105 protein-coding genes and 1 pseudogene (2 of these 106 only partly in view) are annotated in these 115,343 nt (G+C 46.5%); 37 read left to right on the forward strand and 69 right to left on the reverse strand.

Annotation, left to right across the window (positions count from 1 at the left end):
* Positions 1-1,117, reverse strand: the 5' portion of a protein-coding gene (locus tag V6669_RS29100; protein WP_074092731.1) for an alanine/glycine:cation symporter family protein. Its footprint begins 320 nt before the window's first position; 1,117 of the gene's 1,437 nt are visible here — the first part of the coding sequence; the start codon lies at positions 1,115-1,117; the stop codon falls past the left edge of the window.
* A 329-nt stretch (positions 1,118-1,446) separates the two neighbouring features.
* Between V6669_RS29100 and V6669_RS29105 the strand changes: the two genes are divergently transcribed.
* Positions 1,447-2,376, forward strand: a complete 930-nt coding sequence (locus V6669_RS29105; RefSeq protein WP_338595081.1) for a response regulator — start codon at positions 1,447-1,449, stop codon at positions 2,374-2,376.
* A 172-nt stretch (positions 2,377-2,548) separates the two neighbouring features.
* Here the strand turns inward: V6669_RS29105 and V6669_RS29110 are convergent, their stop codons facing one another.
* Complete coding sequence (locus V6669_RS29110) at positions 2,549-2,725, reverse strand: aspartyl-phosphate phosphatase Spo0E family protein (RefSeq protein ID WP_338589257.1); 177 nt, start codon at positions 2,723-2,725, stop codon at positions 2,549-2,551.
* Positions 2,726-3,160: 435 nt separating this feature from the next.
* Between V6669_RS29110 and V6669_RS29115 the strand changes: the two genes are divergently transcribed.
* A complete protein-coding gene (locus tag V6669_RS29115) occupies positions 3,161-3,784 on the forward strand; it encodes a GPR1/FUN34/YaaH family transporter (RefSeq protein ID WP_091012490.1) in 624 nt (207 codons plus the stop codon).
* Positions 3,785-3,989: 205 nt separating this feature from the next.
* Entirely contained in the window at positions 3,990-4,502 is a 513-nt protein-coding gene (locus V6669_RS29120) for an acyl-CoA thioesterase (RefSeq protein WP_026081401.1), read from the forward strand.
* 35 nt (positions 4,503-4,537) lie between these two features.
* Here V6669_RS29120 and V6669_RS29125 read toward each other — a convergent pair whose 3' ends face one another.
* Positions 4,538-5,614, reverse strand: coding sequence for an anthranilate phosphoribosyltransferase (locus V6669_RS29125; protein WP_338589260.1), 1,077 nt, complete (start codon positions 5,612-5,614; stop codon positions 4,538-4,540).
* A gap of 18 nt (positions 5,615-5,632) precedes the next feature.
* Entirely contained in the window at positions 5,633-6,226 is a 594-nt protein-coding gene (locus V6669_RS29130; RefSeq protein WP_338589262.1) for an ANTAR domain-containing protein, read from the reverse strand.
* A gap of 609 nt (positions 6,227-6,835) precedes the next feature.
* Between V6669_RS29130 and nirB the strand changes: the two genes are divergently transcribed.
* Genes nirB through cobA form a run of 4 tightly spaced genes read left to right on the forward strand, consistent with a single transcriptional unit; the run spans position 6,836 to position 11,297 of the window.
* Complete coding sequence (gene nirB, locus V6669_RS29135; RefSeq protein WP_338589264.1) at positions 6,836-9,277, forward strand: nitrite reductase large subunit NirB; 2,442 nt, start codon at positions 6,836-6,838, stop codon at positions 9,275-9,277.
* 16 nt (positions 9,278-9,293) lie between these two features.
* The gene (gene nirD / locus V6669_RS29140) at positions 9,294-9,611 is read left to right on the forward strand and encodes a nitrite reductase small subunit NirD (RefSeq protein ID WP_074092734.1); all 318 of its coding nucleotides are present in this window, start codon (positions 9,294-9,296) and stop codon (positions 9,609-9,611) included.
* A 37-nt stretch (positions 9,612-9,648) separates the two neighbouring features.
* Positions 9,649-10,530 (forward strand): formate/nitrite transporter family protein, encoded by an 882-nt coding sequence (locus V6669_RS29145; RefSeq protein ID WP_338589267.1) that lies wholly within the window; start codon positions 9,649-9,651, stop codon positions 10,528-10,530.
* Positions 10,527-11,297 carry a uroporphyrinogen-III C-methyltransferase gene (gene cobA, locus V6669_RS29150; RefSeq protein WP_338589269.1) on the forward strand — a complete coding sequence of 257 codons (771 nt, stop codon included), beginning with the start codon at positions 10,527-10,529 and terminating at the stop codon, positions 11,295-11,297. The genes V6669_RS29145 and cobA overlap by 4 nt, the downstream gene beginning before the upstream one ends.
* Before the next feature lie 233 nt (positions 11,298-11,530).
* Here cobA and V6669_RS29155 read toward each other — a convergent pair whose 3' ends face one another.
* Positions 11,531-12,169, reverse strand: coding sequence for a TetR/AcrR family transcriptional regulator (locus V6669_RS29155; RefSeq protein WP_338589271.1), 639 nt, complete (start codon positions 12,167-12,169; stop codon positions 11,531-11,533).
* Between the two features lie 195 nt (positions 12,170-12,364).
* On the opposite strand from V6669_RS29155, the gene V6669_RS29160 reads away from it, so the two are divergent.
* Positions 12,365-13,132, forward strand: a complete 768-nt coding sequence (locus V6669_RS29160; protein WP_338589273.1) for an SDR family oxidoreductase — start codon at positions 12,365-12,367, stop codon at positions 13,130-13,132.
* A gap of 579 nt (positions 13,133-13,711) precedes the next feature.
* On the opposite strand, the gene V6669_RS29165 is transcribed toward V6669_RS29160, so the two are convergent.
* The 3 genes from V6669_RS29165 to V6669_RS29175 form a co-directional block, all read right to left on the reverse strand.
* Positions 13,712-13,966 carry a hypothetical protein gene (locus V6669_RS29165; RefSeq protein WP_253442921.1) on the reverse strand — a complete coding sequence of 85 codons (255 nt, stop codon included), beginning with the start codon at positions 13,964-13,966 and terminating at the stop codon, positions 13,712-13,714.
* 200 nt (positions 13,967-14,166) lie between these two features.
* Entirely contained in the window at positions 14,167-15,510 is a 1,344-nt protein-coding gene (locus V6669_RS29170; protein WP_338589275.1) for a HAMP domain-containing sensor histidine kinase, read from the reverse strand.
* Complete coding sequence (locus V6669_RS29175; RefSeq protein ID WP_338589277.1) at positions 15,510-16,187, reverse strand: response regulator transcription factor; 678 nt, start codon at positions 16,185-16,187, stop codon at positions 15,510-15,512. Before V6669_RS29175 ends, V6669_RS29170 begins: the two co-directional genes overlap by 1 nt.
* Positions 16,188-16,441: 254 nt before the next feature.
* Here V6669_RS29175 and V6669_RS29180 point away from each other — a divergent pair, with 254 nt between their 5' ends.
* The 3 genes from V6669_RS29180 to V6669_RS29190 are packed head-to-tail and all read left to right on the forward strand — an operon-like array spanning position 16,442 to position 20,273.
* The gene (locus tag V6669_RS29180) at positions 16,442-17,260 is read left to right on the forward strand and encodes a polyphosphate polymerase domain-containing protein (protein ID WP_091036525.1); all 819 of its coding nucleotides are present in this window, start codon (positions 16,442-16,444) and stop codon (positions 17,258-17,260) included.
* Entirely contained in the window at positions 17,253-17,933 is a 681-nt protein-coding gene (locus V6669_RS29185; RefSeq protein ID WP_076332062.1) for a DUF4956 domain-containing protein, read from the forward strand. The genes V6669_RS29180 and V6669_RS29185 overlap by 8 nt, the downstream gene beginning before the upstream one ends.
* Before the next feature lie 27 nt (positions 17,934-17,960).
* Positions 17,961-20,273, forward strand: a complete 2,313-nt coding sequence (locus V6669_RS29190) for a carbohydrate-binding domain-containing protein (protein ID WP_338589281.1) — start codon at positions 17,961-17,963, stop codon at positions 20,271-20,273.
* 109 nt (positions 20,274-20,382) lie between these two features.
* Here V6669_RS29190 and V6669_RS29195 read toward each other — a convergent pair whose 3' ends face one another.
* The 4 genes from V6669_RS29195 to V6669_RS29210 all read right to left on the reverse strand — a co-directional run bounded on the left by V6669_RS29195 (position 20,383) and on the right by V6669_RS29210 (position 23,792).
* Positions 20,383-21,792 (reverse strand): MDR family MFS transporter, encoded by a 1,410-nt coding sequence (locus tag V6669_RS29195; protein WP_338589283.1) that lies wholly within the window; start codon positions 21,790-21,792, stop codon positions 20,383-20,385.
* 154 nt (positions 21,793-21,946) lie between these two features.
* The gene (locus V6669_RS29200) at positions 21,947-22,411 is read right to left on the reverse strand and encodes a MarR family transcriptional regulator (protein ID WP_133386280.1); all 465 of its coding nucleotides are present in this window, start codon (positions 22,409-22,411) and stop codon (positions 21,947-21,949) included.
* Between the two features lie 104 nt (positions 22,412-22,515).
* Complete coding sequence (locus V6669_RS29205) at positions 22,516-23,094, reverse strand: class I SAM-dependent methyltransferase (protein ID WP_338589286.1); 579 nt, start codon at positions 23,092-23,094, stop codon at positions 22,516-22,518.
* Between the two features lie 26 nt (positions 23,095-23,120).
* Positions 23,121-23,792, reverse strand: coding sequence for an FHA domain-containing protein (locus V6669_RS29210; RefSeq protein ID WP_047840896.1), 672 nt, complete (start codon positions 23,790-23,792; stop codon positions 23,121-23,123).
* Between the two features lie 233 nt (positions 23,793-24,025).
* Here V6669_RS29210 and V6669_RS29215 point away from each other — a divergent pair, with 233 nt between their 5' ends.
* Positions 24,026-24,181, forward strand: a complete 156-nt coding sequence (locus V6669_RS29215; protein WP_165980318.1) for a hypothetical protein — start codon at positions 24,026-24,028, stop codon at positions 24,179-24,181.
* Between the two features lie 379 nt (positions 24,182-24,560).
* Here the strand turns inward: V6669_RS29215 and V6669_RS29220 are convergent, their stop codons facing one another.
* The gene (locus tag V6669_RS29220) at positions 24,561-27,149 is read right to left on the reverse strand and encodes a DUF2339 domain-containing protein (protein WP_338589290.1); all 2,589 of its coding nucleotides are present in this window, start codon (positions 27,147-27,149) and stop codon (positions 24,561-24,563) included.
* Positions 27,150-27,337: 188 nt separating this feature from the next.
* A complete protein-coding gene (locus V6669_RS29225) occupies positions 27,338-28,381 on the reverse strand; it encodes an LCP family protein (RefSeq protein ID WP_338589292.1) in 1,044 nt (347 codons plus the stop codon).
* Between the two features lie 112 nt (positions 28,382-28,493).
* Here V6669_RS29225 and V6669_RS29230 point away from each other — a divergent pair, with 112 nt between their 5' ends.
* Positions 28,494-29,468, forward strand: coding sequence for an aldo/keto reductase (locus V6669_RS29230; protein ID WP_338589294.1), 975 nt, complete (start codon positions 28,494-28,496; stop codon positions 29,466-29,468).
* A gap of 144 nt (positions 29,469-29,612) precedes the next feature.
* Here the strand turns inward: V6669_RS29230 and V6669_RS29235 are convergent, their stop codons facing one another.
* The 3 genes from V6669_RS29235 to V6669_RS29245 form a co-directional block, all read right to left on the reverse strand.
* The gene (locus tag V6669_RS29235; RefSeq protein ID WP_338589296.1) at positions 29,613-30,074 is read right to left on the reverse strand and encodes a MarR family transcriptional regulator; all 462 of its coding nucleotides are present in this window, start codon (positions 30,072-30,074) and stop codon (positions 29,613-29,615) included.
* Between the two features lie 133 nt (positions 30,075-30,207).
* A complete protein-coding gene (locus tag V6669_RS29240) occupies positions 30,208-30,885 on the reverse strand; it encodes a TIGR00266 family protein (RefSeq protein ID WP_017691614.1) in 678 nt (225 codons plus the stop codon).
* Entirely contained in the window at positions 30,882-31,277 is a 396-nt protein-coding gene (locus tag V6669_RS29245; RefSeq protein WP_017691613.1) for a winged helix-turn-helix transcriptional regulator, read from the reverse strand. Before V6669_RS29245 ends, V6669_RS29240 begins: the two co-directional genes overlap by 4 nt.
* A gap of 163 nt (positions 31,278-31,440) precedes the next feature.
* Between V6669_RS29245 and V6669_RS29250 the strand changes: the two genes are divergently transcribed.
* Both V6669_RS29250 and V6669_RS29255 read left to right on the forward strand, forming a co-directional pair.
* Positions 31,441-32,655, forward strand: coding sequence for an MFS transporter (locus tag V6669_RS29250; protein WP_338589300.1), 1,215 nt, complete (start codon positions 31,441-31,443; stop codon positions 32,653-32,655).
* Between the two features lie 195 nt (positions 32,656-32,850).
* Positions 32,851-33,708, forward strand: a complete 858-nt coding sequence (locus V6669_RS29255) for an aldo/keto reductase (protein ID WP_338589302.1) — start codon at positions 32,851-32,853, stop codon at positions 33,706-33,708.
* Positions 33,709-33,862: 154 nt separating this feature from the next.
* Here the strand turns inward: V6669_RS29255 and V6669_RS29260 are convergent, their stop codons facing one another.
* Both V6669_RS29260 and V6669_RS29265 read right to left on the reverse strand, forming a co-directional pair.
* Complete coding sequence (locus V6669_RS29260; RefSeq protein WP_338589304.1) at positions 33,863-35,962, reverse strand: glycosyl hydrolase family 18 protein; 2,100 nt, start codon at positions 35,960-35,962, stop codon at positions 33,863-33,865.
* The gene (locus tag V6669_RS29265) at positions 35,963-37,534 is read right to left on the reverse strand and encodes a glycosyl hydrolase family 18 protein (protein ID WP_338589306.1); all 1,572 of its coding nucleotides are present in this window, start codon (positions 37,532-37,534) and stop codon (positions 35,963-35,965) included.
* A gap of 34 nt (positions 37,535-37,568) precedes the next feature.
* On the opposite strand from V6669_RS29265, the gene V6669_RS29270 reads away from it, so the two are divergent.
* Entirely contained in the window at positions 37,569-37,769 is a 201-nt protein-coding gene (locus V6669_RS29270; protein ID WP_133386292.1) for a hypothetical protein, read from the forward strand.
* 141 nt (positions 37,770-37,910) lie between these two features.
* Here V6669_RS29270 and V6669_RS29275 read toward each other — a convergent pair whose 3' ends face one another.
* The 7 genes from V6669_RS29275 to V6669_RS29305 all read right to left on the reverse strand — a co-directional run bounded on the left by V6669_RS29275 (position 37,911) and on the right by V6669_RS29305 (position 45,781).
* Positions 37,911-38,975: a pectinesterase family protein gene (locus tag V6669_RS29275; RefSeq protein WP_338589309.1), complete on the reverse strand. Its 1,065-nt coding sequence runs from the start codon at positions 38,973-38,975 to the stop codon at positions 37,911-37,913.
* Positions 38,972-40,084: a glycoside hydrolase family 88 protein gene (locus V6669_RS29280; protein WP_338589311.1), complete on the reverse strand. Its 1,113-nt coding sequence runs from the start codon at positions 40,082-40,084 to the stop codon at positions 38,972-38,974. The genes V6669_RS29275 and V6669_RS29280 overlap by 4 nt, the downstream gene beginning before the upstream one ends.
* A gap of 26 nt (positions 40,085-40,110) precedes the next feature.
* A complete protein-coding gene (locus tag V6669_RS29285; protein WP_338589313.1) occupies positions 40,111-41,088 on the reverse strand; it encodes a LacI family DNA-binding transcriptional regulator in 978 nt (325 codons plus the stop codon).
* Positions 41,089-41,128: 40 nt separating this feature from the next.
* Positions 41,129-42,724, reverse strand: a complete 1,596-nt coding sequence (locus V6669_RS29290) for an extracellular solute-binding protein (protein WP_338589315.1) — start codon at positions 42,722-42,724, stop codon at positions 41,129-41,131.
* A 69-nt stretch (positions 42,725-42,793) separates the two neighbouring features.
* Positions 42,794-43,675: a carbohydrate ABC transporter permease gene (locus V6669_RS29295; protein WP_338589317.1), complete on the reverse strand. Its 882-nt coding sequence runs from the start codon at positions 43,673-43,675 to the stop codon at positions 42,794-42,796.
* 29 nt (positions 43,676-43,704) lie between these two features.
* Entirely contained in the window at positions 43,705-44,610 is a 906-nt protein-coding gene (locus V6669_RS29300) for an ABC transporter permease subunit (protein ID WP_047841090.1), read from the reverse strand.
* 367 nt (positions 44,611-44,977) lie between these two features.
* Positions 44,978-45,781 carry a helix-turn-helix domain-containing protein gene (locus V6669_RS29305; protein ID WP_338589319.1) on the reverse strand — a complete coding sequence of 268 codons (804 nt, stop codon included), beginning with the start codon at positions 45,779-45,781 and terminating at the stop codon, positions 44,978-44,980.
* A gap of 117 nt (positions 45,782-45,898) precedes the next feature.
* Here V6669_RS29305 and V6669_RS29310 point away from each other — a divergent pair, with 117 nt between their 5' ends.
* Together V6669_RS29310 and V6669_RS29315 are read left to right on the forward strand one after the other, a co-directional pair.
* Positions 45,899-47,122, forward strand: coding sequence for an MFS transporter (locus V6669_RS29310; RefSeq protein WP_338589321.1), 1,224 nt, complete (start codon positions 45,899-45,901; stop codon positions 47,120-47,122).
* A gap of 78 nt (positions 47,123-47,200) precedes the next feature.
* Positions 47,201-47,983 (forward strand): ABC transporter ATP-binding protein, encoded by a 783-nt coding sequence (locus V6669_RS29315; protein ID WP_338589323.1) that lies wholly within the window; start codon positions 47,201-47,203, stop codon positions 47,981-47,983.
* 199 nt (positions 47,984-48,182) lie between these two features.
* Here the strand turns inward: V6669_RS29315 and V6669_RS29320 are convergent, their stop codons facing one another.
* From V6669_RS29320 to V6669_RS29340, 5 genes are all read right to left on the reverse strand, one after another.
* On the reverse strand, positions 48,183-48,911 hold the full coding sequence (locus tag V6669_RS29320) for a class I SAM-dependent methyltransferase (RefSeq protein ID WP_338589325.1): 729 nt from the start codon (positions 48,909-48,911) through the stop codon (positions 48,183-48,185).
* 146 nt (positions 48,912-49,057) lie between these two features.
* Positions 49,058-50,353: a glycosyltransferase gene (locus tag V6669_RS29325; protein WP_036612238.1), complete on the reverse strand. Its 1,296-nt coding sequence runs from the start codon at positions 50,351-50,353 to the stop codon at positions 49,058-49,060.
* A gap of 160 nt (positions 50,354-50,513) precedes the next feature.
* Positions 50,514-51,389: a diguanylate cyclase gene (locus V6669_RS29330; RefSeq protein ID WP_338589329.1), complete on the reverse strand. Its 876-nt coding sequence runs from the start codon at positions 51,387-51,389 to the stop codon at positions 50,514-50,516.
* 112 nt (positions 51,390-51,501) lie between these two features.
* Positions 51,502-52,611, reverse strand: coding sequence for a glycosyl hydrolase family 8 (locus tag V6669_RS29335; RefSeq protein WP_133386302.1), 1,110 nt, complete (start codon positions 52,609-52,611; stop codon positions 51,502-51,504).
* Between the two features lie 101 nt (positions 52,612-52,712).
* A complete protein-coding gene (locus tag V6669_RS29340) occupies positions 52,713-53,153 on the reverse strand; it encodes a MarR family transcriptional regulator (RefSeq protein ID WP_076329280.1) in 441 nt (146 codons plus the stop codon).
* 212 nt (positions 53,154-53,365) lie between these two features.
* Between V6669_RS29340 and V6669_RS29345 the strand changes: the two genes are divergently transcribed.
* Positions 53,366-53,806, forward strand: a complete 441-nt coding sequence (locus V6669_RS29345) for a GNAT family N-acetyltransferase (RefSeq protein ID WP_338589332.1) — start codon at positions 53,366-53,368, stop codon at positions 53,804-53,806.
* Positions 53,807-53,973: 167 nt separating this feature from the next.
* On the opposite strand, the gene rlmN is transcribed toward V6669_RS29345, so the two are convergent.
* The 3 genes from rlmN to greA all read right to left on the reverse strand — a co-directional run bounded on the left by rlmN (position 53,974) and on the right by greA (position 57,362).
* The gene (gene rlmN, locus V6669_RS29350; RefSeq protein WP_338589334.1) at positions 53,974-55,068 is read right to left on the reverse strand and encodes a 23S rRNA (adenine(2503)-C(2))-methyltransferase RlmN; all 1,095 of its coding nucleotides are present in this window, start codon (positions 55,066-55,068) and stop codon (positions 53,974-53,976) included.
* A gap of 179 nt (positions 55,069-55,247) precedes the next feature.
* Complete coding sequence (locus tag V6669_RS29355) at positions 55,248-56,603, reverse strand: sodium-dependent transporter (protein ID WP_091035609.1); 1,356 nt, start codon at positions 56,601-56,603, stop codon at positions 55,248-55,250.
* 282 nt (positions 56,604-56,885) lie between these two features.
* Positions 56,886-57,362, reverse strand: coding sequence for a transcription elongation factor GreA (greA, locus tag V6669_RS29360; RefSeq protein WP_062836673.1), 477 nt, complete (start codon positions 57,360-57,362; stop codon positions 56,886-56,888).
* A 291-nt stretch (positions 57,363-57,653) separates the two neighbouring features.
* Between greA and V6669_RS29365 the strand changes: the two genes are divergently transcribed.
* Entirely contained in the window at positions 57,654-58,526 is an 873-nt protein-coding gene (locus V6669_RS29365) for an arylamine N-acetyltransferase (protein ID WP_338589340.1), read from the forward strand.
* Between the two features lie 159 nt (positions 58,527-58,685).
* Positions 58,686-59,372, forward strand: a complete 687-nt coding sequence (locus tag V6669_RS29370) for a 4'-phosphopantetheinyl transferase superfamily protein (RefSeq protein ID WP_338589342.1) — start codon at positions 58,686-58,688, stop codon at positions 59,370-59,372.
* Positions 59,373-59,547: 175 nt separating this feature from the next.
* Here V6669_RS29370 and V6669_RS29375 read toward each other — a convergent pair whose 3' ends face one another.
* Positions 59,548-60,294 (reverse strand): Bax inhibitor-1/YccA family protein, encoded by a 747-nt coding sequence (locus V6669_RS29375; protein ID WP_310339472.1) that lies wholly within the window; start codon positions 60,292-60,294, stop codon positions 59,548-59,550.
* A gap of 207 nt (positions 60,295-60,501) precedes the next feature.
* Positions 60,502-60,858 (reverse strand): nucleotide excision repair endonuclease, encoded by a 357-nt coding sequence (locus tag V6669_RS29380; RefSeq protein ID WP_076320376.1) that lies wholly within the window; start codon positions 60,856-60,858, stop codon positions 60,502-60,504.
* Positions 60,859-61,531: 673 nt separating this feature from the next.
* On the opposite strand from V6669_RS29380, the gene V6669_RS29385 reads away from it, so the two are divergent.
* From V6669_RS29385 to V6669_RS29395, 3 genes are read left to right on the forward strand one after another with little or no spacing between them, the layout of a single operon-like run.
* Positions 61,532-62,983 (forward strand): PLP-dependent aminotransferase family protein, encoded by a 1,452-nt coding sequence (locus tag V6669_RS29385; protein ID WP_338589347.1) that lies wholly within the window; start codon positions 61,532-61,534, stop codon positions 62,981-62,983.
* Between the two features lie 12 nt (positions 62,984-62,995).
* Positions 62,996-63,916, forward strand: coding sequence for a D-alanine--D-alanine ligase (locus V6669_RS29390; protein ID WP_338589349.1), 921 nt, complete (start codon positions 62,996-62,998; stop codon positions 63,914-63,916).
* Positions 63,913-64,371, forward strand: coding sequence for a GNAT family N-acetyltransferase (locus V6669_RS29395; RefSeq protein WP_074092765.1), 459 nt, complete (start codon positions 63,913-63,915; stop codon positions 64,369-64,371). Before V6669_RS29390 ends, V6669_RS29395 begins: the two co-directional genes overlap by 4 nt.
* 132 nt (positions 64,372-64,503) lie before the next feature.
* On the opposite strand, the gene V6669_RS29400 is transcribed toward V6669_RS29395, so the two are convergent.
* The 5 genes from V6669_RS29400 to V6669_RS29420 all read right to left on the reverse strand — a co-directional run bounded on the left by V6669_RS29400 (position 64,504) and on the right by V6669_RS29420 (position 69,589).
* On the reverse strand, positions 64,504-65,289 hold the full coding sequence (locus V6669_RS29400) for a glucose 1-dehydrogenase (protein ID WP_338595086.1): 786 nt from the start codon (positions 65,287-65,289) through the stop codon (positions 64,504-64,506).
* Between the two features lie 144 nt (positions 65,290-65,433).
* Complete coding sequence (locus V6669_RS29405; RefSeq protein WP_338589352.1) at positions 65,434-66,897, reverse strand: GNAT family N-acetyltransferase; 1,464 nt, start codon at positions 66,895-66,897, stop codon at positions 65,434-65,436.
* Between the two features lie 243 nt (positions 66,898-67,140).
* Positions 67,141-68,598 carry a copper amine oxidase N-terminal domain-containing protein gene (locus tag V6669_RS29410; protein WP_338589354.1) on the reverse strand — a complete coding sequence of 486 codons (1,458 nt, stop codon included), beginning with the start codon at positions 68,596-68,598 and terminating at the stop codon, positions 67,141-67,143.
* Between the two features lie 259 nt (positions 68,599-68,857).
* Positions 68,858-68,986, reverse strand: coding sequence for a hypothetical protein (locus V6669_RS29415; RefSeq protein WP_017691584.1), 129 nt, complete (start codon positions 68,984-68,986; stop codon positions 68,858-68,860).
* A 135-nt stretch (positions 68,987-69,121) separates the two neighbouring features.
* Positions 69,122-69,589: a YfbM family protein gene (locus tag V6669_RS29420; RefSeq protein WP_338589357.1), complete on the reverse strand. Its 468-nt coding sequence runs from the start codon at positions 69,587-69,589 to the stop codon at positions 69,122-69,124.
* Positions 69,590-69,685: 96 nt separating this feature from the next.
* Here V6669_RS29420 and V6669_RS29425 point away from each other — a divergent pair, with 96 nt between their 5' ends.
* Positions 69,686-70,150, forward strand: a complete 465-nt coding sequence (locus V6669_RS29425; RefSeq protein WP_047840920.1) for a DUF4385 domain-containing protein — start codon at positions 69,686-69,688, stop codon at positions 70,148-70,150.
* Between the two features lie 104 nt (positions 70,151-70,254).
* Complete coding sequence (locus V6669_RS29430) at positions 70,255-71,562, forward strand: VWA domain-containing protein (RefSeq protein ID WP_338589362.1); 1,308 nt, start codon at positions 70,255-70,257, stop codon at positions 71,560-71,562.
* Between the two features lie 22 nt (positions 71,563-71,584).
* Here V6669_RS29430 and V6669_RS29435 read toward each other — a convergent pair whose 3' ends face one another.
* Positions 71,585-72,400 carry an SDR family oxidoreductase gene (locus tag V6669_RS29435; protein ID WP_338589364.1) on the reverse strand — a complete coding sequence of 272 codons (816 nt, stop codon included), beginning with the start codon at positions 72,398-72,400 and terminating at the stop codon, positions 71,585-71,587.
* A gap of 249 nt (positions 72,401-72,649) precedes the next feature.
* Here V6669_RS29435 and V6669_RS29440 point away from each other — a divergent pair, with 249 nt between their 5' ends.
* A complete protein-coding gene (locus V6669_RS29440; RefSeq protein ID WP_338589366.1) occupies positions 72,650-73,309 on the forward strand; it encodes a TetR/AcrR family transcriptional regulator in 660 nt (219 codons plus the stop codon).
* 136 nt (positions 73,310-73,445) lie between these two features.
* Here V6669_RS29440 and V6669_RS29445 read toward each other — a convergent pair whose 3' ends face one another.
* The 4 genes from V6669_RS29445 to V6669_RS29460 form a co-directional block, all read right to left on the reverse strand.
* On the reverse strand, positions 73,446-74,507 hold the full coding sequence (locus V6669_RS29445) for an LLM class flavin-dependent oxidoreductase (RefSeq protein ID WP_036612299.1): 1,062 nt from the start codon (positions 74,505-74,507) through the stop codon (positions 73,446-73,448).
* A gap of 192 nt (positions 74,508-74,699) precedes the next feature.
* Positions 74,700-74,957, reverse strand: a complete 258-nt coding sequence (locus tag V6669_RS29450) for a hypothetical protein (RefSeq protein ID WP_047840923.1) — start codon at positions 74,955-74,957, stop codon at positions 74,700-74,702.
* 109 nt (positions 74,958-75,066) lie between these two features.
* Positions 75,067-75,879, reverse strand: coding sequence for a class I SAM-dependent methyltransferase (locus V6669_RS29455; RefSeq protein WP_338589371.1), 813 nt, complete (start codon positions 75,877-75,879; stop codon positions 75,067-75,069).
* A 148-nt stretch (positions 75,880-76,027) separates the two neighbouring features.
* Positions 76,028-76,369 (reverse strand): zinc ribbon domain-containing protein YjdM, encoded by a 342-nt coding sequence (locus V6669_RS29460; protein ID WP_017691576.1) that lies wholly within the window; start codon positions 76,367-76,369, stop codon positions 76,028-76,030.
* A gap of 235 nt (positions 76,370-76,604) precedes the next feature.
* Between V6669_RS29460 and V6669_RS29465 the strand changes: the two genes are divergently transcribed.
* On the forward strand, positions 76,605-77,756 hold the full coding sequence (locus V6669_RS29465) for a VanZ family protein (RefSeq protein ID WP_338589374.1): 1,152 nt from the start codon (positions 76,605-76,607) through the stop codon (positions 77,754-77,756).
* A 162-nt stretch (positions 77,757-77,918) separates the two neighbouring features.
* On the opposite strand, the gene V6669_RS29470 is transcribed toward V6669_RS29465, so the two are convergent.
* From V6669_RS29470 to V6669_RS29500, 7 genes are all read right to left on the reverse strand, one after another.
* On the reverse strand, positions 77,919-79,376 hold the full coding sequence (locus V6669_RS29470; RefSeq protein ID WP_338589376.1) for a carboxylesterase/lipase family protein: 1,458 nt from the start codon (positions 79,374-79,376) through the stop codon (positions 77,919-77,921).
* 280 nt (positions 79,377-79,656) lie between these two features.
* Positions 79,657-80,751: a metallophosphoesterase gene (locus tag V6669_RS29475; RefSeq protein ID WP_338589378.1), complete on the reverse strand. Its 1,095-nt coding sequence runs from the start codon at positions 80,749-80,751 to the stop codon at positions 79,657-79,659.
* The gene (locus tag V6669_RS29480; RefSeq protein WP_083684565.1) at positions 80,751-81,089 is read right to left on the reverse strand and encodes a multidrug efflux SMR transporter; all 339 of its coding nucleotides are present in this window, start codon (positions 81,087-81,089) and stop codon (positions 80,751-80,753) included. Before V6669_RS29480 ends, V6669_RS29475 begins: the two co-directional genes overlap by 1 nt.
* Positions 81,086-81,856 (reverse strand): HAD family hydrolase, encoded by a 771-nt coding sequence (locus V6669_RS29485; RefSeq protein WP_338589383.1) that lies wholly within the window; start codon positions 81,854-81,856, stop codon positions 81,086-81,088. Before V6669_RS29485 ends, V6669_RS29480 begins: the two co-directional genes overlap by 4 nt.
* A 160-nt stretch (positions 81,857-82,016) precedes the next feature.
* The gene (locus V6669_RS29490; RefSeq protein ID WP_338589385.1) at positions 82,017-83,390 is read right to left on the reverse strand and encodes an ABC transporter substrate-binding protein; all 1,374 of its coding nucleotides are present in this window, start codon (positions 83,388-83,390) and stop codon (positions 82,017-82,019) included.
* A gap of 38 nt (positions 83,391-83,428) precedes the next feature.
* Positions 83,429-84,274 (reverse strand): carbohydrate ABC transporter permease, encoded by an 846-nt coding sequence (locus V6669_RS29495; RefSeq protein WP_338589387.1) that lies wholly within the window; start codon positions 84,272-84,274, stop codon positions 83,429-83,431.
* Between the two features lie 59 nt (positions 84,275-84,333).
* Positions 84,334-85,209, reverse strand: coding sequence for a sugar ABC transporter permease (locus tag V6669_RS29500; protein ID WP_036671737.1), 876 nt, complete (start codon positions 85,207-85,209; stop codon positions 84,334-84,336).
* A 198-nt stretch (positions 85,210-85,407) separates the two neighbouring features.
* On the opposite strand from V6669_RS29500, the gene V6669_RS29505 reads away from it, so the two are divergent.
* On the forward strand, positions 85,408-85,980 hold the full coding sequence (locus tag V6669_RS29505) for a transcriptional regulator (RefSeq protein WP_338589391.1): 573 nt from the start codon (positions 85,408-85,410) through the stop codon (positions 85,978-85,980).
* A 244-nt stretch (positions 85,981-86,224) separates the two neighbouring features.
* On the opposite strand, the gene V6669_RS29510 is transcribed toward V6669_RS29505, so the two are convergent.
* The 5 genes and pseudogenes from V6669_RS29510 to V6669_RS29530 all read right to left on the reverse strand — a co-directional run bounded on the left by V6669_RS29510 (position 86,225) and on the right by V6669_RS29530 (position 96,258).
* Positions 86,225-90,184 carry a DUF4073 domain-containing protein gene (locus V6669_RS29510; RefSeq protein ID WP_338589393.1) on the reverse strand — a complete coding sequence of 1,320 codons (3,960 nt, stop codon included), beginning with the start codon at positions 90,182-90,184 and terminating at the stop codon, positions 86,225-86,227.
* 381 nt (positions 90,185-90,565) lie between these two features.
* Entirely contained in the window at positions 90,566-94,165 is a 3,600-nt protein-coding gene (locus tag V6669_RS29515) for an S-layer homology domain-containing protein (RefSeq protein ID WP_338589395.1), read from the reverse strand.
* Between the two features lie 228 nt (positions 94,166-94,393).
* Positions 94,394-94,489: pseudogene (locus V6669_RS29520) on the reverse strand (dehydrogenase); the annotation flags it as partial.
* A 173-nt stretch (positions 94,490-94,662) separates the two neighbouring features.
* Positions 94,663-95,820 carry a glycerate kinase gene (locus V6669_RS29525; RefSeq protein ID WP_338589397.1) on the reverse strand — a complete coding sequence of 386 codons (1,158 nt, stop codon included), beginning with the start codon at positions 95,818-95,820 and terminating at the stop codon, positions 94,663-94,665.
* 3 nt (positions 95,821-95,823) lie between these two features.
* Positions 95,824-96,258, reverse strand: a complete 435-nt coding sequence (locus V6669_RS29530) for an Lrp/AsnC family transcriptional regulator (protein ID WP_338589399.1) — start codon at positions 96,256-96,258, stop codon at positions 95,824-95,826.
* 161 nt (positions 96,259-96,419) lie between these two features.
* Between V6669_RS29530 and V6669_RS29535 the strand changes: the two genes are divergently transcribed.
* The gene (locus V6669_RS29535) at positions 96,420-96,881 is read left to right on the forward strand and encodes a VOC family protein (RefSeq protein WP_338589401.1); all 462 of its coding nucleotides are present in this window, start codon (positions 96,420-96,422) and stop codon (positions 96,879-96,881) included.
* A gap of 90 nt (positions 96,882-96,971) precedes the next feature.
* Here V6669_RS29535 and V6669_RS29540 read toward each other — a convergent pair whose 3' ends face one another.
* Positions 96,972-97,526: a hypothetical protein gene (locus V6669_RS29540; protein WP_062836632.1), complete on the reverse strand. Its 555-nt coding sequence runs from the start codon at positions 97,524-97,526 to the stop codon at positions 96,972-96,974.
* Positions 97,527-97,622: 96 nt separating this feature from the next.
* On the opposite strand from V6669_RS29540, the gene V6669_RS29545 reads away from it, so the two are divergent.
* Positions 97,623-98,540 carry a phosphatidate cytidylyltransferase gene (locus V6669_RS29545; protein WP_076213755.1) on the forward strand — a complete coding sequence of 306 codons (918 nt, stop codon included), beginning with the start codon at positions 97,623-97,625 and terminating at the stop codon, positions 98,538-98,540.
* 352 nt (positions 98,541-98,892) lie between these two features.
* On the opposite strand, the gene V6669_RS29550 is transcribed toward V6669_RS29545, so the two are convergent.
* Both V6669_RS29550 and V6669_RS29555 read right to left on the reverse strand, forming a co-directional pair.
* A complete protein-coding gene (locus V6669_RS29550) occupies positions 98,893-99,471 on the reverse strand; it encodes a hypothetical protein (protein ID WP_338589406.1) in 579 nt (192 codons plus the stop codon).
* 444 nt (positions 99,472-99,915) lie between these two features.
* Positions 99,916-100,293: a LysM peptidoglycan-binding domain-containing protein gene (locus V6669_RS29555; protein ID WP_338589408.1), complete on the reverse strand. Its 378-nt coding sequence runs from the start codon at positions 100,291-100,293 to the stop codon at positions 99,916-99,918.
* Positions 100,294-100,597: 304 nt separating this feature from the next.
* Here V6669_RS29555 and V6669_RS29560 point away from each other — a divergent pair, with 304 nt between their 5' ends.
* The 3 genes from V6669_RS29560 (at position 100,598) to V6669_RS29570 (ending at position 103,070) form a co-directional block, all read left to right on the forward strand.
* Positions 100,598-101,650 (forward strand): trifunctional transcriptional activator/DNA repair protein Ada/methylated-DNA--[protein]-cysteine S-methyltransferase, encoded by a 1,053-nt coding sequence (locus V6669_RS29560; protein WP_338589410.1) that lies wholly within the window; start codon positions 100,598-100,600, stop codon positions 101,648-101,650.
* 77 nt (positions 101,651-101,727) lie between these two features.
* Positions 101,728-102,501, forward strand: coding sequence for an isocitrate lyase/phosphoenolpyruvate mutase family protein (locus V6669_RS29565; RefSeq protein WP_338589412.1), 774 nt, complete (start codon positions 101,728-101,730; stop codon positions 102,499-102,501).
* Positions 102,502-102,551: 50 nt separating this feature from the next.
* A complete protein-coding gene (locus V6669_RS29570; RefSeq protein ID WP_338589414.1) occupies positions 102,552-103,070 on the forward strand; it encodes a hypothetical protein in 519 nt (172 codons plus the stop codon).
* A 163-nt stretch (positions 103,071-103,233) separates the two neighbouring features.
* Here the strand turns inward: V6669_RS29570 and V6669_RS29575 are convergent, their stop codons facing one another.
* The 7 genes from V6669_RS29575 to V6669_RS29605 form a co-directional block, all read right to left on the reverse strand.
* Positions 103,234-103,932: a hypothetical protein gene (locus V6669_RS29575; RefSeq protein WP_338589416.1), complete on the reverse strand. Its 699-nt coding sequence runs from the start codon at positions 103,930-103,932 to the stop codon at positions 103,234-103,236.
* On the reverse strand, positions 103,929-104,804 hold the full coding sequence (locus V6669_RS29580) for an ABC transporter ATP-binding protein (RefSeq protein ID WP_338589418.1): 876 nt from the start codon (positions 104,802-104,804) through the stop codon (positions 103,929-103,931). Before V6669_RS29580 ends, V6669_RS29575 begins: the two co-directional genes overlap by 4 nt.
* A complete protein-coding gene (locus tag V6669_RS29585) occupies positions 104,801-105,181 on the reverse strand; it encodes a GntR family transcriptional regulator (protein ID WP_091035491.1) in 381 nt (126 codons plus the stop codon). Before V6669_RS29585 ends, V6669_RS29580 begins: the two co-directional genes overlap by 4 nt.
* Positions 105,182-105,280: 99 nt before the next feature.
* On the reverse strand, positions 105,281-105,451 hold the full coding sequence (locus V6669_RS29590) for an aspartyl-phosphate phosphatase Spo0E family protein (RefSeq protein WP_091035488.1): 171 nt from the start codon (positions 105,449-105,451) through the stop codon (positions 105,281-105,283).
* Between the two features lie 257 nt (positions 105,452-105,708).
* Positions 105,709-107,091: a transcriptional regulator gene (locus V6669_RS29595; protein ID WP_338589423.1), complete on the reverse strand. Its 1,383-nt coding sequence runs from the start codon at positions 107,089-107,091 to the stop codon at positions 105,709-105,711.
* Between the two features lie 272 nt (positions 107,092-107,363).
* Positions 107,364-108,281, reverse strand: coding sequence for an aldo/keto reductase family oxidoreductase (locus tag V6669_RS29600; protein WP_076213731.1), 918 nt, complete (start codon positions 108,279-108,281; stop codon positions 107,364-107,366).
* Between the two features lie 147 nt (positions 108,282-108,428).
* Positions 108,429-109,319 (reverse strand): diacylglycerol kinase family protein, encoded by an 891-nt coding sequence (locus V6669_RS29605; protein WP_338595087.1) that lies wholly within the window; start codon positions 109,317-109,319, stop codon positions 108,429-108,431.
* A 380-nt stretch (positions 109,320-109,699) separates the two neighbouring features.
* Between V6669_RS29605 and V6669_RS29610 the strand changes: the two genes are divergently transcribed.
* The 3 genes from V6669_RS29610 (at position 109,700) to V6669_RS29620 (ending at position 114,340) form a co-directional block, all read left to right on the forward strand.
* The gene (locus V6669_RS29610; protein ID WP_338589427.1) at positions 109,700-111,217 is read left to right on the forward strand and encodes a leucine-rich repeat domain-containing protein; all 1,518 of its coding nucleotides are present in this window, start codon (positions 109,700-109,702) and stop codon (positions 111,215-111,217) included.
* A gap of 311 nt (positions 111,218-111,528) precedes the next feature.
* Positions 111,529-112,869, forward strand: coding sequence for a glycoside hydrolase family 30 protein (locus V6669_RS29615; protein WP_338589429.1), 1,341 nt, complete (start codon positions 111,529-111,531; stop codon positions 112,867-112,869).
* Positions 112,870-113,179: 310 nt separating this feature from the next.
* Positions 113,180-114,340 (forward strand): MFS transporter, encoded by a 1,161-nt coding sequence (locus tag V6669_RS29620; protein ID WP_338589431.1) that lies wholly within the window; start codon positions 113,180-113,182, stop codon positions 114,338-114,340.
* A 140-nt stretch (positions 114,341-114,480) separates the two neighbouring features.
* Here V6669_RS29620 and V6669_RS29625 read toward each other — a convergent pair whose 3' ends face one another.
* Positions 114,481-115,343, reverse strand: the 3' portion of a protein-coding gene (locus tag V6669_RS29625) for an endo-1,4-beta-xylanase (protein ID WP_100526707.1). Its footprint extends 100 nt past the window's final position; the window shows 863 of its 963 coding nt (coding positions 101-963); its start codon lies off the right edge, out of view — the gene reads right to left on this strand; it ends in the stop codon at positions 114,481-114,483.

The following is a 115,343-nucleotide window of genomic DNA, read 5'->3' on the forward strand; positions in this document are numbered from 1 at the left end:
ACTCAATGTTAGTTTCTCCGTAGTAATAATTTCCGATTAGTGTACTGAAGGCAAACAGGAACACCATAACCGCCAGGAATCCCGATGCCCATGAACCAATATGTACACTTAATGCTGCCTGAGTTAACTCAATGCCACCCAGATCGGAACCTTTGTACACTCCTGATAGCAAAATAATCATGGCTGTGCTTGTACATATCACTAACGTATCTGTCAGCACGCCAAACGCCTGAATAAGTCCCTGTTTCACTGGATGTGTTGTATCCGCCGTTGCAGCAGCATTCGGGGCGCTACCCATCCCCGCCTCATTGGAGAACAATCCACGTTTCACACCGTTCATCAGTGCAGCGCCCAACGTTCCGCCAGCCACCTGTTCAATGCCGAAGGCATTTTTGACGATCAATGCAATCATGGCCGGAAGCTGGGTAATGTTCGCCAACACAACAAAAGCCGCTACCCCAATGTACAATACGGCAAGCACCACGACGATGTATTCCGACGCTTTGGCAATCCGTTTGACACCGCCCATAATAATTCCTGCAAATACCACGGCCATAATGATCCCTACCGTTAACCGATCCGTTCCAAATGAGTTCTCAAATGCAACGGTAATCGTGTTAGACTGCACCGCATTAAAGACCAAACCGAATGAAAGTGTGATGAGAATGGCAAATAAAATCCCCATCCAGCGCTTTCCTAGCCCACGCTCCATATAATACGCCGGACCCCCGCGGAATCCGCCCTTATCCTTCACTTTATAGATCTGAGCCAACGTGCTCTCCACAAAACTGGAGGCAGAACCAATAATCGCAATAACCCACATCCAGAATACAGCCCCGGGTCCCCCCAGTGCGATGGCCAATGCAATACCGGTAATATTGCCTGTGCCTACACGGGCCGCCATACTAATACAGAACGCCTGAAAAGGTGAAATTTTGCCTGGTTCCTTGCTTTTCGGCTCTAGAAGCACCTTCACCATATCTCCAATCATGCGGAATTGCATGAATCGGGTCTTGGTGGTGAAGTATATACCACATACTACCAATAGTATAATTAACACTTTGGACCATAGAAAATCATTGAAAATGACGACAATATCTTGTATTGTTTGCTCCATCGGTATGCCCCTTTTTATGGTGTATTTCAAGCACAGAGATGGTCACGTGAAAAGTTTGTACCATTCTGCACAACACTAGCCCCAGACTTCGGGATGTTACTTATACTACAAGGGCATCTACGAAAATCGACAAATACCTACATGCAATTCCTACATTTATTTTAAAAATGGGCTTTGATCGCCCAAACATTGTCATAGAACCTGACATGTCAGGTTCTATGCAAGAAGGAAAGGAACGATTACACTGGAACGAGAGTTCATGGCGGAGTTAACCGCCTTTACCATAGATTTATCAATCACACCATTCGCAGAGAAAGGGAATGACTGACATGCGTTATTTTATCGTGGATGATGATCCTGGCGTTCGTTCCATGTTGATGGATATTATTGAGGATGAAGGCCTTGGCGATATTGCTGGGGAAGCTGAGGACGGAGCACATATTCACGCGGAACTGTTGGAGCTGCATAAGGTGGATGTACTGCTGATTGATCTGCTGATGCCACAACGAGACGGGATACAGACCGTGCGGGCGCTTGAGGGAAGGTTTGAGGGCAAGATCGTTATGATCTCCCAGATCGAGTCGAAAAATATGATCGGAGAAGCCTATTCACTAGGCATTGAATATTATATTACGAAGCCGATTAACCGGTTGGAGATTCTATCTGTTCTGCGGCTGGTGAGCGAAAGGCTTCGGATGCAGCAATCCATCGCAGATATTCAGCGGACATTGCAGGGATTGTCCGGTTTGAATTCTACCGAACGTGCTGCGGCTCCGGTTCCGGACAAAACCATTACTACAGCAGGACATTTCCTGCTGTCCGAGATGGGCATGATCGGCGAAGCGGGTAGCAGGGATCTGCTGGACATGCTGGAATATCTGGAACAGGTAGAGACAGATGAACATAAGCTGTCGCCCTATACGTTCCCATCCCTCAAAGACATCTTCCAGAACGTAGCGATACGCAAGCTGGGAGACAACGCATCACTCGCAGAGGTGAACAAGGAGATCAAGGCATCGGAACAACGTGTTCGCAGAGCCATCTTCCAGACGCTGAGTCATGTGGTGTCTCTGGGATTAACGGATTATACACATCCCAAGTTCGAGAACTATGCATCCAAATTTTTTGATTTCACCGAAATCCGCAAGAAAATGCTGGAGCTGCAAAACAATGTGGAGCCTTCCTTGTCCCAGACACGCATTAATACGAAAAAATTCGTACAGGTTCTATACTTGGAAGCCAAACGATTGCTCCATTAAACAGGTATATATTGATATTTGGCAAAACAAACGGGCATGAATACTATGCCGGAATGGTACTGCCTCTTCAACGGAGGCAGTACATTCCGGCCATATTCATGCCCGTCTGTACGATCAAGTGTTACTCATCTATGTGATTCGTTCTGTATTTAAAATCAAAATCCCTTCGGGTTCAGGCCCGTGAATGGTTTCGGCTAATTCGGTTATACTCATTAATCAATTCGTCCAATGCCATAGACTGCCGAATCACATCGGGATGTCCAAGACCACCTTTGTTATGCTCTACCAGCACATAAAGGTTATGTCTGGCCTTCTCTATTTTATTTTTCAAATCCAAACTCATAACCATAACCCCTGATACCTCCTTATTCTGTGAACCATTTTAGTTTTTCCTGTCAATCTATAGTTGGATTAACATATGGCATAGGAGACAAGGATGTTTTGTATTCTTCTCCATTTTTTTGATAAAGATTATTTTATCACACAAGAGCTTATCCGAAAATGGCTGATATGACGCAATTTAGCAGTAATAACGAGGCCTTTATTCTAACGTCTGGCCTCACCATTCACGGCCAGAATGGATTGTGTCGTAAATGTGTATATTGAAAAAACAAAAAGTCTATTGGTTCAAAAGGTAATAAAATCCCTTTCCATAATGGGGGCATTCAGGTACAATAGGGCGATGTGTGTGTCCGGACCCGGCGGATACAAATGATGTAATTTAGAGGACGGCCAACGACGGCCATGGATCCTGATTTGATATTATTGGAGGCTTATCATCACCATGCAGACCGATTCACAGACTAAAGTCAAAATTGTTAACGCCGATCCCAGCGCAATGGGATTATTTGGGTTGGCTATCGTAACCCTGGTCGCTTCTTCCCAAAAGCTTGGCATTACGGATGGACTTAGCTACGCTATTCCTTGGGCGATCTTCCTGGGTGCCTTTGCCCAGTTATTCGCATGTATTCAAGATTCCAAACGCAACAACACCTTTGGCACAACAGCATTTGGCGCGTATGCATTCTTCTGGTTTGCCATGGCGGCCAACTGGATGATCAAAATGGGCGTATTTGGCTCCACGCTTGCTGAACAGGCCGATGGCAAGCAGCTCGGATTTGCTTTTGCCGGATACCTCGTATTCACCCTGTTCATGACAATCGGTGCTATTGAAGCAAATAAAGTATTGCTTATCATCTTCATTCTGATTGACTTCCTGTTCCTTGGCTTGACCTTTGACGCTTTCGGCGTAGCTCCTCACATTTTCCACACCATTGCAGCATACGCTGAAATGGCGATCGGAATTGTGTCCCTGTATGGTACAGGTGCTTCGGTACTGAATGCTCACTTCGGCTATGCGTTCTTGCCGATCGGCAAACCGTCCGGCATTTTCAAACCCAAGGCTTAATATACAGCAGTAAACCGCCAGCGCGCCGGTCCGCGCCTGGCGGTTTTTTTGCAGTCCAACTTCATTTGAATATGTATCTGACCGACACCTATACTAGGGATAATAGACCAAAAAAAGACCTTGTAACACATGAAATGTCACAGCAGCCATACTGTAAGGAGGAAAAAACATGAGAGAGATACCGAAACCAACGGAGATGGATCAGGTGGAGAAAAAATATGTACGCGAAACACGTTGTTTCAAGACGGCACGGGTGTTCCCAACCGATGTCAACAATCATAATACGCTATTCGGTGGGAAGCTGATGTCCTACATCGATGATATTGCATCCATCGCCGCTTCCAAGTTATGCCGGGTCAATACTGTAACGGCTTCAACCGACTCTGTCGATTTCCTGTATCCGATTAATCCAACGGATTCGGTTACGCTGGAATCGTTCGCGTCCTGGACAGGACGCAGTTCCATGGAGATTTTTGTGAAGGTGATTCGTGAGGATCTGAAGACCGGAGAGAAGAAAATTGCGGCGACGGCATTTCTGACCTTTGTGGCCTTGGACGAAAATAATCGGAAACTGATTGTACCTCGGATCATCCCGGAGACAGAAGAAGAGAAGAAACTATACGAGACCGCTCCGGATCGGGCGGCCATGCGGAAACAACGGCGGGAAGAGAGCAAAAAATTCGCTGACTTCCTGACCGTTACTTATCCTTGGGAGTAAGAACACACTAAACAAGCACAAGCTTGAAGCAAGGCTTACCTGGACGATGCCGGATAGATGGACATCGCTCTATTATCCGGCAGTTCGCCACCCATGGAGACACACCACTGTTGATAGATGCGATATGCTGCACCACTTTCCAACAACCCCTGACAAGTGTATATGCCCTCTTCGATGGAATTAACACGCCCCGCAGCGTACAAGCGGAATCCTCCATTTAACAAGACCTGATTCACAAAAGCAATATGACCATCGCCGCTTAATACACTTTCCGCCACTTCAAGCTGCTTCGCAGCCGTCCAGACCAGTTCCGGCACGGGCATATCCAGTTCATAGGCTGCAGGATCAACCAGTTCCAGCTTCATATCGCCGTCTTCCACGGCGTATACGCGGGTTGGCCGATCAATGTACAGATCCTCAGAACCTTCCATCCCCTGTACAACATAAGCACGACGATAGTTAAACCGGGTGAGCAACTTCGCAATCCGATCCAGAAAGGTATTATGAAACACACCAAACACCAAATACGGTGAATGGTTATAATCAATCAGTTTCTCTGCCGTGTTAAACACCGTACGGAATCCCAGCTCTTCCCGTAACGGACGAAGCTTGCGAAGAGGCTCACACCACTCCTCGGAGGATACGTACATGACACCGGAACGCAACGCAGCCCCACGGGCATCTTCCCGATCCATTTTACGTGTATCAATTCCCGCTTCCTTCAACAGTACCGACAGCGTAACGCCCCACTTGGGCGGTAAAGGATCACTCCCGTGCAAAGTCACCGGCAACCCAGCGGCCGCGAGTACAAACGCAACCGGAAACGTGGCCATGAACGACTTCGTCCGCCCGTCATAGGGACCCGCGCAGTCCAATCCATCCTGAAATATGGAGAAACGTTCCGCACTGTTACGACAAGCATGAACAAAGGCTTCCAGTTCCTCAACGTTTTCCATTTTCATTCGTTCAGCCATTAGAAACGCAGCCGTCTGGGCAGGGGAAACCTCCTGTTTCAGGATTTTCTCTGCTACGGTCAGCGCCTCTGTATAATTCAGATCACGCGAGCCTCGTTTCCCACGTCCGACCTCTCGGAGTATCTGAGACATATCCATGGAGAATCCTCCTTCCAATTAAGACTGGAGCAGTTGATGTGCCTTTACAATTGCTGTGGCTACATCAACCATCCGTTTGCGTTCATCCATCGCTTTCTTGCGTAACAGGTCATAGGCTTCGGCCTCGGAGATCTGCTTCAGATCACTAAGGATGGCCTTCGCCATATCAATCCATTTCCGATCCTCCAGCCTGGATTGCAGCTGCTTCCGTTCCTGCTCCCACTGCTTGCGTTCCATGTAGCGCCGAGCTGCAAAGTGAAGAGTCCAATGGATCTCGGGCCCGGTCATGGATGGTGTAAGTATTCCATCAAATGAAGTTTCGACCTCGCAGGATTCTGCGGAGGAAGAAGCCGTATCTGGCGCGCACCACCAGAGCAGCGGGGAATCCGACTTCCCCTTTCCCAGGCAGTTCACCCAGTACTCCACATCAGCCAGCGACAGATGCAAGATGGACGCTTCCGCTGCAATAGCCAGCTTCAACGCTTCCGTTTCACTGCCCGCCACCTGTACATGGTACCCGTTTGCTCCCAGCAGCCTCTCCGGTGTCAGAGGGATTGCATCGGATGAGGCAGCTATCGTTGGTTGAACACGGATGACCAATAAAGATCGCATGATGGATCAATCCCTCCCTATGGCGTATAGTCAGAGTCCACAACATTTAAGACGTTAATACATGAAAGCAATAAACATGTCACATTACCTAACAAAATTAAGTAGTGACGATTATGCGTCTTATTTTCAACATTAGAATGATCTTTTCATGCCTCAAAATGATCTTTTTATGCCCATCATGTTGCAATAAAAAAGGGTCAAACACTATACATGGCACCTTTTCTACAAGTGTTTATCATATCCAGCGTGCTAACTTTATCTAAATCCTTCAAATTAAGAAGATATACTCGTAAAACTTCGTCGTCCATTCGGTATTCCAATAAACTCATGTAAACATAATTAACTTTAAATTTCAAATACTTTTTTATGTTAACTATATTGACACGGTTAGATCGATCTTTTATAGTTAAGCCATAACAACTCCATATTTAAATCGATCACAGTTACAACGGCGTAGCTGGTTGAAACGGCAATGAAGCCTGTTTTGCAATCTCGGAGCAAGGGATGCGTATGTATATGCGCAGTCCTCCGAGGCATAACAGGCTTTTTCGATTTTAGAGACAAGGTTTCGAGGCAGTTTGCAGAATGGACCTAAGGGGGCTAATCATAATGAGTACAACGAAAAAACTGGTGCTGGTCGGCAATGGCATGGCAGGAATCCGCACAATCGAACATATCCTTAAGCTTGCTCCGCACGCTTATGAAATTACAGTCTTCGGCGCAGAGCCGCATCCCAACTACAACCGGATCATGTTATCCTCTGTATTGGCTGGCGGAACATCCATCGAAGATATCGTAATCAATGAGTGGAGCTGGTACGAAGATAACGGCATTCAGGTATACCCGGGTGACCCGATCGTTCAGATCGATACCAAGCGCAAGGAAGTTGTATCTGAAAATGGTGTACGCGCAGCCTATGATGAGCTGATTATGGCAACCGGTTCACAGGCGTTCATCCTGCCACTTCCCGGAGCTAACAAGGAAGGCGTTATCGGTTTCCGTGATATCAAAGATTGCGAAACCATGATGGCAGCATCGCAAAAGTATCGCAAAGCTGCCGTCATTGGAGGCGGATTGCTTGGACTGGAAGCAGCGCGGGGGCTGCTCAATCTGGGCATGGACGTCACGGTCATCCATATTAACGGTCATCTGATGGACCGGAATCTGGATTTGCCAGCAGGCCTGATGCTCCAGCGTGAGCTTGAAGAGCAGGGCATGAAGTTCCTTTTGAATAAACATACCGAAGAAATCACAGGCAAACATCGAGTAAAAGCCATTCGTTTCACTGATCAAACGGTACTTGAAGCAGATCTGGTTGTCATGGCTGTCGGGATTCGTCCGCAGATTGAACTGGCTCGCAATACCGGTCTCGATGTGAATCGTGGAGTCATTGTAGATGATTATATGCATACCAGCATTCCTGGTATCTCTGCCGTCGGTGAATGTGCAGAACACCGCGGTATTGCCTACGGACTGGTTGCTCCATTATATGAACAAGGTATGGTGCTCGCAAAACGTCTGGCTGGCGCGGCAACCGAAGGATACGAAGGTTCAGTCACTTCTACCAAGCTGAAAGTATCCGGTGTTGACGTGTTCTCTGCTGGACAATTCAAAGACGCTGCGGACACTCGCAGCATTCGTATTCAGGATGATGTTGATGGTGTGTACAAAAAGATGGTGATTAAGGATGGGCAGCTTATTGGAGCTGTACTGTTTGGGGATACCACAGATGGCGCATCGCTGTTTTCTCTCATTAAGAGTGGTGAGAACATCAGTGGTCGCGAGAAAGAAATTCTACTCGGCGTACCTTCCGGTGGTTCAGGCTCAGGTCCATCTGTCGCGGAACGCATGGCAAGTATGCCAGATGACGAGATTGTCTGTGGTTGTAACGGTGTTACCAAATCTTCCATCGGGGACGCTGTTCTGAATAAAGGCTGTAATACACTCGGTGCAATCAAGTCGTGTACCAAAGCCTCCGCTTCTTGCGGTGGGTGCAAACCCATTATCGAAAACCTGCTCACATATTATGCCGGCGATAATGTAGGCGAACAGACCAAAGAAGGCATCTGTGGTTGTACATCCTATGATCGGGATGAAATTGTTGCACAGATCAAGGAGATGGGACTCAAAAGCGTCAAGGAAGTTATGAATGTTCTAGGTTGGAATGAACCGGAAGGTTGCTCCAAGTGTCGTCCTTCCCTTAACTATTATCTCGGTATGATCTGGCCGGCTGAATACACAGATGAGCGTGTATCCAAATTCACCAATGAACGTTATCACGCCAATATCCAGAAGGACGGTACCTATTCCGTTATTCCACGGATCTATGGTGGTGTTACTTCTCCAGCCGAATTGATCAAAATTGCAACTGTCGCAGAGAAATACGATGTGCCGTTGGTGAAATTCACGGGTGGACAACGTCTCGATCTGCTTGGTGTACAAAAGGAGAACCTGCCGAAGATCTGGGAAGAGCTCGATATGCCTTCCGGTTTTGGTTATGGCAAGGCGCTGCGTACGGTGAAGACTTGTGTAGGTAATACGTTCTGCCGATTCGGCACGCAGGATTCCATCGAGATGGGTATTCGTTTGGAGAAAAAACTCGACAAAATGGTGGCCCCGGCCAAAGTGAAACTCGCTGTATCAGGTTGTCCGCGGAACTGTGCTGAAGCGACTATCAAGGATCTGGGTGTTGTCGCCATTGATGGCGCTTGGGAGATTCATGTTGGCGGTAACGCCGGAGTCAAGGTTCGTGCAGCCGAGCTACTCTGTACGGTGAAGACCGATGCGGAAGTGGAAGAGTGGACATACTCTTACCTGCAATATTATAGAGAGAATGCAAAATGGAATGAGAGAACAGCGGCTTGGATTGAACGCGTTGGTCTGGATCATGTGAAGGAAGCATTGGCGGATCGGGATGTACGTCTCGCTCTGGTTGAACGTCTGGAAGTTACCCTAGGTCACACGGTTGATCCTTGGAAAGAAATCATTCAAGACGAGAAATTACGTAAAAACTTCACCCCACTGTCCGGTGCCGAGCCGGTAACCCACTAGAAGAGGAGGAACAGCGATGAACAAATTCCGAATTGGACACCTTGCAGATATTGATGAAAAGGGAGCACGGACCTTCCTGATACAGGATACCGAAATTGCAGTCTTCAAACTGAGCGACGGAAGTCTGCACGCCGTCGAGAATCGCTGCCCTCACAAGGGCGGCAAGCTGTCGGAGGGCATGGTATGCGGGACAGCGGTTCATTGTCCTTTACATGATTGGAAGATTGATCTGCGTAACGGTAAGGTACACGAGCCGGATGAAGGCTGCTTGAATACCTACAAAACAGAAGTGGACGGCAACAGCGGAGAAATCTACATCACAATTGCGGGTTAAAGGCTAGAGATACCCTGACATCAAGGAGGCGTGCGCTATGGATTTTGTTAAACCTGCAGAAGTGCTGCAATCGATGGTCGAAGCTGGTGAGAGCAAAGCCAGAATGAATCGGATACAGATGCTGATCCGCGGTTTTCTGGCAGGGGCGATCCTTGCTTTTGCAACCACATTGGCATATACCGCTGTAACTCAAACTTCCGTTGGTTTGGCAGGTGCACTGATATTCCCCGCGGGATTTGTCATTATTATTCTGCTGGGCCTTGAATTGGTGACAGGAAACTTTGCGATGCTTCCACTCGCCATGATGAAACGCAGAATCACACTGATGGATATGCTCCGAAATTATTTTTGGGTGATCACAGGTCATCTGCTCGGATGTGCATTCTATGCTCTGTTATACGGCCTGACCATTACCAAGATGGGTACGGATATGAGCAACCCTCTGATTCAAACGCTGATCCAGACCAGTGAAGCCAAAACATTAGGATATCAGCATTTGGGCGGAGCAGGCATTGTACTGGTGATCATCAAGGCCATTCTATGTAACTGGATGGTCGCACTCGGGGCAGTGATGGCGATGACATCCACTTCTACTCTGGGTAAAATCGTAGCGATGTGGCTGCCTATTACGATATTTTTCGCCCAAGGTTTTGAACACGCTGTGGTGAACATGTTTGTCATTCCCGCAGGCATAATGCTCGGTGCACAGGTCAGTGTCGCTGACTGGTGGCTGTGGAATCAGATCCCGGTGTTGGTGGGTAACCTCATTGGCGGAGCTGTATTTACAGGCCTTGGTCTATATGCCGCCCATCACTGGGGAAATCCTGTAAAGCTCTCATCCAAACTGGCAACCATTCCGGGTGGTCGTTCAGGATTGGCAAGTTCCGATGTTACACCGAAATTGGGGACACGACCATGAGCCGGGGCCTGGTTAGTATTGTTGGCGCTGGTCCTGGAGATCCGGATCTAATTACGGTAAAAGCCCTGAAACGTATTCAGTCCGCAGATGTCATTATGTATGATCGGCTTGTGAATGATCAATTGCTCGCTGAGGCTCGTGAAGGAGCACTCCGCATCTACTGCGGCAAGGCGCCGGGCCTTCACTCCATGAGTCAGGAGATGATTGGACGAATGCTGGCTGCACATGCAGCGGAAGGCAAACAAGTCGTACGACTCAAGGGTGGCGATCCGTTTATCTTTGGCCGTGGTGGTGAAGAAGCACTTGTGCTGGCGGAAGCAGGGATTGCATTTGAGATCATTCCTGGCATCACTTCAGCTGTAGGTACATCCGCTTCATCCCTTATTCCGTTAACCCATCGCGGGGTTGCTTCATCGTTCGCATGTGTCACAGGAACCGGCAGTGATGGAAGTGTATCTTCGGTTCGCTGGGACCTGCTCGCTCATAGTGTAGATACTTTGGTCATCTACATGGGCATTAGCCAACTACCCCAGATTCAACATGAATTGCTTCACCATGGCAAAAGTGGGCACACTCCTGCGGCTTTAATCGAACGTGGAACCACTTCGGAGGAGCACATTATTACCGGCACACTTGCCGAACTCCACTCCCTCGCCCTGTCACATCAAGTGAATAACCCGGCTTTAATTATGGTCGGCGAGTCGGTCCTGATCCGCGAACAGTTGCTTCAGATGCAACAGGCAGCTAATGAATCCATGACCGGATAATCGAATTGGATTCCTTCATCTATATCAATTGAACTAAACATTTACACAAAACGGAGAGGACAGAAACGACCTGAAGAAGCGGAGCGTTCGCCTTTATTCCCGGATTTACCCTTTATAGAAGGAATCAAAAAAATCTGGGGATAACAGCGATCGGAAGGTTGTTCTGTCATCGGAGTGTGCAGTGTAAATATTCTTTAGTTCAATTGATATAGAACAAAACTCTCACTCGACCTTTAATCCAACATCATACGCTCGTGAATAGTCCGGCCCTTCTGCCCTGGTTCAATCAGCAGACGGGTCGGTTTGATGTTAATCAGCGCCGTAAGCTGCTCTCCCATATAATGCGCAGAATACTTGAATCCAATCTCTGCCCAATGCATGATTACACCTACCGTTGCAGATACCAGATAACTTAACATGATGTCGTAATTAATCGTCCACTCACTATCCTCGGTCACCAATACAAAATCTTCGGTTAGATACGTTCTAAACATATTGCACAGCCGGGAACTCATATCGGAATGCATCGTTATTAATGCACGAAAGATATCCTGATGGGCCTCAATATATTCGAACACAGGCATCGTGGATGGCAGCAATGCAGTCATGTCCACTTCTTTGAGCTGTGCGTATGGTTCTGCATAAGCTCGCCCCACTCCCTGCATAAAATCATCCAGAATAAACTGCAACAACTCCGGTTTGCCGGGAAAATGTAAATAAAAGGTTCCGCGGTTGTAATCCGCCCGCTCCGTAATATCCCGGATTGTGAGGGCATCCGCTCCCTTCTCCAATATCAAAGAAACCGCCGCAGCGATGATCGCATCCTGCGTTCTTCGTGCTCTCCGGTCCTGAGGATGTTCAATGATCAACATTTTCGCCTCCTTTGTTCATTATTGTAATATAAATGAACACCGCTTACACCTCTGTCCGATAGCTGACATATGCGCTGTCAATGATTATTGTCACATTGCTATGTATATCTTAACATTGAGACAGGAAAGATAGACGACAGGTTGAAACTTTTTTTGAGAAATACCTGCCAATAATGAATAAGGAGCGAATATATCATGAGTACAACGTATACACATACAGCCGTCATTACAGGAGCAGCCGGAGGCATTGGTAAAGAATTGGCACGCCGCCTTGCAGAGCGCAAAATCAATCTAGTTCTGGTTGACCTGAATGAAGAAGCCATCCAGCAGACGATTACTGATCTGAACCTCGACAAAGAGCACGTCATCGCAGTAAAAGCGAACGTATCTCAAGAAGCAGACGTGAAAAACTATGTGCAAAAAGCATTGGATGCGTTTGGCCGAATCGATTATTTTGCTAACAACGCCGGAATTGAAGGTCCAACAGGGCTGATCGAAGACCTGAGTGTTGAAGCACTCGACACCGTATATAACGTCAACATTCGTGGGGTATTCCTGGGTCTGCAAAATGTCATTCCAGTGATGAAAAAACAAAAATCCGGCGCGATTCTCAATACCTCTTCCCTCGCGGGTCTGATGGGTGCACCTGCTGTATCTCCATATATTATGTCCAAACATGCCGTAGTTGGTCTCACGCGTACCGCTGCAAATGAACTGGCACCTTATAATATTCGGGTTAACGCTGTATTGCCAGGTACAATCAATACACGCATGATGCGCCAGATCGAAGCAAATTCCGGTAACGTGGAAGATTATCAATCAGCAACCGTATCCAGCATTCCAATGGGCCGTTATGGCGAACCGGAAGAAGTTGCTGCGGTGATGAACTTCCTGTTGTCCGAAGAAGCATCATATGTAACAGCTTCCCTCTACACTGTAGATGGCGGTATGGTTGGTCAATAAGAAGCTGTAAACTGTAGGATCCGGTCCGATAGAACTTCAAGTCCATCCTTAGAAAAGTTATACCGACAGGTATTCCCGAAGGGATGCCTGGTCACTACAATCTAAAAAAGGCCTCAACACCACAGTAATGTGGAGTTGAGGTCTTTTTTACATTACAACGCTTGCTGTGCAGAAGGCTGCATAAGTGAAATGTCACTTTTGAAAAAGCCATTTAAAGCCTCGTTGTATCTTGTGATTCACTCTAACGAACCTAGGGCACCTTATATCGGCTAAAAAAGCTTATTTCCCGAACTAACGAATCTCAGACACGCTAATTCCGCGGAAATGCTGCCATTGCACCGAAAAGTCCTAAAATCCAGAGAATAACGCTTCTCAAATTCGTTAAATTTCCAAACAAGCGAGAAATAACTGGATAGCGCGTATCAGGTTCGTTAGATTTTGCCCGGACCACAGAAATGCTTGGTCGCCGTACTGAACAACCATCGAACACCGATAATCAAGCACCTCATGCCGCCGTCCATCATTACGAAGCTCATTAAACCTCACGCCACAGTCCAAGCTCCATATCCCACACTCAACTTAATCGATGTATCCCGCGTGACCCTTGTCCATCAAGTAGTCCATTTCAGCATCCAGGATGCTTTCCACAGTCAACTCATCCAGCTTCACATCTTTACGACTAAGGATGTAGTCAGCCAGATCATCGCCGTCAATATCCACATCGTTACCTTTGGCATTTTCGTGCGCCTTGTTGATGTACGCTTGCTCATGCTTCAATACAAGAGCGATGTTCGCCTGGCTTGCCTTCGTTTTATCTGCAATATACTGCATCATTTCTTGTTCATTAATTGCGTTTGCTTCTGCCACGTTCAGTTCATCTCCTTGATTCATACATACTGTTGCCATTGTAGCATAGGTTAACCCATTAGAGGCAGAACTTATGCCTGACGAACGATTATAGAGTGGGAGGGAAGGTTAGTGTGGAGCCGAAACGTAGGTAGCATTTTTTCATACGCTGGCTCATCACTCCCACCTTACGACAACCGCACGTAAAATGTAGCGCCCTCTCCTACAACGCTTCGAGCATACACCTCTCCTTTGTGCTGATCCACAATGGAACGAGCAATCGCCAAACCCAGACCATGCCCACCATGTTTGCGGGCTCTTGAAGAATCCGTACGATAGAATCGATCGAAGATCCGATCGAGATGTTCCGGTGCAATGCCTTCCCCTGTGTTGGACACGGCCAGCATAACATCATTATTCTGTCTCTGGAGCGTAACGTTTACGGACCCTTTGGGACCCGAATACTTCACAGCATTATCGAGCAGGATCAGAATGACCTGTTTGATCTGCTCACTGTTCCCATGAACCATAAGATTCGGCTCAATGTTGTAATCGAGGGAGATATTTTTCTCAAAAATAACGGCTTCCATCGGCAAAATAATACTCTCTACCGCATCGCTCATATTAAACTTCGCATGAATCATCGTGGAGCGTGAGTCGTCCATCTGTGTCAGATAGAGCAGATCATTCGTAAGTCCAGTCATACGCTCAGTTTCCGACTTGATATAGTGAAGCCACTTCGCCTGGTTCGCTATGGTATCCTCCTGATTCGCAAGCAGCACGTCCGCATTGGTATTGATGATCGCCAGAGGTGTCTTCAACTCATGTGAAGCATCACCGATGAATTGTTTTTGCTTCTCAAACGCTTCTCTGACGGGTGCAATGGAACGATTCGCAAAATAACGGCTCAAGAAGTAAATCACAATCAACATGATTAATCCAACAACAGCAAAGGTATAGATCAGATTCGTAAGAATGCCCTGTTGTGCCGTCACATCAATGAATACGATCATATGCCCGTCACCGCTCGGATCAACCACATAGGCCCAGTCCGTTCCATCCAGCGCAAATTGTCCAGTCTGCCGTTCCGAATCACCAACCTTATTCTGGTCAACCTTTTGCAGTGCCTCGGCGTAGAACGTATCTTCCATATCAAATCGGGAATGCGTATCCGTAATCTTCCACTGGTCATCCGTCTTAATCATGAACGAAACGGAACGTGCCGGAGGTGAGTTGGGATCCCCTCCCGGACCTCCATTATCACCACCCATGACATCGGAAGGTAATGAGCCTGAGCTTGAACTCGAGCCTGTACCAGAGCCCGTCCCCATCCCGCCATCTTCCCCATGCGGCATCTTGGATGAATTGTAAGGATTATGATAGAAATCAGACACCTTGTAGAGCTCCATATTGGTCTCACGTTGCACATTCTGATAAGTAATTGTATAGATCGTCGCAAATGCCACCAGCATCATAATGGATATGGACACCAGATTCACGATCAGGAATCGATTTCGGAGTTTCTTGAACATCAGGACGTCACCTCAAGCACATACCCCACACCCCGAATCGTGTTAATGCGGACAGCCGAGTTCAGGAAGGTTAATTTTTTGCGCAAAAACGAGATGTACACCTCCACATTGTTATACTCCACTTCCGAATCAAATCCCCATAACTTCTCAATAATCTGCTCTTTGGAAGTTATCGCCTGTTTGCGGGCAATCAACAGCTCCAGCAGTTCATTCTCCTTCAGATTCAGCTTGATCTCCTTCCCCTGAACGCTCAGCTTCAACTGCGTTGTATTCAGCTCAATGTCGCCAAATTTCAATCCGTCCTCGGGAACCACTTCGCCCTTCCGCCTTAAGGCTGCTCGAATCCGGGCCAGTAATTCCTCTGTGGCAAAGGGCTTGGCGATATAATCATCGGCACCATAATCGAGGCCTGTGACTTTGTCCGATAGTTCACCTTTCGCAGTAAGAAGAATGACAGGCGTATGATTGCCTTCACTGCGGAGTTTCTTCAGGACGGCGATCCCGTCCATCTCCGGCATCATGATGTCGAGTAGTAACAGGTCGTAGATGCCGCTCTGCGCATAATCCAATCCTGATCTGCCGTCGTGGACCATGTCCACGGAGTAGTTGTTTTTTTTCAAAATCTGCGATACAGCCTCTGCCAAATGAACCTCATCTTCCGCAATTAATATTCTCATGCTCTATTCATTCCTCTGCTTGAATTATTCGTCTTCAATTAACTCTTTATGATATCACCTATTCTACCAATTAAACCTTGAATCAATCTTAATTCATTTTGTGCATGCGAACTATTATAGGAAGGTAAAAAAATGTTAACGCAATGTAAAACCATTTAAGATTCATTCAAGGTTGGGGCTCTAAGATACAGACATGGAAGCAATACACGATGCAACACAACATACAACCCACCCACGAAAGGAATGAGTCCCACATGGCTATTGAAGTATTCAACCGATATGAGAGCAAGTACCTTCTGACGGATGAGCAGTACGCACATTTCTACAATGACCTGCTGAAATACATGGAGCTGGATGCCTACAACAAGAAACATGAGTATTACTCCATCAGCAACCTGTACTTCGACACTCCGCAGGATTCGCTGATCCGCGCCAGTCTCTCCAAACCAAAATACAAGGAGAAACTGAGACTGCGGGCTTATGGAATCCCTGAAGAGAACGCCAAAGTGTATCTGGAGATTAAAAAGAAAGTATTTGGCCTGGTGAACAAACGCAGAACAGCATTAAAGCTGGATGAAGCTTACGAATTCGTTCGTTCGGGACAGGCGCCGGAGCTGGCGGATTACATGAACAAACAGGTTGTCGAGGAGATTAAATATTTCCTTCGGGTATACGACTTGGAACCGAAAGTGTATCTGGCGTATGAACGCAAAGCGCTCTTCGACAAGAACAGCCGCGATCTCCGCATTACATTTGATACCAACATCCGCAGCCGCAGATACGATCTGAAGCTGGAACAGGGAGATTACGGTGAGCCGCTGGTGAAGGACGGTCGATGGCTGATGGAAGTAAAAGCCGAGAAAACTGTTCCGCTGTGGCTGTCGCAACTGCTATGTGAGCATGGTCTCTACCGCACCGGATTTTCGAAATACGGCAACGAGTTCAGACATCTGGCGAGAACAACCAACCTGAATTACCAAACAGAGCGCATTCTTGTACCAGGTACCGATTTCAACCCATCCATAGAACAAGATAAAACGATTATAGAAAGAGAGAGTGTCCTATATGCTTGATTCACTGTTCAGTTCAGCCCTAACCGATACCAACCTGACGTTTAACAACGCAGTCATCACCATTGGTCTTGCCATCATTCTGGGGTTAATCATCAGCCTCACCTACATGAAGACTAACCAAAGCACATACTCCCAGAGCTTTACCTTAACGATGGTTGTCCTGCCCGTCATTGTCGCTATTATCATCCTGCTCATCGGCAGCAACATCGCTCGAGCATTCAGCTTGGCAGGTGCCTTCTCCATCATTCGTTTCCGTAGTGCACCTGGTGATCCAAAAGACATTGCTTATGTATTGTTCACGATGGCTTCCGGTCTGGCCTGCGGTGTAGGCGCTTTTGGATACGCGGTGCTGTTCACCATTATCCTGTGTGTACTGATGTTTGTTCTGAGTCGCTTCAACTTCGGCGGCAAGAAAAGTCAGCTGAAAACGCTGAAAGTCACCATTCCCGAAAACTTAAGCTATGAAGAAGCCCTTAATGAAGTGTTCCATAAATTCAACGTACCATTTGATCTAAAAAAAATCAGAACGACCGAACTCGGTAGTCTGTACGAGCTGGTCTACAGTGTAACCATTCACGAAAGTGTTAGCCAAAAGGAATTCCTCGATGCGATCCGCACACGGAACGGCAACCTGGATATCTCGTTAACCATGAGTCCAACCACGGAATATTAATTTGTAATTCGAAGGGAACGATCTAATATGAAGAAAAACATGATAACAGGTAGCAAACTTTGGTCCATCGCCATGATTACCAGCCTACTCGCAGCATGCAGTTCACCAGCAACGACAAGCACAACGGCCAATGCCGCAACGTCAACGACAGGAACAACCAAAACGGTATCCGTCAGCGAGCAAACTTCAGTAAAATACGCGGATTTGGTCTCTCTAGATGCTGACGATACCAACATTAGCTGGAGTGAGACAGATTCCACAGCGATTAAGTTGAACGGAACAACTGCAACGGTGACCGGTTCGGGCGCCAAAGCAGCGAATGGTTCGGTAACCATCTCCGAAGCAGGCACTTATGTACTTAGCGGTGAGCTAACCGACGGACAGATCGTGGTCAATGTTGCCGATAAAGGCACCGTTCATCTCGTATTAAACGGAGCTACCATCCATGATAATGACAGTGCAGCGATCTATATTCAAAAAGCCGGTAAAGCGGTAATTACGCTCGAAAAAGGAACCAAGAATACCGTTTCCGATGGTAAAACGTATGTGTACGCCGATGCTACGACAGACGAGCCCGATGCTGCAATCTTCAGCAAAGCAGATCTTACATTCAACGGTGCAGGTCAATTGACCGTCACAGGTAACTATAATGAAGGTATTACGAGCAAGGATGATCTGAAAATCATTAGTGGTAGCATCAGCGTCAAAGCAGCCGATGACGGGATCAAAGGTAAGGATATGGTAGCCATTCAAGCGGGCACCATTACCATTGAAGCCGAAGGCGACGGTATTAAATCCACCAATGACACGGATACCACCAAAGGCTTCGTTGCAATCGCAGGAGGTACCTTCGATATTCAGAGTGGCAATGACGGTATTCAAGCCGAAACCGCACTTGTTACGGATGGCGGCACATACACCATTGTAACTGCCGGTGGTAGCGCCAATGCACCAGCCAAAGTAGAAGAAGGTCCATTTGGCGGCGGTGGCGGTGGATGGGGTGGCGGCACACCACCAACCGATATGGGTACACCACCGGATGGCGAACCTCCTGCGGATATGCCAGAGATGCCTACTAACAGCGGTACGAATGCGGGAACTAACACGAACGGCGCAACAGCATCCAACTCTGCTAACACAACAACAACAACAACAACAACGGATAACAATGCCGATGCGGACACAGCAACAACAGCAACGGAGTCCACAAGTGCCAAAGCACTCAAAGCAGGTGCAGATCTTACGGTTAATGGTGGTACGTATACCATTGATTCCATGGATGATTCCTTGCACAGCAACAATAACGTAACAGTCAACGACGGAACATTCAGCATCGAATCCGGTGATGACGGCATCCATGCCGATCAGGCCCTGACGATTAACGGCGGAACCATCACGATTGCGAAGAGTTATGAAGGACTTGAAGGTGCAATCATCACCCTGAACGATGGGGATGTAGATGTAACGGCATCCGATGATGGCGTAAATGCTGCAGGTGGCGAGACGGAAACAGCTGCGAATACAGCGGCCAGTACAGATAGCACTACTACAACCGATGCAGCAACGACATCCAACATCTCTGTAACCGAAACAACAGGCACAACATCAACTACCGATCAGGCATCCCAAGGTACAGCTACTACTCAGCAAGGACGTGGACCGGGCGGTATGGGTGGTGCAGCAGCAAGTAATAACGAGTTCCACATTAACGGCGGCTCCCTCACAGTGAACGCAGGTGGTGACGGACTGGATTCCAATGGTTCCATCAACATGACTGGCGGAACGGTTATTGTGAACGGACCAACGGATAGCGGCAACGGAGCATTGGATTATGACGGTACATTTGAAATCAGCGGTGGATACCTCGTGGCTGCCGGAAGCTCTGGTATGGCACAAGGAACATCCGATACGTCTACGCAAAATACCATTGTGATGACATTCCCTGCAACGCAAAAAGCTGGAACACTTGTACATGTACAAGATAGCGAAGGCAACAACATTCTGACATTTGCTCCGGCAAAAGATTATCAAACCGTGGTTGTCAGCTCACCGGATCTTGCGAAAGATGGTTCATACGTAATCTACTCCGGTGGTACGTCTACAGGTAAAGCGGTGGATGGACTCTACACAGACGGTACCTACAGCGGCGGAACTCAAGTGGTTACCTTCCAATCGACTAGCAATGTAACTTGGGTCAATGAATCAGGTGTAACTACAGCTAATTCAGGTATGGGTGGTCCTGGTGGCGGCGGTGGACAAGGTGGATTCGGAGGCGGCAGAAACAGATCCCAATCGGGTACAACCTCCGACAGCACAGGCACTACGGATTCTGCAAAATAATCATGATTTGTAGTTAAGTTATAATAAGAAGCACTAGGTCCCGAAATCACGATAACAGTGAATTCGGGACCTAGTGCTTTCATTTTTCAGGAAGAACATGAGTAACTGTTCATGCGTTCCTTTTATTTGTAAGATACAAACTAGGGATTAGAATAATTACAAGAATAACGCTGGATAATAGAAATCCGGCATGGTACCCTTTCAACTCATTTATGACCGTTGGTTGCAACCCTTGTATGACCGTTGCAACAACCGTCGCGATAATAGCTGAGCCAAAGCTTGAACCAAGATTCTCAATCATATTAATGCCCACACTCGCTTCGGGGAGCTGCGTGCTATCAAGCCCAGTGTATGCTTCACTTGTTAACGGCAGACTAATCCCTCCGATACTCGCACCACGAATTAACAATATAATAGAAATCCAGATCATACTTGTTTTATCAGAGATGAAAATAAGCGGAATTGATCCAATGAGAGAAAGAAATAAACTGACGATCACTACATATTTGGGTCCAATTTTATCAATCATTTTTCCAAGTAAAGGCCGAGTAACAAGCATCCCAACCCCTTGGGGGATAAGAGCAACTGCTGTTTCAATCGCCGTAAAATGGCGAAAGTTTTGAAAGAATAGCGGGAGGATTAACATCGGGCCCATAAGAGCAATATTTGCCATGAACAAGCCGGCGCTTGAAGCAGCAAAACTTTTATAAGTAAACAAACTCATGGGCAGGACCGTTTGATTCTTGCGAATGAGATTATAAGCCATATATATGACAGCCAAACCCACACCAATACCCACCCATAAGATCGTTTCATTATTGTTAAACGTAGCATGTTCCGCAGCTCTCGTTATCCCGTAGATTAAAGCCCCGCTCATGGAAGATAAATTAATAATGCCAAACAGATCAAGCTTATTCTCTTTGTTGAAAGGTTCAAAGTCAGGAATTGTTTTCATCATTACTGGCGCAGCAATCAACACGATAAACACGTTAATGAAGAAAATCCATTGCCAGGATGCCACCTGAACGATGAATCCTCCAAGGACTGGACCCAGAATAGGGCCGAAGATCATAGGCGTACTTACGATGGCCATCACTTTTCCCAAGTGATCTTTCCCTGCCGTTTTCACCAAGAGGGTAAACATGAGGGTCGTAATCACCCCTGCGCTGAACCCTTGAAGTAAACGAAAGAAGATAAAACTCGAAATGTTCCAGCTAACACCTACTAAAATAGAAATCACTCCAAAGAGGATAACAGCACCAATGAAAATCTTCTTGCTATTAAACTTGTTCATAAGCCAACCGGAGATGGGAACTGCCATGGCAAGAGCGAGAATATAGCCTGTAATGGCCCATTGAATAATGGTCAAGTTTGTATTGAAATCATGTGTTAATTGATCTATGGCAATATTCACCATGGTAGAATCAAGCAAAGGTGCAATGGCTCCAAGAGCTATAGCCCAGGCTGCAATGAGCACCTCTTTGGGTAAATCAGTGGTTTTGACGTTTTCTTTAGTCATATGTGTCTCCTCTTTGCATTTTTGTTTCCTATTCAACAAAAAATGTAACTCTTTTTAGTTTCCTTGTCAACAATAATTATTCAAATAAAAAAGCAACCTACCCTCGATTAGAGTAAGTTGCTTTTTTGTGTTACCCTTCATTACACACATTTATCTAAATGTCCAAACCCTGTTTCTTTATCTCTGCGTCCAAATGTTTGCTGTATTGCTCCATAAACCTGAGCATGCCCTCCAATTGCGCTTCGGTTACCTGCTCAAACACAGCCTGATCCCGCTTTTGAAATTCTTGGTGAAGTTCCTCGTGAATACCGAATACAACGTTCCCTTTCTCGGTCAGTCTGAAATAGACTTCTTTCTTGTTCTCCGGCTTCTGGTAGACTTCGATCAGTTTTTTTTCGATAAGTTTCTTCGTCAATTTACTTATGGCACCCTTGGTCATATACAGCGACTCTGCAAGCTTTGTCACATTGGGATCGATATTCTTTCCAATATATTCAATGCAATGAACTTCGGAAGACTTATAACCACGAAGACTGGCTTCCATCTTCGACTTGTTAATCCAGACCATTTTATTAAATAATTCTCTGAAATGATCAGTCACTTGTTCTTGTTTATTCATAGCTATATACACCCCACGTGAGTTATAACATGCATTGAAAAAAAGCAGAAACATGAGGGTCTCATTCCTCCGGTTTCTCCTGTCTCCAATCATAAGCTTCTTCATTAAAAAGCATACACATACACTTTGGTACGTAGGGCATCTCGACATGTTATTGTGCGTAGCGGTTCCTTGCCCGGCAGGGCAAAACAGATACTAATCACCTTGGCACCCGGCGGAAGCTCCCGACTGAACTTGTCCAGAAGTCGGGTCATCGCTCCCGGAAACAGATAACAGATCACACAATCCGCATGTTCATAGGAACTGGTGTAGATATCCCCGCGCATGAAGCGCAGTCTGCCCTTGAGAGAGTGCTTGTTTCCCTTGGCTCGGCGTAAGCGAACACTGAGATAGGCAATTATTTGGGAAGACCATAAGGGAATGATAGAATTCTCAATCCCGGTCAGCCTTTTACCAGGGCAATGCCTTACAACATCCATTCCCAGTGTGCCCCATCCGGAGCCGGCTTCGAGCACATCGCCGTACCCTGGAATGCGGTTTACCTCTTGAATGACCACCTGCCTGACGCGGCCGGATGTGGGCATCGGGGAAATCCCGTTTTTCCAACTGACAAGTACGATGGATATGACACCGATCAATGTCACCACGGCAATCAGCCATGGAATCAGGTAAATGATGAACATGAACTCATCCCTTTGTTATCACTCATTCATTCTGGCACATGAGACTTCATATATACACCCTTTTTATAAACGGACTTGATGGTAAAGTGCACACCCAGCTTACGATTCGTCCGATAGATTAGCGAGTTAATCTCGTCGATCCCTACCGCTTCACTCTCCAGCATGCTCCGCTCTGGCCACACCTGAGCCACAATCTGTTCCCTTGTCACAAAGTGGTCCAGTTGACTATACAGCAGCTTGAACAGCTGATACTCTTTCTTGGACAGCGGAATCTCCACTTCACCGATTTGTACGGTTTGCAGGTGATCCAGTAAACGTACGCCCTCACCCAGCAAGTCCGACACCCGATATTCCCTCGTCTCTCCAAGATCACCTTCCGTGCGAAGCTGGATCAGGCCGTTGACCAACGTCAGGCTATCGCCCTCGCTAAACGGATATTTCTCATAGGGAACGAGGCGCTGCCCGTTCAGTTCGGTTCCATTTTTGCTATCCAGATCTTCGATCCATAACTGTTGCTGTACATCATAATGAATGCGGCAATGCCGCTTCGATATCATCTGATTATAAACAGACAAGTCCAATTCACTTCCGCCTGTGTAACGTCCCACCGTAATGGAGCGACCTTGGCTTACATAAGCGAATGAGCCGTCACTTTCCTGTCCTGGCGTACGAATGACGATTTTTGCCGTCTCCCGCATGTTATTCTCCCACCTTCAATGATCACTCACTCGATCTCTATAAACATTTCATAACAATAATGATAAATTCATCAGATTTGTTCCATTGTTTGCACCGCTATAGTTCAATATAGTGGTATACAGGAACGATTTATGTTCGGTTCTACTTACTCTACTATACCAGACGTTGTGCTTTTTTTCTCATGGCGGCCGGATGTCTACTTTAGCTCATTCAACAAGAGAGGTACCTTCCTATGAACAAAAAAAATATTTTCATATACGTATTGCTCGCCTTTGCCCTGTCCATGACATTAACCGTGCTCTCCCGTATGAATGATGATGGCGGAGAATCACTGAAAGGCACATCGGCTTCCGAAACCTCATGGTTACAAATGAAGATCCAACCCTAAGTCTACTCTATTATAACGTGATCTCTGCGTAAAACGTTTCACGAATGTCATATTAGGCTAAGCCATAGACTAACATCAATAAGGCCCCAGATTGCTGTTCACAGCAGCCCGGAGCCTCATTTTAATCCAAAAAATCTATATTACACGACTTATTTCCCAAAGCGAAGTGAAGTGGACAGCGGACATTCCCGCCATCTCACCCACACTCACGTCATTGCCGCTTCTTTCTCGCGCCGAATTTCCTCCAGCCATGCACGACAAGAGCTATAGGGCCAGCAAGCCATAACAGTTGCCAAAACATGATTTTCATGTCGAATCCCATTTCAAAAATCCCTCCCCATATAATCGCAAATGCAACTTCGGTCGTTCAGAATCAAAGTCAGTCTTGTTCCTCCTCAGGGACAGTCGGTTCGTCGGCAGGCTTCGCTGTCTCTCTGGACTGTATTTCCTCCATCCGGCTCGACACCTTCTGGTACAGGTAAGAGATCCCAAGCAATAGTACGCCGAAGCTGAAATAGGCAAAGATTTTGCTGCCCGAGGTAAGCATCCCTACATCATAGAACACCATCTTACCCGTGGCGAACAACGTTAGACCCAGGCCCAAGCGCCGAATCATGACATATTTTCTACGGAATCCATAGGCAATATAGAGAATCGCCAGCAGCAGATAGATCAGGCTGAACATCAGCCCCACATCACCCCAATGGAACTGGATCGTCAGGAATACGGTGATGACCCCTAGCAGATATACCCCTGCGATAACCGGGTACCATTCAATGCTCTTGAACTGCCCGCGGATGCCGGCAATCAGCAGATCCCTTCCTGCAAAGAATACCCCTACATTAAAGATAATCAGCACCAGCAAACCAACAATCTCTGCCGCTGTATGCTGCTGAACCTCCGGCTGAAGCGCTGGCATGGTTAAGGTTACGGCCAGTGCAATACAGCAGCCAATAGCATGCAGGAAGGTGGTATACACCTGTACGTATCGATCATGCAGCAGCTTCACCTTGCTCAGTCCATAGGCCAATGCAATGGTGAGCGCTGCGAACATGAGCAACTTGTAGAACATGTATAACAGGAACGTCCCATCGACAGCTCTGGTATACAATTCATTTGACTCATACAGTACGTATAACCACACATTCGCAAGTGTCACATACTTGAATCCGTTCAGGAAACCCAGCTCCAGTGCGCTGTAATTGAATCTCTCTCTGGAAGATGAGCTGCTGTGAACTGCCCAGGCATAATACAGTGTAATAAGCACAGTCCCCAGCGTAATGCTGGTGTATTTTAACATAAAGTAAGAACGTTCCCCGATGAAGAATAGCGCCAGCAGGTCGTAGTACACAAAAGTGAATAGACATAGAAGCACGATGCCCCATCCGGCACGTTCCACCGATTTGAACCGTTTCAGATGTCCGAGTGTGACCAGCAGAACGCCTTCAATTAACCAACCCATGGATAACCACTTGGCCCCGAACTGGAACGGGATAATCAGAATGGCAAAGGTCAGGGAAGTGACATAGAAGAGCAGAATCGTCTGTTTCTCCTGAGCCATATGGCGCTGAACGAATCGTGCGAGGCCCAGATACACCACGCAGAAGATTAACGCCAGCAAGCCCTGAGCATCATTCCAACCTGCCACATCAAATAACACGTATAACATCAGACAGCTGATGCTTGTATTCATAGCGAGTAGTGCGAAATCCCACCAGGTTAACTTCATCCGGTGTTTGAACGGATACGCCAGTGTAATGCCCAGATATAATGCAAACGTCACAATGGAATACAACATGCCAATCTTCTCACTTGGCGACAGCCATAAGAGGATAAGCATGGATGGTGTGTTGAAAAGGAAACTGATATAGTGCACAACCGGCCACCGTTTGCCAAACGAAATGAACACAATAATGCCGTTTAAGAGCAGCAGATAGATCATGGCTACATAGACAGCAGTGCCCTCAAGCCCGAACGAGAACATATACGAGAATAGCGGAAGATATCCGCCTACCAGACCCAATGAACAGATGGTCTTCGATTGGTATCTCAAGGACAACAATACGGAGATTGCCGATACCAATACAGACAGGGCAAGTCCCGTATATAACCCGATAATATGCAGTAAAAAATAACTATAGAAGATGGACCCGAACAACACGGAGATCCCGCCGCCGAGCAGCCCCATTGCAAACGTCTGCTTTTTGCGGCGGAACAGCAACTCTCCTCCAGCGAGCATCAGTGCACCGAGCAGGAAAAAGGCCCCGCTCTTCATCTCGTCATTAAACCAGGTCGAGTACGAGTATTGAAACGCTGCTCCAACCCCCAGAATGAGGAGCAAGATGGCTACTTTGTTGATCCAGCTGAGTCCAATCTTCATCTCCATGCGATTCTGCCTGATCCGGCGCTGAATGGTCTCTTCGCTCAACCCTTCCTCCGCCATATGCTCATATCCACGCTCCATGTGCCCACGCAGAGCCTCTTCTCGCTCCCGTACGGCCCGCTTGTGCGATTCAATGCGCTCATTCACCTCTGCAGCAAGGTAAGCAATCCTCTCCTTCACCTCATCGGAATCCTCTTGCAACTCCTGTGCGGCCTGGTTGTACAGCGCGTTCAGATTGGATTTGGTTCGATGTTCATGGAATGCAATTCGATCATTATGTACTGCTGTTTTCCCTTGAAAATAGGTCTCCATCTTCTCCCGGGATACCCGGATCAGATTCAGCTTCTCATCCAGCATCTGCTCGGATAACGCCATGCGAAGACGTGCATTCTCTTCTTCCATCTTGCGCGAGCGAAGTTCGAGCTGTTGCAGCTTGAGTTTGTGAGCTTCATACTGTTCCTGTAACTGTTCATTCTTAACGATCAGGTCATCGGACTGGTATTCCTGGAGCAAGGCGTGATACTCCTTCGCCAGCTGTTTCTGCTGCTCCTGAACCTGCCCAAGCCGTTCCTTAAACTCCTTCATGAGTTTCCTCCGTTGGTTGATGTTTAATCTTTTCCCTATATTTTACTATATGTATGCCATAAAAAGAGGTTTAAACATTAGATATATCTGTGCAATATTTCATCCGCAGGATCTCAAACGCAAAAAAGCCGGGAAGCAACCGCTTCGCCGGACTTATATTCATATGAGTTTTGCACAAGAATGGATGCTTATGCTGCATCAGGTGTATCTGCCTGGTCCGCTGACTCCGGTTCAATAATCTCGGTAGCATCCGGGTCCAGCCAACTGGCGATCATGCCACGCACATATTGCAGATCGTCCTCCGACAGATCGTAGTACCATGTGCCACTGCGCGTTGCACCCTCACCCTTCAGCATGTAGTTGCTGATCGTTGGTATGCTATCTTTCATATATAAGGACTCGGCAAATTTCACGATAAAGTCCGAGGTCATGTTGGTTGTAAAATTCGATCCGGCAATCTGGATTACGTCCGGGATCTTGGTCAGATTTTTGACCTCCAACGCACGATTCATGAAGGCACTTAGGAAAATCCGGTGACGCATCGTCCGATTGAAATCGGAATCTTCCCGGTAACGCACATAACCAAGCGCTTCTTCACCGCTATAGATCGGTTTATTCGCTTCAACAAACAGCTTCTCATGAATTTTGAGCTTGTTCTCAATATTTTTCTTGATCGGCAGTTCAACGCCACCCACCGCATCAACAATATCCTTGAGCCCGTTAAAATTAATCGCGGCATAGAAATCCACTTTGTTCCCCAGCAAATTCTCCACCGTATCCATCGCCATCTTGGCTTCACCGTGGGCATATGCTGAGTTGATCTTTGACTTCACATCCCGGCCAACAATCTCGGTATAGGAATCACGTGGAATGGACAGCAGCAGCACTTTATTGTCTTCTGGACGCACGACGGAATAGATGATGGTATCCGAACGGCTTGGTTCGTTATCCCGCTGGTCAATCCCCAGCAGCAACAGCGAGAACGGGTCCGTATGTTCCACAACAGGGGCATCCTTATCGCCAGCTGGTACAAAGGAGTCATCCAAGGCTTCCTTCACCGTAGCTGAAGCGAACAAATTAAAGGCAAACACGACGAGTTGCTTTTGATAAATAAATCCGAGTCCTCCCAACACAAGCAGCACACTTAGGGTGATGATCAATGGCTTCTTCCATTTCTTCTTCGGTTTCTTCGGCTTCCGTCTTGTTAAATGTGCGGCACTGTTTTCCATCATATCTCCTTTAATAACGGGTTCTTAGAATCATTTAACTATATTAATAACACGTTTTCAATAGATTACGTTATAATCTGCTATACAAATACTGACAGAGAAGGAGCGACGAAAGATGGATTATCGACGTTTAGGCAATAGTGGTTTGCGTGTTTCGGCGTTGGGGCTCGGCACCAATGCGTTTGGCAAACGCGCGGATGAAGCAGCTTCTACCCGCATTATTCATGCAGCGATGGATCAGGGCATCAACTTTATCGATACCGCCAATATCTATGCAGGCACGGAATCGGAACGCATCATTGGACAGGCCCTGGCGGGTCGACGGGAAAACGCAGTGCTTGCTACCAAAGCCGGATTACCCCGGCATGATGGTCCCCATGGGCGGGGTTCCTCCCGCTACCATCTGCAACAAGAGCTGGAACATAGCCTGCGGCGTCTGCAAACGGATTATGTGGATCTGTACCAGATCCATACTTTTGATCCGCATACACCGCTGGATGAGACACTGCGCACACTGGATGATATGGTCACTTCCGGCAAAGTCCGTTATATCGGAGCCTCCAACTACGCAGCTTGGGAGCTGATGAAAGCTCTGGGGATCAGTGAACAGAAAGGTTATGTGCGCTACATCTCCACCCAAACCAGCTACTCCCTGGCAGACCGTACGCCTGAGTTGGAACTGGTACCGATGTGTCTTGATCAGGGTGTAGGCATTATCCCGTATTTCCCGCTGGCAGGTGGTATTCTGACAGGTAAATATAACGGACAGACCAGCGTACCTTCCGGGTCCAGAGCAGACACCGATCCATCTTTCAACCGTTTCCTGCTGGAGCATAATATCCAACTGAGTGAACAAGTGAGTGCTAAAGCTGCCTCATATGGCTGCTCCCCAAGTGTGCTGTCACTTGCATGGCTGCTGACACGTCCGGCTGTATCCACAGTCATTGTTGGCGCCACACACACCGATCAGTTGGAACATAATCTGGCTAGTCTGGACATGTCTCTACCCGTTGATCTGTTGGTCGAACTGGATCAGATCAGTGACTCTTTCCGTCGCCGCGAGCCGTTTGCATCCTACCGAATCGATTGAGCAACCGAAATAGACCTCCCGACAAGATGAAGTCAGGAGGTCTATTTGTATTTTGCATAAATATTATTATCATTAGTATTCAGAAAATTTTCCAATCCCACTACAATCTGTAGTTTAATAAAATAAAAAAATGTATATTATGGATTAGCCCTCTGTTTTTTGACGAAGAAACTCCTGCATGATCTCCATGTACTCTTCCTTGCGATCATCCAAAGTTTCAAAAAATGCCTTGTCCGACTCCTCACACAGATGAATCCCTTCAATAGCCAATCGGGTTCCTTCTTCCGTTGTTGTGATAATATTGGCACGCGTATCCGTCTGATGACGAGCCCGGGTAATTAATCCTCTCTTTTCAAGAGCACGCAGCACCTGAGAAGTCACGTTAACATCCACCTTGGCAAACTGAGCAATTTGAACCTGAGTTACTCCTTTGCCTTCCTCATCATGTTCATTGAGCCACAGACATGCGTGCAACAATACAAATTGAGGTTGTGTCAGTTCGAGGGGCTCCAGCACCCTGCGTATTTCCTTTTGCCACATGGATGTAACCTGCCATAACAGATATCCCGGACTTTCTTGTGCATTTTTATACCGTGAGCTTGTCATCTCATACCTCCATGATGTGCGACTTATGCAACAGATTATGTACCCACCAGTTAATGAAGTAAATCCATTATTCATATAACGATGATGGAAACATATCCGTTGCAACTCTGTGTGTTCTTTCTCAAAAAAATAATTAGCGGGCAGGGATAAACTGCTTCACCCATTGTCCGAATCCTTGCGGATTGCGGCTCTGTATAAGAATGGTTCCTTCTCCCCGGAACCGACATACCAGTCCTTCTCCACTTGTAACACTGGATAACCAGCCCTGTGAAGCTTTCTCAATACGGTAATCTACATAATGAGGCCATGCCACCAAATGGGCGTTATCCACGATCATTTCTTCACCTGCTGCCAGATTAATCGCATGGATGGCACCATAGGAAGACAGAAATACGGTTCCACGTCCACTGATCTCAATAATGAAGAAACCTTCTCCCGAAAAGAGACCTTTCTTCAGGTTTTGCATCTTGGTATTCACCTGAATGCCCTCGGTTCCTGCCAGAAATCCGTCTTTCTGCACATAGAGTGAATAGGAACCGTCCAATTCAACAGCTTCTACATCACCCATGCTTGAAGGTGAGAGCAGAATCTCTGCCGACCCACCCGCAGCCGTCAGTTCCTGAAAGAAAAACTTCTCCCCGCTCAGCATCCGACCGAACCCGGCAAACATCCCACCTTCTGCTGAACCCTTCAATTCAACCGTAGGAGTCATGGAAACCATCGCACCACTCTCGGCCTTGAACCGCTCTCCCCGCTGCAAATGTACCTTGAGCATCGCAAAAGCACCATCATATAAAATCTCATAGTTCACGGTTGCACCAGCTCCCTATTGTCAGAGTTAAAATCATTGAGTCCATTATCTTCCAGAACTGCTGATTTGTCTCCGTATTCCTTCACAATATGTTGATCTCCCCAATTACATAGCGCATTGAGAATCGGTTCAAGACTTCTCCCGTAATCACTCAATTCGTATTCCACTTTGGGAGGGACCTGATTATATACGATTCGGTTTACGATTCCGTCGTTTTCAAGCTCTCTCAGTTGCTGTGTTAACATTTTTTGTGTAATTGCGGGCATAATACGCTTAAGATCACTGGTTCGTCTTTTCCCATGTGTCAGATGACAGAGAATAACGCATTTCCACTTGCCACCGATCACTTCTAGGGTAGCTTCAACCGAGATGTTATATTTTTTTCTGACCATAACTTGCTTCCTCCCTGATGAATTGGATACATCCGTCGCATGCTGTATAGGCACCAAAAAGTACGTAGGGTACTAAAAAGTACGTACTATTCAATCTATACCGAATAACTCATAATAGCATTTGCCGGTACGTAAATCTACATTCGGGGGAGTTGAGCAAGAAATGTTACAAGATTCAAAGCGCAGCACGTGGGCATTGCTTGCGCTGGCCATTAGTGCATTCGCGATCGGTACCACAGAATTTATCAGCGTTGGGCTACTGCCCCTCATTGCAGATGACCTGGGCATTTCCGTAACTTCCGCGGGACTGACCGTTACTTTATATGCATTAGGCGTTACCTTTGGGGCTCCTGTGCTGACCTCACTGACGTCTACCATATCACGCAAAACGCTATTGCTTGCCATCATGATCGTCTTCATTGCGGGTAACACGATGGCTGCACTATCGACGGGCATCACCATGTTACTCATTGCAAGAGTAGTATCCGCTCTGGCACACGGGGTGTTCATGTCCATTGGCTCCACGATTGCAGCCGATCTGGTGCCTGCCAACCGTAGGGCAAGTGCCATTGCCATCATGTTCTCCGGTCTTACCATTGCCACAGTAACCGGTGTACCTCTCGGTACACTCATTGGTCAACATTGGGGCTGGCGTGCTGCCTTTATCCTGATTGTTGTGGTTGGCATTATTGCAATGATCGGAAACCTGATACTCGTGCCATCCACGTTGAAGCGAGGAACAAGAACGGCAATTCGGGATCAGCTGAAGCTCGTTACAGGTGGACGCTTGCTGCTTGCTTTTGCCATCACTGCCGTTGGGTACGGAGGAACATTTGTAGTCTTTACGTATCTGTCCCCGTTGTTGCATGATATCAGCGGATATTCCGAGAAAACGGTAGCGTTCATTCTGTTGTTGTACGGAATCGCCATTGCTGTTGGCAACATCATCGGCGGCAGAGCAGCCAATCGCAACCCGCTCAAGGCGCTCTTCTACATGTTCATCATTCAGACCATTATTCTCGGCGTGATGTACTTCACCGTCCCGTTTAAGTTGGCAGCACTGCTCACCATTATGGGTATGGGTCTGCTCGCCTTCATGAATGTGCCTGGTCTTCAGATGTACGTTGTAACCTTGGCTGAACGATATGCACCACAGGCCAAGGATGTAGCCTCAGCCTTTAACATCGCCGCATTTAATGCAGGGATCGCTATAGGTGCCTATTTGGGTGGAGTGATCAATGACTCCATTGGTTTGATTCACACGACATGGGTCGGAGCCTTGATGGTTCTCGTTGCTGTAATCCTGACCGCATGGGCTAAAATGCTGGAAAGCAAGGATCAACATGCATCAGTCGAAATGGAGAAAGCTTCGTTCTAATTTCCATTCCGACCATAGGTCTCACTCTTATATATATCAGTTCCAGTCTTCGAGGGGAACCGGTTTCACATGGTATTTTATTATACTATATACGTTGAATACAATTTGATCTACTATGATTTAATTTTGTATGATGAAAAAACGAAAATTCAGCTTAAAATCACTGATTTTTACACACTTTAAGGAGGAAATCTCATGACAACAGCTCAAACCGCACAACATTTACAATCCACAGTAACTCTGCATAACGGCGTTTCTATGCCTTGGTTCGGTCTTGGTGTATTTAAGGTAGAAGAAGGATCTGAACTGATTGAAGCCGTGAAAAATGCGATTAGACATGGCTACCGCAGCATCGATACTGCTGCAATATACGGCAATGAAGCCGGTGTGGGCCAAGCGATTGCCGAAGCTTTGCAAGAAAACAACCTGAAACGTGAAGAACTGTTTGTTACATCTAAAGTATGGAATGCAGACCTCGGATATGAAGAGACTCTTGCGGCTTTTGATACCACATTGAACAAACTGGGACTGGAATACCTGGACCTGTATCTGATTCACTGGCCTAAGGCCGGCAAATACAAAGCAGCCTGGAAAGCAATCGAGGAACTGTACGCAGCTGGCCGCATTAAGGCCATCGGTGTAAGCAACTTCCAGATTCATCATCTCGAAGACTTGATGCAGGATGCCAAAGTAAAACCGATGATTAATCAGGTGGAATATCACCCTCGCCTGACTCAGGTTGAGCTTAAGACTTTCTGTGAAAAACATGGTATCCAGCTTGAAGCTTGGTCCCCTCTGATGCAAGGTCAGCTGTTGGACAATCCAGTGCTCACGGCTATCGCTTCAGCCAAAGGCAAATCGGTTGCACAAGTCATCCTGCGTTGGGATCTGCAAAATGGGGTCATTACCATTCCGAAGTCCACCAAGGAACACCGGATTATTGAGAATTCCTCCATCTTCGACTTTGAACTTTCAAATGAAGAGATGGATCAGATCAGTGCTCTGAACGAAGATGTACGCGTTGGACCTGATCCGGACAACTTCGATTTCTAATGAATAGCCTTTTTGGAGCCTGCTTTATTTGACATAGCATAACGAAAAAACACCGGACCAGGAGCCGGTGTTTTTTCGTTATATTCTCTTCCCTATAGCCAAGCCTTGCTAAAACTGCACGCTTCAATTCAAAATGTTGTAATCCATTTTTTAACTATTGAACCTGCCATAATGCAGGGACATTGGATGGTTCCCACCCAGGCAAGGAAGTGTGGGCCTGCAAACATTTATATGTCTTGCCGCTATACGTGACCAGCTGTCCTACAGTATAGGCTGTATTCGCCTGCCAGGCGGAAACGCCCGGGTTCGTCGTTCCTGCTGTTGTTTTCACGGTCACCGCATTGCTCGCAGCAGAAACATTCCCCGCCGCATCCTTTGCTTTTACCGTAAATGTATACGAGGTATCCGCAGCAAGCCCGCTGATCGTTGCTGTCGTTCCGGTCACGGATGTCGCAAGTGTCGTTCCATTGTACACATCATAACCCGTTACACCCACGTTATCCGTGGATGCCGCCCAGCTCAGCGTTATGCTGGATGTTGTTTGCGCTGTCGATACCAGGTTCGTCGGTGCAGTTGGCGCTTGCGTATCCCCTCCCGGCTGAGTGGCAGTGCTTACGGTTACAGCATTACTGGCGGCAGACAGATTGCCTGCCGCATCCTTTGCTTTGATCGTGAAGGTATAAGAAGTCCCTGCGGTAAGTCCGCTAATTGTTGCTGTTGTTCCGGTGACGGATGTTGCAAGATTATTGCCATTATAGACGTTATAACCGGTAACCCCTACATTATCCGTTGAAGCATTCCAAGCCAGTGTCACCGAGTTTGCCGTCACGCCTGTCGAACGGGCATTACCGGGTACGCTTGGCGCCGTCGTATCTGCTGGAGGCACTGTACCTCCGGTAGGCAGATCGGCTTTCAGTTTATTTTGAAGTGTTTTGTTCCGGTCACCGCTAAGTTCCCAGAACATCGCTCCGCCGAGTCCTTTGCTTTTGATATAAGCGGTTTTATATCCAATAGACTCCGCATCGTCATAGCTAATAAATCGCTTGTTGGTCGCATTATAAAGATATGGCACCTTGGCCGTATCATTCCAGTAACGGGTGTACCCGTTTTTGTTAATGTAATTGGTCTCCAGATCATAAAAATCAAAGGAGCCTGCTTCCCATGTTCCAACGGACGAACCTCCCGTGCAGGTCTGATACTGGCCATTGCCCGCCTGTGCGCATCCATCCCAGCCGCGGCCGTAGAATGGAACACCAAGCACAAGTTTGGCGGCCGGTACCCCAGCATTCAAATGCCCTTGCGCTCCGGCAGCTACGTTAAATGTATTGGCATCCGGCACCCCAGCAGCTGAAGCCGCAGGGTCATAGTTCAACGGCGCATTATGCGCGCTGACTTTTTGCCAGGCCCCGTTAAAATCGTATGTCATAATGTTAATCCAGTCGACGATGGCAGCTATATTTGCAAGCTCTGTATTTGCAGCATAAGTCGTCGATGCACCGCTTGCAATTGTAAGCAGATACTTCTTGCCGTCCACAGCTCCGGCAGCATCCAGCTTCTCACGGATTTTGCTCAGAAGCAGGGTATAGTTCTGCTTATCCTCAGGACGTTTGCTGTTACCATCAAGTCCGCCTGATACCGGGTACTCCCAGTCCAGGTCTACTCCGTCAAAATTGTATTTTCGCAGGAAATCGACGGCAGAGTTTGCAAATACCTCTCGCGTTGCAGCAGTCGCAGCTACATCGGAGAAACGGTTGGACCATGTCCATCCTCCCACAGAGATGATTGTCTTCAGGCTGGGATTGATCTGTTTCAGCTTGTTAAGCTGATTGATATTACCTGCAATGGGCTGATCCCACGTATCCCCTGCAAATGTCTTGCCGGTATCGATCCAAGGATCGCCAAGCACGATTGTTCCGTTAGGTACATTGATTGTCTGGCTCTTCTCATTCTGACATGTCCAAGTCACAGGATTTGGCCCTGAAGGGTCTGGATTTCCATGAATGCCGTTCCAGCAAATATCGGCAAAAGCATAGTTGATATGCGTGACTTTGGTCGGGTCGATATCCGTTACATTATAGTTTCTACCATACGCAGCCCATGACGGGTAGTAACCAACAATTTTATAAGAATCTGCAGCTGCTGCCGTAGCGGGTTGGAGCATAAAAGAAGGAACAATGACGGATAAGAGCAGGGATAGACCCAGGAGAAACTTTGCGGTTTTCTTGAAAGCAGTGTGTTTATTTAAATGTATCATCTAATACACAACCTCCTTTGTCGTTTGCGTACTCAGCCCGTTCAGGAACGGACGATGTGCGCTCGAAAACTGGTTATTCGTATATGCGTCCCAGTTGATTGACCAGGTCATAATCCCTTTTATCCCCGCATAACCCGCAGGCTGGAGCAAGGTATAGGAACCGCCGTATGACACACCTTTGATCAAATAATTCAGTGACTTTTGCAAATCGGCTGGCGTTGTATAACCACCTCCGGCAGCCTGTTGGGAAGCCGGCACACCTATGGCAATCTGGTCCGGTCGCAAAGGACTAAAGAAAGGGCCTGTGCTGCCGCCTACATGAAAGCCTTGAAGCAGCATTTCCGCCATGGCCACATGGAAATCAGCTGTTCCTTGGGCGTAAGAGCGTCCATCCAGACCCACCATGGAGCCCGTGTTATAGTGCTGCACATGAAGCAGGGTCAGGTCATTACGCAAGGCATGGATGACTGGCAGGTATGCTCCCCAAGGGCCGCCGTAGCTCAAATATCCTCCCTGTACATAGGCCGTCTCCGGCGCAGCCGTCAGGATGAAATTAGCGCCGAAGTGTGACTTAACCGCTTTCACGCCTTGGATGAGGTTAATAATTTTTGGTGTAGTTGGACTACGGAAATCGGTATCCCCTGCATTCAGAGACAGGGAGCTTCCTTCCAGATCGATATCAAGACCATTGAAACCATACGTGGAAATGATTGATTTTAACGAATCTTCGAATTGCTGTCTCTTGGTCGTGTCGGTGAGCTCAATGGTACCGTTGGCTCCCCCCATGGAAAGCAGTACTTTTTTCCCCTGACTTTGAAGATAGGCAATATCGGATTTGAATTCGGCTACCGTTGCATTGTATGGAGTAAAAGCAAGCGTTCCGCTGCCATGTGAAATCGGTTCGGCAAAGGAAACATTAATGACGTCATAGGCTGTTGATACGTTACGAAGTCTGATATTCGTTGAACCATTATCGAAGTTGTGCCAGTAGCCGATCAGCCATTTGCTGCCGGTTGGCCCAGGGTTAGAAGATCCGTTGGAAGTTGTTACACTGAGGGAGTTGCTCGCAGCGGATATATTGCCTGCGGCATCTTTGGCTTTTACCGTAAAAGCATAGGTTGTGCTGGCTGTCAGCCCCGTGACTACAGCCGATGTAGTTGAAGTACTTGTCACAAGAACGCCGTTCCGGTACACCTCGTATCCCGTTACGCCCACATTATCCGTGGATGCATTCCAGGAAAGACTAACGGAGGTGTCCGTGATGGAGGATGAGGTCAGACCGGCAGGAATAGAAGGTGGTGCCGTATCTGGCGTTGGCGTTTCCCCTCCCGAACCTTCCCCGACGTATTTCCACAACGCAGGCACAACAGAGGGCTCCCATCCGGTCAACGCCGTGTGGGCCTGAATACACTCATAATCTTTATTTTGATATGTTACGAGGTCTCCTTTCTTGTATGCGGTGCCTGCCTGCCACTGGGCGGCGGCATCGGCTCTCGGTGCAAACCACAAAATAAGGAGAAGAAATGCCAAAGCAAATGTAATGACCGGGCGGAATCGAACAGCTTGATTCAAGCAAAATCCCTCCTGTACTAAGGATACGTTCACCTTGCAAACAAAAGCTTTAATAGTCCACCTGCATCTGATCTGTGATCGATTAGAGCCAACCTCATTCAGCCATCTGATGCTGCGTGTCACTTCACTCCCTTCCCTTACCAAAATGGACCTTCCCTCTCGTGTTCTCTTTTTGCAGGCACCATCCAAATTTTACAGGGAATTTACAGATCCTCACCCTGTATTTAATCAGTAAAATGCAAAAGAGATAAGGGATAAAATAGTTCTATTGGGGGCGAAAAATGTAATATAGCGCACAAAAAAGGTTTTCTTTCAACTCCTTAGGAGACTTGAAAGAAAACCTGTGTTAGATATTGCGCAGAGAAGAGGGCGTATCTTACTGCCGCTGCTCCCCTCTCCCTTCCAAAGGCTGCCATCCATCCACGCCGGACAGAATCAGAGGTACAGTGTACTCGGCCGCTTCCTGTTCGGTCAGTATTTTGGCCCAAGCCACACGATCAGCAGCACATCCGGCACCAGGCCCTGCGCTGTTGTATTCCGCATACTGAACGGTCTGCTCTGCATCTGTCTTGTTCCAGTTGTGCCATCCCTCCCGCTTCACATGAGCGCCGATCCAGCAGTTCAGAAAACAGACTTTGGCATGATGACGCCACGGTCTGCCCAGATACACCGACTGCGGCGGTGCATTGCTGGTCAGATCACAGTCCAGAAACACATAGCCGTAACGCACATCCTCCGGCGTAGAGGCTGCGGTAATCCAACCGTTCACTTGTCCATCCGCAGCCTCTGCCTCAGTCAGGCGATTCTTCGTAAAGATCTCGCAACCCTTAAACACCACCGTAGCCGAACCAAAAATAAAATCGATATCACCTTCGATGTAACAGTCTTCGAAATACTGCCGCAGTTTGCGCCGTTCGGCACCATCGCGTGGCCCGCCAAAGTAACTGCGATCCATGGGCTGCTCCGGCAGTGGTCCGGTGAAGATCGTATCCTGGTGACCGATCAGACGACAGCGGCGAAAGGCCGCCCGGTCTCCATCTACGTAAACGGCCAGCGCCTGACCAACCTGCTTGCCCGGTCCGGCAGCATTGACGAAGGAAATGCCCTCTGCCGTGAAATCATCAGCACCGATGAAAGCTGTATAGGAATGAAACGTATGATATGGCGACCCGTCCGGGAACTTCTTGAGTGCATGATCATCATACGTAATGATGGTCTGCTCCGCTCCCTCTCCAATAAGGTGGATGCCCGGCTTCTCCATATGCAACTTCTCATGATATACACCAGCCTTCACCCGAATCGGGATGTTTCCCATGCCATTCTCCGGCAGCGCATCAACTGCAGCCTGGATCGTAACATAATCCCCCGTCCCATCTGAAGAAACAGTCAGACATTGAGCCGATGATTCCAATGCTGTATTCGGCAATCTCTGCTGTGTCATGGCAATCGCTCCATTTCCAGTGCTGCCAGCAGGAGAGGAGCCATGCCCATAAAGGAATCGCTTACAACTGCTTCGCTTACATAGTAGCTGTACGAGCCATCCCGGTCCAGACTTAGTCCTGCGCCATGACAGATCCCGTTCAACCGAACGCCCTCAGGCGTCTCCTCCACCAATCTGGAGGACAGCCCCTGCCATCCTTTCTCCGCCGCAGCTCTGAAATGCGGCTCCAGATACCTCAGCCTCACACCCTTGGCAAGTGCATATATAAACATGCTTGACCCGGATGCTTCCAGATAGTTGCCTTTGCGGAAGCCCTGATCCAGCACCTGGAACCATAACCCGCTCTCCTGCTCCTGCACGCGTACCAAAGCGTGGCACATCCGTTCGAAGATGCCGATGATGGTGCCGCGTTTTGGATGATTCACAGGGAAATGCTCCACGCTGTCTACAATCGCCATGGCATACCAGCCCATCGCCCGGCTCCAGAAATGTGGCGAGCATCCTGTCGATGAATCTGCCCAGACCTGTTCCTTCGATTCATCCCAGCCATGATAGAGCAGCCCGGTCCGCGGATCACGGGTCTGGCGTTCGATAAGCAGAATCTGATGTGCCACTTCATCCCATAACTCTGGGCAATCGAACTGCTTCGCATATTGAGCCAGAAAAGGTGACGACATATACAGGCCGTCCAGCCACATCTGGAATGGATAGATTTTTTTGTGCCAGAAACCGCCTTCGGATGTTCGGGGCTGCCCTGCGAGCTGTGCTGTCAAGAGATGCGCCGCTTCCGCGTAACGCTGATCTTCTGCACCATCCAGTAATGCAAACAGGTTTTTCCCCTGATTAATCTGATCCAAATTATATTCTTCCAACGTATACGTGCCAATAGAGCCGTCGGACTGGATATACAGATCCATATGTTTTTTCATAAAATCAACATACTCTTGCTTGCCATAATACTGCCCGGTTCGTGCCATCGCCATCAAGGTCATGCCTTCCACGTATGCCCATCGTCCCGAAGGGAACGCATGATAACCGTCCCCGTTACATTGCTGGATGATCGTTGCTGCAATTCGCTCAGACCAGGATAACTGTGTCTGTACCTGCATAAGCAATTCCTCCTTGAATGTTGTACTCACCTAATAGATGTATGACTAACGGCTGTTGAATTGCGAAGGTTCAGCTTAGGCTGAATAACTACCGGAACATCGACCTGTTCATCACGGATTAACGATACGATCAGCTCTGCTGCCTGCACGGCCAGTTCATCCAGAGACGGGCCAATCGTTGTCAAGGCTACTTCCGCATACTGCATATCCGGCAGATCATCATACCCAATTAACGAGATATCGCGTGGAACACTGTAACCTGCCTCAAGCAAAGCCCGAAGCGCCCCTCGGGTGACCAGATTGTTCAGTCCAATAAAAGCTGTTGGCGACTCCGGCCCAAACGCATGATTACGTATGGCAAAATACCCGTCCTCCCAAGAGGAATACGCTGGCAGCACATGATCTTCGTTAAAAGCCAGACCCGTACGTTGCAACGCTTCCCGGTATCCCTCCAGTTTGACGTGCTGGGAGTTGCCGATGAATCCGATTCGGCTGTGGCCCAGCGATTTCAGATGCTCCACTGCTTTGAACAGCCCTTCTTTGCGATCAATCTTGATGTAAGGAGAGTTCGGCGCTTCATCTGTACCGAGCACAAAACATGGCATGTTGAGTGTGGCGAACTTTTTCCAGAACATCTCCCGATTGTCCAATGCATAATCCCACAGAATACATCCGTCCACGCGCAGCTGGCTGAAGACATCCACACCATCATCCGCCACAACCAGGATCATCTGATATCCCCGCTTCTTCAGCTCGGTGTGCAGACGGCCGGAGATGTTCGAGAATAACGGATTGCTCAGCTCATCCAGCACAAAACCGATAATGTTGCTCCTGCCGGTGGAGAGTTGCCGGGCCAGCATGTTTTTTCGATACTGATGTTTCTCAGCGACCGCAAGCACCTTCTGCTTTGTTGCCGGTTTGATTCGGGGATCATCATTCAGCGCCTTCGATACCGTGCTATAGCTCACCCCCGCCAGTTTGGCAATGTCTTTAATGGTTATCAAAATCAATCAACACCTCTCATACGCCTGAAACCCTAATTTTCTATTTCTGTGCAGCCTTATAACGATCATATTGTGCCTGTCTGCCTGCAATAACCTGCTCTATATTCATCTTCTTCAACGTCTCAATATAACTGTCAAACTGGTCCAGACTGGCGTCACCGCTAATAAACTTGAAGTTCATCTCTTCCACATATGTGGTGATGTCAGGCATCGCCATGCTCTCCACACTCGCTTCATCCGGCAGGGCATAGACAAACGGGAACGGTTCGCGCACATACGGCTCCAGTTCCTTATCCATCTTTGCATGCCAAGGGGCTACGACGGAATCAGCAGAATCGGTCGATTGGATGTTCGGCAGATTTACCGGACCAATGCCGAGCTTCTGAATGTATTCATTGTCCTTGCCTTTGTCCGTAAATGTCTTCACGCCATTCTCTTCCGTATACGTGTCATCCTTGATGCCCCACGTATAATACGTCTGTGCCTCTTCACTTACCGCATAATCCAGGAAGCGGAAAGCCAGCTCCGGATTTTTGCTGTCCCGCGTGATGCCGAAGATGCCGCTAACCGGGGTACGACCGATGTAGAACTGATCGCCTTGCGGTCCTTTTAGTGGCAAAATGCCTTTGATGATTGGCTCTTCCGGATTGTAATCCTTGAACAACGGGCTGTAGACCATCGACATGTACCAGCTAAAATTAAACGTTGCGCCCGTCACATCCTGAGAGATGCGCGATGTGACCTGATCACTCGTGGTACTCGCATAATCCACCCCAAGCAGACCTTCCTTGTACAGTCCGTTCAGATAGGTCAGGTACTCCTTGTACGCCGGCTCATAATAGCTGAAATGTACCTTGCCCTGATCGTCTGCATAAAACTGATTGGACAGATCAAGTCCAAATGCCGGGCCAAAGGCCATGGACACAAATTTGGCTTCCATGGACAGCGGAATCTCATCGGCTTTTCCGTTGCCGTTCGGGTCAGCTGTCTTGAACTTGCGCAACATCGCCGTAAACTCATCCAGCGTAGTCGGCTCGCTTAATCCCAGCTTATCAAGCCAGCGCACATTGACCATAAATACCGGCATGTAGTTGCGGGTTAACGTCTGCTGCGGAATATAATACATTTTACCATCTGGCGTCGTTAAACTGGCTTTAACTGAAGGGGACTTTTCATATATTTTTTTGAGATTCACGCCGTACTTTTCTACCAGCTCGTCAATCGGGATAAACAGGCCGCTATTGATGTACTTCATCAATTGATCCTGATCCGGCAGGTATACGATATCGGGCAAGCCCGTACCGGCAGCCAGCCTCGGATTTACGGCATCCGCATAGTTCTGCGGCGGAATTAGATCCCAATCCACCGTAACACCGGCATTTCCTTCGATTTTCTTAACGATCGCTGCGGTGGACAAATCCACGTTCGTCGTCCAGGCGTTGGTGCCGAGAATAGACAGCTTGGCATCCGGTTGATCCGTTACCGGCCCTGCCCCGGTATAGTTGAAAGCTGGCTCCGAACTGGACGGGGTGCTCCCCGCATCGGTTCCCGCCCCTGTTCCACCGCTGCATCCCGCCAGGCTGATTGCCAGTATCGCTGCCACTACACTTTTTCTTCCTGCCCCTTTAAATCTCATCCATCATTCCTCCTTAGGTATGAACCATTTTGAACTCCCTTGAATGACATGACACTTAAGTAAGTAAAGCTATCCTTTCACGGCTCCGAGGGTGATCCCCTTAACGAAGTACCGTTGGATAAACGGGTAGATCGTAACAATAGGCAGAATGCTGACTACAATGGATACATAACGAACCTGAAGGGTGGATACCGCCAGCGCACCGGATGTCATCGTGCCGCCCATCTTCTGCATCACTTCCGGCGAAGCCATGATCAGCACCCTTCGCAGGAACATCTGTAAGGGCTGCATATCCTGTTTGCCCAGATATAACAGGGCCGAGAAAAAGTTGTTCCAGTGGAATACCGCATAGTACAGCGTGAGCACAGCCAGTGTTGGCTTGATGATGGGAACCGCCAGACGATACAGCATCGTCATCTCGTTGGCCCCGTCTATACTGGCACTTTCGAATATTTCATTCGGAATACCTTCGAACGCTGAGCGGCAGATCATGACGTTAAACGTAATCACCAGCACAGGCAGCACCATAACCCAGCGGGTGTTGTACAGCCCAAGCGAGGTAATCAGCATGTAGACCGGAATGAGTCCACCCGAGAAATACATGGTGAAAGCGATGAAGAAATTCAGCTTGCGTCGTAAGAAAAACTGCTGTCTGGATAATGGAAACGCCGCAAGACATGTTGCCACAATGTTTAACAGTGTGCCTACCACGGTGTACCAGAGGGTGTTGTAGAACGAAACCCATAACTCCTTGTATTGCAGTACCATTTGGTAACCTGACAGGGTAAACCCAACGGGCCACAATACCACTTTTTGTTTGTCGATGGCATCCACCGAGCTGAATGAAATACTAATGACGTACAGAAAGGGATACAACGTGATAACAACCGCCAGTATGGTCAGCAGGTAGACACATCCGTAGAACAAACGGTCACTTCTCGATTTTTGCATACAGGTCTCCTTTGGTCGGGGTTATAGTCTTACCAGAGTGACATCTTGGTCAGGCGGCGGGTCATGGAATTGGCAGCAAAAACAAGGATAAAGGTGATGATCGAGTTGAACAGGCCGACCGCTGTGGCGAAGCCGTAATTCTGGCCCTCAATCCCCATCCGGTATACATAGGTGGACAGGACATCAGCTGTTTCGTAGGTGGCTCCGTTGTAGAGCAGATATACTTTCTCGAAACCTACACTCATAATGCCGCCAAGCGACAGAAGCAGAAGAATGACAATGGTTGGTTTGATACTCGGAAGGGTCAGGTGCCATAGCTCCTGGAATTTGTTGACGCCATCAATTTTGCCGGAATCATACATCTCGGGGTCGATCCCCATAATGGCCGCAATGTAGATGATGGAGCTGAAGCCAAAGCTCTGCCAGATGTCGGAACTTGTGAAGATGGTACGGAACCAGCTGGCATCCATCATGAAATTCACTTTTTCCATGCCAAGACTCGCGATGAGGGTGTTCACAATACCGTCTGTTGGTGACAGGAAGTTAATAATCATGCCGGCTACAACAACAGTGGAGATGAAGTGAGGAAGGTACGTAACCGTCTGGGCAAATCGCTTGAATGTCCGGTTCTTGATTTCCACGATGCAGACAGCGAATAAAATCGGAATGGAGAAACCAAACAGGAGCGGCAGGAAGGCGAGCAAAAATGTGTTACGCAGCAGTCGCCAGAAGTAAATGGAATTCACGAACTGTTCGAACCAGCGCAGTCCCACCCACTCCCCACTGAGCATGCCCTGCCCCGGCAAGAAATTGCGAAATGCCAACAGCACGCCAGGCATCGGAAGGTACATGAAGATGAGGTAATACAGAAAGATAGGCGAAAACATCAGTAGCAAATACTTATCCCGTCTGATCAGGCTGAACAGCGTGGACATGCGTTTTTTCAACGTAAAACACTCCCCTTTTCTACATAATTACAACGTTTGAATTTTTGATTAAAAAGGAACTGTCATTTCACTGACGTATTTGTTATTCATCCCATCCACATTTTGTAAAAACCTATATTATTCTGCATAAAACGAGTTAATTGCTCGAAATAATCCTCCTTACACCATAGTTCTGTCTTTTCAATAATTTCCAAAACCATAATTACAACGTTGTAATTTTAACTTAAATGTATACGCTTACATAAACTTTTTCTCATCTTAGCAAAGTCTTCAATGTTTGGCAACAACAAAAATTAGTGTCATGTTGTAACGTACTAAAATACAGTCTCGCATATGCGAGACTGCCCGTTAAAATCTAAATGTGATTCCGATATTCCATCGGTGTCATAACATACACTCGCTGAAAGGCTCTGTAAAACTGGCTGACGCTGGAAAACCCCAGTTCATAACTGATTGTGGTTACTGAATCCGTTGTATGGCGAAGCCTCTTGGACGCTTCTTCTACGCGCAAATTCAGCAAATATTGATACGGTGTTGTTCCCGTAAGAGCCTTGAAAGAACGCATAAAATGATACCGGCTCTGATGCGCAACCATCGCCATCGAATCAATATCCATTCGACCTGTGTAGGCACTGTGAATGTAATCCAGCACTCGTTGGAGATGAGGATCAATGAATGTACCGGGATTTACAGTCCTTTTTCCATTTTCCTGCCCCGTCAACATACGTCTTAGATACGTCTCGATCGCCAGTTCTGTTTCCTGCACTTGCAGCATTTCGGGCACATCATCTAACAAAATGGAATTCCAGCCACGAAACAGACTGTTTATCTCAGCAGGATCAAATGTCTGGGTAGGTCGAAACTCAGCTCGCCCCCCACTTAACTCCGCACCTCCGAAACTGCCTAATGGCGGTTTACGGAACTTGATCACAATGACAGCCGAATCCGACCCTATCTCAAAATAATGCTCAGTCTGGGGATGAGCAATAATCCCTATCCCTGCTTTTAGCGGGTATGCATGCCGTTCCTGTACCAGATGACATTGACCTCTGACCGGCAGCGTTAGCTGATACCAGTCGTCATGTACATGCGGCTCATTCGCAAACCCTCCGGTAGCTTTCCATAATTCCAACCCATTTAGCGTCATGTTTAATTCCATCGTTTGCTCACCTGCTGACATTATAGCAAATCGTGCTCACTTTCCAAGCACTTTTCACAAAGACATGATCTGCCCCCATCTTTTATCATAGAAAAAAATAATTCGAGGTGATCTCCCATGGCTCAGGCCACTTTAAGCAAAATGCAAATCAACTCCTCCGCCAATTGGGCACTTGCCGGAGTCAGCTTCGCCCATCTGCTGAATGATGCGATGCAGACAGTGGTTCCATCTGCTTTCCCACTATTCCAGCAGACCATGCAGCTCAGCTTCGCCCAGATGGGCTGGATTGCTTTCACCCTGAATATTACCGCATCCGTCCTTCAGCCACTGGTCGGTTATATGTCAGACCGCAAGCCCATGCCGATCCTGCTTCCCGGAGGCATGTTATTCTCCCTGATCGGTGTTCTCGGCTTAGCCTTGTCTTCCGAGTTATGGATGCTGCTTGTTTCGGCAGCATTGATTGGCATAGGCTCATCCATCCTGCACCCCGAGTCATCACGCGTGGCTCATATGGCAGCCGGCCGTGGACGCGGAATGGCGCAGTCGATCTTTCAGGTGGGAGGCAACACAGGACAGGCTATTGCTCCATTACTGGTCGCCTTCATCCTGCTGCCACATGGGCAGCGTAGTTTTCTATGGCTGATGGGCTTTGCCCTGATCGGTATCTTCATTCAGTCTTTGGTCAGTCGTTGGTACAGAGACAAACTTGCCGAGACTCGCATTCGTCAGCAACCACCTCTAAAATCAAGCGGCGCAGAGCCAGCAGCTCGGCCTGTGAGCAGGGGATTCATCGCATTTACAATGGGAATTCTCATCCTGCTGCTGTTCTCCAAATTCGTATATATTGCAGGCATGACCGGGTACTACGCCTTCTATTATGCCGATGCATATGACTTGCCTCTCTCCCAGGCACAGATCTGTCTGTTTATTTTGCAATTTGCAGGCATGGTCGGAACCTTGCTCGGTGGCCCACTCGCTGACCGCTATGGACGCAAACCGATGATCTGGTTCTCCATCGCAGGCACTGCACCGTTTTCCCTACTGCTACCTTATGCAGGACCCGTCCTGTCTATGGTGTTGTGCGGAATGATTGGACTCATCCTGATGTCTGGCTTCAGCGTCATCATTGTTTATGCGCAGGAACTGCTTCCTCGTCATATTGGTACGGTATCCGGGTTATTTTTTGGCCTGTCGTTCGGCATGGCTGGACTTGGCTCGGTTGTGCTGGGGTCCTTAATTGACGTGACCAGCATTTCGTTTGTTATCAAGTTATGTTCGTTTTTGCCACTGCTTGGTGTGTGTGCTGTATTTCTGCGCAGGGACCAACCAAGAACAGTGTGATAACCGTTGAAACCTCACTGATTTTGTGACTACAATACACCTAGGACACTCGAGGATAACAGGAGGAAGGAATAACCCATGATAATTGATGTACAGCATGTCACTTGGAAAAGGGGACCTCTTACCCTGCTGAATGATGTAAGCTGGCAGGTTAAAGACGGTGAACACTGGGCGTTGCTTGGCCTGAATGGCTCCGGCAAAACAACACTCCTGAACATGATCACCGGGTATCTCTGGCCGACCGAAGGCAAGATATCCGTGTTAGGCCATGAATATGGGGATGTGGATCTGAGGCAGCTTCGCAAATCCATCGGCTGGGTCAGTTCATCTCTGCAAGAGAAATTGTACGGCACGGATCGCACACAGTATGTCGTGATCAGCGGCAAACATGCCACCATTGGCCTGTATGACAAGCTGTCAGATGATGATCTGGATCAGGCACAGGAATTGATGCAAACGCTGGGCTGTCAGCACCTGTGGGATCGCGAATATCGCACCTGTTCTCAAGGGGAGAAACAGAAACTTCTCATTGCCCGAGCACTGATGGCCAATCCACGCGTACTCATTCTGGACGAGCCTTGCAATGGACTGGATCTGTTTTCAAGAGAGCGATTACTGGATAGCATCCGTGAACTATCACAGCGTCCAGATACCCCTTCGCTCATCTACGTCACCCATCATACCGAGGAAATATTGCCCGTGTTTAGTCACAGTCTCTTGCTACGCAGGGGTGAAATCGTGAATAGCGGATTAACTAGCGAGCTGATGAACACCGAAGTGCTGAGCAACTTCTTCGAGGCACCTGTGGAAGTTGATCGGCATGGAGAACGTGTCTATGTTAGAGCTGCGGCGGATTCATAATCGCATGGTTATACACAGCAAACGTAACATAGGTGAAGAAACTTAACAGTAAAAGCCCAATATCTTATCCACATGTGGATAGATTTCGGGCTTTTAACTGCTATATCTAGTGTTATCCACCGTTTTCTGTGTAGAACTTTCTAATTTATGAGTATAACTTAGTTATGTCCTTCTATTTATCTATATTCTTCTCCACGATCTATTTCCGGGCTGCCAGGAACAGAAACAATGGAATACGCTGCCTGCGCAGATAGGTTTCCTCGTTTACAAAATAAGCACGTTGTGGTGCTGACTCGCGCAAATGTTCTACACGGAATCCTGCCCGCTGCAATGCCATAAAGTATGATTCAATGGAACGATGCATCTTTTTCACAGAACCGCCCAGCCACTGCTGCTCACGGAATCCTTCCACAAAATACTGATCAACTACCCAATTGGTTCGGGTTCCCGAGGGCTGCAGGGTGGATGTAATAACAGGATGTTCTACCGAGAATATGAATGTGCCATTTTCATTTAACGTGTTATATATCTTGTGGAATAGGCTCTCCACATCCTCGATATAGTGAACAGCCAGTCGGGATATAACCAGATCGTATGTACCTGCCGGATAGGTCCAGTCTTCCATGAATGCCTGTTCAATCTGTGCATTCAATCCTTTTACTGATTCGTTAGCTGCCTGAATCATATTTACCGAACCCTCAATCCCCGTATACGTCGCACCTTCGTGCTCCCCACTCAGCAATTCTACGCCAAACCTCGCATCCCCGCAGCCAAGATCCAGTATGCTCTTGCCCGCAACGTCTCCGATCAGCTCTAGCATCACGGGTTTCTCTAACGTATCATTGGCATTCTCCTGCCACTGGCGGCGTTCCATATACTTCTCAAAGTTTTCCTCATTATCGTAAAAATCAGGTCCCCTGTAGCCCATTCCACACGCCTCCGTTTCCTTTATGCAACGTTCAATATGTACAGCCTGAAAGAGTATACATAATGCCAACCAATCTTTCCATAGTAAAAAAGACTGCCTTCTGAACGAATCCAGAAAACAGCCCTTCATTTATAAGTTGATGTTTCTCAGCCAAAACGCTGCGTTTTGTACCATTTGGTTTCTCTCCGGAATAGCTTATCTCCAATAAGCGAGATAAATGCTTTGACGGATATGACCAGAAATAACTGGGCATATGTGAAATAGGAGAGGCAGGCCACAATAAAATTCTGCGTATTGCTTTGCCCAATATCTGCTGAGAGTGCGAGATTAATTTGTAGTACATAAATGTAGTACATTAATGCCCATGCTATTACGAGATACACGTAAACATCCCCCGAGAACTGGAAGGGAGAAATGACATTCGGATTAAATAATGCAATAACCTGATACACTAGATTCGAGACAAAAATAATATCCGATACAATAATAGCGATCATAAACCAGAAATAACTTGCAGCATAGTACAGAACATGCAGTTTAATTCTCCAGCTAGTACGGTCAAATAAATGCTTCACATTGTCGATAACAACCTGGTAATTTCCCTTGGACCAGCGCTGGCGCTGTTTCATATATACCGATAATTGCTCAGGTTCCTGCTGGTAAGCCTCTGCTTGTGGCGCTAATGCAATAAGCTGACCCCGAGTAAGAATATCAAACGATACGGCCGTATCTTCCGTGATCGCATCAGGGTCCCATCCACCAATCTCACGGATCAGTGCTGCCTTGATAATATAGTTCGTACCAGGAATCGTGCCCAGTTTGAATAACTCCCATAACCCCGTATGGTGAACACGTTGGACCGTTACAAGTTCCAGATTAATGCAACGGGAGAGAAAATTCTGACCCCGATTACGAGCTTTGTTTCGACCAAATACAGCACCATACTTCTCCGGGTTTTCCAATGCTTTTTGTGTCAAAAACATCAATGCATTCCGCTCAGGCGCCGCATCTGCGTCATAGATACATATCCATTCTCCCCACGCCAGTTCAAGGCCATCATTCAATGCTCCCGACTTCCCACCTGTACCGGTACGCTCCAGAATGGTAAAGTCACGATCTGCATAACTCGTCTTGGCCTTGAGTTCCTTCAGGCGCTCTGCTGTATTATCTGTACAATTATCTGCAATAACAATAACTTGAACTTTATGCTCAGGGTAGTTCAGACGCAATATATGCTCAACGGTAGACACGATAACTACCCCTTCATTATGCGCAGGCACCATGACAGTCACAGTGGGGTAATCATCCATACTTTCAGGAATTTGAATTCCCTTTTTTTCTTGTTTGTTAATGAAACGAATAGCTCCAGCCATAATGACAATCGACTCGGTGACGGATATCCAAATACTGAGGATGGACATCAACAGCAGGAAATCAGCCATTCAATTTCCTCCGATCATATTTCCTGTTAATTTTCCCTCGAAAACGAAGAGTCGCAAAGGTTAATATAAGAATCGTAATGGCAAAGAAACTGCTAACTACAATACATAATGGAACAAACCATGTTAAATAATTCACAGAAATACTCCTCCCCCATAGCATCTAGATGTATTCACCAATGAGATCTGTCTCTGTGTTCCGTTCCAGTGCCGCAATAACAGCATCGATATCCTCATACTTACTGAATTGCTCCTTCTGGAATACCAGTGCACCCGATCGAATAACCGTCTGCAACTCATTTCCCTTTTTATCGATGATTTGCAGATCCATCATGGCTTTTTTGATCCGTTGTGTCAGGATGGGCAAGTACTCCACATTGGTCATTGGACAGATAATCACAAAACGTCCTCGATCCACAAAAAATTTATAATCCTCAAACCGAATCTGCTTCTGTATGGTAGTGGATAGTTCAAGAAGGAACTGTGCATAACGTACGGAACCGAGAGATTCCAGTACCAACGGCAAAAACTCGATCTTGAACATCGCCATGCTGAATCCATATTGCTCCGAATAACGTCTGGCTAGATTACTTTGCTTAACAAGCGTATCCGCAAGTGCATCCTTATTGCCCAGAGAGGTATCCAGATCAATCTCCGGATTACGCTCCTGAAGCTCCTGCAGACGCTCCATGACACGCGCATTGCGCACAAGACTTGCCTTGATGAACGCAGCCACGGCAACGTTGGCTGGAATGAGCAGCCACCAAGAGAACGTAAGTACACTTACATCCGCGTAGGTAACAAGCCATACAAAATAAGAGACCAGATAGATAAATCCGGCGACGACAGATACCCCGACAGGTATCACAAAACCCAGGATCAGCGCTGCAAGCGACACAATGCTAAACACCACATCCAGTGTAGTATAACTCTGATTCATATAAATCTTAAGATAGACAACGAGCTGCTGGATTACGGCTAATCCAATCAAACTCGCATATCCCCATGCAATACGAAGGATGGGTGCTTTATTCCTCATAGGTTTCTTCTCTCCAGTAGATTGGTTAGTGATATTTCGAGTAAACAATATATGACATGAATAGACAAATATTATGTTAACACATTGTTGAATATATTAAACGACATTTTTATTACTTTTTAAGTAACTTTTGTAATTCAGTCTCCCCAAGCAAAGGAAACAGGTTATCAAACATATGTGTGTTTCCACTAAATACATATCCGCCTGGATAACTGGCATCCAGACTACGCATGCTGATCATATGCTTATACAGCTGTTTCGCCCATTTTGGATCACCTGATTGAACCGCAAGCAGTATCGCGAGTCCATATACGGATGGAGATTGGTAAGATACCGCAGGTGTGCGAGTACTACGCTTATATTGTCCCGGCAGCTGATGACGGGTATTGAATTCTTTTTTCAAAAAAGCAATGAGCTTGTCCGGTTTGCGGCTGGTCGCAGTTAGATGGTTCGCTACGATCAGCTGATCAATCAGATTCACTGTGTCATCATATGTATACTCTTTCGTCCCCACATTGAATGTTTTCGGATAAAATATCCCGTCATCCGGCATACTCTTCAACATGGATTCGTACTTTGCATATGTGCCCGGCTCCAGCATCTCATGCTTCTCCATTAATTGGAGAGACGGTAGATCCACATAAACCAGGCTTAACATATCCGCGGAGTAACCGTTGCCAAAATCGTGAAAATCAACATAATATCCTTTATTCTGAACCGACTGCGTCAGTGTACGGGAAATATCCGAGGCCGTTGCCAGTTTGGCTTCTCTTCCCTGTTGCCATTGATCTGCTGCCTTTAATAAGGCACCTACAATTCGGAAATCATCACCGAGCGCGTTGGTGGTCACGTGAGATTTTCCCTCAGCATCCAGCTTCCAGGCAATATATTTTTGCGGCATGAGGAAATAGGTCGTCAGCAGCTCATAGCTTTGCTCAAATAACGCCTGATCGTTCTTGGCTACAGCATATTGCATCCAAAGACCAAGTGATTCAGATAAAACCTCTCTGCCTGCTACGATATCCGCTTTTTCGGATGTGGCATCCTGCAAATAGGACGCAAGTAAACCATTGGGATTGGTCATATGATCTTGGACAAAGGATACTGTAGGAGATAATTCATTCATCACGAACCGCTCCTTCATGAAAATAATGAACGCTGCTGCAATACTGACCACCAATATGACCAACCACGTTACTGTTTTCCGGTTCATTCTCTTCATGATTCCCTCCTGTACTTTTGCTATTGTGAGATAATGACTCTGCTCCTTGAGAACGGTTCGGCTAGGGTCTGGGATGTAGGGGTCAAGGATAGAGGTATTGTTCATTCTGAGGTATCCATGTAGGGTCGCCGTCCGCCCTTTTTGACAAATTTCCAGTCTACCTCGATGTTGTGGCGCATTCGGCGGAGAAGCTTAACCGTTGTCTCTATCTCTTCATCCGTAAAGCCGTCCAGCGTCACCTGGTCGGAATGCTCGCCCTCTTTACGAATGAATTCCCATGCTTTCAGGCCAGCTTCTGTCGGATATAACAACTTGTTCTTCTTATTGTCTATTGCCGACTGTTTGACAATAAATCCATCGGATTCGAGTTTGCTAATCGCTCTGGCCGCTGTCGTTCGATCTACTTTGATTAGTTCAGCCAGCTGGTTGGGAATAATGCCCGGATTCTCACATATGCGATAAAGATACAGATATTGGCCTCGGGACAAGTTCAGATGTTGAAATTCGACATTGCTGATCGAATCCAGACAGCGGGCAATCATGCCAATTTCACGCAACACTTCTTTTTTATCAGTCAATGCACTCACGCCCTTTTATAAAATTGTTGCATTCACAACATAAATAGTGATATAACTACAGTTAAATTGGATTAAATTTTAACCAAGATACTCACATGGAACGGCTGCAATGATTATGCTATATACCAGTTTATCATGCCCGGATATGATTACTATCGTCCAAAGGAGAAACATTCATGAATACAACGATTGTTGAAGTTACTAATCAGGAATTGCTCGATGCCTGCTTCGCCATTCGCACGGCTATTTTCGTCGAAGAACAAGGCGTACCCGCAGCGGATGAATTCGATGCTTATGATACATTAGGCGCGGAGGCGCGCCACATTCTGCTCTACGTAGACGGTGTGCCTGCTGCTTCCTCCAGACTGCGCATTGTGGAACAGATCGCCAAATTGGAACGGATCTGTGTCATGATTGATTACCGCAAACACGGCCTGGGCCGTGTGCTGATCGACAAGCTGGAGCAGATGGCTGTTGCCGAAGGACTTGAGAAAGCGAAGCTGCATGCACAGGTACAAGCTTCCGGGTTCTACGAACGTCTCGGATATGCACCCGCTTCGGAAGTATTTATGGAAGACGGCATCCCCCATCTGTTGATGACCAAAAAACTGAAATAATGAAACTCCAAAAAACGCCTCCGTTATCACTTCTCAGTGATATACAGAGGCGTTTTGCATTAAGACCAGGCAACGCATTCGCAACCCAACAACGGTAAATGGCACGTAGAGGCACCCATTAGAGCAACCAAGTATCCTAACTTTACTTGCCAGCTCCGCGTTGTATCTTATCCCAATGCCAGACGGTCTGGCTCAGATCCGGCAGCGTTGTTCTTCATTTGTTTACTGCGCAGCTGTCCGCAAGCGGCATCGATATCCGTACCATGTTCCATACGTACAGTGGAGTTGATGTTGTTCTTTTTGAGCGTATCATAGAAACCCAGAATCGATTCTTCTGTACTCCGTTGATACTGACTGTGCTCATCCACCGGGTTGTATGGGATCAGATTCACACTGACCATACTTCTGCGACTGGACAACAGTTCAGCGAGCTCCGCGGCATGCTCACGTTGATCGTTAACATCACGCAGGAGGATGTACTCAAACATGATACGTTTGTTCGTTGTAGCCAGATAATAATCCACAGCATCCATCAATTGCTCAATCGGGAAAGCCCGGTTGATCTTCATGATGTGCGTACGCAGTTCATTATTAGGTGCATGCAGAGAGATTGCCAGGTTAACCTGCAGACTGCTGTCTGCAAATTCCTTGATTTTATCCGGAAGGCCACTCGTGGACACAGTAATCCGTTTCGCCGCCAGCGCCAATCCTTTGCGATCCTTGATGACTTCGATGAAATCACTCATGTGTTGGAAGTTGTCGAATGGTTCGCCAATCCCCATCACAACGACGTTGGTTACCCGCTCGTCTTGACCCGCTGCATCCAGATGTCGCTGCACATGCATAATCTGTTCCACAATCTCGCCAGCGGTCAAGTCACGGCTCTTCTTGATCAGACCGCTCGCACAGAAGCTGCAACCAATGTTACAGCCCACTTGTGTGGTCACACAGACGGTAAGTCCGTACTTTTGCCGCATCAATACCGTCTCAATCAGGTTGCCGTCCTGCATCCGAAGCAGAAACTTCACGGTACCATCTGCCGATTCCTGCTTCACATGTTCGCTAAGAGAGTTCATTGTGAAGTACTCGGAGAGTACATCCAGACATTCTTGACGGACATCGGTCATTGCGGGGAAATCGTGTACACGCTCTTGATATAACCATTCCCAGATCCGGGATGCACGGGATTTTTTCTGCCCATGCTCCGGCAGCCAGGAACGTAATTGCTCTAATGTTAATCCATATATGGATGATTTGTTCATTGTATAATCCTCTTTTCGCAAAAAAGCATATGGCTTATCGGTCCTACCCAAAAAACCTCTACTCCGTATTGTCCCAAAATTGACGAGGGAAAACAAGGGCTTTTGCATTTATTCCAAGAGGTTTTATCCATGGTAAATCTGCACAACAGACCATATTTCACCCTATCGGGCCTTCACCATTAGAAGTGAATGATACCGGATGTGTGCAGTAGAACCAGCAGAACCAGGATCGGAGCTACGTAACGCAGCATGAACAGCCACACCCGGAACCATCCGGAACGCAGGCCGGAAGCTTCCGCAGCCGTTTTCCAGAAGTATCCGGCAAAAATCGTCACAAGCAATCCACCTACAGGCAGCAGGATGTTGGATGCTACAAAGTCCATCCAGTCGAACACACTCTTCGATCCAATCGTCCATTCAGGCTGCAAGCCGAGCGACAATACCGAAGGAAGTCCCACGATGAAGACCGCTAGCGAAATAACCCATACCGCACGACTGCGGCTCCAGGACAAACGTTCCATGAAATATTTCACCGGAACTTCCAGCAAGGATACTGCTGACGTCAATGCCGCAATAGCCAACAGGATGAAGAACAGTCCGCCAAACAAGAAGCCAAGTGGCATCGCCGAGAAGGCCGCCGGAAGTGCCACAAAGATCAGTGACGGTCCTTGGTCCGGTGCAATACCAAACGAGAATGTTGTTGGGAAGATGATCAGACCCGCAATGAATGCATAGATCAGGTCACCTGCACCAACGGCGACGGTTGCCGCACCGAGCGATTGGTTTTTATCCACATACGAACCGTAGGTTACAAGAATACCCATCCCCAGTGACAGGGAGAAGAAGGCATGTCCAAGCGCCACCAGTGCGGATTCCGTTGTAAGTTGTGAGAAGTCCGGATTCAGGAAGAAGGAAACCCCAGCTCCTGCACCCGGCAATGTAACTGCACGAATCATCAGGATAATGAGCAGTACCAACATCGCTGGAATCAGCACCTTGTTAAACTTCTCGATTCCGTTAGATACCCCTTTGGCAACAATCCAGCCTGTGATCAGAACTGAAACCAGTTGCCATACAATCGGCATATAACCGCCTATGAAGGAATTGAACTGTCCGGCATAATCCGGATTGTTGAACAATGTTCCACTGAATGACGTAATTGCATATTGCAAGGTCCAGCCTGCAATAATGACATAAAAAGACAGGATGATAAACGGCGTCAGTACTTGCAGCAATCCGGCTGCGAGCCAGCCCTTATGTCCACCTGCTTTGATAAAAGCAGTAGCTGCACTACCTCTGCCACTGCGACCAATCGCAAGTTCAGCCAAGAGCACTGGCAGACCGATGAGCAGCAAACAGACGATGAAGAGCAGGAAAAACGCAGCCCCTCCGTTCTCACCCGTAATGTACGGGAATTTCCACATGTTGCCCAGACCAACCGAACTACCAATGGCCGCCAGGATAAATCCAGCTTGGGAGAAACGTTCTCCTTTGCCAGCGTTGTCTTGATCTAGATTAGGCTTACTAAAATTCATCGTATCTACTCCATCACTTTAAAGTTTTCCCGTAATTATATACTACTCACCTTGTCAGGTCATTCGAAATTCGAAATTTGTCGAAATGTTATTTTTTTACATATAAAACACACGGAAATCATTGTCTTATAAGTTCCTTAAACACAGTATGTGATAAAGTCCGTTAGTCCAACCGTATGAAGTTTCATCAAATCCATATTTCCAAACGTTCAAGCCCAATAGAATCAAAAAGAGGTGTCCCCTCAGCCACTTGGATGACTGCGGAGCACCTCTCTTTTTAAATTACACTTTAATTTGAAGTAACTCGTACTTGATAACGCCCATCGGAGCATTGACATGAATGACGCTGCCCACTTCTTTGCCCATCAATTCCTTGCCCAGCGGGCTCTCGTACGAAATTTTATTATCCGCAACATCGGCCTCGGCAGGACCAACCACTTTATATTCAATCTTCTCGGCGAACTCAATGTCATTAAGCAACACCGTCGATCCAATGCTCACTTTGTTGGAGTCTATATTGTCTGAAGAGATGACTCTTGCTTTTGTCAACATCTTCTCCAAGATCAAAATCCGGGTCTCCATAAAGGCCTGATCATCTTTGGCTGAATGATACTCACTATTTTCCTTCAGGTCACCGTAACTGATGGCGAGTTTCAGACGCTCAGCCAGTTCCTTACGCTTCACCGTCTTCAAATCCCTCAGTTCGTCCTCCAGCTTTTCCAAGCCTTCCTGTGTCAAAATCACTTCATCATTAGCCATTTTTCCATCTCCTAATCCTGCTATCTATCTATATTCTAACCTATATCCACTCCAAAGGGTTAGCATACCCCAGAAAAAGAAATAGCTCATCCATATATTGTATTTCAATGACATCAAAACCATGTCCATCTCATGAGATGATTTTAAAGGCTATCCTATGAATTGTACCGTTACAATCAACTCAATTGATGATGTTGTTTTCACCCGTTGAATTTTACAATGAACTCAGGGCAGCAGAAGTTTTATAAAAATTTGGGCTGCAGCCCACCATATGACGTGAGGTGACTCTGAATGATTGAACTATTGAATACAGCTGAAATACAGACCTATCTGAAACGGATCGGCATTGATGATATAAAGGAACCTACACTGGAATTCTTATTTGAACTCCAGCGAGCACATGTCCAATATTTATCCTGGCAAACGGTCGATATTTTTGCAGGTCGTCCTGCGGGAATCGGTCTTCAAGATTCCATTCAGCTTATATTACAGGGACGCAGCGGCTACTGCTTTCATCTAAATGGTGCATTTAGTGTTCTTCTCCGCTCGCTGGGTTATACGGTTGATTGGCATCGCGGGGGAGTACAGCCTCATGGGGAACAACCCCGTGTGAACTCATTCCATCTCGGTCTATCTGTGCTTCTACCGGATGCTGACCCAACAGTTGAGCGCTGGATTGTAGATGTAGGTCTGGGCGGAATGCCCTTTGAACCTCTGCCACTTCGTTATGGAACCTATGGTTCAGCTCCGTTCACATACCAATTGATCCCTTCATCTGTTGCTAGTGGGGGATGGCGACTTGAGTACGAGCCGAATGGGCCAAGTGAAGGCGTCGACTATGCTCCCGAGGTAGTCCACGATCTGGAGGAGTTCATCCCCAAACATGAATTCTACAGTCGGGCTGCCGAATCACCTTGGCATAACGCATTTTTGCTTCGTCAGCGGGATAAGAATCGCAGTCATGAATTACGTGGATGTATGCTCCGAACTCATGATATCGAAGGAATCCGGAAAACGGAGATCCGGAATTATACCGAGTGGCGCAACGTATTAACTGAAATATTCCATGAACCCTTGGTGAATTACAGCGAACTGGAATGCCAAGAGATGTGGGAGCGAGTGCAGTCTGCGCATATAGAATGGAAACAAGCGCAAGAAGCATGAGATAAAGATGCATTACCTGAAATCTTAACATGAAAAGCGAGACAACCGGCTTACTTGTTAGGGGCATCCGTATAGTGATGATTTGGGAGGAAGAGTTGAAGGGACGTTCCATATAAAGGGAAGTTACTGAACTGCGCCGAATACGTATTCAGGTGATAAATGATGATAACTATTCGTGTGCTCCAAGTTCCAGAAGTATTGCCCGAGGCGTACTGGAACCACTTTTTGTCGCAAGTTTCTGCCGAGCGACGTGCTCAGGCTTCGCGTTTTGTGCGTCAGGCTGACGCGTATCGCTCCGTGCTGGGCGAGATATTGACTCGTGTATCTTTGAGCAAATTAACTGGACTGAGACCTGCTGAGCTTTCTTTTACCCGTAATTCCTACGGCAAACCTTCGCTCAATCACCATTCGGATGTACAATTCAACGTCTCCCATTCTGGTGATTGGATTGCTCTGATCTCTGGCAGTACAGATGAACTGGGCGTGGATGTGGAAAAAATAGCTCCAATTGACATGCAGATTGCAGAGCGTTTCTTCTCTCCTAAGGAGAGCCAGTTCTTGGCTGCCGAGCCTGACGATCGGCGGCTGGAAACCTTCTACCGTCTATGGACGCTGAAGGAAAGTTATATCAAGGCAGTCGGTATGGGCTTGTCCATACCACTGGACTCCTTCGCCATCCTACCTGATGAGCGGGAAGATTGGCATTGCAAACAGGCCGAGACTTATCTCTTTCTCAGTCAGCGATTGGATGAAGGACATATGCTTGCGGCATGTTCGGCTGGTGGAGAGCTGCCAAGCCAGCCCGAGATTATCACCTTGGAGGATCTGTATACAGAGTTGGTATAGAGTGGTACTGGGCTGAACTAGTTGGGATCAGTTGAGTTTTGTAAGAGGCTGGCATCAAGAAGCCCTGACTAAGGTTAATTAAAAAAAGCTAACGACGTGAGTATCACGCGTTAGCTTTTTGACTTTTTGACTTTACATTCACACTACGTTTACGTCTCTTACGAATCGAATAAGACTAATCCCGGCTCCGCAATTTGCCAAGCAGACGGATGATCTCAATGTACAGCCATACCAGTGTAACCATCAATCCAAATGCACCGTACCACTCCATGTACTTGGGCGCACCACGTTCAGCACCACCCTCGATGAAGTCGAAATCAAGGACCAGATTGAGGGCAGCCACAATCACGATAACGACCGAAATACCAATGCCAATCAAGCTGTTATCATGCAGGTAAGGAATCGAAATTCCGAAGAAACCAAGTACAAAGCTCAGCAGATACATGATCATGATACCGCCAGTTGCAGCCACGACCCCAAGCTTGAAGTTCTCCGTAGCTTTGATCAATCTGGTTTTGTATGCCATCAACAGAGCAATGAATACAGCCATGGTCAACAGGGCCGCCTGCAAGGTAATTCCGTTATACAGTGACTCATAGGTCGCCGAGAGTGCTCCCAGGAACAAACCTTCTGCCACAGCATAGACGGGTACCAGATAAGGTGCCGCTACTGGTTTGAACGAAATCACAAGTGCCAGAATGAAACCAACGATTAATCCGCCATAAGCAAGCGGCATCACTTGTTGTCCGTTAAAGAACATCATCCATGTTGCAAACGCACTGCCCAGCAGGATCACAAGCGTAATAAACGCTTTGTTAACCGTACCGTTGATCGTCATGTAATTCTGATACCGATCTTCTCCATATCCTCTGTTTTCAAACGTGCTGTCTTTAAGTGTAGGGTTACCGCTACGACCGATCAACACAATCACCTCTTCATATGTATTTGATATATCTGTGATACTAAATTTGGGCGTACTACGGTTCAATTCTACAAGCTACTCCCTCGAAAAGATCGGGATGGCACCAGAAGGAATCGGATGCAATCCTTCGATTACATCCGTACCCACTGGCGCAACATTTAGGACATATGTCCCAGACATTGCATGTTCATGTGCTTTTTAAGTGTCTTATTTGTACAAGACTTTATCTACATTGTATTTCGCACGCATCGTGTTGATGATATACGTCTCGTAAATTTCACGATCTACCGGATCTTCAACCAGGCATACTTCAATCTTCGTTACTTCTTCGCGGTGATTCTTAATTGGTGATACCGTGTCTTCAAAATGCTTTTTGATACGTGGTCTTAATTTACGTGCTTTCCCGACAAATAACAACTCTCCATCGGCATTGTAAAACATGAAAATCCCGCCTAGTTCCCGGGTAATCAGGTGAAAATCAGTAAATCCATAAATGTGGCTAAGCTGTGGATCAGCCTGCTTTGTGATGGTTACATCCGGTGTTGGCACGGTAATATTAATCAATAGGCTCACTTCCTCATTATCTATAGGTTTACATCCTATCACATATTATAAAGGGACACCATTTCAATCTATATGAAGTACAATTCACGCAATTTTCGCTATTACGACAAATATTTCAAAAAAAAGGTTAACTTCCCTGATTCAAAGTGGTACTATAGGGGTATGAGGAAGAAATTGGGCACTGAGACATACGTCTTTATATCTACCTCCGTCTATTGTACCCTATGATTGAATATCTTTTTCATGCTGAATTCTGTTACGTGATCACGACAAGAGTACAGTTAGCAAGAACCCTAGCTTATAGATTGTGGATTCATCATCTACTCGACCCTTGCAGCAAGCAAACCTAGAAAGACCTAGATTCATGATTCACTGTAGATTTTAAGTATCACCTAGAAAGCCTGCAATTATAGTCGTACTGAAGTTAATAGACACACGTAGAAGGTCAGATAGCTATCGATCCTAGAGAGACTAGTCATGCAATGCAACTGTAGAAATTATAGCAGCAGTACTATAGAAAATGGATCAAGTTTCACCACCAGGCCCCGGCATACTGCCAGGGCTTTTTTGCGTTTGTGCGAACAACCAACCACACGCTCAGGGAAACAGAGGTATCGTGGTTCTTTCTGCGGGGTTTATAATATGGCAAGATACCAGTAGAGGGAGTGATGGGATGTATTCCGATCTGCAACTGACGGAGGACCGCCCTGTATATATACAAGTCAAAGATTATATGAAGCGATTGATGCTCAAAGGCGGCCTGCAAGCCAAACAAAAACTGCCCTCGACCCGTGAACTCAGCACACTCATGAAGGTTAGTCGCAGTACGGTCCTGCTCGCTTATGCCGAGCTTGAAGATGAGGGACTGATCTATGCAGTCAAAGGCAAGGGCAATTACGTCAGTGCCTCCATCGAAACACCTGAGGCAGCAGCAAGCTGGAAACTGGACTGGACGACAGAGGTAAGCGAGTATGCCATTCAGGCAGAGCAGTACGATCTGATGAAGCATGGCTCCGGAGCAGAGCGCGGTGAAATATCGTTTACCAGCATAGCACCGGATGAAAAGCTGTTTGATCTGCACAACGTGAAACGGGCTTTTCTGGATCGCATGTCACTTGAAGGCGAAGTACTGCTGAATTACGGATATGCGCAAGGATACAGACCGCTGATGAACTATTTACTACGTTATATGGAGAACAAAGGTGTCGACCTCCGTGGCAAGGACATTCTGATCACCAACGGATTCACGGAAGGTTTCGATCTGGTGCTTGGAGCGTTGCGTAAAAAAAGCGGAAAAGCGCTCTGTGAGAATCCAACGCACCACACGGCGATCAAAAATCTAAAATTACACCAGTTCCACCTGACCGGTGTGAATATGGAGCCGGATGGCCTGGACTTGAAACAACTGGAACATGAACTTGAGGCAAGTCCATATGATCTGGCGTATCTTGTGCCCTCCTATCACAATCCAACCGGGATTGTGACGTCCCCTGCAAAACGGGTAGAGATCATCCGGTTGATGAACAAGTATCAGGTTCCCATCATTGAAGATGGATTCAACGAAGAATTGCGCTATTCCGGTTCCCATGTATCTCCCCTGATCGCCAGCATGGGCAAAGGCAATGCACTGGTGTATCTGGGCAGCTTCTCCAAAGTCCTGTTCCCAGGTCTGCGGGTAGGTTGGATTATTGCTGATGCGGCGCTGATTGATTATCTGGAGAGTATGAAACGGGCACGCAGCATCCATACCTCCACGCTGGATCAGTCGTTATTGTATCAATATTTGAGCAACGGTAATTTCGAAAAATATCTGAAGCGAGCTCGCACGGAGTATAAGCGAAAATATGAATTGGTTGTGCGTTGCCTGAAGCAGCATCTGCCAATGTGCTGGATTTCCGGTGCGGGTGGGCTGCATCTGTTCGTGCAGTTCCCGTCCGAATACAGAACCCGTGAACTGCTGGCCGCCTGTAAAGTGAAAGGTGTAACGTTCACACCTGGGGATACCTTTTATCTGGAAACCGGTCAGGGTGTAAACACGATGCGTCTGGGTTTCTCCAGAGTCAGCGATGAAAATATACGTAAAGGCATTCGCATCATTGGCGAGACAGCAGCTCAAATGAGATAAGGAGGATTTCACATGAAAGTTGGCGTGATTATGGGCGGTACATCTTCAGAGCGGGATATTTCCCTGCTCACCGGACAGGAGATGATTGCAAACCTGAATAGAGACAAATACGAGGTTGTACCCATTGAGCTGAATACCAAGCGCGATCTAATCGACAAGTCAGCGGGGATCGATGTGGCACTGCTTGCCCTGCATGGCAAATACGGCGAAGACGGTACGGTTCAAGGCACACTGGAATCCCTGGGTATTCCCTACACAGGTTGTGGCGTGCTTGCGAGCAGTGTATGCATGGATAAAGACATGTCCAAACAACTCATGCAGCATGCAGGTGTGCTTACCGGAGAATGGCTGCGAGTGAGTCATATCGAGGAACTGTCCTCTATTGCTGTTCAACAATTAACGTACCCCGTGGTGGTCAAACCCAATTCAGGCGGTTCCAGCATCGGTACCCAAGTGGTGAAGGAAGCTTCCGCCCTGTCCGCTGCTGTAGAGGCTGCCCTTGCCTGGGATGACACGGTCATGATTGAACAGTATATCGAAGGTGAAGAGATTACCTGTGCCATTCTGGATGGTAAGATGCTGCCGGTGATCTCCATTCGTTCGAACGCGGAGTTTTTCGATTATTCGTCCAAATACGATGACCACGGAGCCGATGAGCAGGTTGTGCAATTGCCTTTGGACCTTCACAATCGCGTTGAAGCCGCGGCCTTGGCCTGTTATCAGGTGCTCAAATGCAGTGTTTACGCGCGCGTGGATATGATGATTCGGGAAGGCTTGCCGTATGTGCTTGAAGTGAACACGCTGCCGGGTCTTACCCGTAACAGTCTGCTGCCCAAAAGTGCAGCCGCGGCAGGCATTTCTTTTGCAGAGCTACTGGATACCATTATTGAACTTTCATTGAAGGAAAGACCCAAGGAGGATACAACATTATGAGCCTGGATGTGACGATTAGACATAGCTCCACTACAGATCTGCAGGATATGGTCATTCTGATGGACCAACTTGGTTATCCCACCACGTACGCCGAGATGGAAGAGCGCTATACCCATATCTCTGCGGACGCAAACTTTACTACACTGGTTGCTGAAGCACGCGGACGCGTAGTTGGACTGATCGGATTACAGACGTCTTATCTGTATGAAAAGAACGGAAGACACTGCCGTATCTTGGCATTGGTTGTGCACGACCAATTCAGAGGCTCAGGCATCGGCCGTCAGCTCATTCTTGAAGCTGAGCAATGGGCAGCCACGCATAACGTGGATTCCTTGTCTCTGAACAGTGGTAATCGCCCAGAACGTGAAGCTGCACATGAATTCTATCGCCAGATGGGCTTTATAGCCGGGAGTACCGGGTTTAGCAAAAAGCCGCAGATTCTACAGCACACTTAACCTGCCGGATACAGGATACGCCCTCTTGAATATCAAACCCAAAAAAGAACGCCCCAATCCGCATCTTGGCGAAAAAGGGCGTTCTTCAGTATATATCTATGTCGCATTGATGTGCTGTTGATGATTATGGGATCAATATTTGGCTGACTGCGCACCATCAATCGGAATAATGGCTCCATTGATAAATGGTGCTTCGCCGGACAGCAGGAAGGCAACGAGGCGCCCTACTTCCTTCGGTTCACCCAAGCGTTTCGCCGGGTTGTCCTTCACGAACTCTTTGGATGCTGACTCCCAGTCATTCGGATTGATCTGTTTGAACGAGCCGATAACCATATCTGTCAGAATGGCTCCGGGTGCAATTGCATTAACGCTGATCCCATGCTCGGCGTATTCAATCGCTGCATCTTTGGTCATGCCGGCCACGGCATGTTTGCTCGCTCCGTAGGCAATCTGGTTTGGCACGGCGCGAATGCCACCGACAGAGGACGTATTCACAACGTAGCCTTCGCCCTGTTTTTTCATTACAGGCAGGACATGTTTCAACCCGTAAAATACACCCTTCAGGTTGATATCGATAACTTTATCAAACATTTCTGTCTCGTAGTTCTCGATCAGGTTTTGCTTGCCTTCAATGCCTGCATTGTTGAAAAATGCATCGATACGTCCGAACTCATTGACCGTATCGCTAACATACTTCTTCACAGCTTCTTCGTTGGCTACGTCACCTTCAATTAGCAGAAACTCGGCATGCTGTACCTCTTCCGAGATCACACGTTTGGTCTCTTCCAGCGCCTTCATGTTCACATCCACCAGGGCAAGCTTAGCCCCTTCACGTGCAACTTCCACAGCAGCTGATCGTCCAATACCGGAGCCACCACCTGTAATCAGGACCACTTTACCCGCAAATCGTTCAGTCATCATTCATAGACCTCCCTTTGCTGTTTTGGACATCTTCCATAGATAAATACCCGTTTCCTCAATTATTCTAATCAAACGAGAATCTGTTACAGCCAGCATCTCAACCGGATTAGTATGCTTCCGTATTCGCCCTGGCATTCGTCCTCAGGACTTCATAGCCTCATAGGCTGCAAGTAATTCCTCTACTTCTACTCCGTTGATCTTCATCCCGGTCACTTGACATTGTTCCAACTGAACTCCAGATAGATCGCAATCGATAAAACGACTTCCCCCAAGATCACAATGCGCCCACTGCATAGGTACACGGTCAGATCCAAGGTGTGTGTCCTGGAATTGAACGCCATCCAAAGCACAGAATTCAATCTTGCTGTCGGTTAGGCGCAAATCAGCTAGCAATATATTCGTCATATTTAAATTGGTAAATTTGCTTCCACTCAGGTTGCAGTCAGTGATCCGACTATTGGTCAGATTACTGGTACTGTAACGAACCGAGTCCAGATTAGCTTTAACATATTCAACCACCGACTCACCCGAGTCCTTGGCTAATGTCTCATCACATATTGGATCAAAAGAATCAACGGACATGTTCTTCTCATATACAAACTCATCCTCAGATGCATAGATACAAACATATCCCATTTTTTCGTAAAAATGATGATTATCCAGCTGCCGACCTGAGGTCTCCAGCTTCCAGGTTTCAATCTGCGGAAATTCAGCCTCAATAAGCCTCATGACTTGAGTTCCCACGCCACGGCTCTGGCATACGGGGTCAATATAGATCTTATCGATCCTGGCATGTTTTTGTCCAAGCACGTTAACACTCACTCCACCAATGGCACATCCATCTGATTCCACAACATAATAATCCCATTCACGGATCACGTAACGATGCATGCGAACTGACGAATAATCAGGTGGGCATAGATTGCTATCGATATCTTTCTCGTTATCCGCCCAGACTTTTATGACATGATCAAAAGCACGAGTGCAAATCTCTGTAAGCACAACAGCATCTTCCTGCTGTGCTCGTCTTAAGCGAACTGTGCAATGCATCTGCTTCAATTGCGCTGGTTCGGACTTTACTTTGAGCAGTTCAAAATAATCATAGCACTCCTGGTCCATAAGCATTCTGCGAGAGATATAACGAAAACCTGTATGCTCCAGAACTTTGCGTGACGGCTGGTTGTACGGCTTCACAATGCCCACGATTCGATCCAGCAAGGTATGCTCAAATACATATGCTGTTAGCGCCTGCACAGCCTCTGTGATGTATCCTTTATTCCGGTAATCCCGTGAGATGGCGTAAGCCACTTCACGGTCAGCCCGATCCAGCAGGTCATTTGGAAACACACCACACCAACCAATGATACGCTGATCTTTATTGTGTACAACGGCAAGCAGGATGCGTACATCTTCCGGGTTGAACTGTTCGTAACTGCCAACGACAAACTGTAAGAATTCGCGCAACTGCTCCTCGGTCATCTTCCAATCGGGTAGCATATTGGTGATTTCAGGTTGTTGGGTTAATGCATACACGGTAGCCTGATCTTCAAGCGTAAATGGACGCAACGTAACGGAGTTTGAATGGATGAACAATTGACTTTTCATATACAACACCTCTGGGGATTTATTTAGGATGACACAACAAAGAGGAGCACCTCCAATAGAGGCACTCCCCGATCCGTTTCATCATTTCAGAAACGCCGAAGCTCCTCGTAATGGGTTAAAAGGACACACGTATCCCGTTCATGGTCTAACGGAATTTTTGCGGTGTTCTTTTCACGATCATTACGAGAAATCTGGCATACTCTGAAATCCCCTCTCATGCTAAGGACTACTTCAACGTCTCACTTAAGGACGGTCAATATAAATCCAGCCTGTTTCTTGTTCCTTATCTACAGTAGCTCCAAGGGATTCAGCCATAAAGCGCAGCGGCACATAAGTCTTGCCGTCCTTGCCCACATAGGCGGATTCCACCATGGTTACTTCTTTACCAGCAACGGTTGCCTTCTTGGAACCTACGGTCAGGACAATCTCGTCACCAGTGATGTCGTCAATGACAACGATTTGGTTTGAACCTTTGGTCCATTTCACTTCAGCATCCAATTCCTCAGACACGTAGCGAAGCGGAACAAATGTTGTATTCTTAACCGTGATCGCCCCAGCGTATTCATCATCCGGGAAGAGCACTACACTTTTACTCGTGATCCCAGCTTCATCTTTCAGCAATTGGTATGCCAGTGAATTGGAATCAAAATTGCGCAGCATCTGTCCAGGCGTAATATCATCCTTAATCAGATCCATAACGCCGCCTGATACATCCACTTCATCCACTGCAACCGTTCCACCGATATTCCACTGTTCACTGTCTCCACTTACGGTTACGGAGTTCACCGGCAGATCTTCGGAAGCCGGCAACGCTACTTTCAGTTCAAAGTTTTGCTTGCGAATATCCAGCTTGCTGTCGAGATAGAAATCCAATTTCAGTGTGGTACCTGTGCCAAATACCGTTTTGAATTCAGGGGTCTCATTCAACAGGTTGTTCAGCTCCTGATCATAATTGACCAGCATACTGTCCAGTCCTACTTTGATGATGGCATATAGTGACGCAACGGCTTCATCTTTCGATTCAGGAACGATCGAATTCAGCGTGTCGTCTCCCCCACCTTCTACCTCATTCACTGCTTCCAGTACAGGGTAGAACACATCGTACAGATCGCCAATCAGGTCTTTCAGTCCTTGCTCATCCTTCGAGATACTCGTCAGGAATGGTTTAACCATAGCAAGCATCTCTTCACCACTAACTTCCAGATGCAGCTTGGAGAGGCTAAGCGCTTCGCCATTCACGGATTCCTGTACCGGTGTTACGGAGATGTTCTTCGGATTGGACAGATGCTTCAGGACAAAAGAGAACAGTTTCGGGGAAATTTCCTCGAGTTGCTTCTCCAGAGCCTTCGTATCTACCATTGGAAGAGCCTGTGCATCTTGGAGCGTATCCAGAGATATGTACAGCGGTTTCTGGGCTCCGTCCAGATCAATGACCAATTGGGACTCATTCATGGACAGGTGGAAAGGTAATTTCGTTCCCTCCATGCTCAGTGTACCTTTGATCGATGCTGTCTTCGCATCTTTCATTTTGGCTTGATCAATATCCAGGGATATGGAATTAATGAGTTCGATCATTTCAAGGTCTTTTTCTGTAGCAAATTCCTTAGCCGGTTCTATGTTTATATTCATGGATTGTCTGGATTCACCGGACTTGATACTCGCGCCATTGGCCATTGCTTTGCCAACGTCTACTCCACCCACAGCCTGACATCCTGTAAGAACAACCATTAAAAGTACTAGTGGCACTGCCATCCATTGGACTAACTTCCGATTCGTAATATGAACTCCTCCTTAGAAAAATATGGTTCATTTCCATTATGAAGGTATAGGTAATTCTTGTAAACGGATACGCAAAAAAATAAACCAAAAGGCCGGAACATGTCCGACCTCTGGTCTATCTATATTTCAGCATATCGTATGTTTCGATAAAACATCCTGCTTCATTATGCAATGCTGGGAGTTATTCTTGCTCCTGATCTTCTGCGAGTTTCTCATCCGTTTCTTCATCTTCCGCAGTTGCGGGAGTCTCGAATTGATCCGGCTCGTCCTCTTGAATCGCTTTGTTCTCTTCGTTCTGATCCTGTGTCATATCGCATTCCCTCTCTTCTACCGGATTGTCATGTATCAAGGCCTGAGCCTTGTGTCTATCAATAACCCGAATAAGCGTAGTTCAAACCTGCCTCAATATCGGCATGACATTTTCCATCATAATTTTAGTGCTCATTTAGAAAACATAAAAAATGATGCCGTTCCCACTTGCAGCCGTGGCCTGAAACAAGGCCTGGACATCATCCACAGTCTGAACGATCTCCTGAAATGTCTCTTCCTCATCCCAATCTTCCATGACAGGATAGACCCCTTCAGCGATCATCCGGTCCAGACTATACCGCTGCTTCAATTCCTCCGGTGTGAGCTGCTCCAATGCCATGTAGGCTTCCAGCACCTGCTCATTACTGAGCAAGAAGAGATCCATATCCGAATAGTTTCCCAAGTACTGCTCACCTGCTAGAGGCACCACATAGCCCAGGGGCGGCTCCCCTTCTAACAAGTTACCGTTCAGCGTGAATTGAAGCATCTGCCACGTTTTATCAATATCCAGATCCACTGCACAATCATGCACACTAATCTCACCTGACTTGATGGATTCAACTAACTCCTTCGTTACCACAAGATATCTGCCGGACATTCCCATACCGCTACCCCTCCTGTGTAATTCCTTCTATTGTTCCCCATTAACCGTGCTTGTTGGTTCAGAATCGGGGTAATCCCTATCAAGGAGGGTGTATACATGAAAAAATTTGATTACAGTCTCAATTATGATGAGTTGGATCTGCGCAAACATCCTGAGCTCTACACCGTAGGCCGGGGAGAGCAGGGTGTGCTGATGGTTGAGCCGTACAAGGGCGAGATTCTGCCACACTGGCGATTCAAAACACCCGAGATTGCGACAGAGTCATCGGAGAAGATCTATGAGCTATTTTTGGAGTATAAGAAAAAGGGAGATTTCGTGGGTATGGATATGGCTCGTAAATTTCTCCAGATGGGTTATACACGGGCCAGACGGTATACAAATCACAAAGGAGGACGCAAATATTCGAAGGAGGATGGCTCGATCCTGCCCTATCAGAATGATAAGGTGAAGGCAGAAGCCGCGGCTATATTCAAAGCGCAATGGGAGATTGCGAAGACCGATCCAGACTATGTAAAGATGAAGAAGGAGCATCGGGAAAAGTACGAGTCTGATGAAGCGTAGGATCAACGGTGAAAAGATTGACTTATGGAAACATTTGTCTCAGAATCGATCTTGTTACTGTACATTTTCAACCATTATATTGGAGAAAAGGGGGGCATCCGATTATGACAGATTCGCTCGTCCACTTAAACACAGGCCAGAATATTAGCATCAACGAATGCGCTCAACTTCAGGTAACCATTCAATGTACATCATCTCCCTCTCCCTTGGATGTTAGCTGCTTTATGGTAAACGAAGAGGGAAAGGTCCCATCTGACGACTATTTTGTATTTTATAATCAGACGTCCGATCCCCATCAAAGTGTACTTCTGCAACAGGCAGAGGAACTGAAATCCTCGTTTGTACTAGATACGAATCAATTACGGCAGGCCCCTGTGGAAAAATGTGTGTTTACGGCTACTCTGGATGCGGGAGGGACTTTCGCCGATGTTCAGGCATGTCAGGCGATTGTACAAGCGGGTTCCCAGCAGATCACCTACGAGATCACACAGGTCACTGCGGAAACAGCGCTTATTCTCATTGAAATCTATAAATATCGTGACGGGTTCAAAGTTCGTGCGATTGGACGAGGTTTCTTTGGTGGGTTGCAGCCGCTGGCAGAGTCATTCGGTGTTGAAATTGAGAGTAACGACACCTCGGAAGCCGAACAGGTTCTTCTCACGGCACAAGCTGAAGTAGCAGCGGCCTCACCAGAAGTCTTGGCACCTGTTGCTGCACCAAACACGAATCATCCGCCGCTTAACCTGACCAAAATCGATCTCCTCAAGCATAAAGTAACCCTGTCTCTGCAAAAGAAAAAGATTGAACCTATCCAGGCACGTGTTGCCGTTGTATTTGATGCATCAGGCTCCATGTACCATCTGTATCGCAAAGGCATCGTGCAAGAGGCCTTCGAGCGTATCCTGGCGATTGCATCAGCGTTTGATGATAACGGAGAGTTGGACGTCTGGTTCTTCGCCAAAGACTTCTTGCGTGCACCTAGCGTCACCGCCAGGGATTTCGAGAATTATATTGAACGCACATATACGCTGGGAAGCAAAGGCGGTACCAATAACGAACCTCCTGTGATGCAGGATGTCATTCGCAAATATACGATCGAGGAACCCGATGTGAAGATTCCAACGTATATTATCTTTTTTAGCGATGGTGGAGTCAGTCAAAAAGGGAAAATCATGCGGCTTATTACCGAAAGCTCAACCAAAAACCTGTTCTGGCAATTTGTTGGCCTAGGCCAAGCCAATTACGGTATTCTCGAGAAACTCGATGACATGACTGGACGTTTCATCGATAATGCTGACTTTTTTGCATTGGACGACATTTCCAAGATCAGCGATGAAGAATTGTACGATCGTCTCCTCACTGAATTTCCAAGTTGGATAAAGGAAGCTCGGGCCAAAGGCATTTTGGCCTAAAGCTTTTACCCTATACCACTAATCAGGCTTGTACTTTTTCTGGTTTACCATCCTTGGAACGTGGACGGAGCATACTTCCTACGATTTGCAACATCAACTTGCGTGGCACGAGGCGGGTGAACTGCGCTGTCCAGTAATTACCAGCCCCCGGCACAGCATAAGGTTTGCCTGACTCGAGTGCTCTCATGGCCACCGCCACGACATGCTCAGGGGTATCACGTTTACCCACCGAGGCTTCATCAGCACCTACTACATCAAAGAACGAGGTCTCGGTTGAGCCTGGGCATAGTGCCAAAAACTGTACGCCACGCTTCCTATTTTCTTCGTATAATGCCTCTGTAAAAGAAAGTACAAATGATTTCGTTGCTCCATACACAGCCATATACGGATCAGGTTGAAAGGCAGCCGTCGACGATACATTAATGACAGCACCATTTTTCTTCTGTAACATGCCTGGCAAGAAAAGATGTGTCATGTTCGTTAAGGCGAGCACGTTCAACATAATCTCCTCCTGCTGCCGGGAACCGTCCACCTGTTCAAAACATCCATGGGTAGCAAATCCAGCATTGTTGATCAGCATATCGATGTGTATTCCCCGATTTTGACATTCCTCATATACGTTCTGAGGTGCCTCTACTTCGGAAAGATCCGATACGATTACCTCAGCCCTTACTTGATATGTACGTTCTATACGTTCTGCCAATTGATTCAGTTTGGACTCTGTTCTAGCCACCAGCACGATATTTTTACCCTTAGAAGCCATCTCGAGTGCAAAAATTTCCCCAATACCTGAAGAAGCGCCTGTAATAAGTACCCATTGATGCTGTTCCTTTATCATCTCTCATCCATCCTCTGTGCATAATTTAAACACTCGTTTTCATTAGGAAACACTGTTTCTTTATAGAATCATCGTAACCAAAACCCATGACGCTGTCAAATACATTTGTTAAATTTGGATCTAGAACGTTTTGCTCACTTACCAAACTCGGATTAAATTGACGTTATCCGGCGTAAAACAGTAGAATGACCATATGAAAAGGAAACATAGTTTCTGATCAACAACAATACGGTTACGAGGATGAAATCAATGAAGGATCTTAATTCGGGTTCCACGGAATCTGCACATACGGTAACAACCTTTCAGGAAGCCAGACTCCAGCACTCAGATAATCTGCGGCAAAATATTGTGCATGCTGCTGCTGCTTTACTGCAAGAGCATGGACCAGAAGCTGTCACGGTACGCCGTGTAGCTGAACGCATGGAGTGCTCCACCAAAATCATATATAACCTTTTTGGCAAAAAAGAAGGGTTAGCCAAACATCTGTATCTAGAGGGATGCTCCCTCATGGCCCAGCGTTTTGAAGTTATACCCCGGCAGGCATCGTTCGAACAATATTTCCGTGATCTTGCCCACGTCTACTGGGACTTCGGCATTTCTCAATCCAGCTTCTATCAGCTGATGTTTGGAGGATCTTTTTCCGAATTCAAACCAGATGGAGAGACCTTACAGGGAACAGCAACTGCACTGAAACAAGTGTCTGCCTTGGTTGAGGTAGCGATTGAACAGGGAATGCTTCAGGTGCAAGATCCCCTGCTTGCGGTTCGAATGATCTGGGCTCCCTTACACGGTGTTATTCATCTGTATTTGGGAGGCCATATTGAGAGCGAAGAAGCTGCCAAAACCCTCTATGATCATACGTTGTCGATGGTTATACACTCCCTTGTGAGTACATCTGCGAATGGATAAGCATTACATCTGTGGTGTTTTAGATACTTTTAGAAGATAAACGAAAAAGGAGCAGACCCATTGGCGTAATACGCCTAGGGCATGCTCCTTTTCTTCTGTGTTCGCTCTATTATAGTTCCGTAACGGTTTCAGTCGATTAACGTGCCTCTTCGTTCTCAGCTTCCCAACGTGCAATTTCTTTACGCACGATTGGAGCGACTTCTTTACCAAGTAGCTCGATTGCTCTCATAACCTCGTTGTGCGGCATTGTGCCGAGGGGGGTGTGCAACATGAAGCGTGTAATCCCAACTTCTTTGCGCAGGTAAATAATTTTCTGAGCTACCGTCTCCACATCACCCACGTACAAAGCACCCTCTAGGCTACGCGCCGCATCAAATGTTGCACGGCTGTAGTGTCCCCATCCACGTTCACGGCCCAGTATGTTCATGACCGCTTGCGCTGGCGGGAAGAATTTCTCCACGGCTTCGTCTGTTGTATCGGCAATGAAGCCGTGAGAGTGAGAAGCAACGGTCAGCTTGGAAGCATCATGTCCTGCATGTGCAGCTGCTTTCTTGTACAGCTCCACCAATGGTGCGAATTGCACCGGACGGCCACCAATAATGGCAAGCACCAGTGGCAAACCGAGCAGTCCTGCACGAACTACGGATTCCTGATTACCGCCACTACCAATCCATACCGGAAGTTTCTCCTGTACCGGGCGCGGGTAGATGCCCAGATTGTTAAAGGAAGGGCGGTGTTTGCCTTCCCAGGTTACTTTTTCCGAATCACGCAGTTTGAGCAGCAAATCGAGTTTCTCATCGAATAACTCATCGTAGTCGTTCAGATCATAGCCGAACAGTGGGAACGATTCGATAAATGATCCCCGCCCTGCCATAATCTCTGCACGTCCGTTCGAAATGCCGTCCAGTGTCGCAAAATCTTGATATACCCGTACCGGATCATGCGATGACAGCACGGTTACCGCACTCGTCAAGCGAATATTCTTGGTCTGTGAAGCTGCTGCCGCCAGAATGACAGCTGGTGATGAAGCGGCGTAGTCAGCACGATGATGTTCTCCCACGCCATATACATCCAAACCCACCTGATCTGCCAAAACAATCTCTTCAACAACATCCCGAATACGCTGCGCATGACTGATAAGTTCTCCTGTTTTTACATCCGGGTTTGTCTCCACAAATGTACTAATTCCGATTTCCATTGTCTGTTCCTCCCTGGTATGAAGCGATCCGTCGTTCATCTAACCTATTGTAAGTAGATCACCTTTTGTTATGTATCTTAATATTGAACTATTTTGATGAAAAACACAAGTACCCTCTGTTTCCAGAGGGCACATTTATGTTTATTTTCTATAGATTATGGCTTGATCAAATTCCATAAACCTCTGAAATTTTCATCGAGGACCTCTCATGCCAACATATCGTTCTCTTGCCACAACTTCTGGACGTGAAGTGTGAAAAAAGCAGTATTCCCGTCTGGGATCTTCCTGATGCAATTCACCATAACGTTTTAGTGCCTTTGTAGAATCATCAAATGAATCAATCACTGCCATCTCTTCAATATAACGCTGGCCTTCTCTAGAATGCGCCTTGGTTGCCTCAAAAACGACCCACTCATTAGGGAATCGCTCCTGAACTTCCTTCCATTGCATAGTGACACCTCCAGACCATTAGATAGAGATATTATATCATGTGGAAACAGTATTCCACGGGCTGAAATTCTAAAATACATAGATTTTTAGAGCATTGCCTGTAAGTCTATTATTTCTTCCTCCCGATGTACAGCAGATGCGACGAGATTCCCAATATGGAAGGGTCTTTGGCGGCTTCGATCATATATTGCATGAGTTCATCGTACTCGCCACGCTCTTTCCAATATTGCTGCTGCTCATCCGTGAGCATGGCTCTAAGACTGGATGAACCAATCAAATCTACGGTTTCAAATCCATGTTGCTCTATGAAGGGTGTAACGTCCTGAATATTAAAATAGTATGCTCCCGTAAATCGTCCTTGATCCTGATGATCGAATATACCCTTTTCCACAAAAGAATGGATTGCTGCCATGTTATCATTCGGTTTCCAGTGCTGCGGAGATTGTAACGAATTGATACTCATGCGCATTCGGCTTTGCATGGCTACAAACACCACGCCCCCTCGCTTGGTCACACGGTACAACTCCCGTACAGCAGCCATCCGCTCTTCGTCTGTCTGTAGATGATATAACGGCCCCAGCATGAGGCACGCATCGTACGTCTCGTCAGCCATACCGGAGAGTGAAGTGGCATCGAGAACATGGAACCCATCGAATTGTTGTGTCAAACCAAACTCCTGAGCCTTTTGCCTCGCAGTATCCACGGAGGAAGGTGTCAGATCCGATAAAGTGACTTGGTACCCCAGCTTCGCAAGCTCCACGGCATACTTTCCTGGTCCTGCGCCATTATCCAGAATACAACCAGTAGCGGGGAGATGTTCCCTGATGTAATGCATGTTAATGATGAATTCAATTGGTTCCCGCTCCAGTCTGCCCCACTCATCAAACCCGGAATAATATTCAATAATGTGATCTCTCTTCATCGCTCTGACACCTACCTTTTCTTATATGTAGACTACTCATCCATGTTCAAAAAAATTAAATTCCAACCAGTGTATACCTACTAAATATTTCCTGTCAAACAAAAAACGTTCAATTCCCATTGAATACGGAACTGAACGTTTTTCGATCTTATATCTTTTTCACAAACTCAGACTTCAACTTCATTGCACCCAAGCTGTCGATCTTGCAATCAATATCATGATCCCCATCAATCAGGCGGATATTCTTCACCTTCGTGCCTTGTTTGACCACGAGCGAGCTACCCTTAACCTTCAGATCTTTAATGACGGTAACGGTATCGCCATCACTCAGCACATTTCCGTTGGCATCGCGGATTACTTTTGCATCCTCTGCATTATCATTGTCTGCTTCCAAAGACCATTCATGCGCGCACTCCGGGCAAACCAGCAGGTTACCATCCTCGTACGTGTACTCTGAATTACATTTGGGGCAGTTAGGCAAATTAGACATATGTATTAAACTCTCCATTCTACGATTGGCATTCCCGCAAGTATACGTGATTTCGACGGTATATTCCATACGCAAGGTCACTGCATGGATGGATTTAAACCAAATTTAAGGTTCATGCATCCCTCACTTTAAGGGTAACTACTTATGATGTAACTAATAGATACGCACTACACATACATGAATTTTAATGTCTATATGAATGTTATTATATTTAAAACCAAAGGAGTTCTTGCTCATGTCCTCATATGTTTTCCCTGTGCAAACGGCTTTTTTGATCTTTGTTGTTGCGGCCATGTTTTTGCTGGTGCCGTGGTTGATCTATGGTTATCGTAAAGACGGTTTCTTCAGCTGGTCACGGTTTGGCATCAGCTTTTCGTTTATCTTTTATATTCTGGCCGCCTATTGCCTCGTCATTCTGCCGTTTCCGACTACGCGAGATACCTGTGCGCAGCAAGCCGCTGATACGATCTACTACAATCTGGTTCCATTCACTTTTGTCAAAGACATCATGAAGGAAACACCCATTGTATGGACTCAGCCTTCCAGCTATCTCAGCATGATTCAGGGCAGAGCCTTTCTGCAAGTTCTATTTAACGTCCTGCTTCTCATGCCGCTGGGTGTATATATCCGTTATTTTTTTCAAAAGAGATCATTCTGGAAGTACGCCCTGCTTGGTGGATTCGGGCTTTCCTTATTCTTCGAGATTACTCAGATCACCGGATTCTACGGGTATTATAATTGTCCTTACCGCCTCTTCGATGTAGATGATCTGTTATTGAATACTTCGGGAGCAGTCATTGGATTTTTCACAGCGCCCATCCTGCTTGCTTTATTCCCATCACGTGCAAGCATTCAGGCGAAGAGTGAACAGATCGTGGAGCAAAACCGAGTGTATACTATGCCTCAATTGCTCGCGTTAATTATTGATGGAATCATTGTTGTCTTCCTTTCGAATCTAATATCGATCTTCACAGCGTCTGATGTGATCAGTGATGCGCTAAGTACATCCATTGCTATGGTCATTGTACTGTTCTTCATACCTTGGGTGCGAAATGGGGTAACTCCAGGCTCGGCCATCTTGCGATTCCGCTATGTGAATCGTCAGACCGGCACACCCACCAGTGAATCGTTATTCAAAAGATTTGCCGCACTCTATGTTCCATGGCTGCTCGTTACGATCATTCGCTTGGTCAACGATTATGCTTTTTCAGGTCATCAGGATGTTATGCTTCAGCCTTATCAAATGTGGATCTCCTTGGGGACATTTGGTATCTATATGTTAGTCTACGCCGTGCTCTTTGTTCATGTCTTGATCGTACTCTTCTCCCGTGGAAAACGTTCCTTCTACTTCGATGAGGTGTCCCGCACACGTGCCTCTCGTAAATAATGTTTGGAGTATAACGGCACAATGTACCTCTATTCAGTGCTTACGTTCTACTTATTATTCAGCCGGATTACAAAAAGAGGACGTTCATTCTGAGAATGAACGTCCTCTTTTGATCGGGCACATAGCAGTTATTCAGAGTATCCATTCAAATAATGGCCTGGATTATAATCCTAACAGCTCTCGCTTGGCTGCATCCGGATCATGTACGACCTCAATCTCATGGTTGAAGATTAGTGTCGCACGATCCTGCTCATATTCAGGCCAGTTCACACCTGCAACTTCAGGTTGGCCATTCTTGGCAAAGGAAATCCAGGCATCCTGTACCTTGAGGGCAAGTGCCGCAGCAGCTTCATCCGGCTCTGCATTCATGAATTTGAGGACATGCAGTGTATTAAACACAAAGAACATCTCGATGCTGTGAATCGCTCTTTTTAACAAGGGATGTTCCGGCATCACCCAATCAAATCGATACATCCACACCGGGGCATATTTCTGTTGTGCCGCAGCATATTGCAGCGCTGACCGCCAGAAGTACATATCCGTCATGACTTGGGCTTGTCCATCTGCCGTTTTTGGATAACTATCCGCGATGGCTACCCGGTTCTCCAGATCTGGCGTCATAAAGTCTACGCCCTGAACCATATCGATCTCTTTTGAATAAGGCACATGTGGCTGGATGAACAGTGCACCCTCGTGTAATGTCGTACCAATCAGTACTGGAATATCCTGCGCTGAGCCTTCGCTCACTGCCTGAAGTGGCATCTGTGGTAGTGTCTGCCCATCCAATACAGGTTGGAACAATAATGCCATACCCGCCCCGCTTTGCTGTTTGACCGTTTCACCCGCTGCAATAATCTGCTCTACAGGAATTGTATTTAACTTCTGCAAGTTGTCCCGATCCACCCCAAGAATCTTTAACATCCCTTCCCGCAACGCTGAAGCTTGCTCTGCCGGCATGAACTGGGATGCACCGCTCTCCATAATGGCACGTTGGAACAGTCCTTTGGCCGCTGGCATCGCCATCAGTGCTGCAATACTCATGCTACCTGCTGATTCGCCGAACACCGTAACTTGATCCGGGTTACCACCAAAAGCAGAGATATTATCCTTCACCCACTGTAATGCCGCAACCTGATCCAGCAGCCCTGCATTGGATACATATGAATCACCTAATGGAGCCATATGCAGGAAACCTAAAGGTCCTAATCGGTAGTTGATCGTGACAACGATGACGCCCCCCCGAACCGCTAACTGCGTACCATCATACATCGGCTGGCTACCTGAACCTGATACAAAGGAGCCGCCGTGAATCCATACCATGACCGGCAGTGGTGTTGCTCCTTTTTCCTTAGGTGCCCAGATGTTCAGATATAGACTATCTTCTGACTCATTCGGAATTTCTGTCTGGCCTTCTGGTTGATGATTTCGAGGTTGTATATTCTCAGGTCCAAATTGAGTGGCCTGTCTGATTCCATCCCATGACTCGGGCTGTACCGGAGCCTTGAAACGCAGCTCACCTACCGGGGGTTTCGCATAAGGAATGCCTTTCCATACGCCTGCATCGTGCAAAAGTTCGCCTTGAACGGTACCATATGTCGTTTGAACCTGAAGTTCTCTCATGCCTCTTCTACTTCCTCTCCGTAAATAGGTTAAATTAACGAGTAAGTGCATATCATGTGTACTTATTTGAGTATAGTTTGTAGTCATACCCATTTACAACTTTACCCAACCCTAGCCTCCCCTGCTACGTTTCACGTGGAACTTTATGGGGTGGAGGTTCTGATACATATCTTTAAGATGGACACCAAAAAGGCCACCCATTGAGCAATATCATCAAGTCTAACTTATCTTAATGAGATTGACCCTTAGCATGACCCTTTATCGTTGACTATCCAAATTACTACCCTACTGTAGGAAAACGCACCGTAAACTCAACACCCTCAATCCATTCGCCCGCGACAAAGTTACGTCCCTTCACAACCACTCGACCCTTATAAACCTCCACATGAAGTCCTTCACTGCCCTCCAGATGCTCATCCTGATCTGTCCAGAGATAACCTACAGACGAAGCATTGAACATCGTTGGCATCTTGCCTGCGCCATCGTACATCGTATGCTGTGCCTCCAATTGCCAATGGGTATGGCCAGAGAAGAGAATTGCTTGCGGGTATTTAGCAAGAACCGCTTTGAGTTCAGCATCCTGATTCACACCATACCATCCCTGTTCCTTCAGCGATCCAGCTACCGTATCCATAAGCGGCTGGTGCAAGAACAGGAAGATGGGATGATCTAGTGTTGCACGCTCAGACAATTTCGCATCCAGCCAGTCCAACTGTTCAGCCGACATATCACAGTCCTTCGGATGAGGTTGCTCGGTGCCCAGGAAAATATAATGATACCCATCAATCCAATGGTCGTGGTATGCGCCCTTCATGCCTGTTGTCCCTTCAAAATCACTTAATCGACGTTGCCATAACCCTGCGACTGTAATGGGGTCTACTCCTGAAGAGATCGGTCCCCCGTCTTGGCCCTCCTGCTCCGAAGTTACAGCAGACAACGTATAGGTCCCGCCGGATAGTTGCTCAATTAGTGCAGCTGATTCAGCAGCGGTTTGTTTTGTGACCAGTTCCATATCTGCTTCCTGCTCCAACAACTCGGCTACTTCATCCTCTTTCATCTCAAGCAAAACGATCGGCTGATCTTGCCATACCACGGCTCCAATATCATGATTACCTACCGTGTACCGGATGTCCGGCAAGCTCTCCGCATGTTGCTTCCATATCCGTTGCAACTCACGATATTCGCTCGGCAGCCCCCGATCCGTCACATCACCCACATGCATAATTCCGCTGCTTCCCTGACTGAATGTAGCTATGTCGGCTAATGCCTGGTCCAGATGCCGGTTATGAATATGGTCTGCCTCATCTCGCACATGTGTGTCTGTAATGACCTGGAAGCTGGCAATCGGTTGCTCCGGTGCATGTTCATTTTTCATCAAGAATCACTCCATTTCAGTCCAATAATGCCAATCAGAATAAAACCGATCCATACCATCGACGTGAGCCGCAGACGTTCACCAAAAAAGTAATGCCCTACAACGCCAATGAGCGTAATGCCCACCCCAGACCAGATCGCATATGCTACAGCCAGCGGCATATACTTCACTGCAAAATTAAGAAAGGTAAAACTTGCGCCATAACAGACAAACATCAACACCGAAGGCCATAACCGCGAGAATCCATCCGATACTTTCAGCAAAATGGTAGCGCTCAGCTCCAGCCCGATGGCCAGTGCCAACAGTACCCAGCCCAAGTAGGCGTGACTGTTTGTCATCGATTCAGCCCACCATTCAGCAATTCATGGAAGGATTGAATCGTTCTGTCCGCCAAGCGGATTTTTCCCGGTTCTCCAATGCCAATCCTGTACCCCGCACCAGCGGTTCGTGCCATCTCCATGTCTCCGTCCGTATCTCCAATAACCACAGTATGCTGTACAGATACTCCCAACCGCTCACAGGCAAGCAGTAGCATATCGGGAAAAGGTTTCCCCCGTTCCACCAGATCTGTACCAATCACCACGTCAAAAAAGGAATCCAGTCCCATCCACTGTAAATGTTTAATTGCACTTGGTGTATCATCTGCCGTCACAACACCCATAACCACGCCTTCGCTACGGCACTGTTCAAGGAATCTTTGAACTCCCGGTAACGGACGTGCCGGACGATGCTGTTCCATCTCTTCCTCCGCTCGCGCCAAACACTCCCGAACCATGATCTTGGCTTCCGCCCAGCTGAGACCCGCACGATATCCATGCCACGTCAGCACGGCATACACTTCATCCATAGTTCCCATCGCAAGTGGCCCCCGCACGTCATACCCATTCATTCGGCCTTGGTCATCGTGGAATGTACCCCAGATCTGTGGAAGTTCATCTGTATTGATACGAAGTCCCCTGGTCGCCAACTGGTCTCTGAAATCGTTCAACACACAATCGGTCCAGAACCCCCACATGCCCGTAAAATCAAGTAATGTGCCGTCCTTGTCGAACAAAACGGCTTCAATCGGATTTGGTAATCCGTCTACATACGTTTCATCTTGCATTGGTCAAACTCCTTGTCTGCAATCTTTATGAACGGAAAGGACGGTACAGCATGTACCGCCCTTTCCGCGTGAGTTACTTATAGTGATTAGTGATACGTTATGTTTACAATCTGGTCAGGCTCACGACCGAGTCTCTTGGAAACAGTTCTTGTCGATATCGTTACTTCGTTACCCGATCCAGTTCCTTCTGCGCTTTCTCTTTTGCTTCCTTCAGCGCTTGTTCCGCTGGCATATTATTGATCTGCACCTGATCAGCTGCATCTTTCAAAGCATCATTGATCTTGCCACCCGTTGGATCCTGGAAGGGAGCCGAAGCGTGTGCTGCCTGTTGCAGTGGTACGGTGATCTGCGGATTTTCCTCACTGAATTTCATGAACTCTGGATCTTGTTGAGCCGACTGACGTACTGCAATATATCCGGTGTTCATGGACCATGAAGCTGTGTTCGAAGTTTCAGAGAAATACGTAAGCCATTTGTATGCTGCCTGCTGTTGCTCTGGACTTGCCGCTGACGGAATACCTGCCGATATGGCACTCGCTACCGGTTTTCCTTCACCAATACCTTCCCAGCCTGGTTGTTGCATTGCAGCGACTACGCTAAAGTCCAAGTCGCCTTGGTCACCACTAGATCCGGTATAACCTGCTGCTTTATTTTTCATCACATCATCAATCGTTTTGTACCAGTACTCCCAGCCCTGACCTCCATAATGAATGCCCATAATCTTGTCTTCGTTAATCCATTTACGGAACAAATCCCATGTCTCGATCCATTCCGGAGAGTCGATCATGACGGTTTTGCCATCGTCGCTAAGAATCTGTCCGCCCTTACCCAGCACGGCATCAATCATATTGTCTCTACCCCACATCGGTTCCCAACCGTAGAAGGTAGTCTTGCCATTCTCTTGTTTGCTCATCTTCGCCGCTGCCTCAGCCAGCTTCTCCCATGTCGTCAGACTGGCTGGGTCGATTCCGTTCTCTTTGAACGTATCCATGCGGTAATACATGATCTGGGTTGTACCGTACATTGGCAAAAAGTATTGCTTTCCATCCACCTGTCCCTGGTTCAGGAATGTCTGAATGAAATCGTCTTTCTTAAAATTCGGATCAGCGGCAATCATCTCATCCATAGGTGCATAATATCCTTTACGTGCCCAGTCTATATTGGAGCTGAGTACAGCGGCTGGAACCTTCTTGGAAGCAATTGCTGCTTGCAGCTTCTGTTCCGTTTCCGTGTAATCTGCTTGTACAATCCCCTTCACAACGACTTCGTTCTGGGAGGCGTTGAACGCGTCAATCGTCTTTTTCATGTTATCGCCCAGATTACCACCCAGACCATACCAGAACTCAATCTCCACCGGATCTTTTGCCTGAACTTCGGTTCCACTGGCAGCAGCTGTCGTGCCTGATTCTGCGGGTGCTTGTGTTCCACAAGCGGTCAATAGAGCAAAGCTGGTCGCGAGTACCAGCGACATGCCACCCTTCCAGTTCAACCTCAATCTCTTTTTCCATGTCATGCTTGCTTGACTCCAGTTCATTGTCGTTCCTCCCGTTTTAGGTGAAATGGTAGTGCATATCAGTTCTTGTTCACACCAGCCGTGATATTCACGCTCTGCATGATCGTCTTCTGGGTGAACAGGAAGAGAATAAGTAAGGGTGCGATGGTGAAGGCACTCGCAGCCATAATCTGTGGCCAAGCCAGTCCATATGCCCCGCCTTCTACAAAGAAGCTGCGCAGACCCGCCGATACCAGCTGTAAATCAGGGTCTTTGGTGATGAGCATAGGCCAGAAATAGTTGTTGTACTGTTCAATAAACGTAATCAGAACCATCACGGCGAAGCTTGAGCGAACAAGCGGCGTGATAATCGTCCAGAGAATCCGGAAGTGGGATGCACCGTCCAGCTGTCCGGCTTCCACCAATTCATGCGATACCTGCATGAACGCCTGCCGGATCAGGAAGATCGAGAACACGCTGACACAGTTGGATACAATCAAGCCTGTGTAGGAATCTAGCAGATTAAGTTCGCTAAGCACCAGGTAACTAGGCAGATATACGGCTGTACTCGGTATCATATAACCCACCAGAATCAGGGAGGTCAGCACACCTTTGAGACGGAACTTCATATGTGTCAGGGCGTACGCCATCATACTGGAGTTGACGACCTGAAATAAACAGATGGCTAAGGCCACCCCGGTACTGTTCAAGATGTAACGGGCAAATGGTGCCGCGTTCCAGGCATCCACATAGTTGCTCCACAGGAACGTCTCCGGCCAGAAGGTCGGCGGAAACTGCCAGATCTCATCATTGGTTTTGAATCCGCTAATGACCATCCAATAGAAGGGAAAGGCTGTACCCAGCGCGATAATGGCTAACAGGAAGTAGCGGATTAATTTACTTATTTTAAAATTCGGTTGTGACACGTTCTGCAACTCCTTGCGCTTCATCCGTTTAGACTTTTTGTTGGGCAATGTCATTGTCATTAGTAGTGCACCAGACGTCTGCCAAGCAGGAACGATACTCCCGACAGCAACACGCAGATCAGAATGATCACAACGGCGATGGACGAAGCTTCACCTACGTTAAAGGATTCGAATGCAGACTGGTAATACATGTACAGCAACGTTCTCGTTGATCCCGCCGGTCCACCCTGCGTCATGACATTGATCTGGTCATAGGCTTGCAAGGACTGGATGGTAAGAATAATCGAGAGAAAAAATGTCGTTGGTGAGATCAGTGGCAATGTAATACTTCTGAACTTGTCCCAACCGTTTGCTCCATCGATTGAAGCTGCTTCGAGCAGATCGGAAGGCAGATTTCGTAGCGCAACGAGATAAAATACCATCGCCCATCCTATCGACTTCCAGAGCGTGACGATCAGAACGGCAACCAACGCCCAGTCCGCGTCACGCAACCAGCCGATCGGAGATACGCCAACCCAGCCCAGCATCAGATTAGCGAGTCCCACTTCGGGCTCGAAGATCCAGGACCACGCGATGGACACCGCAACTGTCGGGGTGACCCAAGGTGAGAAGAGTAATGTCCGGAAGATGCCGGATGATTTGATTTTGCTATTCATGAGCATCGCCAGTGCCAATCCGCCCACAATGGTTGGGATTACACTTCCAAGTCCGAATAACAAAGTGACTTTCAGTGACCGATAGAATTCAGAGTTTGTCAGCAGATAACTGTAATTGTCCAACCCAACGAACAACTTGTCCGGGCTCATGAAGTCCCAGTCGGTGAAACTGAGATAAACGATATATCCCAGAGGTCCCAGCCAGAAGATCAGCAATGGGATTAGAGCTGGCAGCGTGAATAGGACCGCCTCAGACTCCCTCCATAGTTTTAAACGCAAATCCCCCACTCCTTACTGTCCAATTTTTCTTTAATTATTGGGAATTTTTGAGTATAATCGACTTTATATTTCTTCTGTACAAAATTTATTGTACACTCGTATTGAAAATTCTAATTCCGGCTTATGTTAAAATTGGAGCAAGTCATGTAAAATATGAGGCAGCTAGTGGGAACGCTATCATAAACCAGAGGTGACAACGTGGGAAAAGAAACCGCCAGGAACCCGAATCATTCTTCGTTACCTGATCGGCATGCGCTGAGGGAGAGAGTCATTGAGGCCATCGCCAATACGATGGATCTGTATGGGGTGAATCATACATTTGGCAAATTATACGGCATCATGTATTTTGAAGATCGACCGATGACACTTGAAGAGATGAAGACCTCGATGAATATGAGCAAAAGCAACATGAGCTATGCGGTTCGTTCACTTACAGAGTCACAGATGATCTACAAACTGGAGGAGAAGAAGGACCGCCAGGATCAGTATCTGGCAGAGACCGACTTCTATCGTACATTCCAGAATTTCTTTGGGGCCAAGCTCCAACGGGAAGTAGATGTCATGTTAGAAGGCATTCGTGAGGTCATTCCTGACCTGTCCGCAATGATTCTTTCGGAGCATACCTCTTCTGAAGATCGAGATGATGCACTGCGTGATCTGCACAAACTCCAACACGCAGAGCAATATTACGTCTGGCTCCAAGGATTCGTGGATCAATTGCGAGACGGGAAATTTTACGAGAATGCTGCACACGCACTCAACAAAGAGTAGTACAACTGCGTAAACAGAATAACTAGTAGGTGACCCAGGGGCGCTAACGAACCTAGACGATCTGACGTACCATTGTTGAGTCACACTAAAGCGCAAAAAGGAGCTGTTCCTAGCCAATGTATGGCTTTTTGGAACAGCTCTTTTTTTTATTCTATCTATTGTATTGTCATATCCTATCCGTCATTAGGGGTTCTCTTTTCCATATGCTACTGCGTTAATGACCCCTTTTTTTCTTTTAAAAACATTAATTCTGCGCAGCAGCTTCGATATCTGCATATGCCCAGTGTGTTGCTGGTACATCACTAAACGTTGGCGTAACTGCACCAGTGAGCGGTGTGCGGTTGAACAATACATTCAACACTTTCACCGCTTCCGCACGCGTCAGCTTACTGTCCGGTTTGAATGTACCATCGTTGTAACCAACCATCAGACCAGCGGATTGCACATAAGCAATGGCTTCTGCTGCCCACAGGTCTGCGGATACGTCTGTGAAGGAAACTGCTGGACCATTTACGGTTGTTGCACTCGCTTGTTGCTGCATCCAGCGATGAGCAATCGTCGCCATCTGTGCACGGGTGATCGAACCTTCCGGTGCAAATTGAGTGTTGCTCATGCCGTTCATGATACCAGCGGATTGTGCTTTTTTAATCTCACTTGTTGCCCAGTGTGTCGCAGATACATCCTTGTAACTCACGCTATTCGCGGAACCTGCTGCCGCTTCAGTTGGAAGATTGCGAGCCAGCATAGCTGCCATCTGTGCACGTGTTACGAATGCATCTGGACGGAAATCTGCACCAAAACCTTGGATATACGGTTGATGTGTACCTTGCGAAGCTTTCAGTCCATCCACAACAACGAGGGTGAACGTACTGAATTTGGTTACGGTAAATTCGATGCCTTCGCTGTTATCTGCGAGTTGCACCAGTTTGCCTTGAATCAATTCTTTTGTGCCGTCACTGTGTTCGATGTAGATCGCAAGGTTGTCCAATGCTTGCTGACGAGCAGCCGGATCAGTTGGCAGACTGTCACGCAGTGGCAAAGTCAACGTCACTTCACGGCTCTGCATATTCGTTTCGATCTCTACTGGGCGAGCCAATACGCGAACATTCGTATTCGGAGCAATCTGTTGGATCAACTGTTCTTTCTTTGCACGCTCTTCAACTTCTTTGCGCTCGGATTCCTTTTTCAAAGGTACAACGCGGAAGTACAAGTCTTGATCGAATCCGGCGATGGAATTCGTCGGAACGGAAATCACTACATTTTCAGTGGAGATTTCAAGTTTCAGCGAACCATCATTCAATTCTTTTACCGCTGCCTTAGGCAGTTCAATACGTGTCTCGGACACGGCATCTTTGGTATCTGGAATAACAATACGTGCGGTGTTCATGTTTAATTGCTTCGCTTTTTCCACCGATTCCTTGGCAATCGCTTCGGTCATCTTCACCAGATCTTTAATCATGCCGCTGGTTTCGGTTGTACGTGTGATTGGTGTCTTGGTCAAGTTGGTGCCATTTGCACCATTAACGTCAACCACGATCTGCTCTTGTTTCGTTGTTGGTGCAGGTGTAGACGTTACTGGTGTAGTTCCTGCACTTCCACCGCCAGTTGATGGTGTAGGTGTAATAATAATGATTTGGTCGAAGAAACGATCGAATGCTGTCTGCACTTCGCTAATACTGCTATATCCGTTAGCAGACTTGCGATCAAGCATCCATTGAGCCAGTTTTCCCATTCGAGTATCATCTTCTACTAGATCCTTCATAGCATTCAACTTAAGTAGGAATGGTTCGAAAGGCTCCATCATCTCAGTAGATTGCTGGAAGCTGTATAGCATCAGCATGGCTTTCTTCATCTCGCTAACGTCTATAGCATCATTAATGTAGGAATAATTCATGACTAACATTAATGAAGCACCGTATACCTGTTCAATTGAAAGATCCGAACCCTGAAACAGACGTTTTGCAGTATAAGCAAGCAACTCTTTATCCACATTGGATGCATTTAAATATTTTTGACCTAACTCTTTAAACATTTCCATCCCTGGATATTCAAAGTACTCTGTTGACTCAACAAAAAGGGAATAGAACTCATTCAAATGCTGTTGGAAAAGAATCTTGTCTGTTTGTTTGATCGTCTGGATGCCTTTATACCCAATTTCTACAGCATATTGCACTTGTTTCTTAAGATCGTAGGCATAGTCAATCGGTAAAAAGGTCATTACCACATTAGCTATGGCTTTCTTCTCCTCAGGTTGGAGAATGTCAAAGCCAGCCGGAAGATCCAACCATTCCGGTTGAGTAATTGCCCCGAGTATAGCATCAGTATTCTTCGTAGCTCTCGCTTCGTTGATAACTCTCAAAGGATCTGCTGGATTAAAGAACTGATCAAAAGTTTTTTGGATGTTTTTATAGTTTTCATAACCACCAACTGGACGCTTATCAATCATCCATTGGGCAAGTTTTCTATATGTCGCATAATCTATGCTATCCACTTTGTCCATGTTAAGCGGAAACTCTACCATATATTTGATAGTACTAGGGAGATTGTTATACTGTGTTGATTCCTTCTGTACTAAACGTAGACGTACCAAAGCATTATACATCTTGGTTTGATTAGTTACATCATTGATTGCATTGTAAGTAGATAACGACGTAGAAAGTTGATCTCTGTTCTGATATGAAGGAATTTCATCACGCATTGAGTAAAATTTCATGCGGTATGCAAAAATTTGTTTATCTACAACAGACAAATTTTCATACGTTTTCCCTACTTTATATAGTGATTGAATACTTGGGTCGAGGTTTATGCTAAAAACTTCAGGTAAATTTAATAATTTGGAAAAATAAGCATTGATATTCTCCTCAACATCAGTCAGTGCAGGTTTATTAAAGAGGTTTCGTGGTTCTACAGCCATATCAAGTACATATTGCACTTGTCCTTTACTCACATATCCTTTTGCCCCATTCATTAAAGTGACAAATACAGCTACAGATTCTTTCTCATCGTTGCTCCAATCACTGAAATCTACAGGCAGTTCGAGTCCTAACGCGGAATCTTGAATTTCGCTAAGGACACCTTCTACATCTTCATTACTCTTAGCTAGATTCAATGATTCAAGCGGGTCTGTTTCTTTATTCTCTGTAAAGATTAAAATCTCATAGAGACTTGCGGCATTACTTTCGTTTGCTTTAACACGAACCCATACCGTTTTATTCCCTTTGAATTCGGGTGGGTTAGTGGTGCTGTAATCAAACCAATTCTCGCCATTATTCTGAGTGTATTCCATAGTATCATCCGCACCAACAATGACATTGACATCATCATCTACGGTTACTAACGGTGCTGCCGAATTAAAGAACTGATCGAAACTTTTTTGGATATCTTCTATTGAAGCAAAGCCACCTTGCGGCATCTTTTCAATCATCCAATTAGCCAGTTCTGTCATTTGTTCCGAGTCTTCCTGAATAGATTTCAATTTATCAAAATCCAATGGATAGGCTACTGCACCAGATTCAGGGTTATCATCAATAAACTCATCAATGGACCCTTTAAAGAACTGGTTAAAGTTCAACGTCTCTAACATCAATTCCTCGCCTTTTGCTTTATTGATTTCAGGATACCCGGTTATCCCAAATATTACTTGGAAAAATGCGTTGTCTAACTCAGTTGATCCCTCACTACCATGAAATGCAATTAAGGTCATTTGGATAAAATGAGAAATTATTTGTCGATCAACACCGCTCATTTCTTCATACTTCACACCCGATTTATACATCATTTCTGTGGTGTCATTGGTGAAGTAGTTTTTAGACTGGCTCAACAGACTGTAGACCAGATCCATTTGCAATTGTATAGCAAACAAGTCCGTATTACTGATTAAAATCATGCCTTGATATGCCAAGTTAAAAGTATATTCTAATTGTTCCTCACTAGAATACGCTTCCCCTTTTGGCAAAGTAGCCACCAATCTCGCTATCGCTTCTTTCTCTTGTATAGACAACCCAGAGTAACCAAGTGGCAAAGTCACAATCAGGTTCCCTTCCAGTACCTCCTGTATTTCGCTAACAGATCCCTCGCTGATTGCATAATTTAACTTCTCCAAAGGTGTCATCGGATTCGCTTCAACAGGTACTACAGCGACAACTTGGATTAACATCAGCAACACCAGTACCGCACTGATTATTTTCCTCGCATATATTTTCATTATTTCCTCCTTGAGCCTCCCAGCTCGAATCATTTATACTTTTCATTCTAGTACTTTGGTCTGAACGGATTCTGAACAATTGGCGTAAAATCGCGAAAAGACATTAAAATTCCGTATTTTTTTCGTGATTTTTCAACAATTTCCCTATGAAATTCATCTTTTCTTGCATTTTTCTGTAATTATTTTAATCTATAGACCCATGCATTTCTTCTCAGCATGTAAAATTTTACGAGGAATGCGAAAAAGAAAGTGAGTGAGTATGTTAATCTTTAGGACTCGTTACAGCAAAGTTTCTGTCTAATACATTCATTGGATTCTATTCAAGTTCGTTAAACTGCAAAAGGCCACCCCCAAGGATGGCCTTCTTTAACTACTTTGATATTACTTCTGCGCTGCAGCTTCGATATCTGCATATGCCCAGTGTGTTGCTGGAACATCGCTGAACGTTGGCGTAGCTGTGCCAGTGAGTGTTGTCCGGTTGAACAATACATTCAATACTTTCACCGCTTCAGCACGCGTCAGCTTACTGTCCGGTTTGAATGTACCATCGTTGTAACCCACCATCAGGCCAGCGGATTGCACGTATGCAATGGCTTCTGCTGCCCACAGGTCTTCGGATACATCTGTGAAGGAAACTTCTGCACCTGTCATTGTTGCAGTGTTTGCTTGATGATTCTGCATCCAGCGATACGCAATGGTAGCCATCTGTGCACGGGTAATCGAACCTTCTGGTGCAAATTGAGTGTTGCTCATGCCGTTCATAATGCCAGCGGATTGAGCTTTTTGAATTTCACTTGTTGCCCAGTGTGTTGCAGATACATCCTTGTAGCTCACGCTATTAGGGGAACCTGCCGCTTCAGTTGGAAGATTGCGAGCCAGCATGGCTGCCATCTGTGCACGTGTTACGAATGCATCTGGACGGAAATCCTCACCAAAACCTTGGATATACGGTTGGTGTGTACCTTGCAAAGCTTTCAGTCCATCCACAACAACGAGGGTGAACGTACTGAATTTGGTTACGGTAAATTCGATGCCTTCGCTGTTATCCGCGAGTTTCACCAATTTACCTTGAATCAATTCTTTTGTGCCGTCACTGTGTTCGATATAAATCGCCAAGTTGTCCAATGCTTGCTGACGAGCAGCCGGATCGGTTGGCAGACTGTCACGCAGTGGCAACGTGAGTGTCACTTCGCGGCTCTGCATATTCGTGTCGATCTCTACCGGACGAGCCATTACGCGAACATTCGTATTCGGAGCAATCTGTTGGATCAACTGTTCTTTCTTTGCACGCTCTTCAACTTCTTTGCGCTCCGATTCCTTTTTCAGTGGAACCACACGGAAGTACAAGTCTTGATCAAATCCGGCGATGGAATTCGTCGGAACGGAAATCACTACATTTTCAGTGGAAATCTCCAGCTTGAGTGAACCATCATTCAGTTCTTTCACTGCTGCCTTAGGCAGTTCGATACGTGTCTCGGACACGGCATCTTTGGTATCTGGAATGACAATACGTGCGGTGTTCATGTTTAATTGTTTCGCTTTTTCCACCGATTCCTTGGCAATCGCTTGGGTCATTTTCACCAAATCTTTAATCATGCCGTTGGTTTCGGTTGTACGTGTGATTGGCGTTTTAGTCAGGTTGGTACCGTTTGTTCCATTAACATCAACCACGATCTGCTCTTGTTTCGTTGTTGGTGCAGGTGTAAACGTTACTGGTGTGGTCGTGGACGATCCACCGCCTGTGTTTCCACCCGGGTTAGGTGTTGGCGTATTGCCATTATCTGTGCTGCTATCACCATTCTGTGTAAAGACAAACTTCACAGCGCGGCCTGGCAGTTCATCGCTGATTGCTTTGTAACGAACCCATACCGTTTTGTTCCCGCTAAGGTCCATTTTTTGAATGAAGGCAACATCAATCCAGTGTAGCTTATCGTCAAAGGAGATCTCCATCGTGCTGTCCAAGCCAATTATGGAGTTATTGATGTCATTCCCCTTCACATTAGGAGCCGTAAAGAATCGGTTAAATACATATTGTAGATTTTCAACATCTTCGTAGCTGTCTTGTTCAGTAAGCAACCATTCTGCCAATTCCTTTTGGTCTTCAGGACTCAGCTCTGCTCTTTTGGATAAATCAAGGGCACCTGTACGGTCAAATTTGTATTTGTTGAAGAATGCTTCACCCGTAATTTGATCATTCATAGCTGAATCAAGCCATTGATCCATTCGATCAACTTTCGTAGCCTTATCGATAGACTGGTATGGCGTAGTCAAGAGCCCTAGCACAACCATAGGTTCCACGATATTCCCTTGAAAATTCCCTTCTAACCTCTCGAAGGCCACTGAATACAAGTATCTATAAGCAAAAACACTTTTGTCTACTTTGTTGGTACGTTTCAAATACTCTTGACCAATGCTCCGAAATTCTTCGCTTTGTTGATCATTAAAGGACACTGGCAAATCTGCTAACTTCTGGCCAAGTGCATCCAGCTTGTTTTTGAGAGTAATAAGTTCTTTTTGCTCCCAAACCGATTGTGTGAGGACACCAAGTTCAATCATGTACTGAACCTGTTCTTTATTTTTGAACTCTTTACTTACATATTGAATAAGGAACCCTGCAATGAAATTTTTGACCTGCGGGGTTAGAGCGCCGTAGCCATCAGGCAGAGTAATACCCAAGTCGGGATTCTCCATAGCTACACGCATAGCCGCTACATCAAAGTTGCTCTTTGCCGTATTTAAAACAGTCAATGGGTCAGCTTCGTTATCATCAGGGAAAAATTTATTAAATGCAGTCTGAATTTCTTCAAAACTTGCATATCCATTAACCGGTCTTTCACTAAGCATAAGGTCTGCCAATTGCTCCTGCTCTTCGAATGAAAGGTTTTCCCATTTGCTGATATCCAAAGGGAATTTTCCAAGTGGTTTTTCTTGATTTTCTTCTTTGGAGTTATACGATTCGATACCTTCTTGAATTTCAAACATCTCATCTAATACTTTCATCATATCTTCTGACGATACGACCTTATTTATAAAAGGAGTATCACTTACTACTGTATCCCTATAACCCAGAATCTTCTTAATGGAAGGGGCCCCTATAATTTTACGATCATATATATAACCAGTCATACGTTTTTCAATATCTGAAGAGTTGAGATACAGATCAATACGTTCATAGTATCCCTCTTCGGCACTAGGATAATCAAAATGTAGTTTCCGCTCTGCTAGCTTTCCATAAAAATCATCAAGAACTATTCTGGAGTCTGATCCTCCAATTTTACGGGGAAGTTCCAGAGCTTGCAGAGCCAACTGCACCAGATATTGAACTTGTCCCTTATTCTGATATCCATCGCTAGTTGGTGGATCAAGATTTAGTAAATGTACTGCGATATCAATTTGATCGTCTTCAGATAACAATTTAAAATCAGGCTTGTCTATGAACTGTTCGTTACGAAAAAGGTCTATAACTTCCTGTTTGAAGTCAGAAGTATCGCCCTGCTTTATCTTTTTTTTGATTTCGTTAAATTGGTCCAACTCACTTAACTGTGTACTAGGGTTAAAAGATTTCATCTGGTAAGCAGATTCCAAACCATATCGATCTACAACCATCACATTATAATAGTACGTTTCCATGTCGCTTAAACCCGTGATTTTTTTAGAGAACGTACCGTCTGAAGACTCTGAACCCAACACCCAATCTTCGTCTCCATATTCTAGTTTTTCCCTGATTTCTGTCATGTTATTGAGGTCAGGAACACCGGAAACGAAGACCTGGTATTTTAATTCATAGGTTGCAGTAGAATCAGAATCAGCATTACCCCAATGTACTTCAACGTTATGATCATCCGTCCGCTTGATTGTGAGTTGACCATCATTTCCTGGTACAGGATATGATGCTCCTGCACTAACCTTCCCTGCTGGTGCCAACCATGGAGCTACCAGCACCAAGATGAGCATCAAACTAATTATTTTTCTGTAATTCATTTACTTGATCCTCCCTGTCTCATGTTTTTTACATATAAATTCAATCCCTCTGATACGTAAGGCCTATTGTATTGCAATGCAATAAACAGAATCTAAACAAAAAGAGTAAATAAAAGGAAAAAGATCCACCCTGCAGTACAAAAACAGGATAGATCTCAATTTTTTTCGCCAAAATTCATCATTTCATTTAAAAAAAAGTATTCTTCGGGACCTATATAGCTCCAGCCCTTAAATCAAGGTGTACCCGCCATCCACATACAATGTGCTGCCTGTCGTGAACGTATTGGTCATCAGATACGTAACTGTATGTGCAATTTCTTCATTGTGCCATCAAGGGTAAAAATAACGCGAACGAAGCGACCTGAACGACAACTATACAATGGAACTTCACAGCAAAAAAAACGAGAGACAGATCACCTGATATCAGGCATATCCGTATCCCGTCTTTGTCACATCACATTTCAATCCAGCCCCATGCGATCCCGATGGTCACCGACTTAAGAAAGTAACCCCAGCTTCAGTACTCTTGCAATATTCTCGGTGGTACGTTCCACATTCTCCGGGCCTTCTCGCAATAGTCGATCCAGATCTGCTGCCCCAGGCACAATACCAAATATGGCATCAATACCTTCAGCATAGAGGGTGTCGATCCCTTCGCCAACACAGCCTGCAAGGGCAATCACAGGTTTACCCGCTTCCTTGGCTGCCCGAGCAACACCATAGGGAGTCTTGCCAAATTTCGTTTGGAAGTCGATGCCGCCTTCGCCCGTGAATACCACATCCGCAGCGATCAACTTTTTACGCAACTCAGTATATTCAATGACAATCTCGATCCCTTTACGTAATACAGCCTGTGTAAAAATCAAGAGTCCTGCGCCCAACCCTCCAGCCGCTCCGGCTCCTGGTACATCACGGATATCTTTATGAAGCTGCTGTTTCACCACATCTGCATAATGGGACAGATTCGTATCCAGCTGTTCAACCATCTCTGGAGTTGCCCCTTTTTGTGGTCCAAACACCCTTGATGCGCCATGCTCCCCACATAGGGGATTGGTCACATCACAGGCCACAATGAACTCCACTTCCTGCAAACGCTCATCCAGACCAGATAGATCAATCTGAGCCAGTTGATCCAGAGCCCCGCCACCACGCGCAAGCGGACGACCCTCTGCATCCAGAAACTTCGCACCAAGTGCTTCAGCCATGCCAGCCCCACCATCGTTGGTCGCACTACCACCAATGCCAATGATGATCTTGCGTATGCCAAGGTCCAGACATGCGCGAATCAACTCGCCTGTTCCATAGGTTGTCGTCCGGAGCGGATCCCGGGTCTCCTTGGTTACCAAGTGGATGCCGCTGGCCGATGCCATCTCGATGGCCGCCGTTGTTCCGCCACCCAGAATGCCATACTGTGCAGTGACTGTCTGACCCAATGGTCCGCTCACCTCGTGCTGGTGAAGGACGCCGCCGGAAGCGTCCACAAGGGACTGCACCGTACCTTCCCCACCATCTGCCATAGGTACATGAATATAACCTGCCGTCGGGTATATTTTACGCAACCCTTTTTCCATCGCGATACATACTTCTTTCGCTGTCATGCTTTCTTTGAACGAATCCGGTGCCAGAACAAATGTCTTCTCTCTAGTCTCTCTCATATCTTAAAGAAGAACACGGTTTTCCATAATATTTTTCATGCTGATATGGGATTTGGAGGGTCCCAGCTTCACCAGTGAATCCTGGAACTCGGCAAGTTCTTCAATGGACGCCGTCTGTACCTTGATCAGATAGTTATACTCGCCGCTAATCCGATAAACGTCCGTGACTTCGATGGCCTGTTCACAGAACTGGACCAACTCGTCGCAATGCTCTGTTTTGAGCAAAATAAACGTCGTGGTTCCACGGTTTAACCGGGCCAGATTATAGATGGTTGAATATCCCGTTATCACACCTCTTTCCTCCAGTTTCAGAATTCTTTCCTTAACCGAAGGTTGGGACATGTTAATTTCTTTGCTTATCTGTGCAACGGGGATACGTGCATGATGTTGCAACAAGCGCATAATCTGCTGATCGATCTCATCTATCATGTGTTCCATTTGTAAGACCTCCGAGTCATGACCTTATTTAATAAGGTTATCCTAATAAATTAGCTAAAAATAGTTAGATTTCATCTCATTATATCCTTTGATATTGTATGGTTCCAATGCGATATCAGCCCTATAATTTAAACTACAATCTGAAGAAGGAGCGATGTAATGTGAGTGTTATTGGACTTGCACATGTGGCAATTCAGGCCCGAAATTATAAAGATACGCTGGCGTTTTATACAAAAGTATTGGGATTCAAGGTCGGTCACTCCTGGAGTTTGCCTTCCTTCCACATTACCGAGGCATGTATGCTGATCTCTCCGGATCAGCGCACCTGTATTGAGGTATTTGACCCAAAAGCCGTCATTCCCGCCGAGGGTGAACCTGCCACCTCGCCTGAAGCGGTCCGGCACGGCGCACTATTACATTTCGCCTTTTACGTGCATGATGTAGAAGATATCTATCAGCAAGCGCTCGCACATGGAGCCAAGGCCTACGTTGAACCGGATTGGATATCGCTTGGCGAACCTGCACTTCGGGTTAAAAATGCGCTCGTCCACAGCCCCAATGGTGAAGTGATCGAATTCCTCGAAGAGGTTAATTTCGACCGATCCTTACCATCATCCATATGAAGTACACAAACAGCCTGTTGCCTCGTCATTCGTGGCAGCAGGCTATTTCATGGTTCGATTCCTTGGCAAGCATCAGCACACGCACCTACCCTACTCTTGCTCTGCATTCCCCAGCGTATACTCGCTTAGCTTCCCTTCATAGACCAATTGCAATCGTTCACTCTGGCGAAAATCATCCGGTGTCACCAGCGCAGGCAGCTTGTTCCACAACTTGATGCCTGAACGCTGCAGAATCTCGGCTACAAATTGGGAGCAGAAGTAGGAGTTGCTGAACTCCACCGGCTCCTTGAGCGTAATGCCGATCACGCCGAGCAGATTGTACATATATTTCTGGCGGCTGCGGATGAAGATGTGCAGCACTCGTTTCATCTTTTCCACTTCACGATCCGTCACCTGAAGCTCGTATATGACACATGTCGTATTAGGATACTTGCTGTATGTACCTGTCTGAATATCTTCCTTCACAAACCCGCCATTCAGCGGATTGCTCGGATGCTTGCGGCCGAAGCTGTACAGCTCGGTTAACTCCCGGTCAAATGAGATCGATGCGTGATTATATGGCGCTCGGGTATAGCTCTGAATAACCTTGGTAAACAACGTTCCTGTATTCGTAAGCAAGATATAGATGGAGCGTTCATCTGTCATAGCAAAATTTCCCCTTATCAAGTTGGCACTATTCCTTCATAATAACATAGGTACCCTATAATGGAATCTTACTTTGAATAAGCAGGTGATCGGTACGTGAGCAGTTCACTCTTTACACTAACGTTAATCTTCACAGCTTTACTTGTGATACATATCGTGTACAAAATTATTGCAAAGCTTCAGCCAAGCAAAGACTATTCAGGCATCGGCCAAAAAATCAAAACCTGGTGGGGTATGTTTGTGATCTTCTGCCTCGCCACCCTTTTTAACCCCATCGTGTCCCTCATCTCCCTTATGGTGCTTGCATTCTTCTCACTCAAAGAATACTTCTCCATGATTCGCAGCACACGTAAAGCCGACCGCAGGCTGTTCCTGTGGGCGTATCTGGCGATTCCGGTTCAGTTCTACTGGATCTACATTGGATGGTATGGCATGTTTATCGTGTTTATTCCCCTATATGTGTTCCTGGTGCTGCCCTTGCCACGCCTGATTAATAAAGGTACGGTCGGGTTCCTGCGCAGTGTCAGCTCCACACAATGGGGACTAATGCTGATGGTGTTTGGGCTGAGCCACCTGGCCTATTTCCCATTTGCCACACCGGAATACGGCTCTAAGCTGGTACTGTTCCTCGTCGTGTTAACACAGCTTAATGATGTGGTGCATTATCTGGTCTCTCTCTATCTGGGCAAACGAAAAGTGGTGCCTACCGCCAATCCATTTGTCACTTGGGAAGGGTTCGCGTGTGCGTTCATTGTAACGACAGCAACTTCTTATTTCATCCATCCCTACCTGACTCCATTTGATTGGAAATTCTCGCTGTTCATCGGGGTGTTGATCAGTCTGGCCGGATTCTTCGGCAGTCTGACGGTGTCTGTACTGAAGCGCGATCTGTTAATTGGAGATGACAACAAGTTCGATTCGCTCAAAAAAAGCTACCTGAGCCGGGTCGACAGCCTTACCTATACCTCGCCGGTTATGTTCCACGTAGTCCGTTATTTCTTTGACTTTATGTAGCAACTATATAAATTGAACTAAAAAGTAATTTTTACACTTGCCACTCCGATGACAGAACAACCTTCAGATCGCTGTTATCCCCCGATTTTTTAACTAATTTTATAAAGGTGAAAATCAGGGTATAAAGGCGAAGTTTATGCTTCCGAAGCAGCTTTCCTTTAGAAAGCTTTTAGCTCCGCTTCTTCTGGTTATTTCTGCCCTCTACGTTCTCGTGTAAATCTTCAGTTCAATCTTTATAGATGTAGCAACAGACAGATCGGCGATCTTGTAATTATGTATGTCAAAAAAAGCAGCCCAAGTGGCTGCTTTTCCTGTTCAACAGACTCCTGACGGAGCCTTCATGATATGCCTGCTACTTCAACGTAATTTCTTTCTCGGACATGATTTCGTTCCCCTCATCATTGGTGAAGACAAATGTCGCTTTGCCCCGCTCGCCCTTCATCTCATCCGAATAGATAAAGCCTGAGAACTGTCCATTGCCGCTAAAGTAAAAGCCATCTTCTCCATTTCCACCATGTTCAATGGCTTCCTGTAGCGAATTCACAATCGTCACCGTGTTAGACGTCCATCGCATCTCCGTTAGTGTATACCCCTTCGGAACCTGTTTAATTCCAAAATCAAAGCTGTTACCCTCGCTCGGTTTCTCCGACTGGTCAATGACGATATCAATCTGCTCAGACGGTTCAGTGGATTCCGATTGAGCCGTAGGCTTGCCCTCATCACCACTGGCACTGCCTTTGTCATTGTTATTCTTCGCATCCGCATTCGGAACAGAGTTTTCTCCGGCTTCCTCTACAGGTTGCTTCGATTGCGGATAGGCGTGCTCCTGAACCGATTCATTATTATTCTTGGCGCCACAGGCACTAACTAATAGCGAAATACAGAGCACAGACATGCAAAGTGCAGATTTCTTTATATTTATTTTCATCATCTACTTCTCCCTTCATCCATTTACAGCACATATATCTATATCAGTTGAACTAATCATTTACACGATAACGGAGAGGACAGAAAAAACCTGAAAAAGCGAAGCTAAAAGCTTTCTGCAAGAAAGCTACTTCGAAAGCATACAGCTCGCCTAAAAGCTTTCTGAAAGAAAGCTGCATCAGAAGCATACGCTATCCCCGGATTTTCCTCTTCGGAAAAGGGAATCAAAAAATCTGGGGATAACAGCGATTGGAAGGTTATTCTGTCATCGTAGTGTCAGTGTAAATATTCTTTAGTTCAACTTATATAGCACACCACTTACTAATCACTACACCATATCGTCCCTCATGAAGCTCCATTATATGTAAATGATTAATAAATTCAGTATGGAACTGCACCTCGATGAGTAAAAAAAGAACTCTGTTCATGACGTCGATCACTGTTTAATTTATCGATCAAACCCAGGCAAGACCAACACTTGTCCAATCTGAATGGCGTTATGCTCGATTTTGTTCACTTTCTTGATTGCTTCTACATACACACGAGTGTCCATCTGCTGAGGTTTATGTGCCAATGAAATGCCCCACAGTGTATCTCCCTGAGATACAACGATCTGGTCCCCCGACAACAATTGCTCATCCCCGGCAAATGCAGTGAATACAGCACTACACCCTATGATTATAATTAGAGTTATGGTGACGATCTTCACTAGCCAGGTTGGCGTTTTCACACGTTGCATGAATTGATCTTTAACATACATTGTGCGAGACTCGGACGTTTTGGTATAAGCGGATTCATAAATACTTTTGTACGTGGAATATTTCATTCTAGTCGACCTCCAAACTTTCGTTCCGCTAATCTTTAATTTCATGTTTACCTATGTATTTTTCCTATAACAATGAATGATCAATAATTATATTTTTCACTATATAGGTATCCTTGCCTAAGTAACCCTACACTGATAGGTCTATACTACCAGTTCACTCTAAACAAATTCTGAACAACCGAATTTCAATGTGATAGGCAATTTAATCTATTCAATATTCATGCCTGATTTTCGGCGATGCTTGCTGCAACGTTTTTCTATAATAGGTGTAGATAAAGATTCTAATGAGTAAGGATGTGCCCCCATGATTTCTGCTGATCTGAAGGAACAATATTACGAGGCGCTTGTAGCCAAAGATTCGGAATACGAGGGTTTATTCTATGTTGGAGTCCGAACCACAGGTGTGTTCTGTCGTCCCACATGCCCTGCGCGAAAGCCAAAATTCGAAAACTGCGAATTCTATGAGACGGCTCAGCAGGCACTTCTGGCCTCTTTTCGCCCTTGCCAGCGCTGTCGTCCGCTCTCTCACCCTAACCAAGTATCCGATGTCGTTCGCATATTAGTGGAAGCTGTGGAGAAAAATCCGGAGAAACGCTGGAAAGAACAGGATTTCAAGGCCCTCTCCATCGACGAATCCACTGCTCGCCGTCAGTTCAAGAAGCGGTTCGGCATGACCTTTGTTGAATATGCTCGCGCTCGCCGCATGGGACTTGCCCTGAAAAATATTCGCTCCGGCCGCACCGTGATTGATAGCCAATTATCTACCGGATATGAGTCAAGCAGCGGCTTCCGCGATGCCTTTTCACGGATCATGGGTGCCGCCCCTACGCAAGTCGATGAAGGACATATCCTAAAAGCGTCCTGGATTGACACCCGCCTCGGCCCGATGATGGCCATTGCAGATGAGGAGTCGCTATATTTACTGGAATTTGTGGACCGCAGAGGTCTGGAGCGCGAAGTTGAGCGTCTGCGCAAACGAACCAAATCAGCGATTGTACCCGGTACTACAGCTCCCATCCAGTCCATTGAGCGTGAACTAAACGAGTACTTTCAAGGTATTCGGACAGCATTCGACACACCGTTGTTCTGTTTAGGAACACCATTCCAAAAGCGTGTGTGGGACGAGTTGCTGGCCATTCCGGCTGGTGAAACGAGGTCATATCAAGAGATTGCAAATGCACTGGGAAAACCGACTGCTTGCCGAGCTGTGGCACAGGCAAATGGGGCCAATCAGCTTGCGATTGTGATTCCATGTCACCGTGTAATTAATGCCAGTGGGGAACTGGGTGGATACGGCGGGGGATTAACTCGCAAAAACTGGCTTTTGACTCACGAGAAACAAAAACAGGGTAGCTGAAAAACAGAATGAAGTAATGAAGTACGCATCAAATGTCCAAAGGAATGCATGATATAACAAAGGAGAGTCAACATAATATGAGTACCTTAGAAGAAAAAGCAACGTTGTTCCAACAATACCATGTGAAAGGAAAACCACTTGTTCTGGTCAATGTGTGGGATGCCGGAAGTGCACAAGCCATTCAATCCGCTGGAGCAACGGCCATCGCAACCGGAAGCTGGTCCGTTGCTGCGGCCCATGGTGAGCAAGATGGGGAAGCCATGCCATTCCATCTGGTGCTTGCCAATCTCGCACGGATTACAGCGAGCGTGGATCTGCCTGTAACGATCGATATAGAGGGAGGGTATGGGAGGTCTGTGTCAGAAGTGAAGCAAAATATCCTGCAAGTCATCGATCATGGTGCTGTAGGAATCAACATGGAAGATCAACTTCCCACTGGCTTGGGATTGTACTCTGTGGAGGAGCAATGCCCGAGACTGTCCGCCGCCCGGGAAGCTGCGGAGCAGGCAGGCATACCGTTGTTCATTAACGCCCGCACAGATATTTTTCTGCAACATGCACCTGAACACCATAACCACTCCCTCCTGGAGGAAGTACTTATACGTTCGAGCCATTATGCAGATGCAGGAGCCAGTGGTCTGTTTGTACCTGGTTTGCAGGATCACCAACTGATTCAGGAATTGTGTGAGCGTTCACCGCTGCCAATTAACGTCATGGTTACGTCTCCTGAACCTTCACCAAAACAACTTGCTGCACTCGGTGTAGCTCGCGTAAGCTATGGACCATATCCTTATCTGCAAGCTATGGAACATCTGAAAGAACTGGGGAGAAGTATTTTATCGGGAAATTAACTGGAGGGCATGTTATAATCACCTCTATTGAACATTTACAGGAGGCAATTATGCTTAACGTGGAACAAAAGCTTGAAGTGCTACAATCGTATCCCCAACTGCAACGCAAAGATGTTTCTCTCGGTCGTGTTAATTTCCACTACGAGGATAGTGCGTATGATAAAAAAATTGTTGCTCTCCATATTCACCCTAACGGTAACGGTTATATCTATGCAGGGTTACTGCCCAACTATGAGACCGATGCTAAAGGATTCGTCAATATTCGTGATTACTCCGAAGCAGATCTGCGCACCTTGTTAGATGAAACGATCCAAGCGATGTCTCACAATCCCAACGCAGTTGAATTCGAAGAGCCAGAACAAGTAAAAGCTGTTGCTCCTGACTTGTCTACAACCTCTACGGGTGGCGGAACATGGGTCGATGAAGATGGACATACGCTGACTTTAAAATACGAAGATGACATGTGGTATGTGTATTCCGGTGTTAATCTGGATATGGCTTTTGAAACGCGTAGCGAAGCCGGCGAGTACCTCAAAGACGAAGGATTCAAACCGCAGGCTCAGGCTTAAGGGATACACCTTCATTTTGAATTGCGCACAAAGATTGCCGAATAGGTATATTCAGAGATTTAGGATGATACAAAAAACACGAGGCGTGTTCGCACTCGTGTTTTTCTGGTTACAGGAAGTTTCCCTTAGATTCCTTGCCCAGTTCCTTTATAACTGTTTCCTGTCAGTCTTTTTTGGATTTCATGGTAAGCGGCGCATTCTTCATCATCGGGTACGTAGACAGAAGTAGCGTACCACCAATACATCCCAGAACGGTGAACAATGTCATGCGATTGATCCTAGCAATCCACAACGTAAACTCACCAAGATCGCCCAATGTAATGATCAGCGTAATGACCAAGCCTACCCCAAAGAACATAATGAAGAAGTTACGCAACCCCAATCGCATCCAACAAACCGTTGGGAATACAGAGATTCCCAGTACGAGAAAGCCACACATCAGATCGATCCAAAGGTAAGATAAGAAATGATATTTGCTTGAATACAACATGCCCGGTTGATAAAGGGTTACGTCAACAATTCCTTTTTCCTGAAGCAGGTGTATGAGGAAGTACGCCACATGCAGAATGATCATGGTGCCCGCAACCATCCATACCGAATTCATATAGAAGGATTTCATGAATTGAATTCGTGTACTGCCCATTCCAATCGCAACCGGAAACAGTGTAATAATTCCCCCGATTGCAAACGTACATATCCCTCCGTACATGGGACCAAACAGTTGCGTAGCATACGAGACATCAAATATGAAACCAATGGCCAGATATACAACGGTGAGCATTAGAGAGATGGATGTAAATATCATCAAATACAAACGCATATCATCCTGAATTAAACGATTTGTGCCTTTTACTGCGTTCATGGTTTAACCCCCTCTTGTTTACGGGTCCTGTTAACCAAGTAATCCTGTAATGTCGCTTTCTCAATGGAAAGCCCCTGTGCATGAGCGATATCCTTCCACATTTTCGAGTAGGGCTCATCAATCATCACTTTCACAATCGATCCCATTTGGGAAGACTCTATAACTTTAACACCTGCTGTGACTCGGTTGATATCGTCAATTCCCCCTGTTAGAAGAACTCCTTTTTCGCGTATCTCTTCCATTGGTTGATTTAACAACACCTCTCCGGCTTGCAAAACGATAAGGGACTCACATAAGGGCTGAATCTCCTCAATATGGTGGCTGGATATCAGAATCAGACGCGGGTTATCTTCATAACTTTCCAGTAACGCATTGTAGAAGAATTTACGCTTCTCAGCATCGAGCCCATTGGTGGGTTCATCCAGAATGGTTATCTTTGCATTACTGGCAAGACCCAATATAATCTGGGTGGCAGTCTTCATGCCTTTCGAAAATTTAATGATCTTCTTCTTCTCCGGTAGTTCGAACACATCGATTAAACGTTCTGCCAAATCCTGATTCCAATGCGGATGAAAATATTGCCCCATTTGAACCATGTCACTAACCGTCCAGTTTTTCCCTAGGGGATGATTCTCCTGGATGTAACACAGATGCTCTTGGGCGGCCAGATTATTATAGGGGTCTTGACCCATTATTTGAACGGTTCCACTGTCCGGGCGGTTATGCCCTGCCAGTAAACTCATCATGGTTGTTTTACCCGCTCCATTTCTTCCCCAGATTGCACTAATGATTGGCTCACTCTCATGTAGCGTAACCTGATTCAGAACGGGCGTCTTCTGATAGCTATAGTTGACCTGCTCCATATGAATCATAACTCACTCTCCTTATCCTTCTTGCCGCGAATCAGATCAATGATCATGTCCTCATTCATGTGAATCCGTCTGGCTTCTTCAAGTAAAGGCTTGATGTATTCTTCATAAAAATCTTGCTTCCGTTCAACGAGCAATGCTTCTCTTGCTCCCTTTGCAACAAACATTCCAACACCTCGCTGTTTGTATATAATCCCCTTGTCCACGAGTTCCTGCAGTCCTTTGCGGGCTGTAGCCGGATTGATATTGTAGAAGCGTGACAGTTCATTGGTTGAGGGAACCTGTTCTTCCACCCTCAATCTCCCCTCCACAATATCGTCCATAATCATCGTGGCAATCTGATGAAAAATAGGCTGAGATTCATCCAAAGTCGATTTCATGTGCTTCCAACTTTCATACGTATTCATTAGTCAGTTAGTCGGTTAGTTACTCATGTAACTAACTATAGTATACAAAGACGCAAATGTAAATAGGCGAACTTAACTCATTGCCTTTCCTACCTTGGCTCTGTTGTATTGATTAATAAGACCGTCCAGGACTACGGATTGCTGGATCACTTCCGGATGAAGCAGACTGCCGTATTCCATATGCATGCGATATAACAACTGTCTGGCATCTTCGATCCGTGATATCAAATCCAGGCGATCCATAGTATCCCTCCTTTTTGTCATATTTTAGTGTATTATGCCAATCATAAGCGCATGTGAGATACGACATACTTATTCTTCCACTTTGATACACAAAAAAAGAACGCTCCTGAAATGAATTCAGAAGCGTTCTTTACTTTTATTAAGTTCCAAATCCATGATCAGCGGGTCTCATAATTTCGGGGTTCGGGCTTTCGGGATTCGGGCTTTCCTTGCCTGGGACAGGTTCCGTAGCAGGAGCTACGATGAATACAACGATACTACAGGTAGCTATCAGCAAAGCCAACTTTCTCTTCATTGAGTTTCTGCACCTCACTAATTATCATTTTGTATTGCTGTTTCGCCGTCTCAGATGCAAATTCCCGGTATTGCTCAAACAGTCCGACACCTCTAAGCATACCTCGTCCACTGCTAATTTCAATAGAAAATTTTAAACTATCTAGCACAAATTCTATACCTAAATGATATTCGTCTTTCTTTAAATAATATGCACCCAAATCTGCTAAAAGTCGTAAATATCGATCATCCGTAACCTGTCTGCTCACTTTGCCAATTCGGTTACTCTGTTCCTGATAAGTGAAGTACGATTCATACTGTTTGAGAACATGATCAATATCCTTATCATAACGATTAGCCGCTGTTACAATATCACACAGCGCTGGGAATATCTCATTTTCCTTCGTCGAGATATACGCCAGGTAATCTGGTAATACCTCAAACTGTCCACCCATTAAATGATATATATATCGATTAGCTTCAGCCCATTCTTGAAACTGATTCATAACTACGATTTCATCTTTATCCGGGTTCCTCACCCAGCGATTATCCGAATATAAAGAAACATATTTAAGTGCCCCAGTGTAGTCCTTCAATTGATAACAGGCACTTCCTGCAGCTAGATCGGAGTATAGAATATAGAAAACAATTGGTCTTTTTGTCTCTTCTTGTTTCCGTCGGCCATTCATCTCATAATGGATGGACGCTTTTATTTTCAATTTTTCAGATAACTCCTGAACCTTGTCCCATCTATGCAATGCTCCAAAAGCATTAATCAGTTCGTTAAGCGCATCCAACTGGTAGCGTTCATCTAGCCGATCCACATAATATTCGAACCGAGATGCAATAATCAGATTCCGGTGCTGATCATTAGTCAGTCCCAACCGGAACAGTCGATACTGACAGAGTGCAAGCCGCTCGGAATGTTGCATTTTCTCGCTTTCAGCGATATTTTCATATAGAAGAATGGCTGGTTTGAATTTACCCGCTTGGAAGAATTCTTCAGCCACATCAAATAACAAAGGAATATAGGATAGATTATCCATCATCAGACGAATAACCTCTTCAATACAGTCCAACTTGTCCAACTCAGCACAGCGATGAAGGAAGGGTCCCAGTCTTCGCCAGTCCGGGGTCGCGTGTACAAAACACTCATCTATGTATAACTCATAGAAGTAACCTTCTTCAAGTTTCATGGCGGAAGTAATGCGATCCAACTGCTGCATGGCAATAGGTCGATTTTTATTCAAAATATTGCTGAGCGTACCCGAATTAATCCCTGACGTTTCCGAAAAATGACTAATGGACATCTGTTCACGCTTCAGATAACTTTCCAAGTGATCGCGTATCGTGGTTGTCGACTCCAAACGAACACCACCCTCCAAAATAAAAAACATAAACAGGATTATCGGTATGCAAAAGTAATTATATGTAATTAGAAAGTATCGGTCAATATAATAATTTCAACTAATTTGTATTAAAACCATTTTAATCCTTTTATAAAACAGACAATCCTATCCTTATTTTATATCGGAAACGTGCCTGACATCAAACCTCAAAATAGACAAAAAACACGAGCCATCTACGGGCTCGTGTTCTCAACTGACTCAGCAGTCATCATGCTCACTATAACTTGAATTTAAGGCAGTATATTGCCTGCCGCACGGTAAATTTCATACCACTCTGGACGTGTGAGATGAACATCTCCTGCTTTTACACAGTCTTGCAGACGTTCAATATTCATCGTGCCTGTCACAGGTTGCATCTGGGCAGGGTGACGAAGCAACCATGCGATTGCAATCGTTGTATTGCTCACGTCATACTTCGCAGCAATCTCGTCAATCTTTGCATTCAATTCCGGGAACTTGTCGCTACCCAAGAATACACCTTCGAAGAATCCGTACTGGAACGGGGACCACGGCTGAATGGTGATATCATGAAGACGACAGTAATCAAGAATGCTACCGTCACGGTTAACCGCGGCATCGTTCTCCATGTTCACGTTGATGCCACTGTCAATCATCGTCGTATTGGTAATACTCATCTGCAACTGGTTGGCTACCAGTGGCTGTTTCACGTATTTTTTCAACAATTCGATCTGGTTCGGATTCTGGTTGGATACCCCGAAGTGACGCACTTTACCTTCGCGCTCCAGTTGATCAAAGGCTTCAGCCACTTCCTCCGGCTCAACCAAAGCATCAGGACGGTGCAACAGCAGAACGTCAAGATATTCCGTTTTCAGACGTTGCAGAATGCCATCGACTGAATTCAGGATGTGCTCTTTGGAGAAATCAAACATGCCTTTGCGAATACCGCATTTGGATTGAAGAATCATATTTTCACGAACTTGGGGATTCATCTGTACCGCTTCAGCAAAGATCTCCTCACATGTTCCTGTACCATAAATGTCGGCATGGTCAAAGAAATTCGCCCCAACCTCCATTGCAGAACGAACAAAATGTTCGGCTTCCTTACCGTCTAGTGAATTAATCCGCATGCAGCCCACCGCGACTACAGGTACTTCTAGTGCGCTGCTGCCCAATTTAATGGTTCTCAAGATGTTTTCCCTCCATATTCGAATATTATCGTGTATCTTACCTTTGATTGTGACATATATCTGCAATCGGTTTCAATAGATTTATCCTACTTTCATATGGAGAAATGATAGGTTCTTCATTCCAGCCTATAGATCCCAAAGAATAAGTTATACTTCTTCCGGTATGATAACCTCAATATGCCTTGGCAGGACAGTGATGTGAATCGGCAGGGCAGGACCTTCTTCCCCATCTACATTGGTGCGAATGGCTTCGTCTGAGCGAACATGAACCTCTTTGGCGGTAAAATAGTCCACATCCTTATGGTCCTTCAGATTACCAAAAAACAGGGAAGTACCTAGTGTGAGGCTGTTGAACACACTGATGTTACGAACAACAAAACAATGTATCAGACCATCATCCACCTCAGCATCCGGGGACAACTTCTGGAATCCTCCAACCGAATTGGTCAGCGCCGCCAGAAAAAGGGGAGATTCCCCCTCCCAGATCTGTCCGTCATATTCGATGGTTAGATGATTGGCTGGTGTATTCACCAGGTCTTTCAAGCCTTCTTTGAGATATGCGAATGATCCCAACTTCGACTTCTCTTCCGAGGATACGGAGAACAGAGCTTCTGCCAAAGAACCTGCAGCCACAACGTTGGCAAACAGGCGATCATTGATTTTCCCCAGATCCACGATATGGGTCTGATTCGAACGTAACTGCCTAATGGCCTCCTCCGGGTCAAGCGAGATATTCAGCGCACGCGCAAAATCATTCACCGTACCTAGCGGTACCACGCCCAGTCGGGGACGATGATCCTGATCCATCATGCCGTTAATCGTCTCATGTAGTGTACCGTCGCCCCCGATGGAGATGACCAGATCACAGCCGTCTTTGCAGGCGCTCAGACAGTAGTTGGTGGCATCACCTTCCCCGGCCGTCTCATTAACAACTACCTCGTACTGCTGTGACTCCAGAATTTCTCTGACTTGGGACACATACTGCTCGGCCTCTTCCTTACCTGACGATGGATTACTAATGATCATGGCTTGGCGCATACTCACATCTTCCCCTCCAAAATGGCATCTTTACTTCATCTTTACCCGTTTCAAGGGTGGGTTGAATAGGGTCTGCGGGAGATGTTTTATTTTTTTTGATAAACATGTCTCTGAAGAGTGCAGAGCAGGGTTTGTTTCATATAGAATAGAAGTAGAGAATTACCCATTACGAAATTTCTTGTTCCTTTTCCCTGTTGACGGGTTAATAACTATAGATATGCTTTGAGCCGAACCTGCATATGTTAAACTGTTCCATTTACACTGAACACTCCGTGTGCAGAACAACCTTCCGGTCGCTGTTATCGTGTAAATACTATACTTAACTAACTCAATCTGTTCGGATGATTTTATAATTCTAAAAATCGGAGGGAATGCATGCAATGAGAAGAATGACGCTACTATTTCTAGTATTCATCCTGAGTCTCGGGGCATCGGGGCAAGCCATGGCTTACACGACTTCAGACTTGGGCGAGGGAATCATTGAAGATCCCCTACTTGAGGACGGACTGAAGCTAATCCTGAACAAACCTCTGGATGTTCCACTGACTTCATCTGATCTGGAGCAGCTTGAGGTGGTGGATCTGAGCAATGCAGGTATTCAAAGCCTGTCCGGTCTGGAATATGCAACCAACCTGACTCACCTCCGATTATATGGGAATGAGATTGAGGATCTCACACCGCTGGAGCACCTAACCCAGCTTCGCGAGATCGATGTTCGCAACAATTACATTACATCCATAGACGCACTTGCTGAATTGAAAGACTTGGGAAGGCTGTATATCAGCAACAATTCCATTTCATCCATAGAGGTTGTACGTGGGTTCAACCGATTACATACGTTCCACGCCAGCGGTAACCAGATCACTAGTCTTGCGGCCCTCTCGGATGCGGATGCACTGAAGTGGCTTGAGATCTCGAACAATACGATTAGCGATCTGACACCGCTCATGGATAAAACCCGGCTTCAACAACTCAATGTAGCAAACAACCAGGTTCAGTCGCTGGAAGTATTGGCTGAACTGCCAAATACACTACGGAATCTGAATGTGGCAGGCAATCAAATCACGGATCTGACACCACTGGAGCACATGACACGGCTGCGGACACTTGATATCTCCGGTAACCAAGTACAACACCTCAAGGGGCTTGAGGGACTGACTGGGCTGAAGGAGCTGAATGCAGAATCCAATCAGATCTATGATCTGGAACCTCTTCGGCAACTATCCAGCCTGGACGTATTAAAATTATCCAATAACCGGGTGTGGGATCTGACACCGATCGCAGGTTTTACGTTTACCCGTGATCAGTCAGCGACGAATGCCATACAGGATATCTCAACGTCCACCTCGTTATCCTCTGGTATTCAGACCTCTGTCTCAGAGGTTGTGCCTGCGGGGCTTACGGTGCAGAACAACTATCTAGATGTCACAAGTGGCAGTCAGACGATGCAGCTTCTGAACCGGATGAATGTGCGGGAGCAGAAACGAACGCCGCAGGGCAGCTTCCAGCGTCTGATTGAGGGGTCCACCACTGCCTATGTAGGAGATCGCGCTTATGCACTGGATGCTGCACCTTTTATCGATGAAGGGCGGACCTATGTGCCTCTGCGTTTTGTCTCGGAGCAGTTAAACGCCAGTGTGAACTGGAACAGCGGTACACGCGAAGCCGTGATCACACAGAATGACAAGACCATCCGCTGGAGCGTGGGCAACAAACAAGTTGTCGTGAATGATTCACTTGCGATCAATGATGCTCCTCTTCTAATGAAAAATGGCAAAGCATTTGTTCCAGTTCGCTTCATTTCAGAGCAATTCAATACCTCTGTTGGTTACATCGGAAGCAGCAAAACGATTCTGATTTTTGAAAATAAACAGCTTGGTGAGAGTGTACAGCCTTAAGTTGTGTCTCACGTTCTTTTTCAGCCATAAGAGAATATGAGAAACATAGCGCAAGTCCCCGTCTGAACAATCAGCGGGGATTTTTGTTGTGCCATGACAGTTTTGCTATGACATTGGATAATGGTATATGGACATCGCCAATCTCAAGCAAATACAGCATTCCATCTGTCTGTGCGGACATGAACTTGTGACACTCTATCTTGGATTAGGGCAAATTTTACACGGTTTAGCCTATCTTCTTTTGCCGCGGGAGTTGGTATACTGAACTTAATATATAGGACAGCTGAAGTTCAAGCGAGGGGGAAATTCATATGACATTCACATTCACTGGTTATTCAACAACCCAAGGTAACTCATGGAAAGAGTTATCTTTTGTGCCGACTAATGAAAGCGCTAACTTGAAATTAACGGGTGAACAGCACCAACTTGTGGAAGGGTTTGGTGGCTGTTTCAACGAGCTTGGTTATATGGCTCTGTCCCACTTAAATGAGGAGCAGCGCCATGAGGTATTTCACTCTCTCTTCCATCCAGAGGGTGAGCACAAGTTTAACATCTGTCGCCTGCCGATCGGCGCAAGTGATTATGCAGAGCAGTGGTACAGCCACAACGAGGTGGACGGAGATGTGGCCATGGAACATTTTTCAATCGAACGTGATTTCAAATATCTGATTCCTTACATTAAGGAAGCTCTGACTTATAACCCGAACCTGCAATTCTTCGCCTCCCCATGGAGTCCACCAACGTGGATGAAATCGCCAAAAGCCTATAACTATGGCACGCTTCGTTGGGAGAAAGATATTCTGGAGGCCTACGCCCTGTACTTCGTAAAATTTGTACAGGCCTACCGTGAAGCAGGCATTACCATCCATCAGGTGCATGTGCAGAACGAAGTGATTGCAGATCAGAAATTCCCTTCTTGCATGTGGACAGGCGAGCAGCTTCGTGAGTTTATCGCCGATTATCTGGGCCCGGCTTTTGACCAACACGGTCTGGATACGGAGATCTGGCTGGGGACGATCAACGCCCCTGATCCATGGGAGGAATTGATTAAGAAAAAAACAAACGACTTCGACGAGTACGCCGGGCTTGTCCTGAGTGATCCAAAGGCCTATTCCTATATCAAAGGTGTTGGGTATCAATGGGCAGGCAAAAATGCCATTCAACGTACCTCGGCGAGTTATCCGGAGCTGCGTTATATGCAAACCGAGAACGAATGCGGTGATGGCAACAACTCATGGAACTACGCCAAATATGTATATAACCTCTACCAGCACTACTTCAGCAACGGAGTGAACGCGTACATCTACTGGAACATGGTTCTGGAACCCAAAGGCCGTAGCACATGGGGCTGGGAGCAAAACTCCATGATCACCGTAGATCCGGACAATAAGGAGGTTACTCGAAACCCCGAGTATTATGTGATGAAACACTTCGCTCATCATATTGTTCCTGGTGCTCGAAGAGTCGGTCTGTCAGGTGCGTGGAGCGGGAAATCCGTTGCTTTCCGCAACCCGGATAACAGTCTAGTCATTGTCATCAACAATCCATTCCAGGACCGTCGTGACCTGTATCTAACCTTTGAAGAAGGACATACCCTACACATGAAGCTGGAGGCAGATTCGTTCAACAGCATGGTTATCCAACCGAAATAACTACTCCAACACATCGTTAAAAGCGTCGATATTAAAAGCGTCAGGCCCAAGAATTCCCGGGGCCGGCGCTATTTTTCATGGGCCAGACCATGCTTATTGTCACCATGACTACTCCTGTAGAACACAAGCCGAAGACAACTTAAAGATATGACGTTTCACCTTTTATATTTACAAATCTATAAATCTAGATATAATGTAATCCAGAGAACTTACTCTCATGTCCATCATATTATAGGAGGCAAGGCAGGCTCATTTCAGCATAATATATCTACTTTTCTGTATATTTAAATTCATTGGAGGTACGCTTTACATGAAATCACAACAGGTCAACCCACTCCTTATCCTGATGCTGGCACTCGGGGTATTCGGGATTATTACAACAGAAATGGGAATCGTGGGGGTACTGCCTCAGGTTGCGAATAAATTCAATATTACGGCTGCACAGGCAGGTTGGCTGGTCAGTATATTTGCGCTGGTTGTAGCCGTTGCGGGCCCTTTTCTCACCTTGCTGGCGTCTGGAATTAATCGCAAAATTATCCTGTTAGCCGCTGTGCTGATGTTTGCCATTTCGAACGTCGTATATGCCTACACTACAACATTTGATACCATGCTGATCTTCCGTATCATTCCCGCGTTATTCCATCCCGTCTTCTTTTCCGTAGCCCTGGTCACCAGTGCTCAACTCGTGCCAGCAGAGAAAAGCAGTCAGGCCGTCGCCAAAGTATTTACCGGAGTTACCGCGGGCTTTGCCTTTGGCGTACCACTGACATCGTATCTTGCTGAACGCCTATCCCTCGAAATCGCCTTCATGTTTGGAGCGATGGTCAGTGTAGTCGCTTTGATCGGCATATGGATCTGGTTACCCTCGATGCCCGTGAAGGAAAAGATGTCCTATGGCAAGCAACTCGGTATTCTGCGCAAACCTGGACTATGGCTGAATGTTGCCGCAGTCATTTTTATATTCGCCGCCATGTTCTCCGTGTACAGCTATTTCGCCGAGTATCTTGGGCAAGTCACTCACATGAGCGGATCATGGATCAGTGTCATGCTGACCGTCTTCGGTGTCGTCATGATCATCGGAAATTTGGGGTTTGGACAGTTTCTGCGTAAGAGCGTGGTCCGTACTGTTCTCATGTTCCCCCTGCTCTACATAGCAGCTTACGCACTCGTCTATTGGGCCGGTCCCCACTTCATGTGGATGATTATTGTAGTCTTTATTTGGGCATCGGTGCATTCAGGAGGATTAATTGTAAGCCAAACCTGGTTAACCGCTGAAGCGCAGGATGCGCCTGAATTCGGCAACAGTTTGTATGTATCCTTTTCCAACCTTGGTATTACCTTGGGTACTGCCATCGGAGGCTGGTTCATCGCGAACCTGGGGATACATCAACTGATCTGGAGCGGAATGATCTTTGCACTGATCGCTTTTGTATTGGTTTGGATTAAAATTAAATGCTTCCCTGCACCATGAATTGCCGAACACTGTTGAGACAAAGTATTAACACAAAAAGCGCCATGTTCCCATGTTTAACATGTGGAATAGGCGCTATTTGGTGTTATATGATAGTGATCGGAATCAAAAGGGAAGCTCAGACTCATCAATACGCAAACTTATGGATTGTTCGCCAGGTAATTTCTCAGCCATTGCATAGCTGGACGTTCTGTACCGTTGCTATTAACCAGATGTGAACCATTTACCCACGTTTGCCCCTGATTGTAGCCCCACAGCGTCACGCCTTTAACGGCTGAATGCTTCCAAAGCACAGGGAATTTTTGTTGGTAACGCTGCAATTGCGTATTATCATCGCCCGTCATATCCAGCTCGGATACATAGATTGGTAGCCCCGTAGCAGCAAGCTTGTTCAGTACCGTGTTCATCGTGTTCACAGAAACGTTGTCCATATTGAAGTGATGCGCTTGAATACCAATACCATCAACTAGACCTCTGTTTTTCAAAAGGTTAATGATCTGAATATATTGATCTGCTTTAGCCGGATCTCCGATAATACCATATTCATTGATCAGCAATTTAGCGTTCGGGAAAGCTTGTCTCGCCTGCTGGAATGACCAGATTACCCAATCCCAGCCAGTGGCTCCATCTCCACCTATCGCGTTGCGATAAGAAGGCTTAGCATGCAACGGCTCATTGACGACATCCACATATGCTGCCTTGGAATATCGCTGTCCTGCGGCTTTAATCCATTGTGTCACTTCAGCCTTCTGATCTGCGGCTGAGAGACTGTTAATCCAATTTGGCTGCTGACTTCCCCATACGAGGGTATGGAACTTGAACGGGAACCCGTTGTTGTTAGCATAGTTGTAGGCCATGTCCGCCTGGCCCCAATTCATTACGTTGCGTGTGCCTTCAACAGCATCCCACTTGGTAGAGTTCTCCGGAGTTACCTGATTCCAATACGGGCTAAAATTCGAAGGAACCTGGTTGGCAATAATATTACCCAGAAATTTGCTACCTT

This window comes from Paenibacillus sp. Y5S-9 (assembly GCF_036894235.1).
In the GTDB taxonomy this organism is placed as follows: domain Bacteria; phylum Bacillota; class Bacilli; order Paenibacillales; family Paenibacillaceae; genus Paenibacillus.

Coding starts and splice junctions, on each gene's coding strand:
- V6669_RS29105 (WP_338595081.1), top strand. CDS start 1,447: ATGCGTTATTTTATCGTGGATGATGATCCTGGCGTTCGTTCCATGTTG.
- V6669_RS29110 (WP_338589257.1), bottom strand. CDS start 2,725: ATGGTTATGAGTTTGGATTTGAAAAATAAAATAGAGAAGGCCAGACAT.
- V6669_RS29115 (WP_091012490.1), top strand. CDS start 3,161: ATGCAGACCGATTCACAGACTAAAGTCAAAATTGTTAACGCCGATCCC.
- V6669_RS29125 (WP_338589260.1), bottom strand. CDS start 5,614: ATGGATATGTCTCAGATACTCCGAGAGGTCGGACGTGGGAAACGAGGC.
- V6669_RS29130 (WP_338589262.1), bottom strand. CDS start 6,226: ATGCGATCTTTATTGGTCATCCGTGTTCAACCAACGATAGCTGCCTCA.
- nirB (WP_338589264.1), top strand. CDS start 6,836: ATGAGTACAACGAAAAAACTGGTGCTGGTCGGCAATGGCATGGCAGGA.
- nirD (WP_074092734.1), top strand. CDS start 9,294: ATGAACAAATTCCGAATTGGACACCTTGCAGATATTGATGAAAAGGGA.
- V6669_RS29145 (WP_338589267.1), top strand. CDS start 9,649: ATGGATTTTGTTAAACCTGCAGAAGTGCTGCAATCGATGGTCGAAGCT.
- cobA (WP_338589269.1), top strand. CDS start 10,527: ATGAGCCGGGGCCTGGTTAGTATTGTTGGCGCTGGTCCTGGAGATCCG.
- V6669_RS29155 (WP_338589271.1), bottom strand. CDS start 12,169: ATGTTGATCATTGAACATCCTCAGGACCGGAGAGCACGAAGAACGCAG.
- V6669_RS29160 (WP_338589273.1), top strand. CDS start 12,365: ATGAGTACAACGTATACACATACAGCCGTCATTACAGGAGCAGCCGGA.
- V6669_RS29165 (WP_253442921.1), bottom strand. CDS start 13,966: ATGATGCAGTATATTGCAGATAAAACGAAGGCAAGCCAGGCGAACATC.
- V6669_RS29170 (WP_338589275.1), bottom strand. CDS start 15,510: ATGTTCAAGAAACTCCGAAATCGATTCCTGATCGTGAATCTGGTGTCC.
- V6669_RS29175 (WP_338589277.1), bottom strand. CDS start 16,187: ATGAGAATATTAATTGCGGAAGATGAGGTTCATTTGGCAGAGGCTGTA.
- V6669_RS29180 (WP_091036525.1), top strand. CDS start 16,442: ATGGCTATTGAAGTATTCAACCGATATGAGAGCAAGTACCTTCTGACG.
- V6669_RS29185 (WP_076332062.1), top strand. CDS start 17,253: ATGCTTGATTCACTGTTCAGTTCAGCCCTAACCGATACCAACCTGACG.
- V6669_RS29190 (WP_338589281.1), top strand. CDS start 17,961: ATGAAGAAAAACATGATAACAGGTAGCAAACTTTGGTCCATCGCCATG.
- V6669_RS29195 (WP_338589283.1), bottom strand. CDS start 21,792: ATGACTAAAGAAAACGTCAAAACCACTGATTTACCCAAAGAGGTGCTC.
- V6669_RS29200 (WP_133386280.1), bottom strand. CDS start 22,411: ATGAATAAACAAGAACAAGTGACTGATCATTTCAGAGAATTATTTAAT.
- V6669_RS29205 (WP_338589286.1), bottom strand. CDS start 23,094: ATGTTCATCATTTACCTGATTCCATGGCTGATTGCCGTGGTGACATTG.
- V6669_RS29210 (WP_047840896.1), bottom strand. CDS start 23,792: ATGCGGGAGACGGCAAAAATCGTCATTCGTACGCCAGGACAGGAAAGT.
- V6669_RS29215 (WP_165980318.1), top strand. CDS start 24,026: ATGAACAAAAAAAATATTTTCATATACGTATTGCTCGCCTTTGCCCTG.
- V6669_RS29220 (WP_338589290.1), bottom strand. CDS start 27,149: ATGAAGGAGTTTAAGGAACGGCTTGGGCAGGTTCAGGAGCAGCAGAAA.
- V6669_RS29225 (WP_338589292.1), bottom strand. CDS start 28,381: ATGATGGAAAACAGTGCCGCACATTTAACAAGACGGAAGCCGAAGAAA.
- V6669_RS29230 (WP_338589294.1), top strand. CDS start 28,494: ATGGATTATCGACGTTTAGGCAATAGTGGTTTGCGTGTTTCGGCGTTG.
- V6669_RS29235 (WP_338589296.1), bottom strand. CDS start 30,074: ATGACAAGCTCACGGTATAAAAATGCACAAGAAAGTCCGGGATATCTG.
- V6669_RS29245 (WP_017691613.1), bottom strand. CDS start 31,277: ATGGTCAGAAAAAAATATAACATCTCGGTTGAAGCTACCCTAGAAGTG.
- V6669_RS29250 (WP_338589300.1), top strand. CDS start 31,441: ATGTTACAAGATTCAAAGCGCAGCACGTGGGCATTGCTTGCGCTGGCC.
- V6669_RS29255 (WP_338589302.1), top strand. CDS start 32,851: ATGACAACAGCTCAAACCGCACAACATTTACAATCCACAGTAACTCTG.
- V6669_RS29260 (WP_338589304.1), bottom strand. CDS start 35,962: ATGATACATTTAAATAAACACACTGCTTTCAAGAAAACCGCAAAGTTT.
- V6669_RS29275 (WP_338589309.1), bottom strand. CDS start 38,975: ATGACACAGCAGAGATTGCCGAATACAGCATTGGAATCATCGGCTCAA.
- V6669_RS29280 (WP_338589311.1), bottom strand. CDS start 40,084: ATGCAGGTACAGACACAGTTATCCTGGTCTGAGCGAATTGCAGCAACG.
- V6669_RS29290 (WP_338589315.1), bottom strand. CDS start 42,724: ATGAGATTTAAAGGGGCAGGAAGAAAAAGTGTAGTGGCAGCGATACTG.
- V6669_RS29295 (WP_338589317.1), bottom strand. CDS start 43,675: ATGCAAAAATCGAGAAGTGACCGTTTGTTCTACGGATGTGTCTACCTG.
- V6669_RS29300 (WP_047841090.1), bottom strand. CDS start 44,610: ATGTCCACGCTGTTCAGCCTGATCAGACGGGATAAGTATTTGCTACTG.
- V6669_RS29305 (WP_338589319.1), bottom strand. CDS start 45,781: ATGGAATTAAACATGACGCTAAATGGGTTGGAATTATGGAAAGCTACC.
- V6669_RS29310 (WP_338589321.1), top strand. CDS start 45,899: ATGGCTCAGGCCACTTTAAGCAAAATGCAAATCAACTCCTCCGCCAAT.
- V6669_RS29315 (WP_338589323.1), top strand. CDS start 47,201: ATGATAATTGATGTACAGCATGTCACTTGGAAAAGGGGACCTCTTACC.
- V6669_RS29320 (WP_338589325.1), bottom strand. CDS start 48,911: ATGGGCTACAGGGGACCTGATTTTTACGATAATGAGGAAAACTTTGAG.
- V6669_RS29325 (WP_036612238.1), bottom strand. CDS start 50,353: ATGGCTGATTTCCTGCTGTTGATGTCCATCCTCAGTATTTGGATATCC.
- V6669_RS29330 (WP_338589329.1), bottom strand. CDS start 51,389: ATGAGGAATAAAGCACCCATCCTTCGTATTGCATGGGGATATGCGAGT.
- V6669_RS29335 (WP_133386302.1), bottom strand. CDS start 52,611: ATGAAGAGAATGAACCGGAAAACAGTAACGTGGTTGGTCATATTGGTG.
- V6669_RS29340 (WP_076329280.1), bottom strand. CDS start 53,153: ATGATTGCCCGCTGTCTGGATTCGATCAGCAATGTCGAATTTCAACAT.
- V6669_RS29345 (WP_338589332.1), top strand. CDS start 53,366: ATGAATACAACGATTGTTGAAGTTACTAATCAGGAATTGCTCGATGCC.
- rlmN (WP_338589334.1), bottom strand. CDS start 55,068: ATGAACAAATCATCCATATATGGATTAACATTAGAGCAATTACGTTCC.
- V6669_RS29355 (WP_091035609.1), bottom strand. CDS start 56,603: ATGAATTTTAGTAAGCCTAATCTAGATCAAGACAACGCTGGCAAAGGA.
- greA (WP_062836673.1), bottom strand. CDS start 57,362: ATGGCTAATGATGAAGTGATTTTGACACAGGAAGGCTTGGAAAAGCTG.
- V6669_RS29365 (WP_338589340.1), top strand. CDS start 57,654: ATGATTGAACTATTGAATACAGCTGAAATACAGACCTATCTGAAACGG.
- V6669_RS29370 (WP_338589342.1), top strand. CDS start 58,686: ATGATGATAACTATTCGTGTGCTCCAAGTTCCAGAAGTATTGCCCGAG.
- V6669_RS29385 (WP_338589347.1), top strand. CDS start 61,532: ATGTATTCCGATCTGCAACTGACGGAGGACCGCCCTGTATATATACAA.
- V6669_RS29390 (WP_338589349.1), top strand. CDS start 62,996: ATGAAAGTTGGCGTGATTATGGGCGGTACATCTTCAGAGCGGGATATT.
- V6669_RS29395 (WP_074092765.1), top strand. CDS start 63,913: ATGAGCCTGGATGTGACGATTAGACATAGCTCCACTACAGATCTGCAG.
- V6669_RS29400 (WP_338595086.1), bottom strand. CDS start 65,289: ATGACTGAACGATTTGCGGGTAAAGTGGTCCTGATTACAGGTGGTGGC.
- V6669_RS29405 (WP_338589352.1), bottom strand. CDS start 66,897: ATGAAAAGTCAATTGTTCATCCATTCAAACTCCGTTACGTTGCGTCCA.
- V6669_RS29415 (WP_017691584.1), bottom strand. CDS start 68,986: ATGACACAGGATCAGAACGAAGAGAACAAAGCGATTCAAGAGGACGAG.
- V6669_RS29420 (WP_338589357.1), bottom strand. CDS start 69,589: ATGGGAATGTCCGGCAGATATCTTGTGGTAACGAAGGAGTTAGTTGAA.
- V6669_RS29425 (WP_047840920.1), top strand. CDS start 69,686: ATGAAAAAATTTGATTACAGTCTCAATTATGATGAGTTGGATCTGCGC.
- V6669_RS29430 (WP_338589362.1), top strand. CDS start 70,255: ATGACAGATTCGCTCGTCCACTTAAACACAGGCCAGAATATTAGCATC.
- V6669_RS29435 (WP_338589364.1), bottom strand. CDS start 72,400: ATGATAAAGGAACAGCATCAATGGGTACTTATTACAGGCGCTTCTTCA.
- V6669_RS29440 (WP_338589366.1), top strand. CDS start 72,650: ATGAAGGATCTTAATTCGGGTTCCACGGAATCTGCACATACGGTAACA.
- V6669_RS29445 (WP_036612299.1), bottom strand. CDS start 74,507: ATGGAAATCGGAATTAGTACATTTGTGGAGACAAACCCGGATGTAAAA.
- V6669_RS29450 (WP_047840923.1), bottom strand. CDS start 74,957: ATGCAATGGAAGGAAGTTCAGGAGCGATTCCCTAATGAGTGGGTCGTT.
- V6669_RS29455 (WP_338589371.1), bottom strand. CDS start 75,879: ATGAAGAGAGATCACATTATTGAATATTATTCCGGGTTTGATGAGTGG.
- V6669_RS29460 (WP_017691576.1), bottom strand. CDS start 76,369: ATGTCTAATTTGCCTAACTGCCCCAAATGTAATTCAGAGTACACGTAC.
- V6669_RS29465 (WP_338589374.1), top strand. CDS start 76,605: ATGTCCTCATATGTTTTCCCTGTGCAAACGGCTTTTTTGATCTTTGTT.
- V6669_RS29470 (WP_338589376.1), bottom strand. CDS start 79,376: ATGAGAGAACTTCAGGTTCAAACGACATATGGTACCGTTCAAGGCGAA.
- V6669_RS29475 (WP_338589378.1), bottom strand. CDS start 80,751: ATGAAAAATGAACATGCACCGGAGCAACCGATTGCCAGCTTCCAGGTC.
- V6669_RS29480 (WP_083684565.1), bottom strand. CDS start 81,089: ATGACAAACAGTCACGCCTACTTGGGCTGGGTACTGTTGGCACTGGCC.
- V6669_RS29485 (WP_338589383.1), bottom strand. CDS start 81,856: ATGCAAGATGAAACGTATGTAGACGGATTACCAAATCCGATTGAAGCC.
- V6669_RS29490 (WP_338589385.1), bottom strand. CDS start 83,390: ATGAACTGGAGTCAAGCAAGCATGACATGGAAAAAGAGATTGAGGTTG.
- V6669_RS29510 (WP_338589393.1), bottom strand. CDS start 90,184: ATGAAAATATATGCGAGGAAAATAATCAGTGCGGTACTGGTGTTGCTG.
- V6669_RS29515 (WP_338589395.1), bottom strand. CDS start 94,165: ATGAATTACAGAAAAATAATTAGTTTGATGCTCATCTTGGTGCTGGTA.
- V6669_RS29525 (WP_338589397.1), bottom strand. CDS start 95,820: ATGAGAGAGACTAGAGAGAAGACATTTGTTCTGGCACCGGATTCGTTC.
- V6669_RS29530 (WP_338589399.1), bottom strand. CDS start 96,258: ATGGAACACATGATAGATGAGATCGATCAGCAGATTATGCGCTTGTTG.
- V6669_RS29540 (WP_062836632.1), bottom strand. CDS start 97,526: ATGACAGATGAACGCTCCATCTATATCTTGCTTACGAATACAGGAACG.
- V6669_RS29550 (WP_338589406.1), bottom strand. CDS start 99,471: ATGATGAAAATAAATATAAAGAAATCTGCACTTTGCATGTCTGTGCTC.
- V6669_RS29555 (WP_338589408.1), bottom strand. CDS start 100,293: ATGAAATATTCCACGTACAAAAGTATTTATGAATCCGCTTATACCAAA.
- V6669_RS29560 (WP_338589410.1), top strand. CDS start 100,598: ATGATTTCTGCTGATCTGAAGGAACAATATTACGAGGCGCTTGTAGCC.
- V6669_RS29565 (WP_338589412.1), top strand. CDS start 101,728: ATGAGTACCTTAGAAGAAAAAGCAACGTTGTTCCAACAATACCATGTG.
- V6669_RS29570 (WP_338589414.1), top strand. CDS start 102,552: ATGCTTAACGTGGAACAAAAGCTTGAAGTGCTACAATCGTATCCCCAA.
- V6669_RS29575 (WP_338589416.1), bottom strand. CDS start 103,932: ATGAACGCAGTAAAAGGCACAAATCGTTTAATTCAGGATGATATGCGT.
- V6669_RS29580 (WP_338589418.1), bottom strand. CDS start 104,804: ATGATTCATATGGAGCAGGTCAACTATAGCTATCAGAAGACGCCCGTT.
- V6669_RS29585 (WP_091035491.1), bottom strand. CDS start 105,181: ATGAAATCGACTTTGGATGAATCTCAGCCTATTTTTCATCAGATTGCC.
- V6669_RS29590 (WP_091035488.1), bottom strand. CDS start 105,451: ATGGATCGCCTGGATTTGATATCACGGATCGAAGATGCCAGACAGTTG.
- V6669_RS29605 (WP_338595087.1), bottom strand. CDS start 109,319: ATGCGCCAAGCCATGATCATTAGTAATCCATCGTCAGGTAAGGAAGAG.
- V6669_RS29610 (WP_338589427.1), top strand. CDS start 109,700: ATGAGAAGAATGACGCTACTATTTCTAGTATTCATCCTGAGTCTCGGG.
- V6669_RS29615 (WP_338589429.1), top strand. CDS start 111,529: ATGACATTCACATTCACTGGTTATTCAACAACCCAAGGTAACTCATGG.
- V6669_RS29620 (WP_338589431.1), top strand. CDS start 113,180: ATGAAATCACAACAGGTCAACCCACTCCTTATCCTGATGCTGGCACTC.